This window comes from Nocardia sp. NPDC057440 (assembly GCF_042802915.1).
Taxonomy (GTDB): Bacteria; Actinomycetota; Actinomycetes; order Mycobacteriales; family Mycobacteriaceae; genus Nocardia.
Genome location: NZ_JBHVDF010000015.1, coordinates 150103 through 241749, shown reverse-complemented (window position 1 = coordinate 241749; position 91647 = coordinate 150103). Strand labels below are relative to the sequence as shown.

The window sequence follows — 91647 nt, the reverse complement described above, 5'->3', positions numbered from 1 at the left end:
TTCAACGGCGCGATGCGGTTGATCGTCTCATCCCTGTTGCCCACCATCAGGTTCCCGCCCAGCGGCGACGCGTAGGTCCTCTCGTGCGGCGGCAGCGTGATGACTTCGGCTCCGGCGCGAGGTGCCGAGGCCACCGGCGAAAGCGCAGCAAGACACGCTCCGGCGAGCACCAGAGCTACCTTCGTCATGTTCGACTGCATGACGGAGACCCTAGTAGCGCACCGCTATAACGACGGGCTAGGACACGGCTTGCGCTTCGTGCCGTTTCCCATCGGTCACCGCTTGTGCGCCAATACGCGAACATCGTCACCGACAGGTGGTAGTCGCCCGCGGCGATGCCTGCGTCCAGGTCGGCACGGAATTGATCATCTAGGCCACCGGCCTTCTTTGCTGCGGCTGTGCGAGTCAGGGTGACAAGGCGACTTCGGGGGTGGTCGTTGCGGCAGCGGACACTCTGGACCTGGCGTTCCGGTATGCGGGCAACTTCAGGGCGCAGGCGCGGCGATGGCAGCTCGTGTCCGGTTTGCCGGTTTGTTCTGAGAGATTCCGGCAGTGGTGGCGAGGGATGTCGGTCACGATGGTGCGGGTCGGCCATATGTTTTCGAGTCGGCCGGCCGGGGCTTCACTACCCCATGAATGACGTTGTTGGGACGTACTTCTCGCGACGCTAGGAGAATTCCTGTGAACGACGAAGAAAAGATCCAGTCATTCGACAGCTTCGACTCACCCGACGCCATCTCCGAGATCACCGACCGGCCAGCCGAGGCGAAAGCTCCGCGGCGAAGAAAGCTTCATCATCATCCAACTCGGGATAGTGGGCAAACGCGACCCCGCCGCGGTGGAATCGTCTGGTCCGCGCGACTTTCCGAGCCTCCATTTCGGCCCAGTACATGCGGTCTGGGGTCCACCACTCCTGGCTCGTCCATCCGCCGACAATCTCGCCCTGCTCGTTGATTGGCGGGTACTGTCGATTCTGCCGGAGCCCCGGGGACTGCCGCTCCGCGTCGGCGCGGCGAACCCTGTTCTGGCCCGCGAACACACGGCGCAGGCGCGGTTCAGCCGACCGGCTGGTGGCTGTGGACGCGCGGACCCGTGTGCGCGGGAAGGTGCTCGTAACCGTGCAGGGTGAACAGCCGCCGCCGGGTGGGCGGATCGGTCAATCGCAGGTCCGGAAACATCTCGAAGAGTGCGCGCAGGGCATGCGCCGCCTCCATACGGGCCAGACCGCCGCCCAGGCACACATGGATACCGCTGCTGAAGGACAGATGATTGTTGGCGTTGTCCCGGGTGATGTCGAAACGGGCCGGGTCGGTGAAGACGGCGGGGTCCCGGTTCGCACCGGCCAGCGACAGCACCACGGTCGACCCCTCGCGCAACCGGATACCGCCGATCTCCAGCGCTGTACGGGTGGTGCGAGCGGTCGTCTGCACCGGAGGATCGATCCGGAGGATCTCCTCCACCGCATTGGACCAGAGTTCGGGCTCGGCGCGCAAACGGTCCAGCTGATCGGGGTGGCGGAGCAGCCAGATGATGCCCTTGCCGATCAGGTTGACCGTGGTCTCGAAGCCCGCGGCCATCAGCAGGGTCGCCGACGCGCACAGTTCGTAGGTGGACAGATCGCCCGCAGTGACCAGGCTGCTGAGGATATCGTCGCCGGGTTCGGCGCGGAGGCGCTCGACGTGCTCGACGAGATACCGGTGCACCCGCTCCGAGGATTCCATCGCCCGCTGATGCGTCCGCCAGGAGATCCCGAGGTCGAGCAATGGACTGATGTCGTCGCCCCAGCGCAGGAACATCTCGCGGTCGGAGTCCGGGAAGCCGAGCATCTCGGAGATGATGGCGATGGGCACCTGCGCCGCGTACCGCGCCACCAGATCGGTAGGCCCGTCGTCGGGGAGCGCCGCGAGCAGTTCCTCGGTGACTGTCTCGATCCTGTGGCGCAGCCGGGCGACGGCACGCGGGGTGAAGGCCGCGGTGACCGGTTTGCGCATCCGGGTGTGCTCGGGCTGGTCGATCGCCAGCATCGACGGCGGATCCACCGGGTTCGGTGGGAGGGGTCGACGCTCCAGCGCGCGCAGCACAGGGCGTGGCGCGAGCACGGTCGGTACGCCGACACCGAAACGGTTGTCGCGCAGTATCTCCCGGACCATACCGTGATCGAAGGTGATCCATACCGGATGGGTCCGGTGCAACCCACCCTCCCCGCGCATCTTCTCGATCAGAGCGTACGGATTCTCGATACCGTCCGCGCTGCCGGTCAACCGCGCGAACAGATCACCACGACGGAGCAGTACCTTCTTGAACAGGAGGATCACGCCGTGGTTGTTGACCCACCGATACACGTACTGCGGTTTCATTGAGCCCTCCATCGTCGAGCCGTGACGTCCCTTTGGACGTTACGAATATCACATGTCTCGCGGAACCCGCCGGAGGTAGAGTCTTTAGACCCTACCGTGGTGAGAGACGTGGCGTTCAGGGCTCGACACCCGTTCGGCCGCCTCGCGCGGCCCGTCGGCGTACGCCCGACCCACTTAACCGCCGAGCACATCCACGAAGCCGAATCTGATTCCGGCAATCGGGCTTTCACCCGCAAGGAGCTCGTCGCGCTGTTCGACTACGCCGACGAACTGGTGGTGCGCCTCAATGCGTCCGGCTGCAGGGGCTGGCTACCGGCGGTGTTTCCGGATGCTGCGCTATTGAAGTCGGCAACGGCTTGTAGGGATCCAGCTTCTGTGGTCGCGGCGGATACTCCTTACGGGGCTCGGGCCACACCGACTCCGTCGCGCTGGCCACCGTACGCCACCCCACCTTGTGCTTGCGCTCGATGGCACGCATGGATAGGCCAGCACGAAGATCCTGGCGGATAGCCACGTACAGCTCAACTTTCGACATGTCGGACATCGGCAGACTCCCCTCCCGCAACCCGATAATTACACTATAACCGCTGGTGCCGCCTAAATCCGTGACTCCGCAACGCGCCCGTTAAGATTCGTGAGCAACCGCCGTCACGGTTGATGAACAGGGGACGGGCTCGAGGTTGGACCTCGATACCGTCCCGAGTAGTGGCAGATCGTGTTGCATCCCGCACCCGGGGTGTGACACATGAAAGCTGCCGCCGTTCGGCGAGGAGAAGGCCCGATTCGATTTGTCCGACAGGCATTTTCGCTGGTCCTTCACCATGCCCGATTCTCGGACCCGGGTTGTCGAAGATGAGCCGACATTCGGTGGTCATCTTCCGCGCCGTCGTATCGGTTGACACCGCCATCCTGGTGTCGGCGTAGTACAGGGTGGGCCGCTCGGGAATCGCCCTGGGGCTGGCAGATTCGTGCGTATCTGCCAGCCCCATGTTGTCGTCGACTCAGATCGCGCCCCTGTACGCGGCGAAACACTCATCAGGGCACCGATCTCGTGCTCGAACAATTGTCAATACCTGGATGGAGCTATTCGATTTTCAGTCGCCACTGCGTCTCTCCGTCGTGGCATTGGTCGGTGGGCTTGAGCCCGGCGGCGGTGGCAACGGCGGCCGACGTCTAGTGGGTGGGGTGGATATGGGCGATCACGGTCTGGACCGGTCGGCGTCTGAGCCAGGCGATGAGTCCACGGATGGTTTCGGTGGCGATTCCTCGGCGTTGCCAGGGGTCCCCACGCCCCAGGCGATCTCGGCGGTAGGTCCGTGGATGCTGGAGCCGACCGTTGCCTGGGAGGTTCCAACGAGGCTGCCCTCCTCGCGAAGGCTGGCGAGCCGGCGACCAGACGTTGGCGAGCCCACCGATGGGTGAGCGTCCACAAGTGGCTGTCCAGCGAGCTGAATGTCTTGCTGGACACCGCGCAGCGCATGGCAACGCGGCACCAACGAGAACGCTAACAAATTACTGCGCCAGTACCTTCCGAAGGGGCACCAACCTCGTCACCTACAGCCAGGCCGACCTCAATTCGATCGCCGAACGGCTCAACAATCGGCCACGCAAGTACCTCGGCTATCGCACGCCCGCCGAGTGTGTTGCGTTGACAGGTTGAATCTAAGCTGCATTCGTTCATGAACCTTTCGAGAATCGGGCCGATGATGGCCAGTGCATACGGGTGGGTCAACTCGAGGTGACGTGCGTCGATGACCGTGTTGTGAATGTCGCCTGTGACATATGGTCGCCACGTCTGTGCGACAGCGTCGTGGTCGACGCGGTCTTTTCCTGCGGTGAAGAAAACCAGGTCTCCGTCGAAAACTCCCGGCCGGTAAGCGTGGGCGATGCCGCTCGCGGTCTCGAAGCTCGCCATCACCCGATCGGTCTGTTCGGCGGTGAACATTCCGGTTCCGGTCAGCTGGTCACGAATGACGGTCCACGCTTGCTCGTGGGTGTCTACTTCCACCTCGTCGCCGAGGTCGAACAGCTCCCGCCAGCCGCCGAGCAGGTCGGCCATCAGTTGTCCCGGCGCAGCATCGTCCGCAGTGGTGATCGTCGAGGCGACCAGCGACTCCGATGAGCCACCGGCGCTGTCCATCATGGCCAGCATGCCGACCTGCTCACCATCGCGCTGGAGCAGTATCGCCATGGCATGCGCGATTGCACCGCCCAACGACCATCCGAGCAGGTGATACGGCCCGGTCGGCTGTACTCGGCGAACCTCGGCCACATAGCGTTCGGCCAGTTCGTCCACAGAATCCGCACGTGGTTCGCCCGCCACGACGTGGGGATCCTGCAAGCCATAGATCGGCCGATCCTTGTGCAGATATTCGACCACGCCGCCATAAAACCACGCCAACCCGCCTGCGGGGTGCACACCGAACACCGCAGGCTTGGGGCCGCTCGCACGCAACGGAAGCAACACTTGCAGCCCGGAGACGCCATCCGTGTCGTCGGCCCTACCAGCCAGCGCCTTCGGCGTCGCATCGTCGAACATCCACGGCAATGCGATGATCACACCCCGAGCACGCAGCTCGGTCACCACCATCGTGGCCAGCAGCGAATTGCCGCCCAAATCGAAGAACCCGTCTGATGCCCCGACGCGCTGGACTCCCAGGACCTGCGCGTAAACATCGCTGATCACCTTTTCCGTACGGGTCCGCGGCGCGACGAACTCGTGTGCTGATACGTCGAAATCGGGAGCAGGCAGTGCCTTTCGATCGAGCTTGCCGTTGACCGTCAACGGCAAATCGGGCAATACCATGATCGCCGACGGCACCATGTAGCTCGTCAACACCTGAGCAGCGGTCTCCCGGACCTCGCCCGGATCGATCTGCTGCCCATCGACGCCCACGACATAACCGATCAGCTGATCCACGCCACGATCGTGGCGATGCACTGCCACCGCGGCCCGTGTCACGCGCGGATGCCGGAGCAGCGCCGACTCGACTTCACCCATCTCGATCCGGAAACCGCGCAACTGCACCTGCGCGTCGGCCCGGCCGACGTACACCAACTCCAGCCCGCGCGCGGATTTCCGCCACCGGCCGACATCTCCTGACCGATACAACCGGGCGCCGGCCGGATCGAACGGGTTCGCCACGAATCGGCCCGCCGTCAACGCCGGAGCTCCCAGGTAGCCACGCGAGAGTTGCCCACCGGCCACATAGATCTCCCCGGCGACACCGATCAGCGCCGGGTGCAGCCGGTCATCGAGCACATACACCTGCAACCCCGGTAGCGGCGATCCGATCTGGGCCACGCCCGCATGATCGATCTCGGAGAACGTCACATGCACAGTCGTCTCGGTGATCCCGTACATGTTCACCAATCGCGGCGATCCCGGCTCGTGCGCGGTAAACCAGCCGGTCAACCGCGACGGATCCAATGCCTCACCACCGAAAACGACATATCGCAAGGCGAGATCACCAGCAGGACAACCAGATTCCCGATACTCGCGCTCCGCATCGACGAACCCGTAGAACGCCGACGGGGTCTGGCTCAACATCGTCACGCGCTCCCGCGCCACGACGTCCACGAACGCCTCCGGCGACCTGGAGGTGTCGTGGCCGACAACGACCAGCCTGCCACCGGACAGCAGTGCGCCCCAGATTTCCCACACCGTGAAATCGAAGGCGTACGAATGGAACATCGTCCACACGTCGTCGGGGCCGACGTCGAATCGTTCGGCCGCGTTGGTGAACAATGTGACCACTTCCCGATGGCTGACCGTCACCCCCTTGGGGCGGCCCGTCGAGCCTGAGGTGTAGATCACGTAGGCAACATTGTCCGGCCGCACCCCCGACACCACCGGGCCGGAACTGCCCGCGACAGCGTCCACGCAATCCTCGACGAGCACCACCGGCGCCGCGTACTCCGGTACCGCCGCCACCAGGTCGGGCGACGTCAACACGGCTGCCGGACCTGCGTCCTCGAGGATGAACCGCAATCGCTCCGGCGGATACGCCACATCCAGCGGCAGATACCCCGCGCCCGCTCGGATAACTCCGAGCAGACCGACGATCAGTTCGATCGACCGCGACAACGCCACTGCCACCAGCGATTCCGGTCCCACACCGTGCTCGCTCAGTCGAGCAGCCACCAAGGCGGAACGCCGATCCAGTTCCGCGTAGGTCAGCTGCGACGCACCATCGGTCACCGCAACCGCATCAGGCTGTGCGACGGCCCTGGCGGTGAACAGCTCCGCGAGCGTCACGTCCGCGACCGCGACGCCGTCGTCCCCGGCCGCGTCCAGCAATGCGCGCCGCTGCACCGGATCCACGATGTCGATATCTCCGACAACGGATTCCGGATTCGCGGTCACCTCCTCCAGAATCCGCACGTACGCTTGCGCGAACCGAGTCATCGTCTCCTCGACGAACAGGTCGGTGGCGAAGGTCAGTCGGCCCACCATGCCAGCCGGATGCCCCTGGTCACTGAACCGCTCGACAAGCTTGACGCTCAGGTCCGCCTGCGCCTGATCGAAGCCGTTCTCGAGCGGCTCGACGGTGAGCCCAGGCAACTGCAACGCGGCTTTGCTCAGATTCTGGACGTCCAGCGTCACCTGGTACACCGGAAGATGCGCGGTGGACCGGGGCGGATTCAGCGCCTCCACGATCTGTTCGAAGGGCACATCCGCATGTGCGAACGCGGCCAGGTCCGTCTCGCGCGTCGCGGCCAGCAATTCGGCGAACGGCTGATGCGACAACACCCGCGACCGCAACACGAGCGTATTGACGAACATGCCGATCAGATCGTCGAGTTCGCGCTCCCCACGGCCGGCCACCGGTGTGCCTATCGCGACGTCGTCGACGCCTGCCAGCCTTGACAGCAGGACGGTCAACGCGGCGTGGAGGACCATGAAGACCGTAGCGTTCGCCTCACGCGCAACGACCTCGATCCGCGCCCGTAACTGGGCGGAAATCTCGAAATCGACTGCGCGGCCACGCATCGACGCAACCGGCGGTCGGGGCAGGTCGGTCGGCAACTCGAGCAGCTCGGCCAGCCCGCCGAGTGTGTCCTTCCAGAATCGCAACTGTCCGGACATTACCGAGTCGGGATCGTGCTCATCGCCGAGCACCTCACGCCGCCATAACGAGTAGTCCGCGTACTGGACCGGAAGGACCGGCCACATCGGCTCTGTCCCTTGCCTACTCGCCTGGTATGCCGCTGCCACGTCCCGCGCGAGCGGCATCATCGACTGTCCGTCGGCGCAGATGTGATGCACGGTGATCACCAAAACGTGATCCTGGGCATCGAGGGCGAACAACTCGGCGCGCACCGGAGGCGCCTGTGTCACATCGAAGCTCGCCGAGACCGCGGCGGCCGCCCGCTCCATCACATGCGCTTCGTCGACCCTGACCGGAGTCAGTACGGGCGCGACCTCCTCGACGGCGACAACGACCTGATGAGGCGTTCCGTCGATCATCGGGAACTTGGTGCGAAGCGACTCGTGCCGGTCGATGACCAGTTCGCACGCGTGCCGCAGCGCGTCGATGTCGAGCTCGCCCTTCAGCCGAATCACCAGCGGGATGTTGTACGCGCCGACCGAGGTATCGAACTGATTGAGGAACCACATTCGCTGCTGCGCCGGCGAAAGCGGCACAAGAGCAGGACGAGTTCGCGGTGCCAGCCGCACCCGGATGTTCCGGTCGAAAGTAGCCAGACGCGCGGCGAGCTCGGCGACTGTCGATGCTTCGAACAGGTCCCGGACGCCGATGCGCACTCCCAGTGCCGTGCTCAGCTGGGCCGTCACCCGCGTTGCCGACAGCGAATTGCCACCGAGGTCGAAGAAGCTGTCCGTTGCCCCAATTCTTTCGATGCCCAAGACGTTCCCGAACACCTCCGCGATGTGCCGCTCGGCGTCGGTGCGCGGGGCGATCCACCGACCGTCCGAGAACTCCGGCACGGGAAGCGCCCTGCGGTCGAGTTTGCCGGTGGTGGTGAGGGGCAATTCGGCGAGCGTCATGAACACGTCGGGCACCATGTGCGCAGGCAGTCGCAACCGTGCGGCGGCCCGAACATCGTTCGGATCTACATCCTCGACGCTGACGAAGTAGCCGACGAGTCGGTCGATGCCACGTTCGTCCTTCCGCAGCTCCACAACCGCATGTTCGATCCCGGGATGCCCGGCCAGGACGGATTCGATCTCACCGAGTTCGATGCGTTGACCGCGAATCTTGACCTGGAAATCGCGGCGGCCGAGGTATTCCAGGGTGTGTTCCGGTGTCCAACGGGCCAGGTCGCCGGTGCGGTACATGCGCGAGCCTGCCGCACCGAACGGGTTCGGCACGAACGCCACCGCTGTTGTCACAGGCCGGTTCACGTATCCGCGTGCCAGTTGCACGCCCGCGAGGTACAACTCCCCCGCTACCCCGACCGGCACCGGCCGCAACCACTCATCCAGCACAACGGCCTCGACACCACGGATCGGATGGCCGATCGTCACCACGTCACCGGGGTACAACTCGCTGATGCCGGCCAGGATCGTGGTTTCGGTCGGACCGTATCCGTTCAACAGAAGCCGGCCCGGCGCCCACATCGCGACCGTTTCCGGCGACACCGCCTCACCACCGGCCGCCAGCACCCGCAATGATTCCAGTCCGGCGGGCGACATCGTCGCCAGCACGCTCGGTGTCAGGAACGCGTGCGAAACCCGCTGCGCCCGAATCAGTTCCCCCAGCGCTTCGCCCGCGAACAGATCCGGCGGCGCCACCACCAGCACACCACCGTTGGTGTGTGCCAGCAGCACCTCGAGCACTAACACGTCGAAGCCGGGAGCGGCAGCATGCAGCACTCGTGACCCACTGTCCGCACCGAAACGGTCACGCTGCACTGCTGCGAAATTCGCCAGCCCCTCGTGGGTGACCGCGACCCCCTTCGGTGTCCCCGTCGACCCCGAGGTGTAGATCACGTATGCCGCATCCCGGACGTGCGGGGTTCGCACGCATTCCGCGTCGGTCACGGCGGCTGCCGATCGCGAGGCGATCGACTCAGCGGTGTCCGGATCATCGAGAACCAGCAGGCGCACCGCACGGGGAAGCAGGTCCCGCGATGCCGAGACCGTCACCGCCACCTGCACAGTGGAGTCGGCCATCATGAGCGCGACCCGCTCGGCCGGATTCCGAGTATCGACCGGCACGAACCCCGCACCCGCTTTGGTCACCGCCCACAGCGCGACTATGAACTCCACCGACCGCGGCATGACCAGCGCGACCTGATCACCTGGGCCAACGCCCCACCCGATCAAGTATCGCGCCACCTGGCTCGACCAGGCGTCCAGCTCGCCGTACGAAACCGTGTGCTCGTCCGAAATCAATGCCGCCGCAGCGGGATTCGCGGCTGCACTGGCCGATAGCAACTCTGCCAGCAGGCGCGGCGCCTCCGCGCTGCCACCTGAAGCGGGCACCAGCTCGCGCCGCTCGCACGTGGACAGCAGATCGATTGCGCCAAGAGGCGTGCGCGGATTGCTCGTGACCGTGCGCAGCACTGTTTCGACACGGGCGGCGAGAGCGGCCGCCGTTACCTCGTCGACGCGGGCCTGCTGGTAACGGATTCTGATGTGCAACTCGTCGGTGTGGTGCGCCTGCACGGTGATCGGGTAGTGCGCGGCGTCACTTCCTTCCGCCGAGACCACCCGCATACCATCGATGTCGGCATCACCCAAGCCGCTGCTGTCGACCGGATAAGACTCGAAGACGACCAGGGTGTCGAACAGTTGGGTGCTGCCCGCGGCCGCCATGATCTGCGACAGTTCGAGGTAGTGGTGGTCGAGCATGCGAGTGTTGGCGGCCTGCAACCGATTCAGCGCGTCCTCGATGGTCATGTCCCGGCGCACGTCGGCGGCGACCGGGATCGTATTGATGAACAGACCGATCATCGACTCGACGCCCGGCAGGTCGGCGGGACGTCCGGAGACCGTGCTGCCGAAGGCCACGCGTTCGACGCCGAGCAGGTTGCCCAGCACCACCGCCCAGGCAAACTGCACGATCGTCGCCATCGTCACCGCTCGTGCTCGCGCGAACTCCGCCAACTCAGCCGTCGCGGCACGATCGAGAACGATCGCCAGATCGATCGGGATGTCCGCGGTCTCCGCCGTGTGCGGATCGGCGACCAGCGTGGGTTCGCTGATAGCGAGCAGCGCATTCCGCCACATCTCGACACTGACGGAGCGGTCGCGCCGGTCCAGCCATGCCAGGTAATCGCGGTACGACGCACCCGAAGGCAGCAACTCCGGCTGTGTGTCCACCGCGTACAAGCCGACCAGCTCACGCCACAGCAGCGGCAGCGACCAGCCGTCCAGCAGGAGGTGGTGCGCCGTCAGCACCAGCCGGAAGTCTTGCGGCGCTATGGCAACGATCAGGAACCGCAGCAGCGGTGGATCGGCGGGATCGAAGGTGACCGCCCGCTCGGCTGCGATCAGCTCATCCAGTTCGATTGTGCTGTCGGTCAGATCGATTCTGCGCCAGCACACGGCGGTGTCGGCGGGAACAACCTGTGCAGCAACGCCGTCGGCCGTTCGAGTGAAGGCGGCCCGCAGGTTGGGATACCGCTCGAGCAAGGCGTTCGCAGAACGCTCGAGCCGGTTCTCGTCGACGACGCCGGCAAGGGCGACTACCGATTGCGCTGTGTAGACGTCGAGTTCGCCCGCGGCGAGTTCGGCGTGGAACAGCAGCCCCGCCTGCAGCGGTGCCAGTGACCATACGTCGGTCAGCGGTCCGTACCGGTCGGCGAACGCGTCCAGGTCAGGCTGCGTGACGTCGACGAGGGGAACGTCTGCTCGGGAGAGTCCCCAGTCATTGTTCGCACGGGCCGCCGTGGCGATCCCGGTCACGGCGTCGATCCATTCGTCGACGAGTTCGGCCACGTCATCGTGGTCGAGCAAGCGCGAGGCGTAGCCGACGTGCGCCGACAGCTGAGGTCCGGCCTCGGCGTCCACGATATTCACATCGATCGTGACGACCGCTGCCGCAGGCATGTCCGGATCGAATGCGGCCCGTCTATCGAACTCTTCCTCGGTCGGAATCCACGCGACATCCGACAGGGTCGTGAGATCGACGCCGACGCGGCCGAGGTTATTGAAACTGATCTGCGGCTCGGGCGACGCTGCGAGCCGGTCCGCCGTGTCGGTGTTCAGATAGCGCAGCAGGCCGTAACCGATTCCCTTGTCCGGGATGTCGCGCAGCTGATCTTTCACAGACTTCACCGCCGCGCGCGGGTCCGCGTCATCGATCCCGTTCAGGTCGAGCGCAACCGGATACGCATTGGTGAACCAACCCACGGTGCGTGAGACGTCTGCTCCCTCGGCAATCTGCTCCTCACGCCCATGGCCCTCCAGCAGGACTTTCATGCCCTGGTGAGCGAGGCCGCGCCGCCTGCGCCAGCGTGTCACCGCCACGGCCAGACCGGCCAGCAGCGCATCGTCGACGCCGCCGCGAACGGCTTCGGGCACCGCGTCGAGCAACGCTGAGGTGACCTCCGTCGGGATGGACACCGCCAGATGCCGCACAGTCGACTGGATGTCGACGGCGGGATCCAATGCCGCACGGCCGAGCAGCGGATCGGCAGCCGCACTCATCCGGTGCCACAGCTCGAACTCACCAGCGCGACCCGCGGCAGCGGTGGCCAACGCGTGCGCCCACCGACGCATGGACGTGCCCTGCGCGGGCAACTCCACCGGTTGCCCCTGCGTGATCTGTTGCCAGGCAGCCACGAAGTCGGGAACCAGGATCCGCCACGACACCCCGTCGACAGCCAGGTGATGGATCACGATGAGGGCACGGGCGTCGGCATCGACGCCCGGTTCGGGAAGCAGGCACACAACCTGCAGCATCCGGCCCTCGGCCGGATCGAGACCGTCGGATGCCTCGGCCAATGCCGCTTCCACCAGGGCGGTGAAACCGTCGCTGCCCGGAGCCTCATCCGCACGGAATGTGCGGGTCAGAACCGAACCCGCGGCATCGGCGGCGCTTGTGGGCAGCACGTCCAGCCGTCGTTCGCGCAGCCTCGAGCGCAACATGTCGTGCCGCTCGAGCACCGCTTGCACGGTCGAGGTCACGTCGTCGACTCGCGCGTCACGCGGCAACCGCACCAGCATCGACTGGGCGAACCGATCAGCGACCCCGAGTCGGTCGGCGAACCAGGACACGATCGGCGTCAACGGGATTTCGCCCACACCGCCCCCGGGCAGCTCCTCGAGCGACATCCGTTCGGAATCCGCGGCCACCAGCGCCAACCCGCGAACGGTCCTGCGCTCGAATATATCCCGAGCTGTCACGACGACACCCGCGGATTTCAGTCGGGACGCCAACTGGATCGACATGATGGAATCACCGCCGAGCGCGAAGAACGAAGTCGTCGCGCCGACCGACGTTATCCCGAGTACGTCCGCGAAGACCGCGGCGATGGTGCGTTCCAGGTCGGTCGACGCCGCGACGGCATCATCTCCGGCGGTTTCGAAGACGGGTTCCGGCAGCGCTTTCCGATCCACCTTGCCGGTCGAGGCGAGCGGCATGCGGTCGAGCACCGTTAGCGTCGACGGCACCATGTGCGCGGGCAATACGGCGCCGACATGATCGAGCACGGTGCTCGGTTCGACGACCGTTCCGAGCTCCAGCACGATGTACGCGGCGAGCGTAGGTTGCCCGCCGGGTCCGCTGCGACTCACGGTCACAGCGGAGGCCACCCTGGGATGCGCGAGCAGCGCGGCGTCGATCTCGCCGAGTTCGATGCGCTGGCCACGAATCTTGACCTGGAAGTCGATGCGGCCGATGTATTCCAGCGCGCCCTGCGCGGTCCAGCGGACGATGTCACCGGTGCGATACATCCGCGAACCCGGTTCACCGTATGGATTCGCCACGAACGCGCCCGCCGTCGCAGCAGGCCGATTCAGGTACCCGCGCGACAGCTGAGCACCCGAAAGGTACAGCTCCCCCGCTACGCCGACCGGCACCGGCCGCAACCGCGCGTCCAGGACCACGGCCGACGCACCGCGGATCGGACCGCCGATCGTGATCACGTCGGTCGGCTGCACCGGGTCACTCATCGTGATCACGATCGTCGTCTCCGTCGGACCGTAGATATTGTGCAACCGCCGGCCCGGCGCCCAGGCAGCAATCACATCCGTAGCCAGCATCTCACCGCCGACCGCCAGCATCCGCACCGAATCGAGACCGGCAGGCGACATCGTCGCCAACACACTCGGTGTCAGGAACGCATGGGACACCTGATGCGCCTTGATCAACTCGGCCAGATCCGGGCCACCGAACACCTCCGGTGGCGACACGACCAACGACGCGCAGGCCGCGTGCGCCATCAATGCCTCGAGCAGGACCGCATCGAAGGCGGGCGCCGCCACTTGCAGCACTCGCGACGTGCTGTCCACCCGATAACGATCACGCTGCTCGGCCGCGAAATCCGCCAACCCCTCGTGCGTGACGACAACGCCCTTGGGCGTTCCTGTCGACCCGGACGTATAGACCACATACGCCGCATCCTGAATCCGCAATACGCGTGGGCGATCCGCGTCCGTGATCGCGCGGCCAGGTTGTGAGGCGATCTCGGCGGCCGAACGCGGGTCGTCGAGCACCAGCCATCGGACACCACCCGGCAACGACGTGCGTGCGGCCGTGAGCGTGATCCCGACTTCGACACCGGAATCGTTGACCATGTGCGCGATCCGGTCCATGGGATACCGCAAATCCACCGGCACGAATGTGGCGCCGGTCTTCGCGATCGCCCACATGGCGATGTGATAGTCGACCGACCGCGGCACGGCGAGGGCGATGAACACTCCCGGTCCGACACCCTGGACGAGCAGGTGACCGGCGAGCTGGTTGGCCCGACGGTCGAGCTCCCCGTAGGTGAGGGTCTCGCTGTCCCCGATCAGGGCAATCGCAGATGGGTCTGCTGCCACGGCCGACGCCAGCAGAACGGGAAGCAGGCACGGGGGTGTGGTGTCGCCGCCACGTGCCGGGAGCAGACGTTCTGCCTCCTCAGCACTCAGCAGCCCGATGTCGCCTACCGGCCGGGTCGGATCGAAGGTGACTGCTTCGAGGACACGAATAAACCTCTCGGCAAGCGATTCGGCAGTCGATTCGACGAACAGGTCTGTGGCGTAGATGATCTCGCCGTCGATACCGGCAGGCCGATCGCCCTCGAGGCGTTCGGTCAGCAGCACGGTGAGGTCGGTCTTGGCCTGCGCAATGCCCGGGTCGAGGAGTTCGACATCGATATCGGGCAGCTCGAATCGAGCCGCGCGCGTGTTCTGCAACCCGAACATCACCTGATACAGCGGCGAATACGCTGTCGAGCGAGGACGATCGAGGACGTCGACCAGCCGTTCATAGGGCAGATCCGCGTGTGCGAGCGCCTCCAGGTCGACGCCGCGTACCTCCGCCAACAGGTCCCGGAACGACCGGTCGTCGCGAACCCGTGTGCGCAACACCACGGTGTTGACGAACATGCCGACCAGATCGTCCAGGGCCCGCCTGCCGCGACCGCCGACGGGAGTGCCGACCGAGACGTCCCCGCTGTGCGCGGTGCGAGCCAACAGGATCGCCAACGCCGCGTGCAGCACGACGAACACGGTGACGCCCTCACGGTGTGCCAGCCGCACGATATCGTCGTGCAGCCGCGTCGACATGCCGAACCGAACGTTGCGACCGTCCATCGACATCGTGGCGGGCCGAGGCCGATCGGTCGGCAGGCCGAGCAGTTCCGGGGCATCGCCGAGGACCTCGCTCCAGTATGCGATCTGCCGCGCGATCACCGACGCCGGATCGTCCTCGGAGCCGAGCATCTCCTGCTGCCACATCGCGTAGTCGGCGTACTGGACTTCCAGCGATTCCCACTGCGGCGCTCGACCATCCACCCGTGCCTGGTAGGCGGCGAACACATCGCGCGCGAGCGGCGCCATCGACGAGCCGTCGGCCGCGATGTGATGGATCACAAGCACCATCACATGATCGTCGGCGCCGATGTGATAGAGCCGCGCCCGGACGGGCGCGGATTCCGCGATATCGAAGCCCGTCCCGACGGCCCGCTGGATCCGGTCGGCCAGCTCTGCCTCGTCGACAACCGGCTCCGGATCCAACACTATGTCTGCGGCTATCGCCGCGACATCCTGCACGACCTGACACGGTTCACCATCGAGGGCGGGATACACCGTCCGCAACGGCTCATGCCGGGTCGACACGTCGAGGAACGCCGCTCGCAACGCGTCGACATTCAATGGTCCGGTCAACCGGGCCGCGAAACAGATGTTGTATGCCGCCGAGGCCGTGTCGAACTGGTTGAGGAACCATATGCGTCGTTGAGCCGCCGCCAACGGCACGGTCGCGGGGCGTGGTCGCGGCGCGAGCGGAATCACCCTAGAACGGGTACGCATCGCGATCCGTTCGGCCAATCCGGCAATCGTCGGTTCGTCGAAAATGTCACGGATGCCGACCTCGACACCGAGAGCTGCCTCGGCCCGCGCCGCGATCTGGGCAGCCGAGAGCGAGTTGACACCGATCTCGAAGACGTTCGCCGTCACGCTCACCCGGTCGGCGCTCGTGAGTTCGGCGACAATTCTCGCAAGCGCCACCTCGCGATCGGTTCGAGGCGAGACGAATTCCTCGCCGTCGTCGAACACCGACTGCGGCAACGCGGCTCGGTCGAGCTTGCCGTTCGCGGTGAGCGGCATCGAATCGAGCACCTGGACACCGGCCGGAACCAGGTACGACGGCAGCGAGCGAGTGAGCTGATCGCGAATCGCGCGGCCATCGATCACCGCACCCGGTACAAGCGTCACATATCCGACGACTCGTTCCGCCGTCACGACTGCCACAGCCCGCGCGACTTGCGGAATCGCAAGCAGCGCCGCTTGGATGTCACCCGGTTCCACCCGCTGACCGCGCACCTTCACCTGGAAGTCACTGCGGCCCAAAAACTCCAGCTCCCCGGTTTTCGTCCACCGGACCAGGTCGCCGGTGCGATACAGTCGCTGCCCCGCCGCGCCGAACGGGTGCGCGACGAAGCCGCCGCAACTGAGGTCGGCACGCGCGTGATATCCGCGCGCCAGCTGGACGCCCGACACGTACAGTTCACCGACGACACCGATCGGCACCGGCCGCAACCGCGAGTCCAGAACGTAGACCTCCATGCCGGACACCGGCGCACCGATAGGGACCGTCGCATGGGTTGTCACGCCTGGCAGGCACAGGGCAGCCGTGACGACCTCCGCCTCCGCCGGGCCGTACCAGTTCACCAGATCCGCATTCACGAACACGCGCGCCGCAGCGTCGACAGTGCCCTGCGCCAGCGCCTCACCCGCGACGAATACCCGCCGGATCGACGGCAGCGGTGCAGCGCCCGTGGATTCGAGGAGAACATCGAGCATCGACGGGACGAAGTGGACCGTGGTGACCTGATGACTCGCGATGACGCCTGCCATGTACACCGGGTCGCGGTGCCCGTCGGGTTCAGCCACGACGATGTGCGCACCGGTCTGCAGCGGCCAGAACAACTCCCACACCGCGATGTCGAACGTGATCGGTGTCTTGTACAGCACGGTGTCGGACGCGTCGTGTGGCCACTGCTGCTGTGCCCACGCCAACTGGCTCATGGTCGCGGCATGGGTCAGGGCGACCCCCTTGGGGACGCCGGTGGAGCCGGAGGTGAACAGGACGTATGCCACGTTGTCCGGCCGGAGCGGCGCGCGCCGCTCCGTGTCCGTGATCGGGGCGTCGGACACACCGGCCAGATCCACGCGATCAATGCGCGCGGATTCGAATCCATCCGGCAGTTGGTCGCCGTCCGCGGATGTCGTGAGCACCACCAGCGGCTGCGCCGCATTCAGCACGCTGGCGATCCGCGCGCTGGGATGATCCGGATCGATCGGAAGGAACGCCGCGCCCGCCTTGGCCACCGCGTACAGCGCTGTAACAAGCTCGGCCGACCGGCGGATAGCCACCGCCACAACGGTTTCCGGCCCGGCACCGCGGGCGATCAGCCACCGGGCCAGACGATTGGCGCGGGCGTCGAAATTCCGGTAGGTCCAGACGTCACCCTCTGGAAGGCGGATCGCCGGAGCGTCCGGGGTGCGTGCGACCTGTTCGTCGAAGGCGTCGACAAGGGTCCGGCCCGTCGCGACGGCGCCGCCGGTGTCGTTCCATCGCTCCAGCAGCAGGTGCCGCTCTGTGGCGTCGAGCAGCTCGATCCTGTCGACGGTCGAGCCGGCGTCGGACGCGGCGGCGTCGAGGACGCGCATGAATTGTTCGGCGAAACGCCGTACGGAGTCCTCGTCGAACAGGTCCGTGGCATACGTCAGGCGCAGCGTCATGCCGGTCGGCTCGTTGTGTGTGCCGTGCCCCTCCGTCATCATCAGCAGCATGTCGTAGATCGCGGCACTGTCGCCCGGGTCGATGTTCTCGACGGCGAGACCCGGAAGTTCGACGCGTGCTTGCACCATGTTCTGGTAGGCGAGCATGACCTGGAACAGCGGTGTGTGCGCTGTGGACCGCGCGGGCTCGAGTGTCTCCACCAGCTGCTCGAACGGGACGGTGCTGTGGTCGAATGCCTCGAGGTCGGTGCGCCGCACCTGATCCAGCAGGCTGAAGAATGTCTGATCGGGTGTAATCCGGGTGCGCATCACCAAGGTGTTGACGAACATCCCGACGAGGTTGTCGAGTGTTCGGTGGCCGCGGCCGGCATGTGGCACGCCGATGGTGATGTCGTCGCTGCCGGACAACCTCGACAGCAATACCGCCAAGGCCGTGTGCACAACCATGAACGTCGTCGCCCCGGCCCGCCGCGCCAGCGCCTCCACGCGGCCCTGCAGCTCACCCGGGATCGTCACGTAGATGACCGCGCCGCGTTGTGTCTGCACCAGTGGCCGCGGCCGGTCGGTCGGCAGCTCGATCAGGTGGGGTATGCCCGCAAGTTGGGTTCGCCAGTAGACGATGTCGCGGGCCACGTGTGAACCCGGGTCGTCCGCCGAGCCGAGCACCTCGCGCTGCCAGAGGGCGTAATCGGCGAACTGCACTGTCAGCGGCGCCCAGTCCGGCGGGTTCGCGCTGGACCGCGCACGATAGGCCGTGACGATATCGGTGGCCAGCGGCGCCACCGAATAGCCGTCGCAACTGATGTGGTGCACGGCCAACGCCACGGTCCAGATCGTGTCCGACAGCTGGTACAGCGCTATGCGCAGCGGCACACCCTTCGACACATCGAATCCGATGCCCGAGAATTCGGCCAACTGGTGTGACAGCTCGCGCTCACCGATCGGCTGCGGCGTGAGATCGCACCTCGCGACGACATCGGCCGCGTCAAGCACGAGCTGAGTGGGCGTACCGTCGACTGCCGGATACACGGTGCGCAAGCTCTCGTGCCGCTCGATGACATCACCGACGGCCGCTGCCAGCGCATCGATATCGAGGACACCCTCAAGCCGAATCGCCAGCGGCACAACGTATCCGGCCGAATCGGTATCGAACTGGTTGAGGAACCACATCCGGGCCTGTGCCTGCGACAGCGGAAGGCGATCCGGCCGCGGCTTCCGAGTCGGCGCGGGAAGACTCGGCACTGCACGCAACTGCGAGATACGCTCGGCCAGGTCAGCAACCGTGGGCGCCTCGAATATCACTCGTACGGGTATGGACACATCGACGACGTCGCCGATGCGGCTCAGTGCTCGAGTCGCGATGAGCGAATTCCCACCCAAGTCGAAGAAGTTGTCGTCCGCGCCGATCTCGGGCAGGCCGAAGAGCTCGCCGAAAACCCCGGCGATGGTCTGCTCGACGAGCCCCCGCGGCGCCCGGTACTCGGACTCGTAGGCGCTCGGATCCGGCACGGGCAAAGCTCGGTAGTCGACCTTGCCGTTCGCCGTGAGCGGGATCGAGTCGATCCGGACCACCGGTGACGGCACCATATAGGCGGGCAGTCGTTGCAGCAGAAAGCCCCGAATCTCCTTGGCATCGAGCGCTTCTCCGGCCACCACATAGGCGATCAAGCGTTGCTCACCGCGGTCGGTGTGTACTTGCGCGACGGCCGCGCTCACCTGCTCGTTGGCGAGCAACGCGGCTTCGATGTCGCCGAGTTCGATTCGCAGGCCGCGAACCTTCACCTGGGAGTCGGCACGGCCGACATATCGGATGCCTCCGCCCTTGTCCCAGCGCACCAGGTCGCCGGTGCGATACAGGCGAGAACCGCCCGCACCATCGAAGGGGTCGGCGATGAATGTCGCCGCCGTCGGACCAGGACATTCGTGGTACCCGCGGGCCAGCTGGACACCGCCCAGGTACAACTCACCGGTCACCCCGACGGGAACGGGATGCAGCCGCGAATCCAACACGTGGACAACCACATTCGCTTCAGGGACGCCGATCTGCACCGCGACGCCGTCGACCGCGTCGATCTGGTGGGCGGTCACGCTGACCGCGGCCTCGGTCGGCCCGTACAGGTTGTCGATGCGCGCATCACTGAGATCCCGGAACCTGCGGACAGTTTCAGCCGGGAGCGCCTCTCCGATACACAGCACACGACGGAGGTCCAGGAGCTCGCGAGGGGCGGCCACCTCGATAAATACCGAAAGCAAGGACGGTACGAAATCCACGGTGGTCACCCGATGCTCTGCCATCAGCCGGGCCACGGCCTCGGGGTCACTGTGTGCGTCGGGACCCGCGACAACCAAGGATGCGCCACAGATCAACGCGGAGAACAGCTCCCAGACCGACAGGTCGAAGGTGACCGGCGTCCGCAGCAGCATGACGTCGTCGCCGCCGAGCTGGTAGTGATCCCGCATCCACCGGAGTTGATTCACCACCGCGGCGTGCGGAATCGCCACGCCCTTCGGCACGCCCGTCGAGCCGGAGGTATAGATGACATACGCCAGATCGTCCGGATTCAACGGCCGGCTCCGATCGGCATCCGTCACCGGCGACGGATCTGTGTGCCCGGCGTCGAGCTCCTCGAGCGACCACACCGGCACGCTATCGGGCAGACCCACCTTGTCGACAAGACGGGTGAGGACCGCACTCGGCCGGGCAGCAGTGAGGACGGCACGCACGCGGTCGACCGGATGATCCGGATCCAGAGGCAGGTAGGCCGCGCCTGCCGCATGGATCGCATACAGGGTCGTCAGCAGATCGACGGAGCGCCGCATCGCTACCGCCACCACGTTTTCCGGGCCGACCCCACGCCCGATCAGCACTCGGGCCAGCGAATTCACCCGCGCCGCGAACTCGCGGTAAGTGAGCCGACCGCCGTTCTGGGCGTCGAGCACCGCGGTGTTCTCGGGCGTCGCCGCTGCCTGCACCGCGAACAAGTCCGCGATCGTCGAGCTCGATGCCTGCACCGCCGGCCCCGTCGAACGCCCGGTTAGTTCGTGCGCCTCGTGCTCGGTCAACAGGTCGATGTCACCGACGGCGCAAGTGGGATCGGCAACGGCCGCGCGCAGCAGCAACAGGTAGCGGTCGAACATCGAGGTGATCGTCGCCTCATCGAAAAGGTCTGTCGCGTAACCGAATTCGACAGCCATATCGCCCGGTTCGCCGCCCGGCTCCAGAGCGTCGACGAGATTCAGATGCAGATCGTATTTGGCTACGCTGGGATCGACCAGCTGGGCCGAAACCGTCAGGCCCTCGAACTTCACCGTGGGGATCTCGATGTTCTGGAACGAGAAACCCACCTGCGTCAACGGTGCGTGTGCGGTCGTGCGCGGCGGATTCAGCACCTCGACGAGGCGCTCGAACGGAATGTCGGCGTTCTCGAAGGCTGCCAGATCGGTGGCCCGGACCTGGTCCAGAACGCGGATGAAGGAGGCGTCGGGCTCGATCTGCGACCTCAGGACCAGTGTGTTGACGAACATTCCGATCAGGCCGTCGAGCCCGGGCTCGCCGCGACCGGCGATCGGCGTGCCGACCGCGATGTCACCGGTTCCCGACAGCCGTGCGAGCAGCACCGCGAATGCCGCGTGCGTCACCATGAAGACCGTCGTATTGTGGCGGCGGGCCAGCGCGGCCACGTCACGATGGAGATCGGTAGGCAGTGTCGCCGACACTGTCGCGCCGCGGAAAGACTGCTGCACCGGCCGCGGCCGGTCGGTGGGCAGGTCGAGCACCTCGGGCAGGTCGGCGAGAGCCGCCAGCCAATACCCGGTCTGGGCGACAGTCGGGCTGTGCGGGTCGTTCTCGGTGCCGAGCAACTTTCGTTGCCACACTGCGTAATCCGCGTATTGCACCGGCAACGGCGCCCATTGCGGCGGCTGCTGCCGAGTGCGGGCCTGGTAGGCGGTCATCAGGTCTGCGGCGAACGGTGCGAGCGACGACCCGTCGATGCTGATGTGATGGACGACGAGAACCAGGGTGTGGTCCTCAGGTGCGCTGCGCAGCAAGGTGACCCGGAACGGAACCTCGGATGTGACGTCGAATCCGACCGCCGCTTCGGCGGCGATACGAGCCTCGACGTCGCTCCCCGCGACGGCGACCGGGGCCAGCCTGGGCAAGGCCGCTTCCACCGAGACGATCATTTGGTGCGGTCCGCTATCGCTGTCCGGGTATACGGTCCGGAGTGATTCATGTCGGTCGAGCACATCTGTGATCGCCGCGTGCATGGTGGCCACGTCGAGATGTCCCGACATACGTACGATCAGCGGAACGTTGTACACCGGCGAGCGTGTGTCGAACTGATTGAGGAACCACATGCGGGCTTGTGCGGGCGACAGCGGGATCCGGTCCGGGCGCTCTTGCGGCACAAGCGGTTCTCGTTCTACCGCGTTGGCGGTCCGAAGACTCTTCGCCAACGCCGCGACGGTCGGCGCCTCGAATATTGCGCGCAGCGGAACGTCGACGCCGAATGCGGCGCTCAGTCGCGCTGCCGCCCGGGTAGCCGACAGCGAATTGCCGCCGAGATCGAAGAAGCTGTCGAGGACGCCGACTCGATCGATGCCCAGAACGCCCGCGTAGACGTCTGCGACGACCTGCTCGGCCGCGTCGCGCGGCGCGACGAACTCGGTGGTGTTGATAGCGAACACCGGTTTCGGCAACGCTGCACGATCGACCTTGCCCACCGACGACAGCGGCAGCGTGTCGAGCACCATCACCGCGTCCGGGACCATGTGCGACGGCAGGCGCTCAGCGGCGTATTCCAACAGCTCCGCGTTGTCGATGGCGCCGTTCGTCGGCGTCACGTAGGCGGCCAGTCTCGATCCGCCGTCCGTCGCTACACCCACTATCACCGCGGCCGCCACATCGGGGTGTCCGGCGAGGACGGCTTCGATTTCGCCGAGTTCGACGCGTTGACCGCGGATTTTGACTTGGAAGTCGGTGCGTCCGAGGTATTCGAGTGTGCGATCGGGCGTCCAGCGGGCCAGGTCGCCGACACGGTACATGCGTGAGCCTGCCGGACCGTACGGATTTGCCACGAATGTGGTGGCTGTGGTGGCGGGTTGGTTGAGGTATCCGCGGGCCAGTTGCACACCCGCGACGTACAACTCTCCTTTCCCGCCGACCGGCAGCGGGCGCAGCCAGGCATCCAGCACGAGGGCCTCGACGCCACGGATCGGGCCACCGATTGTGACCGGGGCACCGGTCTGCAGCGGGTCGCTGATCGCGACCATGATCGTGGTCTCGGTCGGTCCGTACCCGTTGAACAACTTTCGGCCCGGCGCCCACACCGCCACGGTTTCCGGTGACACCGCTTCGCCACCGGCTATCAGCACCTGCAACGAATCCAATTCGGCAGGCGACATCGTCGCCAACACACTGGGTGTCAGGAACGCGTGCGACACCTCATGCGTCCGAATCAGTTTCGCCAACTCCACACCGGCGAACACCTCCGGTGGCGATACCACCAGTACCGCGCCATTGGCATGCGCGAGCAACAGCTCCAGCACCACCGCGTCGAAACCCGGAGCGGCTACCTGCAACACCCGTGACCGCGAATCAACCCGGTAACGTTCACACTGCTCAGCCGCGAAGTTCGCCAACCCTTCATGCGTGACCGCCACACCCTTCGGCGTCCCCGTCGACCCCGAGGTGTAGACAACATACGCCGTATCTGCGACACGACAAGTACGCACCCGATCCGCATCCGTCACAACCGCAGCCGATCGCGACATGATCGACACCTCGGTGTCCGGATCATCGAGAACCAACAAGCACACCTCACCAGGAAGCAACCCCCGCGACGCCCCGACCGTGATCGCGACCCGCACATCGGAATCCGCGACCATATGCGCGACCCGCTCGATCGGATTCCGCGGATCGACCGGCACAAACGCGGCGCCCGCCTTCGCCACCGCCCACACCCCCACCGCGAATTCAACCGACCGCGCCATCACCAACGCGACCTGATCACCCGGACCCACACCCCATCCGATCAACTCACGCGCAACACGATTCGACCACTCATCCAATTGCGCGTAGGACACCACCAACTCACCCGACACCACCGCGACCGCAGCCGGATCCCCCATCACGCCGGCAGACAACAACTCCGCCAGCACTCGCGGCACCTCGGCACTACCACCCGAAGCCGGCACCAACTCCATCAGCTCGACCCCCGACAACAACTCCACACCACCCACGCGCATCTGCGGGTCCGACACGAACGCATCGAGGATCCGATTCAATCGCGCGGCAAGCTCCTCGATCGTCCCCCGGTTGAACAGGTCAGTCGCGTAATTGATCCGCAGTGCGACATCGCCGCCCGCGGCCGAGCTTTCGGCGACGGTGACGATGATGTCCACCTTCGCCGGTTCCGGCCCCGAATCCAGGACCTCGACAGTGAGGTCGGGCAGTTCCAAACTCGCACGGTCCATGTTCTCGAAGGCGAGATAGACCTGGCACAGCGGTGCATACGCCATCGACCGTGCGGGATCGAGTTCCTCGACGACGCGTTCGTACGGCACGTCGCTGCAGGCGAAGGCATCGACATCGATGTCTTTGACTCGCGCCAGGAATGCGGTGAACGATTCGTCATCACGCACCTCGGTGCGCAGCGGCACAGTGTTGACGAACATCCCGATGAGCGGTTCGAGCGCGCGCTCACCCCGACCCGCGACCGGCGTCCCGACGGTGATGTCGGAGGAGCCCGACAGCCGGGCGAGCAGCACGGCTAGCGCGGCATGGACGACCATGAATGTCGTCACGTTCGCGGCGCGCGCCAACCGCTGGATTTCGGCGAAGGTCTCGGCCGGGATCACCGTGCTCGCGACGTCGCCGCGCATGGACTGGCGGCCAGGACGTGAACGATCGGCAGGAAGCTCCAGCACCGGCGGCATCCCCGCCAATTGCTCTGTCCAATAACGCAACTGGTGTGCGGCCAGCGAGTTCGGATCGTTCTCGTCGCCGAGCAGTCCATGATGCCAGATGCTGTAGTCGGCGTACTGCACCGTCAAAGGCTGCCAGTCCGGAGTTTTTCCTTCCGACCTCGCACCGTAGGCGGCTGCCACATCGGCCGCGAGCGGTCGGAGAGATGAGCCGTCGCAGCAGATGTGGTGCAGGACAAGGACCAGTACGTGGCATCGGCGGTCGCCGGTCTCGAGCAGCGCGCCCCGGATCGGCGGACATTCGCGCACGTCGGTCCCGATCGACGCGAGCTCACGAATCCGGTTGGCGATCTCGTCGGGGTCGGTCGGCTTCGGGGTCAGATCGAGCTCCGCGACGACCTGCTCGGCCGACAGAATGACCTGTGTCCCTGCACCGTCCACAGCAGGGTAGAAGGTACGCAGCGACTCGTGCCGATCGATCACGTCCGTCAGGGACGCACGCAGTGCCGTGGTGTTGAGACGTCCGGTCAGCTGCACCACGAGCGGAATATTGTACGCCGCGGACGCCGGGTCGGCCTGATTGACCAGCCACATCCTGTTCTGCGCGGGCGACAATGGGATCGGCTCGGTCCGCCGCGCCGTGCTCAGCGCCGGCCGATTGGCGCGGTGCCCGTCTTCAATATGCGCGGCGAGTTCAGCGATGGTCGGTTTACCGAACAGGTCGCGGACCGACACGTCGCATCGGGTTATCTCAGCGATGCGCACGGCGGCGCTGATCGCGGTGAGCGAATTGCCGCCGAGTTCGAAGAAGCTGTCCAGCACGCCTACCCGCTCCGTGTCGAGAACCTCGGCGAAGACGTCCGCGATCAACTCCTCGACAACCGTGCGGGGCGCGACGTACGCTGCGGCCGAATCGAATACCGGCTCGGGCAGCGCACGGTGGTCCACCTTGCCGTTGACCGTCAGCGGCAACGCCGCCAACACGACGATCCCCACCGGGACCATGTATTCCGGCAGCCGCGCACCAACGTGCGCGCGAAGGGAATCGGCCTCACAGATGGCGTCGCCGGCGGGCACGACGTATCCGACGAGCCGGGCCGCCTGCGTGCCAGGAAAATGCACAACGACGACGGCCGCCGAGACAGCGCTATGGCTCAACAGCGCGTTGCGGATCTCGTCCAGCTCGATCCGGAACCCGCGCAACTGCACCTGCTGGTCGGCTCGGCCGCGGTATTCCAACTCGCCCTTGTGATTCCATCGTGCGACGTCGCCGCTGCGATACAGGCGCTCGCCCGACTTCCCGAACGGATCGGCAACGAAGCGTCCCGCGGTCAACGCAGGTCGGTTCAAATAGCCGCGCGCGAGTTGGGCTCCCGCGACGTAGATCTCGCCCCACGCCCCCAGCGGAACCGGACACAACCGCTCGTCCAGGACAAACGTCCGCAAACCCGGCAACGCCGGTCCGATTGCGCTCGGCGCGCCCGGCACGGCGATGTCTGGTGTCAGGCCGAGGTAGGTGACGAAGACCGTGGTTTCGGTGATCCCGTAGCTATTGGCCAGCACTGGCAAGTTCGGGTTGTGTTCATACCAGTCCGCCAACCCCGCCGGATGCAGAGCCTCACCCGAGAGAATGACCAGTCGAAGGGAAAGCTCACCGTGCGGCGCAGCTGCGGTCGCGTATCGCTGTTGCGCGGCCGCGAACTGGAAGAATGCCGACGGCGTCTGGTTGAGAACGGTCACCTTCTCGCGTACCGCAAGTCGCACGACATCGTCCGGCGAACGCGTGGTGAGGCTGTCCACGACGACGACACGGCCGCCGGTGACCAGCGCGCCGAATATTTCCCATACCGAGTAGTCGAACGCGATCGAGTGGAAGAACGTCCAGACATCCTCGGACCGGACTCCGATCTCGGCACACGCGTTCACCAAGTAGGTGGCGACGGCGCGATGGCTTATCGACACGCCCTTCGGTCGACCGGTCGATCCGGACGTGTAGATGACATAGGCGACGTGGTCGGAACACAGCGGGCCCCTCCGATCGGCATCGGTGATCGGAGCCGAGGCATCATCGCGGGCAGCACCGGGAACGTCGTCGAACAGCACGACGCGGCCGGGATCACCCGGAACGTGCTCGCGCATACTCCGGTTCGTCACGACAACGATCGGATCGGCGTCGCTCAGTACGTATTCGAGCCGCTCGGTCGGGTGGGCCACGTCCAACGGCAGATACCCGGCGCCCGACTTCAGCACGGCCAGCAGAACGACGATCAGATCGGCATCCCGTGGCATCGCGATGGCCACCAGTGATTCCGGCCCCGCACCGAGGGCGATAAGCCTGCGAGCGAACCGGTTGGACAGCTCGTCGAGCTCGCCGTAAGTGAGGGCGGCCTCGCTCGACGTGACGGCCACCGCAGACGGCGTCGCGGCAGCCTGTCGCGCCAGCAGATCAACCAGTGTCGCGGAGGGCGATTCGCCGTCGCCGCCCGCGAGTTCACCGACGATTCGCAGCTCCTCGGCGGGGTCGACGAGCGGGATATCGACAATGGGGGTGCCGGGAGGCGAATCGATCAGCCGATCCAGGAACTCGATGAACCGGTGCGCGTGCGATTCGAGTTCATCCTGGCCATACAGGTTCGCGTTGCCGTGCAGTTCGATGAGCAACGGCGCATCGGCCCCGGAACGGTACATGTTGAGCTGCAGGTCGTCGAGCACCCCCGAGGTCAGTGCGCGGTATCGGCCGACGGCTGACCCGAGGCGAATCTCGGAGTCGAAGAACAGGATGTTGACGATCGGACCGAACGAGTTCGCGGCCGAGTCCAGCGCGTTCGAGTCGCGACGCAGATCCTCGAATCGGTAGAGCTGGTGCCGCATCGCCGAGACGAGTTCGGACACCGACGCACCGACCAACTCTTCCACGGTGGTCGTCGCGTCCACGGTGAATCGAATCGGCACCATGTTCGCCAACATCGCGGCGGCATTGCGCAGCCGCATCGTGACACGCCCGCTCACCGGCATCGACAACACCACATCGTCGGTACGTGTCATCCGGCTGAGGAACGCGCCGAATGCGGCGATCACCACCTGCGCGGGCGAGGCTTCCAGGTTATCGGCGAAGCGATCGAGCATGTCGGACAACCGCAACGGAAGCTTCAGGCCGGCTACGCGGTCGTCTGCGCTCCACCGTGCGGTGCGACCGGACAGACTCGCCGGCGTCGGAAGGTCGGCAACCTTGTCGAGCCAGTATGCCTTGTCGTTCTCGAACCGCGAGCTGGCGCGATAAGTGCGCTCCGCCTCGACGATGTCGCGCAACTTGGCCGCCACCACCCGTGTGGGCAGCCTGTTTTCGAGGATGGCGTTGTAGTGCTCGGCGATTCGGGTGACAGCATTGAACGCGCCGTAACCGTCGATCACGAGATGATGAGCGCGCCCGTACCAGAGATACCGGTCTTCGCCGAGTCGGATGAGCCGCGTCGCGGTGAGCCGGTCACGGCTCATGTCGACAGCCTTGGTGTGGTAGTCGCGGCGCATCCATTCCATCGCCGCCGCGAACGGATCGTCCTCATCACTGACATCCAGCACGGGCTCGTCGAAGGTGATGCTGCGGTCGACGAATTGATATGGGCGACCGTCGAACTCGATCACCCGTACCACCAGAGACTCGGTTTCCAGCGAGGCGCTGGTCACCGCCTGAGCGAACACATCCGCGTCTATCGGGCCTTCGATCTCGACGTACTGTGCGATGTTGACAGGCGGACCGCCGGGCATGCTGTCTGCGAACCACATACCGTATTGCGCCCTGGACAGCGGAATCAGACCCAGATCGCCGTCGGCAGTTCCTGCTGACTTCGGATTCATTCTGTAACCCCTCGCTCAGACTCGCCGGCACCGCGGCGCGACGGAACCACGCCGTGCCACCTGTCCGAAATTTCCCCTTGTATTTACTTTTTCCAATTCCGAACCGGCACTACCCCTGCTCCCGAATGCGCCGATCGCATACGGCGTGTAGCTCGACACGCCCTCGCACCCAAAACAAAAACCGAAGCAAAATGGAATTCCACTGCAGCAGCAGTACTTTTCCTGCGGATCGCGCCACCGGTACCCGAACAGCGCAACAGGTGGCGCGAGGGCGACAGGGAGCAGTTCCGCCGCACCGGAACCTCGCATTGAGGGAACTAGCGACGGGTCACGCTGGCGAGCGGACTAGCCACCAACGTGCCGACACGATTCAGCAGCATTCGATCTCCTTGCGTTGTCGATGGATTCCCCATTGTCGGTCGCTTGCCAGTCGATCAGCAGGCGGCACCAGCCCTGCCGGGAACGAGACGCACGGCCGCGAAATCGCACTCACACGGACAGTCTGCCCGTCGGTGTCACCGCCCGCGATATGGCATTACGACCTATTCGAAGCCACGGAGACCGTGGATCGGAACAATCTTTCGTAGTCTCGTTTGCCATTGCGTGCACGGTATGAGGCAAATCGGCGATTCGTCCGATTCGGGTCGAACAGGTTCCGACCCGCACACCTCGGTACTGCCGAGTAGTACTTGATGACTTCTTGTTTCACGGCGGGAGGTAGCATTTCGCTCCCATCCGCACGTCGCGCTGCCTCGAATACCGTGCAGTTCGTAACCGGCACTTGCCAGGAATGGTCGGCCCACAGCATGAAGGAGAACCCGAAAGTGTTGCAGCGTATCGGTAATCTGGTCGGAGAAATCGCCGATGTGCTCGAGACTCTGCTCACCGCGTGATCGCGAATCCCCAATCCCTCGGTTGCGTGCCACCGATACAGATACACCCGGGGATCTCCTGCTCGCTATTTCCTGCTCGTGGTGAACAAGGTCCTGTTTTTCTTCCGAGCCGAGGTAACTGCCCTTTTGTAGGGGTTCACTGCCAGGCCGATGCAACGCTCGGGGGATCCGATCCGGATGAGACGGACTACGAGCGTTGCCTGTTCGTGCACAATGCCAGTTTATCCAGTGAGGTGAAATGAGCACCAATCCCTTCGACGACGAAGACGGCCGGTTCTTGGTTCTGGTCAACGACGAGGAGCAGTATTCCGTCTGGCCAACCTTTGCCGAGATCCCGGACGGGTGGAGAGTCGTGTTCGGCGAAGACAGCCGGGCCGCCTGCATCGAGTACATCGACAAGAACTGGACAGATATGCGGCCGAAGAGTCTGCGCGATGAAATGGCCGCCGACAACGCGGCACGCAAGGCCGCCAGGCCCAGGTCCTTAACCGGCGATAGCAGATAGTGCGCAGCGACGGTTCGGCCTGAGATACGGCTGTGTGACGCCGCCGGCGTCACATGGCCGCCCGCACCCGCCCGCTCACTTCGGCGGCACGCTCTCCAATATCAGGAAGCCTGACATATACCAGCTCGCCGGGTGCAGCGCGCTCGTTTGCGAGGGGCAGTACCCGTACTCACGACGTGAATATGCTGGTCAGGTCGTTGCTTCCTGGTGGCGGGGGGAATATAGCCTAGTGCGTTGCGCCTGAACTTCGTTGAAGATATCGAGCCAGTGATTCGAGGATTTCCCCGGTGGTTTTGCGCCAGACGAACGGTTTCGGGTCGACGTTCCATTGCTCGATCCATGCCGTGATGTCTTTGTCAAGGGCCGCAACCCTTTTGCGGACTCCTCGACGCAGGAGTTGGCCGGTGAGGAACCCGACTCAGTGCTCGACCTCGTTGAGCCATGACGAGCCGGTCGGAGTGGAATGCATATGGAAGCGGGGATGTTTGGCCAGCCAGGCGTTGATTACCGGCGTCTTGTGGGTGGACAGATGGTCGCAGATCAGGTGCACATCCAGTTCCGGCGGGCACGGCCTTGTCGATCGCGACAAGGAACTTCTTGAACTCCGCGGCGCGGCGACGCTGATAGAGCTTGGGAGATCACGGCTCCGTCCGCGATGTCGAACGCCCGAACAAGCTGGTCACGCCGTGATGGACGTAGTCGTGGGAGTATCGCTCGGGCATACCGGGCATCATCGGCAACACCGGCTGGGAGCGTCCAGCGCCTGGATTCCCGACTTCTCATCCACACACAGCACAACCCGCCTTCTCGGGCGGATTGTGATACAGACCGACCACATCGACGACCTGGTCCACGAACAACGGATCGGTCGACAGCTTGAAACCGTCGGTGAGATGCGGTTTCAGCTCGAACTTGCTCCAGATCCGGTCAATCGTCAACGGCGACGCCACTTCGTTTGGCCATCGAGGCCCGCGACCAATGCGTCGCGTCCGCCGGCTTCTATTCGAGGGTCATCGTGACCACTTCTTCAACCTTGTCCAGCAGGATCGACGGCGGACGTCCCGGACGCGGCTCGTCGGGCGTCCCCTCCAAACGCTTCTCGGCAAAACGGGTCCGCCACTTACCCACCGTCTGCGTTACAGCTGAATCAACACCTCGATCGGGAGCATTGTATTGGACTTCACCATGAACGAGAGCCAGGATACTGTTGCTGAAGTTGTCGTAAGTTTGCTGGAACGTGAGAGCGCTCGCGATATCGCACTGTGGCCCATACTCATGGGCAGCGGGTTACTGTCGGCGGCCCTGCCGGAACGCTACGGCGGAGGCGGTCTGGGTTTGCTCGAGGTGTCGGCGATGCTGACCGAGTTAGCAACCGACGCCGTACAGGTGCCGGCGCTGTCGACGCTCGGCTTCGGGGTCCTGCCCCTGGTGCGAGCCGCATCGGATACCTTGGCAGAGAAGGTCTTTCCAGCTGTCGCCAAGGGTGCGGTACTCACGGCGGCGCTCAACGAACCTGGTGCGCCATTCTCCATGAAGCCGGAAACCACCGCGGTCACCGTCGGCAACACGGTGCACATAAGCGGCCATAAGGTCGGCGTGCTATTCGCGGACCTGGCAAGGTGGATTCTAGTGCCGACCGATTCCGGGCTCGCTGTCGTGGATGCGGAGGTGCCGGGTATCGGCCGCGTCGAGAGCCCATCCTCCACCAGAGTGCCGGAATTTTCGCTGTATTTGGACAATGTGTCCATCCCAGCGGAGCAGTTGCTTCCCGGCGGTGTCCCGGAACTCAATCGTTTGGCGCTGGCGGTGATCGGTTCAGTGGCAGATGGCCTGCTGAAGGGCGTGCTGACACTGACTGCCGAACAAGTGCGCACCCGATATCAGCTCGGGCTGCCCCCCGCACAGTTTCAGGCGGTGTCCCAGCAGATCGCCGATATCTACATCACCTCTCGCGTCTTGCACTCGATCACACTGTCGGCGAATTGGGCGCTGGCGCAGGAGGACGACAGCGCAGAGCATCGCGAGCGCGTCGACACCAACCTCGACGTGCTGGCCTATTGGGTCGCCTCGGCGCTGCCGGCCGCCATGCAGAAGTGCTATCGCATCAACAGCGACATCGGCACCGAGATCGCCTATCCGCTGCACCGCTATTACTCACAAGCCGAGGACATAGCCCGCATGCTCGGCGGCACGTCGTTCCGACTGGATTGTCTCGGGGCCAGATATCCTTCGGCTCAACTTCAATACCAGTGACTTAGCCACGATCCGTGGACTGACGTTGGTGGTGGTGTGGCGGCCGGATTCGGCCGTGCCGCGATGCTGGCGGGCTGGTTGAGGCAGGGAGTAGCCGCTGGTCTGCCCAGCTTTTCCACTTCGGTGTAGGTTCGCCCCCCCGGTCGGGGCCGGTTGGTCCGGTGGTTGTGTTTTCGAACGCCGCTCAAGCACCAACTTCAGCGAGGCTTGGAACCACCCCGGTCCTGGATCGTGGCGATCCTCAGATAGCGAACCTTACTGCCCGCCTTGGGAATCGCTCGCTGCCGGACCGGAAGAGGCTGGAAGCTACGGGCTTTCACATCAACCCGCAGCTGGGCCAGGAACTCTTCGACCCTGCGTTCGGCTTCGGTATAGCGGGCGGTTTCCCCGTCCACTCCGGCCGTGCGTGCGCCCGTGTTGTTCCGCACCCGATCCCACGCCACCAGAAGGAACGCGGGATCGGCGACGAGATTGAACAGATCATCGAACCTGCGATGAGGATCATCACCGGCCCAACAGTGCAGCTTGGTTTGGATCCCCAGTACCCGACGCTCGGCTCTTGCGAGCTCGAACGCCAGCTCGTCGGTATTCACCAACGGCCTCCCGGCATTCCAATCGCCTCCCCGCGACTTGCTGGCCCCCTTCGCCATGCACGCGACTCTCGCGCGCTCGGACTACTGCAGGGCGCCTCCGCCTCGCCCCACCTCTTCGACGAACGGCGCGTCTATCCTGCCCGCCCGGATGGGTCCCGGGCCGTGGGGACGGCCATGGCAGCGACTGCTGCAGCTATCGGCGGCGCGCTCTTATACCCCACCAGCCGGCGCTGTTCGAGGCTGAGTTTGTGGACCCGGCAAGAAAGCTGGATCCGGCGCCGGCGTCAGCGCCAGCGGTGAGCCGATGTCGAAGCAGTCGACGCAAACCCACGAACATCAGGAGCATCCAAAGGCAATCCCACATAATGATGTTGGCTGGGTCGCTAAGGGCGTTTCCGCTGTCTTTCCGCAGTGCGTGCTGTGCGGGAGCAGCCTCGGGCGCAGATTTGGCCGTAGCTGGTTGGGCGCCCTGGCTCTCCGGTGGAGACGCATCGCCTCGCGCCACAGCTTGATCTGGATCTATTGGCCGACTAGGAGCACTCGGTGCAGCGGAAGCCTTGGCGGCGGTGCCTGTCCGGGTGGCGAGACTGCGCGCCAGCGCCGCAAACCAGCCCGCGACGAATTGGGTAGACGTCTGGCCGGTTTCGGTGACGGATTCCCATACATAGGCGCCATGGCGTGCGACAACATCCTGATATCTCGCCCACGTTGCGGGTTCGAGGAGCGCGGCGTTATCTGCGACGGCAAAGGCGACCGCGTCGAATGCTTGTATCACCAGGTTCCCGGCGGGTTCGATCGGCACCGATGGGAATCGCGGGCCAGCAATCTTTTCCGTAAGGAGGGCAATGCCGTCCATAGGTTGATTCTCACCCACGCTGAGGATGTCGGCGACTTCGCTCGGTTCGAGTGTCACGCCTACTACGGCGAGCAAAATATTGAGCGCGACTGTAGCCACTTTGAGCAATGCCGCCTGCGCGTCGGGACCATGAACCGGCACCCGAGGGTCCGAGGCTTCCGCAAGGCGCTGACTGAGCGTCCTTTCGGACGTCAGCGTCAGTGTTCCGACCGTGTTGCCGACCACATCATTGCTTACGACGGCGGCGGCGGTCTTCACAGTTGTCGCGACAACGGCTTGAATGATAGAGGACAGTACGGTAATTGGGTCGAGCGGGGACAGCAGCGCCTGGCCGATGATGTTCGTCAACGCGTGCAGTATCGGTGCGCCGGTGGGTGCGTCACAGGCGAGGTCTTCTGCAATGCATAACGAAGCCACGCGTCCGGTGAGCGCGCCGAAGTCTGCGGCAATGTCTTGTTGCGGTCCGATGCCACCGCCCGGTGGCATCGTCTGTGCAACTGGTGGCAGCCCCGCTAATGCTGTTCGGTCGGTGCCGGGTGCGGGGGCGGGTGTGTGCTGTCCCGGCGCGCCAGGGAACACTGGTGCCCCCGGGTCACGGGTCGGGTCGGCGAAGAGTGCGGCGCCGGCTATCTTGTCCGGTGCCACCACGCCGTATCCGAGCCCTACTTCGCGCAGGAACAACGAAACAACGTGCGCCCCTTGTGAATACCCCAGCAAAGCCAGGCTGGTGTTCTCGCATTTACTTGTGATCGCGCGGGTCATGCTCCGCAGCTCGTCGAGTCCGGCGAAGACGGATTGTGCGTACGGCGGCGTGGCAGCGCCGGGCACGATCCCGCCGAACGCCGCGGGATAGGGCACGTATGCGCGATCGACCGCTCCGGGCTTCGAAACGCTGGCCAGCAATGGCGCGAAAACGCCCGACAGCATGCCGGTGTCGACGGTGGGCGATGCGCTGAGGGAGGACTGCCCTGTGCCCTGAACGCCGAGGGTGTACAAGGCCGGGCAGTCGGTCGGATCGAATTCCGGAGCGGCGGCAGAGGGTTGGGCGACGACGGCGCCTGTGGCTGCGATGACGGCACACGCGCCGGTTACGGCGACTGCTCGACCTATCTTCCTCGACACAACGATCCGACCTCTCTCCGACTCGAGCTTTACTTGGACTTGCCGCACTTCACGTTCATCCCGCTGGGGTTGTCATAACCCCCTAGAGCAGGCCGCCGGTCAGAAAATGGATTGTGTTTCCCGCGACGGCGAGAAGTCCTGTGACGAGGTCGATTACGGGCTGGAGGATCATTCGGACAGCCTTTCGGTTGATCGTCTTTGTATCGGTTCGGCGTAGTGAATTGTTTGCGGCCCGACCCCCGACGGACTGTTTTGAGATGTCGGGGGTCGGGCCGCAAACCAAGCATTCGTGTCAGAGCAGCGAGTGGACCAGAACGCTGACGACACCGGTGAGAAGGTTGCCTACGACCGGCAGCAGACCGCTGAGAAGACCGCCCATGTTTGTTTAACCTCTTCTTGTTTGGTGAGTGGTGGTGCCCCCGAGAACCGTCCTCGAGAGGACCGTCCTCGGGGGCGCTTGCTTGGTCGCCCGCCAGAAGAGGGATCGCGCACTAGTCGCGAACCGCTGCTACTTCCGTGGCGAGACTCGACCGTGACACCGCATGCCGCTGCAGCGGCCAACGTTGTTTGTCGCTGCAGCGGCAAACAACGCGCGCGAGCATGTCGCACCAGTTGTTTACTGCTGCAGCAGTAAACAACGCGCGCGAGCATGTCGCACCAGTTAGATCGGCATCGGAAGGTACTTCGTAGGCCGCGCAAACCTGGATGGGTTAATTTCTGGCTTCGGACTGTCGTTGGGCTCGAGCCGGTTTGGAGTGCGGCCAAGGGGCGTATGAAATTCGCGTCTGGATCGACCCATCCACTCCTACCGATTGGATCGAAGACGGACAGTGACATTCATACGTGTGCCGTTCAACGGAGAAGGGAAACCAGTGACATTTCCGTCCAACTCGCCCCGGCGGCGTCCGATCAAACGATTGATCGTGGCCGGGGCGACGGTTGTGACCGCCACGGTCCTGCTGATATTCAATGGGGTAGCGTCAGCGGCCCAGCCCCCGGTCGGGTTAGGGACGGCCACATCGTTCGCGGTATTGGCGGGCCAGACGGTCACCAACACGGGACCTTCGATTATCACCGGTGATCTGGGGGTCAGCCCGGGTTCCGCGGTCACCGGCTTTCCGCCGGGATCAGTGGTCGGAACCATTCACGCTGCCGACGCGGTGGCGTTGCAAGCGCAATCAGATCTGACTACGGCATATAACGATGCTGCGGGTCGCGGTCCTGCCACCGCTGCTCCCCCTGATCTCGGCGGCCTCACACTGGTCGCGGGGGTGTACAACACGGCGGGCCCCATGGGCCTGACCGGGACAGTCACCCTCGATGCGCAGGGCGATCCCAACGCGGTCTGGATCTTCCAAGCGGGATCTACGTTGATCACGGCATCGAGCAGCACGGTCAGCCTCATCAACGGGGCCTCAGCGTGCAACGTCTTCTGGCAGGTGGGTAGCTCCGCGACACTGGGCACCAACTCCACCTTCGTCGGAACCATCATGGCGTTGACCTCGATCTCGGTGCAGACCGGAACCATCGTGGAGGGACGGGTACTGGCACGCAACGGCCAGGTCAGCCTGGACAACAACAGGATCACCCGACCCAACTGCACTATTCCACCGACGTCCACGACGACAGCGCCGCCGACCACGACAACGACGACAGCGCCGCCGACAACGACAACGACGACAGGCCCGCCGACAACGACGACAGGCCCGCCGACAACGACGACAGGGCCGCCGACAACACTGCCGACCATCCCCATCCCCCCTGGCGGAGTTGTCCCCGTCATCCCCGGCGGCGGCATCCCCGGCGGTGGCATCCCCGGCGGTGGTGGCGGAGTCGGAGTTCTCCCCATCCCGATCCCCATTCCCATTCCCATTCCCATTCCGATTCCCCCTGGCGTTATTCCCGGTGGTCCCGGTGGACCGGGTGAACAAGGGCCCGGCGAGGAAGGACCCGGCGAGGAAGGACCGGGCGGTGGCGGGGACGTGCCCGAGGGGTCTCCGGAAACGGGTGGCGGTGGTACTGCCTAGCCCGGACAATTCACCGTTTTCCGGCATTGTGTACCGGTAGAGAGCGAAAGGTGCTCTAGCAGGCGGCCGGGAGGGTTCACCTCCCGGCCCTCTCAGAGCCGTGTGTGACAGTCTCCTGTCACACGGCTCCCCATCATCGAGCGTTCACGGTTGCGGGGTTCCCGATTGCCCAGTCGGAGAAGAATTTCGGGTAGGCCTCCGCGGCCTTCGGAAGCGCTTCACGTGCTCGTTTCCAACGGCCCCGGAACCGCCTACCTTTCTGCACGAGCCACCGCACCAGGTAGTCATTGATCCGTTCGACGACCAATGGGCATACCTGTCCAGCATCGCGCGACTATCCCGAAACAGGTTGCCGCACTGGTTACCTCGCTGTAGAAAGCCGAAAGCCGGGTACTGGGCATCCCATGGACCGGCGACCGGCTGATAGCCGTCCACGAAGACGGCGCACCCTCCGACCCGAGTGGTGCAGCGACGAGTTCCAGCGGCTCCGTACACGGGCCGCCCTTCGTCGGATCCCGTTGAGCATCTTCGCAATACCTCGGTGTCCCTCATGCTCGCGCGGCATTCCCCCACACGTCGTCGCCGCCTGGCACGGCCACGACCCCGCAGTCTCACTGTCCACTCCTCGAGTCGCCAGTTCACCAGGCGCAAGGATCGGTGGGCTAACCCGGTTCAGGCGAGATGTCTCGACCGCACGATTCAGGCAAGACCTTTCGCCTACGCATCGCCCGCTGGGGCAGCTGGCCATCTCGCGCACAGCGGCAGTCGACTATAGGGCTTCACCAGTGGAAACGTAAGCCCATCATGGGTGGTTTTTAGTACTTGCCGGCCTCGAGTACGCGACCGGCCCCATATTGGTATCGGGCCCTGACGAGCCGGAATCTCACATCAGTTCGTAAGAACGGCCCATTTCGACCCCGTCATACGGCACGACTACTTCCAGAGCCCGCGCCTCATCGACCGCGCCCGCGCGGAGTTGGACTGCATTGGATGTAGGACGGGCTCCTGCTCTCGGAGACCTCCGGGGTCTGCGTCAACCGTCCCCGCCGTGCCGGATTCGGCGACCCCGTTCCTGGACCCCTATGCCAGGAGGCCGACCGGTCGCGTCGCCCGACTTCCTTGCACTGAACTATCCCGCGAAAAGTGTTGCGCCACGGGCTTGATGAGCCACGTAATTGTGGGTGAAAAGTTGGGAGCCCGGAGGAAGAAAAGAAGAAGGAACCGGTAACCCAAAGAAATAGCCAACGAAAAATTGTCGGGCTTCAGGTGATGCTTGATGTTTTGACTTCACGGGATGTTTGACGTCACCAATTCTCGGTGGGCGGGATCGGCCGCACCCGACGTCACCACCAGAATCCCCGATCTCGGCCCTACTCGGCTCTCTAAAACCGACCGGTCACCTGGTCTAATGCCAGTCTGACAGAGCGGGGCCTCGCCACTTTCTCCCGATCCCCCACCCATGACTGCTACGGCAGCCTAATAGATTCATTACATTTAGTTTCGATACAACACCCAAACTCAAAGTTTAATTAGGAGACATAGCCTTGAAGCGTAATATCGCAGTAACACGTGTTGAGCTCAATAAGCACTTCGTTGGCTACCGAGGCAATAGACCGATCCGCTCGCATTCACGATTGCATGTGAGCCTTGTGGACGAATTCTATGTGTCGAGGAGTTCCTATGAGGTCGCCATTTTGTGCTATACCGGTCATTCCAGGGTTGCCCGGCGGTCCCGGCCCACCGATTCCGGAATCACCACCGCAAGACCCCGGCCGTTCAGGTGGACCCGGTGGTGGTCAGGGCGGCGCCGATACGCCCGAGACAGCACCGCCTGTGACGCCTGGCCCCGGACTTCCGCCAAAGGGTCCGCCAGGTACCGGCGAGGGCGGCACCGCCGATAGTCCGCACCCAGTTGATGACCTTGGGTGTGCTGGCGGTCGGACTCAGCCTCCCGCTCGAGCGGACCACTCGCCGACGTCAGGGACCGACCGCAGCACGGCCGGAACCGGAATGACTGAAGCACGAGCGCGCACTCCGCGCAGTACAGGACGCAGTTCACCGGTGTCGTCGAAGCACCTACGATTAGCGGCGAGCATTCTGCTATTTCTTGCGGCACTGAGTCCGATCGCTCGACTGTGCCTGGGTGGGAACCTGGTCCCGGCCACCGATGCCGCCGTGACCGCGTTCGGTAGCGTGGCTCCGGCCGCGCTTCCAGAATCGCTCCCTGTGGAACTACACATCCCAGCTATCGCGGTGGATGGACCACTCTCCGAGCTCGGCCTGAATCCTGATCGCACCGTAGAACTTCCGACGGACTTTCAGGTGGCGGGCTGGTACCGAAACGGCCCCCCACCCGGAGACATGGGCTCCGCGGTCATCCTGGGACACGTAGACTCCTACACCGGACCTGCGGTCTTCTACCGACTATCGTCACTGCGCCCCGGGGACCAGGTCGACGTGACAAGAGCGGATCGATCGGTTGCTCACTTCCTCGTTCAGGAAGTAGCCACCTATCTGAAGTCAGAGTTCCCAACTCATGAGGTCTACGACTCGCGCGGATACAGCGCGCTGCAACTGGTGACGTGTGGTGGCGAATTCGACCACACCATAAGAAGCTATCTGTCTAACGTGGTGGCCTACACCGTGCTCGTGGGCATCACCCCGCAGCCCGCTGGCACACCATGGCCCTGAAGAGACCCGGGCTCGCAGCATCAACCTCGGTCGATGAGGGCGGTTTGACCGCGAATACTGCGCGCCAGGTTGTCTCGAGAGCGTGAGACGGTGTTGATCTTGTCGTGGTGGGCCCACTTTGCGCGACGGCACGCATTACGCGGATGAAAACCGCTCACATTTACCGCCTCGACGCCGACCAGCCAGTGACATTCCAACAGCCCCTCACGTCCGTTGAGCCGCTCACCGTAGAGCCGCTCACTGCTACACCCGTGACTGCCGCCGACGAGGTGGTGTTGATGGAGTCCCAGCTGCACGAGGACGCGACATTGGCCAGATTCGATCCGATCAAAGTCCTGACCACCAAGTTGTGGACCGAACAGGTAGTGCCCGTCGACCAGCTCTACAAAGAGCTCGTCGAGGACTCCAACCGCGCCGCATCGCAGCGGGACACCTCGGATTCGGCGCTGAAGGCAACGACGGAGCTATCCGGCTCGTGCACCGCTCAGACGGTCTGCTGGTGGCGGAACTCGAGGAGACCCGCCACCGCACCGACGACTCCAGCGCTGAGCTGAAAGCGTTGTGCGCGCACGCGGATCGGTTCATTGACGGCAAGCGCACGATCACGCGCTGCACGCTGGGGCGCGAGCACGCGATCCCGTTCGAGCCGGTCGGGGTCGCATCGTGACCCGAACTGGCGATGAATGCGCTCACCCATATCGGTGTATGCCGTCGGCTGCGCAGCGCGCCGGGTCGTGGTCGTGTTGGATCGCTCGCTTGTGACCGGTACCGTCGCCGACTGCGAGGTCGAAATCCTGCTCGTCGGCGCACCGCACGGGCACGCCCCCAAATGCGCACGAAGGCCAGACACTCAGTGGAGCGGAAACCCGTTTGGATCGCGTCACAGGAATGACGCAGACTCAACCCAGCAACCACTGCGGGAGATCGGTGGATGGGCGACCTGTCGAAGCTCGGCGGCAAGGGCGCATTCGTCAAAGAGATCGACCTCGCCCTGCTCGATGGCTCGGCCGATCTCGCGGTGCACTGCCTCAAAGACATCCCCGGCGACATTCCCGTGCCCGAGGGGTTGGCGTTCGCCGGGTACCTGCCGCGCGAGGATGTCCACGACGCGGTGATCACCCGCACGGGCGCGCCCTTGACCGAGCTGCCCGAAGGCACGGTGGTCGGCACCAGCTCTGTCCGTCGGACCGCTCAACTTCGCTTGCATTACCCGCATCTGGCGGTGACGCCGTTGCGCGGCAACGTCAACACTCGATTGGCACGGCTCGAAGAGGGGCACGTCGATGTACTGATAGCGGCCGTGTCCGGCCTCCACCGGGTCGGGCATGCCCACCGGATCACCGAGACATTGAATCTGGAAACAATGTGTCCACCGATCGGCGCGGGGGTCATCGCATTGCAGTGCCGCGCCGACGATGCCGAACTGCTCGAGTTGTCCGCGCGGCTCGATCACCCCGGCACCCGCCGCGTGGCCGACGCCGAGCGCGCCATGCTGCATGCCCTGCAGGGCCACTGCAACTCACCCATAGCTGGATACGCCACCCAAGATCCGACGGGCCGATTGATGTTGCATGGCAAGGTATTCAACCTCGACGGGTCTCAGTGGCTGGACTCCCACCACTGGGGCGTCGCGGAGGACCCGCAGGCCCTCGGGTTCTTCGTCGGTGCCGACCTGCTGCGTCAGGGCGCCCGAGCCATCATCGATGCAATACCGCACTGACGCCCGGCCGCAGTCACCGCTCAATCCGATGAAGGGTCGAATGAGGCCCATTCCGGTGCCGACCACTGGGCGCTGCTCGCGCTGCGGACACCGCTGTCAGCGCTAATGCCCGGACATGGGTGCTTGCGCTGCGGGTGAACCCAGACATGACCACCCGCGATCATCTTCCTTCACCCGCCGCTCGGGCGGCGCACGCGCCACTGAGCACCCGCGGAACAGTTCGGCCTCGGTCAGAGTTGAGCAGTTTTGCTACGACAAGGAGGCAGTAATGGCAGTGACGGTAGAGCTGACCCGTTTCACGGTGGCGCCGGACAAGGTCGAGGAGATGCTGGCTGCCAGGCCGGGGATGGTCGCGGATTTCGACGCCGACCGCGAGGGGTTTCTCGGAGCCCGGCTGGTACGCCTGCCCAACGACGAGTGGCTCGACGTCGTCGAGTGGCGCTCCGAGGCGGATTTCACGGCCTCCCGCGCCAAGGGCCCGAACCTGCCCGGCATCGCCGCGTTCTTCGCGGCGATCTCCGGCCTGGTGAGCGACGAGCTCGGCACTCTGGCCTGATTACCTCGGCGGCCCGGCAATCCAGGAGCTGGATTACCGGGCCGCCGCGCAGGTCCGCTCGTGCCGACGGGCCTCAGCCCGCCCATGGCGGAGTCAGGCGGGTGCCGTCGGCGAGCTCTGCGGCGAATCCGACCGGAACGGTCACCACCAGCGCCGCAGGCTCTGACCCGGTGTTGTCGATGCTGATGGTCGAGCCTGCGGGCGCGATGGCCGCGTCGCCGGGTTCCAGCGCCGACGCCTCGCCGTCGATGTGCAGCGTCACCGCGCCCCTGATGAGGACAAAAGCCTCCTCACGCAGGATCTTGTGGCCCACTCCCACCGTGCCCGGATCGATCCCGGTCTGCCAGACGCACAGTTCGGTGCTGCCCGTCTCGGGACGGATGTAGGAGGTGAAGCGGGCGTTGTGCATCTCGTGGACCTGGGCTTCAGCGGCACGAATCACGGGCATGTCCTGCTCCTTCATATAGTCAATTCAATTGACTATATAGTCAAGCATGTTGACCACATGTGTCAAGATGGAATTCATGACGGACCTGAAGCCCGCTTCGACACTGCACCAGGGACAAGATCTGGCCCTGCTGCTGCTCGCCGCGGGCGCGGCGGCGACAGACGCGATCCACAGCGGCGTCCAGGCGGCCGGATTCGGCGATGTGCGACCCACCCACGGGTTCGCGTTCGTGCGGATGGCGCCGAACGGCGCGACCGTCGGCGAGCTCGCGGAGCACCTCGCGGTGACCAAGCAGGCGGCCAGTCAACTAGTGGACGAATTGGTGCGCAAGGGATACGCCGAACGCCATCCGCATCCCGACGACGCCCGTGCTCGGCTGATCACCTTGACCGAACGCGGGTGGGCCTGCACGCGCGCCGCCGATGCCGCTGCCGCGAATTTCGCCGCGCAATGGGCGGCCGTTCTCGGCGATTCCAAGATCACCGAATTACGTAACGCTTTGGCTCGCGTTGTGACCCCCGGAAGGGTGCGTCCGGCGTCCTGGTAGGGACAAAAAAGACAAAGTGGTTTGCGTTACCGTTATATTTACGTGACCTGCGTCACTTTGAGTTTAGGGGCAAACTCCCCGCATACGTAGGGTGTCGACCTGCATGATCTTGGTGATCCAAGATCGAAAAATCCTTTGATACATCTTCCGTTTACCCTCTGTTAACCAGCCGTGACCATCCTGAGATCAGGTCAAGAACAGACCGGCAGTTTGGTTAGACCGAGGAGTAATCCACAGTCATTCGGAAACGACCGCAACAGCAAGATGTTCGATCGCGGTCACTGGAGTACCGCGCGGCACCAAAGGTACCGCAATACTCCTTTTCGATGACAGCGGCACCCGCGTGGCAATTGCCCCGGCTCCCCGAGCTGCCCACAACGGGAACTGAATCCCCGTCTTTCACAACAAAATCCGAAAACCGCATACAGCCGAATTCGGCGAGCAATCACACCTGACGCCCGCCGTGGATCCGTGTTGCCACGCATGCCCGGATCGAAACCCAGTCCCCGAACAAGGAACCGATTTCGCTATGCTTGACAGACGCTTCTTCACCTCCCACCGCCCCTCGCTTCGTGAAGGCTTCACCTTCGCGGTGGCCGCAGCGGGCATCATCGCCGTCGCCGCTTCTTCCGCGGTGTCCGTCGCAGACGACAGTGTTCCGTCTCGCGTCGCCATGGTCGCCGAGGAGCAGGCCGCACCGGCGGCCGCCCCGATCGCCGCCCCGGTCGCTGCCCCGGTCGCCGATGCTGCGGCCCTGCCCGCGCTGCCCGAGCTGCCCCTGCCTGCGCTGCCCGCACTGCCTCCGATGCCCGAAGTGCTCCCGCCGCCGCCCGCTCCGGTGTACGAGAACAACCTCAACGGCTGGATCCTGCAGTCCCTCGACATCATGCGCGCCAGGAACATCCCCGGAAGCTACGACGGCATCCACCGCAACATCATCCGCGAGTCCGGCGGCGACCCGCATGCCATCAACCTGTGGGACTCCAACGCCGCTGCGGGCATCCCCTCCAAGGGTCTGCTGCAGGTCATCGACCCGACCTTCGCCACCTACCACGTCGACGGCACCCCCTTCGACATCTGGGACCCGGTCGCCAACATCACCGCGGCCTGCAACTACGCGGCCAACCGGTACGGCTCGATGGACAACGTGAACTCGGCCTACTGATCCGACAGCACGCAGGAACAACGCCTCCCCGGCGATCGCCGGGGAGGCGTTGTCGTCCGCTAGGGTCGACCGGAACCAACCACCACCGATGCGGAATGCGCCATGACCGATTACGCCCACTCCGACTCCGCGTCGAAGAGTCGCGCCGAGAAGGCGCGGCGGCTCGCGGGCTATATCTGGGATCGCGGAGTCACCGGAGCCGAACTGCTGGCCATGCCCGCGGCGCTGCGGCGCAAGCTCGCGCGCGCGGCGGCAACGAATCCGCCGAGCACCGACGAGACCTGGGCGGCCGTCGCCCGACTCCTCGACGACAAGGATGCCTGGGCCGAGCACCATCCGAATCATGCCGCGGCACAGCGCAACCACACCGACGAGAAGCTGATGTGGGTGAAGCCGCCGATCACACCATGGTGACGACGCTCAGAGGTTGAGGCCGGTGCTGCGCTCGGCCTCGGCCACCACCTTGTCCGCGAGCGAGCGCAACGCCCTCGCCTCCGCGGGTGTCAGCACGTCGACGAACAGGCGACGGACCAGATCGACGTGATTCGGTGCGGCGCGTTCGAGCGCCGCCCGCCCGGCCGCGGTGAGTTCCACCAGGATGCCGCGGGCATCTTCCTGGGCAGGACGGCGTTCGACGAGTCCGCGGGCGGCCATGCGGGCCAGATGCTTGGAGAGCCTGCTCTTCTCCCAGCAGATCTCCGCGCCGAGCTCCTTGGCGCGCAGACAGCCGTCCGGCGCGGCCGACAGCGGCACCAAGATCTCGTAGTCGGCGGGCGAGAGGCCGTCCTGGGCGAAGCCCGCGGCCAGCGCCGCGTCCATTCGCTGGCGCAGCCGGATGAAGGCTTGCCAGGTCGTTTGCTCGTCATCGCTCAACCATCGGACCACGGGAATTATCCTAGCCAGTCTTTGGTTGACATGGACACCAAAAACTTTCAGGAGGTGCCCGTGCCCGCCATCACCGTCCCCGACATCATGGTGCTGCCCCGCCTGCCCAGGCCGACCGAGCCGACGCGCGAGCGTCCGGTGCGCAGCATCAGCACCGCACACAAGCAGCGCGAAGGCGCGGGCTTCGAAGTCCGGCGGCCGTTCCCGAGCATGGACCTGCGCTCGGCCGACCCGTTCATCCTGCTCGACCAGATGGGTCCGGTCGCGTATGAACCGCACGAGGCCAAAGGCGCGCCCTGGCATCCGCACCGCGGCTTCGAGACCGTCACCTACATGCTCGACGGCACCATGGTGCACCACGACTCCAACGGCGGGGGCGGCGTCATCAGCGAAGGCGACACCCAGTGGATGACCGCCGGTTCCGGCATCCTGCACGACGAGGTGCCACCGGAAGAGCTGGTCGCCTCCGGCGGCTGGTTCCACGGCGTGCAACTGTGGGTGAACCTGCCGCGTGCGCTGAAGATGGCCGCACCGCGCTACCAGGATCTGCGCGGTCGCGAGCTGACATTGGTGAGCTCCCACGACGGCGGCGCGCTGGTGCGACTGATCGCCGGCGAAATCGGCGGATTCGCAGGCCCCGGCTCGACCTACACCCCGATTGCCTACGCACACGCCTCCATCAGCCCCGGGGGACGGCTGGAAACACCATGGCCACAACATTTTACGGCGATGGCATACGTCTTGTCCGGCAGCGGCACCGTCGGCGCGGAACGCAGGCCGATCGGCGAGGGCCAGCTCGCGGTGTTCGGTCGCGGCGACTCGATCACCGTGTCGGCCGACACCCGGCAGCACGATCGGACCGGCGATCTCGAGGTGTTGTTACTCGGTGGCAGGCCTATCAATGAGCCCGTCGTCCAATACGGCCCCTTCGTGATGAACAGCCGCGCCGAAATCATCCGAGCCGTCGAGGATTTCCAAGCCGGAAGAATGGGAAATATCCCGGCCGAACACGTGGCGGGAGAGCACCTCGGCGCGTAATTGCGGCGTTTCGCGCACAACCTTCGCATGCAGCCCGGTTGACAACCGGGCGGCCCGTCACAACAGTGGATGCGGCGCCTCCCCCTTTCGGCGCCAATCCACCGCAGCAAACACACAGAGGAATACATGAACGTTCGCCGGCTCACCGTCAGCGCTGCCGTCGCGGGTCTGACCTTCCTTGCGGCGCCCGCCGCCATGGCCGCCGCTCCCACCGGTTCCGCAGGAACAGGATCGTCCGCCATCGACACCGGCTCGGCCGCGACCGGCTCGGCAGGCATGTCGCAGACCGGCTCGGCGGGTGGCGCCTTCGCCAACTGCGACGCGGCCCGTGCGGCCGGCCGGGCGCCGATCTTCCGTGGCGAACCCGGTTACGGCCCGCACCTGGACCCCGACGGCGATGGATTCGCCTGCCCGACGGTCTAATAGCCCGAAAGAACGAAACACCCGGTGTGGCAGTGCCACACCGGGTGTTTCGTTTTCCGTCAGCGGAAGATCTTGAGCAGCACCAGCCCGACGACGACAGCGCCCGCACCGATCAAGCTGTACTTCACCTTCGGCTCGTTCAGCTTGGCAAGCACCATGTGCTTGGTGTCGTCGGCGATCCGCTGCGGATCCGCCCGCACGGCAAGTTCGTCGAGCGTGCTCGCGAGCTGTGTCCGCGCGGCCTCGATGTCCCGCTCGATCCGCTCGGTATCCCTAGCCACGTATCTCCTCCTGTGTCTGATTGCCACGAGTCTAGCCATCATCCACGTACTGTCGGGGCCGTCGGTTACCGTGCAAGACGTGACCGACAACCAACGACTCTCCCCCGGCGATACCGCCCCCGATTTCACGCTCCCCGATGCCGACGGCAAAGAGGTTTCGCTGTCGGAATACCGCGGCCGCAAGGTGATCGTCTACTTCTACCCCGCGGCGAGCACACCCGGCTGCACCAAGCAGGCCTGCGATTTCCGCGACAACCTCGCCGAACTGGAGGGTGCGGGCATCGAGGTCATCGGCATCTCACCGGACAAGCCCGCGAAGCTGGCCAAGTTCCGCGACGCCGAAAAGCTCACCTTCCCGTTGCTTTCGGACCCCGACCGCGCTGTGCTCACCGCTTGGGGCGCGTTCGGCGAGAAGATGATGTACGGCAAGACGGTGACCGGGGTCATCCGCTCCACCTTCCTGGTGGACGAGGCGGGCACGATCGAGGTCGCCCAGTACAACGTCCGCGCCACCGGCCATGTCGCCAAGCTGCGCCGCGACCTGTCGGTGTAGCCGGAACTATTTGCTCGAACGACCGCACGAATTGCTCGTATCCGTCGAGCATCCGATCGAGGCCGAAGCGCAGCACCGCTGCTTCCGAATCCATCTCCACATCGTCGAAGGCCTGCTCGGAGAATGCGCGAGTCAGCGCCGGATACCGCCGCGGGTCGAGTACCCGGCTCAGCATGGCCGGGTAGTCGTCGTGGTCGGCATCGATGAAGTCGCGAACGGTGTCGGCCGCGGCACGACGGATCAGGAACCGGGTGGTGGCACGGCGAGTTGATCGGACCGGCGACGGCGCCGAAAATCTCTCGGCGTTTCGCCGTATTCGGATTTGAACGCCGTCGAGAATCCGGCGCTGGTGAACCCGGAACGTGCGGCCACCTCCCCGATGGAAAGCGGGCCAGGGCCCGCCAGCAGATCGCGTGCGGTGCGCAGTGCTTCGGTCCGCCGGAGCTCCCGATAGGTGATGCCGGTCTGGTGCAACACCGACCGCAGTTGGCGGGGTGACCAGCCGAGCGCACGAGCCACCGCGGGCAGCCGCACGTCACCAGACCCGATGTTCGCACGCACGAATGCTCTGATGGCATCGACGGTTTCGGCCACATGGGCCTGCTGTGGCCCGACGTCGCCGATGAACATCAGGCACAACAGTTCGGTGACGCGGTCACAGACGGCGTCGAATTCCAGCGTCGTCAGGTTCGATCGCCCGGCAAGTGTGGCGGCGAGCATGCTCTCCACGACCCGGCCGAGACCCGATGACATATCGAGCACCGTCTGCGATGCGCCGCGGGTGGGCAGCCGTTGATCGAACTGCGCGCGGGGGAGCCGTAGCGCGTAGGCCGTCGATCCGGGTAGCAACACTCGGCAGATTCGGTCCAGCTCGAGGACGAACCCACGATGTGGCGGTACCCGGGTGAGCCGGTCCGGCTGCTGGATGACGTATTCGCCCCGTTTCGGGAACACGATCCAACAGTGATCGGTCGGACCACGCCGGATATGTGAGCGGCTGCGGTTCATCAGGTGGTCGCCGCGTTGCTGTGTGTGCAGCAACGTGTAGCCCGAGGATTCCTGAACCGCGATCCGAGCCCACCAGTTGGCCGGATCACGGTAGCGGTGCTCTGCCCTCAGGAACTGGTCGGTGACCTCGGTCCACACCGCTGCGCTCGCGACGGTCAGCTCGGAATACTGCATGACGGTTGCGCTGTCGGTCTGATGCTCATCTCCACTATTCACTCGGTGGTGTTCCGACATAAGTCTGACAGCTTCCCGCCAGAGGGCGTGCCCGATCAGCCGAGGGTTTGGAGCTGCACCGGCACACAGAGTGGGCCGTTGGTCATGAACTGCGGCGCGTACGGGATCTCGGCCGGATCACACGCGAGCCGCAACTGCGGGAACCGGCCGAACAGGGTGGCCAGCGCGATGCGAGATTCCAGCCGGGCCAGATGCGCGCCGAGACAGAAGTGCGGACCGCGACCGAATGCCAGCTGATCAGAATGATCGCGGTCGATATCGAAGACGTCGGCATCCGAATGCTTCCGCGGATCGCGTCCGACGCCCGCGTACCAGCCCACGATCGCACCCGCGGGGATATCGACACCGGCGATCTGGACATCACTCAAGGCGTACCGGTTGAACATGGCGCAGGCCGCGTTCCGGTAGCGCAAAGTCTCCTCGACGACGTCGGCCCACCGGTCCCCGTCCTTGGCCGCTGCGAGCTGGTCGGGATTGGCGGACAGAGCCACCACCGCATTGCCGAGCAGATGCATCGTGGTCTCGTGTCCGGCCACGATGATGATCCACAGCATTTCGACCAGCTCGGCGTCGGCGAGTCCGTGTTCGGTCTGGGCCCGCACCAGGTCCGAGGTCAGGTCGTCACCGGGATTGCCGTGCTTGTCGCTGACCAGCCCTGTCAGGTAGCCGGCCATTTCCTGCATGGCGGCCTGGGTCTGCTCACCGGTGCTGGTGTGCGATACCAGCGTGGCGGTCCATCCGCGGAACTTCGACTGATCATCCGCCGGTACGCCGAACAACTCGCAGATCACCCCGACGGGCAGCGGCATTGTGAAGTGCTCGACGAGATCGACCTCCGGCAAGTCGGCGAATCTGTCGATCAGATCGTCGGTGAGCCGCTGGATGCGTGGTTGGAGTTGGGCAACCCGGACGGGGGTGAACGCGCGGGCGATGGCTCGCCGCATTCGCATGTGGTCGGCGCCATCCTTGTTGAGCAGGTGATCGGCGTCGGTCAGGACACGTAACGGCCAGTCCGCCGGGACGGTCCCGTCGTGCATCACGGGGCAGTTCTTAGCGTTCTTGCTGAAAAGCGTTCCGTCACCAGCAAGGACCTCGCCGACCGCCTGATGGCTGACCGCCATCCAGGCCCGAACTCCGCCCGGCAGCTCGTAGGGAACGATCGGCCCGGTCCGGATCATCCGGTCGAAGGTGTCGATAACAGATTCTCCAGCGGTGGGCAGCTGAATGAGTGACTCGGTCATGCAGGTCTCCGATGGCGTAATCGGCCTCTGACGGCGCGTTTCGATGCGTGCTCGACGATTGTGCGACCGGACGGGTGACCGCATCGACTCGAGCGGAATTCTCTGCCTCGCAGCGAAATCCGCTGGCGCGAATCCAAAATGTCAGCGCACCCTTGGGCGCGAACCTGACTAGAACGCATCGCGCTGGCCGGGTTCATCGCGGCAGGCGTCCTGTTCCGGCCGCCGCACCGCGGACTGAACAAGCGAAAGGTCCGACGCTGGCAGCGCCGGACCTTTCGTGGTTTCCGCTTGCGGTGCAGTGCCGCCTAGGTGGACAGCAACTGCTGCGACGCCCACTGCAGCATCAGGCGGAAGTGGTTGTCCCACCAGTGATAGGACTCGGGTGTGAACGCCGCGGGCGGCGGACTCTCACCCGGGAACAACATCGTGCCGTTCGGTGCGCCGACCTTCGTGGTGGAGCCCGGAGTGCCCGTCCCGGGCAGCAGCTGCGGCGCGGACTCGGGCTCGGCGACCGAGTCCGACGGTGTGAACGACAGCAGACGATCCTGCTGGCCGCTGCCCCATCGCTGCGCCGAGTACTCCGGCAGATCCCGCACGACCGTGGTCGGCTCCAGGCCGAGTTCGCCGGTCATGGATCCCCGGCCTCTGCCCGCCGAATCACGAGAGTCGCGCACGCCGGGGTCTACCGCCGAGCCCGCATTCGATCCGATCTCGCCGCCGACCACACGCGTATCCGCGGCTACCCGCGCATCCGCGACGACAGCGCCGGTAGCCGACCGCGAGAAACCGCCCGCCGCGTAGACGCCGCCGACGACCAGACCACCCGCAAGCACACTGGCCGCCGCGAACAGCGCAACGGTGACACGGCCGTTGTGTACCCGCTCGACCGTTGCGTCGGACTCCTCCACGTCGACTATCGCGGACAGCGCCGCACCCACCGCGGACGCGGATGCCGCGATCTTGCACGGAATCACCGGCGCACCGAATCCGTCCGCCGCGGCGACGACCGCCGCAGCACGCGCAAGCGATCCGATCAGCACCACGGCATCCGGTCGTACCTCGGCCGCTTCGAATTGATCCCAGGCCGCTGTCACAGCCGCGCCCATCGACTCGGCTGTCGCCGAGCCTCCGGTTTGGCTGTTGGCCGCAAGGACCCTGCTGCGCTTGCGATCGATCAGCGTGAACGCCTGATGGCCGGGAACTACATCGCAGATCAGCAGATTGCCGAATTCGTTCAGCCACGTCATGGCGCCTGCCACGTTGAGGTGCGCGGCCTTCGCCGACACCAACGAGGCCGAGTGCCACTGCCCGGACGCCAGCCGGGTGACGATGGCCCGGCGTTCGGTGGCATCGCGGTAAGTGACAGCCGCACCGCCGATCTCCGTATCCGCGCCGAGTTCAGCGGCCAGTACATCCATTGCTGTCTCGACGGCGTCGGCCAATTCCGCTTTACTGTCGCCGTCCGTCTTTACCACCCGATAGAGCAGCACGCGCTCAGGTAGTCTCTCGCTGGAATCGGCGAGAGCTACCGCGTGAACGGCGCCGCGTTCGGTGGAAACGCCTAGGGTTACCACGGATCGAGCTACCACAGACCACGCCTTCCCATTGTTTTGCCGAGCTCACGAACGGGTCCTTCCCCGCCTGCGCGGGGGACGCACTGCGCAGTAACGCGGTGAAGATGCACGCAGGCTCGCTTATGTGTTCGCGGCCACATCCGGCTTTGGATGGGTGGTGAAATGTGACAGTCCTCAACACACAGACGCCGTGCGCGTGTCGCACGTGTGTCCCTACCGCTAGCCTGGATACGTGGATGTACGCACGGAGGCCAGCCCTAAGCGACGTCTGGACCCTGCGCTGGACCTGCAGGACGACCCACAGGAGCTCATGCCGCGGCGTCGACCGACGCAGGAACGCAGCAAACGCAAGTTCGACGCGCTGTTGCAGGCGTCTCGTGAACTGCTCGTCGAGGTCGGGTTCGAATCGTTCACCTGTGAAGAGGTGGCGGCGCGGGCCGAGGTGCCGATCGGCACGCTGTATCAGTTCTTCGCCAACAAATATGTCATCGTCTGCGAGCTGAATCGCCAAGACCTCGTTGCCGTTTCCCAGGAACTAGCCGATTTCCACGGCGAGATTCCGTCTCTGGACTGGTTGCGGCACATGAACCAGTTCGTCGACCATTTGGCCAACCTGTGGATGACCGACCCGTCGCGGCGCGAGGTCTGGCTCGCCATGCAGTCGACACCGTCGACGCGGGCCACCGGTGCGATTCACGAGAAGGAATTCGCCGAAGTCATCTCCCGGATGCTGCGGCCGCTGACCCCGCGCACCCCGCGATCGCGGCGCTCCATGATGGCCGAGGTGCTCGTGCACGTCGTCTACTCGATGCTGAACTTCTCCGTTCAGGACGAGCAAAGCCACGCCGAGGCCGTCTCCGAGCTCAAGCGACTGATGGTCGCCTACCTGCTCGTCGCCGAAAAAGAATCCCGCTCCGCCAGCGAGCGCTAGCGGAGCGGGATAACACGACTAGCCGCTCGCCTCGCGGCCATCGATGAGATCTGCCAGTTCGCCAGGGTCTTCCAGGACGACCATGGCGGCGGCGGTGTCGCCGTCGTGGGTCAGCGACAGGTGAACCCTTACGCGAGGCAGGAATTCGGCGGCGAGGCCGTGCAGCTTGATGCTCGGCCTGCCCCACGCGTCGTTGACTACTTCGATCAGGGGGTAGGGGTTGTCCCCGATCTGCGGGCGGCGGGCGAACCGAGACGATGCCCATGCCTTGAGCACCGCCTCTTTCGCCGCCCACCGTGCCGCGTAACTGCGAGCGGGGTCGGTTCCCTTGCCCTGGCAGTAGCGCCGCTCACCCGCGGTGAAACTCTCCCGGAGCATGGTGGTTCCGGACCTTTGTAGCTGTTCGGAGAACTCGGAGATGGTTACCAAGTCCAGGCCGATACCGAGGATCGTCACAGGGGCGAAGCCTACGACCCCGCGCGCCCGGCCGCGCGCGAATCATCCGCGACCTGACCGGTATTGCAGCCCCAGCCGTCGGCACGGTACGTGCCGTCGGCCGCCAGGCGCGCATCCGCGGACAACAACACATCGGCCTCCAGCTGCCGAATCTGCTTGGCGGGCGTGCCCTCTGCGCCGAGGCGCCGATCGGCGGGCCGCTCGTACAGCGCGGCGCCACCACACATGGCCTCGGTGAACCGCTGCCGTCCCGCGAGCTGCCGCTCCTGCGCCCGACGCTGGTACTCCGCACGCTGACCCGGCTCGATCGCCTGGACGAACGCCTCGGGATGCACCACCGCGAGCAGACCCGACACGTGTCCGAAGCCGAGTGAGGTGACCAGACCGGCCTTGAGCGGGAACCGGTCGCCGAAGCGCAGCGGTTCGCGCGCCCACACCAGGTGCGGGTAGGCCTGCATCTTGTCGTCGACACAATCCAGGCTGCGGTTCGGCGGAATGACGCCCTGCTCGAGCACCTGGCACAGGCCGATGAGCTGGAAGGCCGCCGCGCCGCCCTTGGCGTGCCCGGTCAGGCTCTTCTGCGAGACGACGAACAGCGGTGCGCCCGCCGAACGACCGATCGCATCGGCAAGCCGCTCGTGCAGCTCGGACTCGTTGGGATCGTTGGCCGCGGTCGAGGTGTCGTGCTTGGAGATCACCGCGATGTCGTCGGGACCGACGCCGAGCTTGCGCAGCTCGGTGGCGAACCGGGATTCCCGGCCGCCGCGGCCCGCGCCGAGCGCGCCGAGGCCCGGTGCCGGAATCGAGGTGTGCACACCGTCGCCGAAGGACTGTGCCCAGGCCACCACGCCGAGGACAGGAAGGCCCATCTCCACCGCCACGTCACCGCGGGCGAGCAGCACGGTGCCACCGCCCTGCGATTCCACGAACCCACCACGCCGACGGTCGTTGGCGCGGGAGAAGTACCTGTCGCTGATGCCCTTGGCGCTCATGGCCGCCGAATCGGCGGTCGCGGACATGTCACCGAAACCCTTGATGCCCTCGATACCGAGATCGTCGAAGCCGCCGGCCACCACCAGTTCGGCCTTGCCGAGCCGGATCTTGTCGACGCCTTCCTCGACCGACACCGCGGCGGTCGCGCAGGCCGCCACCGGGTGCACCATCGCGCCGTAGCTGCCGACGTAGGACTGAACCACGTGCGCCAGTGCCACATTCGGCAGGGCTTCCTGCAGGATGTCGTTCGGCGTCGGCTCGCCGAGCAGCGAGTCGATGTACAGCGAGCGCATCGCGGACATGCCGCCCATACCGGTGCCCTGGGTGTTGGCCACCATCGACGGGTGCACCCAGCGCATCAGTTCGACCGGGCTGAACCCCGAACTGATGAACGCATCGACGGTGGTGACGATGTTCCACAGCGCCACCCGGTCCACCGAGCTCGCCATATCGGCCGAGATGCCCCAGATGGTCGGATCCCAGCCGGTGGGGATCTGACCGCCGACGGTCCGCGAGATCTTCGCCCGGCGCGGCACCCGGATCTCGGTGCCCGCCTTGCGGGTAACGGTCCAGTCGCCGGATTCCGGCGCGGGCACGATCACCGTGTGCTCGGGGTCGGCGGCATGGAAGGAGCGGGCCTCGGCCTCGCTGCCGACGGTGAACGACAGATCCTGGTCGAGGAACACCGACGTCATCAGCGGCGCGGTGTTATCGACCATGGCGCCGTCGTCGCCGTAGCGGCGCACGCCGCAGCGGGCGACCACCGCGTCGTGGTACTTCTCGGCCAGCTCGGATTCGGGCACATAGTCACCGGATTCGGCGTCGTACCAGCCGGGCTTGGGATCGTTCTCCCAGCTGACCATGCCGGTGGTCCAGGCGAGCTCCAGCACGCCCGCGGCCGAGAGCTCGTCCTCGACTTCCATCTCGAAGCGGGTGCGCGAGGACCCGTACGGGCCGAGCTCGCCGGCGCCGACGATGACCACCATGTCGGCGAGATCGGCGGTGACAGTGCCCCATTCGGGCACCGGCAGGGCCGAGGTCATGGTCGGCGGCGAAGGCAACGCGGCGATGGTCGCGGCCGAGCCGGCCTCGTCGGTCGTCGCTTCAGCGGCCTCCTGCGCCTGCTTGGCCAGCGCGGGCAGGTCGAGCTTGGCCCGCGCGAGTCCGCCGGTCAGGTCGATCTGCTGGGGGCCGGCCACGGTCACCTGACGGGCCCGCGAGGTGCACCACTTGAGCAGCTCGTCGGCCATCTCCGCGGTGGACCAGGTTTGCACTCCGGCCTTTTCGACCGCCTCGACCATCGGATCGTTGTGGCCCATCAGCCCGGTGCCGCGCACCCAGCCGATCAGCGCGTGCACCAGGGTGACCCGCGCCGACCACGACTTCTCGGCCCGCCACTTGGCGACGACCGCGTCGAGCGCCGCCTTGGACTCGCCGTAGGCGCCGTCACCGCCGAACATGCCGCGGTTGGGCGAGCCCGGAAGCACCACATGCAGTTTCGCGTCGACGTCGTGGTCGGCGCCGAGCTTGGACAGCCCGCCGATGAGCTTCTCCACCGACCAGAGCAGGACACGCATCTCCATTTCGGCGCGGGCCCCCGCGTCGGCGAGGTCACCGGCCACCCGCGGCGCCGCGAACGGTAGCAGCAGGGTCGGCGTCATGGCGTCCTTGGTCTTGATCTTCGCGCCGCCCGCGTTGTCGACCTGCTCAGTGCCGACCCAGTCGATCAGTGCGTCGATGTCCTGGTAGGAGGCCATGTTCGCCGGGACGACCCACAGGGCCGCACCGTGCCTGGCGTTCTCACGGTGCAGCTTCCGGTAGAAGCCGAGCCGCTCGTCGTTCAGGCCGGAGGTGGTGACGACGACGGTCGCGCCGCCGCCGAGCAGCCGTCCGGCGACCGAGGCCGCGATGGATCCCTTGCTCGCACCGGTGATCACGGCGATGTCCGACGACCACAGGCCGGGCTCTTCGGTGCTCAGCGCGGCCTCGGCAATGCGCTCGTACAGCCGCGCGAGCACCGAGCGCGCCTCGTGCTTGGCCCGATCACGCCACCAGTTCGCCTGTGCGGCAACAGCTTCGCCGGCACCGAGGAATCCGACGACCGGACCCTCGCCCGAGCCTGCGTCATCGAGCAGCCACAGCTTCGCCAGGTCCTCGCGTGCGGTGGCCCAGCGGTCGTCGATCAGCACCGCCTTGCGCGCGTCGAAGGCCGGGGCGACCAGGCGTGGCCAGTCCGAACCGAGCTCCGCCGAGACCAGGTCGACCAGCGAATCGTCGCTCGCCTCCGGCGCGGAGACCTGTTCGGTCAGGCCGAGCTGCTCGAGCACCACCCGCGCGGCCGTCGCCAGCACGCCGTCGCGCCCGGTGATCTGCTCGGTGAACTCGCCGAGTGCGGCCGCGTCGACCGTGGCGCCGCCACCGCCGCCCGCGCTGGGCAGCGACACCGCGACACCGCGCCGGGCCGCGACGGCCTGGACCGCGGAGTCGATGGCCGCGTCGACCGACGCCGCGTCGCTCAGCGCACCGGACACCAGCCCGCCGAGCTCACCGCCGCGCACGCTGGCGCCCTCGCGGGTACCGAGCGATACCTCGGCGGTCACATGGTTGGCCCAGCCGTCGCCGAGCTCCCAGACCTTCTTGACGCGTTCGGCGATCGCGGCGGGCCGCTTACCGGACGGGCCGAACACCTTGCGCAGGTGGTCGCCGATGGAATCCGACAGCACCGAGCCGAACGGCTTGTAGGTGCGGGCCAGGCGCTCGACCGTCGCGGACAGCGCACCCATATCGGCGTCCGCCGCGCCGTCGATGGCGCCGAGCGACAGCTCCGAACCGAGGTCGACGAGCAGCTGGTTACGCCGGGAGGAAACACCGTCGCACAGACCCTCGATGGTGTCGACCGGGCCGATCTGGTCCAGCCGCAGCTTCGTCCACAGCGCGATGAGCACACGGGTGGCGTCGGCCGCGCTGAAGGCGATGTCGTCCGGACGCGGGCCACCCGAGCTCGGCGCGGGCACAGCGACCGGCGCGGCGACCGCGGCAGTGGCCGCAGGCGCGGATGCGGTCGGCTCGTCGGCGGGTTCGTCGGCGGGCGCGGGATCGGTGTCGGCCGAGTAGACGACCCCGGCCTCGCGCTCGATGTTGAGCACCTCCACGGTGGCGGTGGCGAAGGCAGGCAGCTTCAGTGTCTGACTGGCTAGATTCGCCACCGTCGGGGTGGCGCCGAGGCCGATCTCGACGAAGCGCTCCACACCGAGACCGCCGTGTGCGACATCGGTGAACAGCAGGTCCTGAGTTTCGATCCAGCGGACCGGGCTGGCGAACTGCCACGCGAGCAGCTCGATCAGCACCACCCGGCAGAGCTCGGTCGGCCGCGCCGCCCAGCTGTCGAAGTCGGCGAGCACCGCGGCGAGCGGCTCGGAGGGCACCAGATCCGCGATCTCCTGGACAAAAGCGCGCTCCAGCGAGAACGGCTTGGGCACCAGGTTCGGAATGTAGCGCCCGAGCAGGACTTCCGGGTGCAGGTCCTCGGGCAGCAGCTGCTCGAGCTTCTGCCGGAACTCGGGCACGCCCTCGCGCAACACGGTGGAGTGGAACGGCACGTCGATACCGGGCACCAGGATGAACGCGCGCTTGCCGCCGAATTCCGCACGGCGCCGGTCGATTTCGGTCTCGAGGGCTTCGAGACCCGCGACGGTGCCTGCGATCGCGTACTGCGAGCCGCGCAGGTTCAGGTTGACGACCTCGAGGAACTCACCGGTCTGCGCACCGATGCCGGAGACGAAGCCGACGACCTCGTCATCGGGCAGCCCGATCTGCGAGGGCCGGATGGCGGCCATCCGGTAGTCGCTGCGGCCCTGCGCATCACGCGGCACCAGCTCGTGCATGGCGGAACCGCGCTGGAAGACGACCTCGAGCACCGCCTCCAGCGGCAGCACGCCCGCGACCGCCGCGAGGGCGTTGTACTCGCCGACCGAATGTCCGGCCAGCATGGCTCCTTCGACGTAGGCCCCCGCCTCCCGCAGCTCGGCGACCTGGGCGACACCGAGCACTGCCATCGCGACCTGCGTGAACTGGGTCAGGTGCAGCACGCCGTCCGGGTGGCGGTGTTCGACACCGCGCGCCTTGAGGTAGGTCGGGTTGTCGCGCACGACCGCGAGGATCGAGAAGCCGAGCGCCGCACGGGTGTGCTTGTCAGCGCGCTCCCAGATGTCCTTGGCGGCCTTGGAGCGGGCGCGGGCGTCCAGGCCCATGCCCTTGCGCTGAATGCCCTGGCCCGGGAAGGCGTAGACGGTCTTGGGCCCCGCGGTGCGACCGGTCGCGGTCATCACCAGGTCGCCGTCGGTCCGGCAGGACACCTCGACGATCTCGCTGCCCGCGTCGACGGCGATCCGCTCGACCCGCACGTCGATCTCCGCACCGGGACGCACCATGCCGAGGAACCGGGTGGTCCACGCCGTCAGCGTCCTGGCAGGCACGGGGGCCGACGGATCGAGCGCCGACACCGCGTGCTGCGCGGCGGCCGAGAGCCACATGCCGTGCACGATCGGGCTGCCGAGGCCGGCGAGCTTGGCGGCGGCGGCGCTGGTGTGGATGGGGTTGTGGTCGCCGGAGACCGCCGCGAAGGCATGCATGGCGCGCGGCGCCACCATCGTGACGTCGCGGCGGCGCCTGCGCGGGGTGTCGGTGGCCGCGTCGGACAACGTGCCCGCGGCGCGCGGCGGGTCGGTCAGCTCGCCCGCGCCGTTGCGGCCGCGGATGGCGAAGCGTTCGGTGAGCGTCGCGAGGGTCGGCATGGACATCCCGGTTTCGGGCTTGTCGAGCATGCCGGTGATCTTCACGTGCACCTCGACCACGCGGCCGAGGTCGGTGTCGATGGTCTCGCCGGCCCGCGCGCGGACCACGAGAACGCTGGTGTCGGTGGGCAATTCACCGACCAGCGCGACCTGGTGGTCGAGATGGACCAGGTCGAGCATGCCCTCGATAACGCTGGCGCCGGACTCGCTGCGCGCCGCGCCGAGCACCGCGAACACGGCGGGCCAGCAGGCGCCGACGAGGACGTCGGGAACGGTACGGCCGAGCGTGCTCAGGGTTGCGGGCAGGCCGGAGCCGGTGACACCCGCGTGATCGGCGATGAGGTCGGGGGTCCACGCCACATTCAGGTGTGCGACCTCGCCCTTCACCTCCGGCAGCGACTGCCCCGCGGCGACCGCGAGCAATGCGGACATGGCGGCGTCGGCGTCGGCCTCGGTGACGACAGGAGCGCCACCGTTGAAGGTGGTGACCGGCACGGTGATCCGGATGCGCACAGCGTCGCGCCCCAGCAGCGGCACGCTGAGCTCGAGGTAGGAGTCCTCGACATCCGGCCCTGTCGTCTCGACGAGGGTCGCGCCGGTCGGCGGGTGCAGCGCGCCCTTGCCGTCGACGGTCCACTCGGCGAGATCGCCGAGCCGGTGCACGGGGTTGATGGTGGTGCGGCCGGACCATTCGACATCCGGAGCGGCGAGCACCGTGTCGATGGCCCCGGAGGTCACGCCCGCGGTGCGGCGGCCGTCGATCGCGACCGGCACCACACCCGCGCGGACGAGCGAGTAGGCGGTGTCCTTCTCGAATCGGTCGAGCAGCTCGCCGACCGGCTCGTCGACCCGGGTGATGCCCGCGACGGCCACCGTGCCGGGGATGACGCAGACCTGGTCGGCCGAGTAGCGCGGATCATGCGCCTGCCACAGCGAATCCGAGCGCCACCAGCGACGCACATCGCCGTCGACGACCGGGACGAAGTTGACCGGCTTGCCCGGCGTCTTGCACAGCGAGATGAAGAACGGCACATCGGCCGGGTGCAGCAGGGTCTGCTCGGCGGCGGGGTAGCGCTGCTTCAGCGTGCACAGCGCCTCGACCGGGCTCTCGAAGGCGTCGCCGGCGGCGAACAGCGTCTCGATCTCGCCGCGATCGGCCGGGTTGAGCCGAGATTCGGTGCGCCGCACCATGTCCGCGAACCGATCGCGCCAGGTGATGTCCAGCCACACCGAGCGGGTGGCCTCGAGGAAGGCGTCGCCGAGGTCGCTGCCGCAGTCGAAGTCCTTGCGCCGGTCGAGGCCGACCGCGAGCTCCACGTAGCGCTCGAGCCATTCGAGGTAGGTCATCGTGGTCAGGTCGCCGAAGTACGGCTTGGCCGCGGCGTTCAGTGCCGCGATGATCTCGTCGCGGCGCTCGGCGACCGCGTCGGCGTCGCCGGCGACCTCGTCGAGCAGGCGGCCGGTACGCGAGGCCGCGTTGTCGATCTCGTGGATGTCGGCGCCCAATTGGCTACGGCCCGAGGCCATGCCGCCGTTGGCGGTGCCCGCTCCGACCCAATCCGGGGTGCCTGGGGTGTCGACGAGCAACTGCTTCACCTCGGGCGCGGTGGTGGCCTCCAGTGTCGCCATCGCCGCGGTACCGACCAGCACGCCGTCCAGCGGCATCACCGGATAGCCGTGCGGCACCGCCCATTCGCCGGTGAGGTACTCGGTGGCGCGCTCCGGCGTGCCGATGCCGCCGCCGACGCAGATCACCACATTGTCGCGGTTGCGCAGCTCGGCGTAGGTCGCGAGCAGCAGGTCGTCCAGGTCTTCCCAGGAGTGGTGTCCGCCGGCGCGGCCGCCCTCGATGTGCATGATCACCGGGTAGTCCGGCACCTCGTCGGCGATGCGAAGGACCGCGCGGATCTGGGCCACCGTGCCGGGCTTGAAGGCCACGTGGGAGATGCCGACCTCGGTCAGCTCCTCGATGAGCGCGACGGCTTCCTCGAGCTCGGGGATGCCCGCGGTGACGATGACGCCGTCGAAGGGCGCACCCGCCGTGCGGGCCTTCTGCACCAGGCGCTTGCCGCCCAGTTGCAGCTTCCACAGGTACGGGTCGAGGAACAGCGAGTTGAACTGCACCGACCGGCCCGGGTGCAGCAGCGTCTGCAGCTCGGCCACCCGGTCGGCGAAGATCTGCTCGGTCACCTGGCCGCCACCGGCGAGCTCCGCCCAGTGGCCCGCGTTCGCGGCCGCCGCAACGATTTTCGCGTCAACCGTGGTCGGCGTCATGCCCGCGAGCAGAATCGGCGAGCGGCCGGTCAGCTTGGTGAACGCGGTCTCGACGACGATGCGCCCGTTGGGCAGTCGCACCGGCCGCGGCGCGAACGACGTCCACGGCGCGGCCACCTCGGGTGCGGCGCCGGGCGTCAGCAGTTCACGCTGACCCGCGCGCGTCGCGGCCGCGACGGTGCCGACGCCGGTGCCCTTGAGCGAGCCGCCGGTGAGCCTGCTGAGCAGATCACCGGGGCCGAGGTCCAGAATCCATTCCGCGCCCGCGGCCACCACGCCGTCCACGGTCTCGACCCAATCGATCGGGTCGACCAGGATCTCCTGCGCCAGCGCACCGGCGAGTTCCGCGTCGATGCCGCACTGGGTTGCCCAGCCTGCCACCAGATCCACCGTGTCGGCCAGCGCCGGGTGATGGAACGCGACGTCGACGGCGATGTCCTCGAAGACCGGCGCGAACACCGCGCCACCGCGTGTCTTCGCATCACGCTCGCGGGACTGTTCATCGTGGATCTGCGCGCAGCGCTGCCGCACCCGCTCCAGTTGGGTCGGGGTACCGGACAGCACCGCCCTGCGCCGCCCGTTGCGGATCGACACCACCGCTGCCGCAGCAGGCTCCACACCTTCGGACACCTCGGCGACCACTGCGCGCAGCTGCTCGGGATCCACATTCGACACCGCGACCATGGGCGAGCGCTCGCCGACCGGCATCAGCCCACGCCGCCGCGCGACCAAACCCGCTGCGGCGCCGATCAATTGCGCCATCGCCAGCAGTTCGGCGTCGCGCTGCCCGCCGGTCTCCACCGCCGTCGCGGCGAGGCGGCCCTGGGAATGGCCGATGACCGCCACCGGAGCGTTCTCGACCGGATCGAGCCCCTGGAGGCGCAGCGCCCGAAGCGCCGCGAGCTGCGTCAGCAACACGCCCGGCATGGACACCACGGCCGAGCGCAACACCTGTTCCGAGGGCGCCGCGGAGGGCTCCCCCTCGTCACCGTCGGCGAGCTCGTCCTCGAGCATCCAGCCGACCGGGTCGAAACCGACCGGCCGCACCACGAGCAGTTGTGCCGCAACGGGTTCCAGCAGCGCGGCCGCCTCGTTGACCAACGCGGTCAGCTCCGGCTCCAGCGCGCTGTCGCGGCCGATCTCCTCCAGCTCACGCAGCCACTGCGCGCCCTGGCCGCCGAAGGCCACAGCGTAGGGCGTGCCGCCGAGCAAACGATCCAGCAGCGGGGACCGCGCCCCACCCGCCTTGGCGGCAGCGGCCACCTTCGCGCTGCGTGCGGTCCCGGCTTCGGTGCTCTCGTTGATCGTCAAGGCGCTTCGACTTCCTTCTCCTGGCGACATGCCCTAGGCGGACACGCCGCTCCCTCCGGTGCGCAGGTGTTCCTCAACCAATGGGCTTGATAAGGGCGAGCTTGGCACAAAATCATGAGGAAATCCTCACGTTTGCTCGGCATGCCCTCCTCTACCACCGAGTATTTATGTACTGCCGTACCAGAATTCCCAGGAACATGACCCTCCCTCATGTTTGAACACGCTGGTCCACTCGGTTACTAACGCGTAGGAAACATGAGCGCTCCTCATGTTGTCCGTTACTTAATCGTTATAATCCCAGGTGGGGTTACCGGCGAGTACGCCACGCCCGGGCAGAGCTTCGCGATCGCGGTCAAGCCCGGTAGTCTTTGGACGGTCGTACCATCACGCGCGAGTGGCGAAATTGGCAGACGCGCCAGATTTAGGTTCTGGTGTCCACGGACGTAGGGGTTCAAGTCCCCTCTCGCGCACCACCCACCGCCCCGGTGTCCGTAACGGACACCGGGGTGCATCCTTCGGCGAGACCACTCATCTAGGCGTACGCACGCTAGAGCAATCCCGCACCCCGCACCATGCGTTCGCCGAAATGCGTTCCGACACTCCGTGCGAACCCGCCCGATCCCTTTCCCGCCGTGTTGCGCTGTCCGAGCGTCTCGCGGCCCAGCCCACACGCGCGCCACGAGGCGGACCCAGCCCGCCACGGTCAGCATGCCCGACACCAGCGGTTCAACCCTCAGACGGGGCGACGGCGGATGCCGATGTGACGACTGACACAACCGGGAAATGGAACCATGAGGAGGGCCGGCGCATCCAATCTGCTGACCGATCAATTTTGGATGAATCGGATCGAACGGGCGAATCTCAACATTCACGGGGGACAGCATGATTGGGAAAAAATGGTTTCATCGCATCGGTGTAGCAATTCTCGTGATGTCGGCAGTTGCACTGACGAAACCTCAATTGGCGCACGCTGATAGCGCGCCACCGTGCCGAAACTACGAGGTTCAGACGGAGTGGGGGAGGCTCACGGTGGACACCAGACCATCGAACGACGGCGATCCCATCGGGGTCGTCAGCTGGGCGTGGTTCATCAACAATCCTGCCGATGTGCCCGGCCGCTACGATTGGACCGTCTTCATCAACAGTCGGGCGCCGGAAGGCCCGCAATGGAACAACAAGGACGACAATCTTCACTCTGCATTTCGCAGGTATCGCGACGGAACCGATCGATACAACTCTGGAGACATTTTCCATGTCGAAGCTGCACACCAGGCCGGCAACAACCTCTACGTCACCCCGTTGAACAGCTGCCGAATCCCGTAAACCGGGGTGGCACAATGACGGTGTGACCAACTCTAATGCGGTGACGGGGGCGCGACTCCTCGCGGATGATATTGCGACAGCGTTGGGTTATGACGTCCAGACGGACCACAGCGCCCCCGCTCACCTGACGGAAAAAGCGGACCGGGCAGGGGGATGGATCAGCCTCCGCGTCCCCGCACTGGATATCGAGATGGGCTACGGACCGGACCCGGCGGTGACCCCCGATTCGGTGGCCTGCCAGCTGGCGACCCACATCCAAGACGACATCCTCTCCCGCACCAGCATGATCTGGCCCGCATATCCCGGCCACGACGACCAGCCGTTGGTCCCCGGCGACAAGGGCTGGTACAGCGAGAGCGACCCGGCGGTGCTGGTCCCCTACGGTCACGCCAGGTCGGCACACAGCCCGAACACCGATCTCGAGCGTGTGGTCCGCTGGTGGCTGGGCTACTGGTTCGTCGGATTGATCGCCGACAAGTCTGGTGACATCTGGTTCTCCGAGCACGAATTCGAGGGCGACCTGTCCACAATTCGCCCAGGCCTCCCGGTTGAATACGTTGCCGGTGACCGAACTCACGGACGCTTCCGCAAGGCCGTCAGGGTACGAGCCGCCTCTTGACTTGCCTGCCCCACCCTTCGATAGGAGATCGAGGCCGCAATCCGATCTGCCACTAGGCGTTTCCGCGAAGGTGATAGAGATGTGCCGCTCGGGCTCGAGCGGCCATTGCCACACCGCCTTGTCGAGGTGGGCGTAGGTGATCGTTGAGGACTCGGCAGAGGGTCTCCAGCCGAGGGTCTTTCGCGGCCTGGTGTCGAGGGCGTGGGTGACTACCGTGACAACCACCACTCGGTGGCTGCCCGCAGGCTAGGAATCCAGCCTGGCCCCGCCGCCGAAACCCTCATTCCCCCTAGTCATCCGCTCCGCAGGGCCCGGCGGCAGCGGACAGTGTCACCACGCCGACGCAGTCGGTCATCTCTTCGCCTTGCCCCGTTCACGCGGTTCGAATAGCGTCCGACGTTCGTGAGCGGTAGTGCGGTTGTCGAAGCGCGAAAAGACAGATACAAGTGGGGGGCGGTTACCGCAGTCGGAGTGATCGCCGGATACGTGGCGGTCCTGCTGGCGGACGCGCGGCACTACTACACCGACGACACCGAAGCCCAGTACGCCCCGATGTGGGTGATGCTCGGCACGCAGCTGCGCGAGGGGCACTTTCCCGCGCTGGTGCCGTGGGAGTGGATGGCGGGCAACTACGCCCTGGAAGAGGCGGGGCTGTACAACCCGCCCCAGTTGCTGGTCTATCTGCTCGCGCCGTCGATGGACAACCTCGCCGTGTTCGCCACGGCGGTGAAGCTGATTTTCTCGATCATCGCCGCGCTGGGGGTATTTCGGATCTGCCTGGCCTATGGCGCACGGACGCCGTGGGCGGCGGTCGCGGGTGTCGCGTTCCCGTTGAGCGGCTGGTTCCTGTTCTTCGACGAGGCCAGCTGGGTGACCTCGCACACCGCCACGGCGTGGCTGGTGCATGCCTGGGCATCCGCGGTGCGCTACACGCGCGGCGGCAGTGGGCCGATCCCGGTCTTCGTCTTCCTCTACCTGGCGCTGACGGTCCAATATGCTTTCCCCGCAGTCGAATCCGGGTTGATGATCGTCACGATCGCCGCCGGTGAGGTCGTCTATCAGCGGCGCTGGGCCCCATCGATGCGGCTGCTCGCCGCGGCAGGATGCGCCGCGCTGGCGGCAGCGGCGGCCAACCTGCCCGGGATCCTCTCCTCGCAGGTGACCTGGCGCGGCAGCGCCCAGATCAACAACGATCCATTCCTGACGGTGCCGTGGTCGGAGTCGCTGAACGCGAGCCTGCCGAGCACGGCTCCTGCGTTCACTGCCTGGTGGGGACATATCCAGCCCTTGCCGATGGTCTACATAGCGTGGTTCCTGATTCCGGCGCTGGCGTTCGTCGGCTGGCATGCGGCGCGGCAGTCGGTGCGGGAATTCAGTGGGATCGCGTTCTTCGCGACGGCGGTGCTGATGTGGACCGCGGGGCCCGGCGCGATCGGTCCGTTGCGCTGGCCGGCCCGCGTGTTACCGATGGTCGCCCTGGCATTACTCGTGCTGGTATGCGTATTGCTCAGCCGCTATGGCACTTTCGCGTCGTCGCGCAGGCGCGTGATCGCCGCCGGGGTCCTCATCGGACTGCTGCTCGTGCGTTCCTTCTCGGCCGCTCCGCAGCTCATCGTGCGGCATCTCGTCGCGGTCGCGGTGGTGGCCGCGATCGGCGCGGCGGTGGTGTGGCTCGCCCGCACCCGGGGACCGGCGCCTGCGTGTGTGCTGACCATCGTGGCCATGTTCCCGATTGCCTACGCCCAGGTGCAGGGCGCGCCGCCGACCCCGATGTCCTACAACTTCCCGGAGCGACGCTCGGCGATGGTCGCCGCCTTCCCCGATTTCGACGGTGTCACACTGCAACTCGCCGACCGCGTGCTGGTGGGACCGGAGGACAAGAACCTCGCGGGCGCCTACGGCTCACTGTCCATCGGCAGCTACGCGAAGAACCTCGGGCTCCACTATGTCAACGGCTACACCCCCATCGGCCACGCCGCGTTCAGCGACCTGGTGTGCATAGCATGGGACGGCAGCACCTGCCCTGACGCGTTCCGTCGCGCCTTCGCCACCGAACCATCCACCGGCCGAACGATTGTCGACCTGATGAAGGTCGACCGTGTGGTGCTGCAACGCGCTCAATATCCCGACGCCCGCGACCACGCCGCGCCATCGGGCTGGACGTGGGTCGACTATCCGGGCCACGAACGCTATATCTGGGTGCTGGAACGGGAAAGCGGCCGCATCTCCGCCGAGAACGGCGTGATCGCCGATACCCGCGACGTCACCGCCACCTCGATCTCGCAGGACAGTTTCCGCAGCGATGCCCGCGTCACCTCGGCTCGCGGCGGTCGTGTGGTGTTTGCGCGGCTCGCCTGGCCCGGCCACCGAATCACCTTGAACGGCAGGGAGATCCCTGTGACCACGGTGGCGCGCACCTTCCTTGCCGCCGACATTCCGGCAGGCACCGACAACGCCGAGCTGACGCTCACCTGGGCCCCGCCGGGCTGGCAGGTCGGCATCGCGACCGCGGTGGCCGGAATCGGCGGAATCGGTCTGCTGCAGTGGGCGTACCGGCGAACGCGCCGCCGCCCGCTGCTCCCGCCCGACGATTGTCCGTCGGAGGAACCGGAGCGTGAGCTGATCACCGCCGACGTGTAGCGCACGCGAATCGCGTCACCGTGCGCACCCGACGGCAGCGCCGGATGGCGCGGTGCGGGCCACTGCCGACGGATACTTCCGTGGGCAGTGGCATCCGCCGTGGTCACCGCGTCGTGGCGTCCGGTGCATCGAAGCGGTCCGGTCCGATCGTGATTCGGGTCACCGAGACAATGGCCGCGCGGATCGCGGTACGCTCGGGGGCGACCGGCTTCGGCAGGCAGTCAAGGGTTTTCGCGCTCGTTCGTGAGATCGAATGCCGTTAACCGGCCCGCATGGTCGTGTTCACATCGTGTTTACGATGACCGAATGCTTATTCACGACGCGCAGGGCCGTTCGACCTCACCTCCCGAGCGGGTGGGTCTTGCGCGGCTCCAGCAGCGTCGATCGACGGCTGTCTGGTGCGGCATAGTCGCCGCGATATCGGTGCTTGTCGCAGGCCAGATCGTGGCCGCCCATATCCACGCTCTCGGCCCACTGACCAGCCTTTTCCGCGACTATGCCGGAACACCCAAGTCCGCGACGACACCCTGGGCGGGCTTCCTGCTCGCGCTGGTCGGCGTGACCACCCGGGTCCGCGTGACCGCCCTCGCCGCCGCCGTCGCCCTCGACCTGGTCTTCGTGACCATCCGGACGCTGGAGGGCCGACCGTTCACCGTCGGCAATGGCCCGACCATCGTGCTCACGCTACTGGCGGTCATCGCCGCACTGCGGTGGACCGGCACACGGCGTCGGACGGCACTGCACACCATCGCGCTCGGCACGCTGCTCGTTCTCGCGACGAAGGTCGGCGAGATCTGGCTGGACATCACCGCATGGACGTGCCCGCAAGTCCTCGATCCCTATGTGCAACTGGCCGATCGCGCACTCGGCAGTCCGTCGTGGCTCGTCGGCCACGCCCTCGACGTGGCGGGACCGGTGCCGTTGGGCCTGGTGCGCTGGGTGTATTTCGAGCTTCCTGTCGCCGCTATCGTCGTGGCCATCTGGCAGCTGCGCGGTGTCACCACAGGTTCGTGGCCCCGGCACCATCTGGTGCGCACGTTCCTGACCCTCGGCCTCATCGGCCCGATCTTCTACGTGGTCTTCCCCGTCGTCGGGCCGATCCTCGCCTTCGGGTCGTGGGGCCACGGCATGGAACTGGCGAACGTGTGGCCCGCCACCGTTCCGCCGATACCGGCTTCGGTCGAATCCATGCCGTTCGACGGCATCACGCCGCGTAATTGCATGCCGTCACTGCACACTGCGTGGGCGCTGTCGCTGTTCATCCACTCCAGGCGCGGACCGCTGTGGCTGCGCTGGGGCGGCGCGTTCTGGCTGGTGTGCACCCTCATCGCGACGCTCGGCCTCGGCGCGCATTACGGCATCGACCTCGTCGTCGGCGCCACACTGTGCCTGACCGTCGAGTCCGCATTGCGTGACCCGGACCGGGGCTGGGACCGCGCGCGGATCCGGCTGGTGGCCTTCGGCATCGCCGTGTTCGCGGGGGTGCTCCTGTGCATCCGCTACCTTGCCCTCCCGATGGCGAACTATCCGGTCCCCTTCGGCATCGCGATCCTCGGCGCTTTCGCCGCACTGGCGATCACCTTCTACACAATCTGGTTCGCCCCAGCCCGCGACGAGGAGGTCCGCGCGCCCGCAGCCGAACACGCCGATCTCGAGCCACGCTGACAGCTCGGGCCTGCGGCCTCGCCGAGCTCGCACCGGGGATCCGCGTCGGCAGGGCCGCTCGGCCTTTCGGTCATCGAATGGTCGTGAGCTTGTCCGGGTTGGTCACCGAGTAGATGCCGCGGACGGTGTCGTCCGAAGCGACGTCGAGGACGACGACAGCGAGCGGCGCGTCGCCGTCGAAGACGACTGCGCACGGATCGCCGCTGACGGCCCGGTAGGTGATCTGGTAGTCGGCGCGCATCCCGCGAGCCACCGCGAGGAAGACCTCGATCACCTCTGCCCGTCCGTGCACCGGCCGCAGGCTCGTCGCAGGCCCCTTCGCCCCGCCGTCGGTCCACAGCGTCACATCCGGCGCGAGCACGGCGAGCAACTCCTCGGGATCACCGCCCATCGCGGCGGCGACGAAACGCTCGGTGACCACCCTGCGCACTCGTGGGTCGGCCTGCTGCCGTGGCCGCCGGGCATGCACGTGCTGGCGAGCCCGGTAGGCCAGCTGACGGACCGCGGTCGGACTGCGATCGATCATCTCCGCGATCTCGCTGTGCGAGTAGCCGAAGACCTCGTTCAGCACGAATACCGCTCGTTCGATCGGGCTCAGCGTTTCGAGAACCACCAGCAGCGCCATGGAGAACGATTCGGCGCGGATCAGCGCGTCCGCGGCGTCGTCTTCGTCCGGCGCGGTGACCACCGGTTCAGGAAGCCATTGGCCGACATAGGTTTCCCGGTGCCGGTTCATCGCCGTCCGCCTGCCGAGCGCGTGATTCACCGCGACCCGCACCAGATACGCCCGCGGATTGTCGATCTGCCCGGCGGTCGCACTGCGCCGCGGCGCCCACGACAACCAGGTCTCCTGCAGCACATCCTCGGTGTCGGCGACGCTGCCGAGGATGTTGTAGACGACCGAGACCAGCAGTTCCCGATGCCGCACGAACTCCGCTGTCGCGCTGTCGGTCTCCGCGGTGGGCAGGTGGTTTCGGTGCGGGTCGGTCATCGTCGGCTCCCTTGCTGTCGCGTATCGATCATGGGAGACGCGGACACCGGGCGCGATAACACAGTGTGATCCATCTCACCGGCGCGTTACGTTCCAGCACCGGCCCGCACTCCTGATTTTCGTACGCGGCACTTGCCGCCCGAGCACCAGGAGAGATTCCATGCGCACCGTGATTCGTGATGTCCGCCTGTTCGACGGCGCGAAGACCACACCCCGCACCACCGTGCTGATCGTCGACGACCATATCGCCGAGTTCGAGGGCGGCACCGGTGACCTCGAGATCGACGGCACCGGCCGGACCCTGCTGCCCGGCCTGATCGACGCCCACACGCACACCTTCGTCGTCGACGACTTGCGCGCGGCACTGACCAACGGCGTCACCACCGAGCTCGATATGTTCTGCCTGCCGCCCAGCCTCGCCGAGCTGCGCAAGCAGACGGCCGAGCGTGACGATATCGCCGACTTCCGTTCCGCGGGCACCCTGGCCACCGCGCCCGGCGGTCATCCGAGCCAGCTGCTGGCCGCGGCCGGCGTCGAAGCCCTTGGTGTCGAGCCGTTCGACACGATCCACAGCCCCGGCGAAGCGGCGTCGTTCGTGGAAGCTCGACTGGCCGAGGGCGCCGACTATCTGAAGATCGTCATCGATGACGGCGCGGTGCACGGGACCCACCTGCCGGTGTTGTCGGCGGATACGGCGACGGCGTTGGTCGCCGAGGCCCACGATGTGGGTCTGCGGGTCATCGCGCACGCGATCACCGCGGCGGAAGTGCGCATCGCCGTCGACGCCGGTGTAGACGGCCTCGCCCACGTCTGGACCGACACCACCGATGCCGCGCTCGACCTGGTGAATCTGATTGCGGCGCAAGACATCTTCGTAGTGAGCACGCTGGTGTACTTCGAGGCGATCACGCACAACGCCGCCGCGGCCGACTGCGCGACGCCAGCTACCGCGGCCGGGGCGTCGCAGGTCGCCCGGGCGCTGCACCGGGCAGGCGTGCCCTTGCTCGCGGGCACCGACGCCACCCCGTTCGTCCCGGCCCACGGCGTCGACCTGCATCACGAGCTCGCCCTGCTCACCGCGGCCGGACTCGACAACGAGCAGGCGCTCGCGGCGGCGACCAGCCTGCCCGCCCACTACTTCGGACTGGCCGATCGAGGCAGGATCGCGCCGGGTAAACGTGCCGACCTGCTGCTCGTCGACGGCGATCCGACCACCGACATCTCGGCGACTCGCTCGATCGCCGAAGTCTGGCGTCGTGGCGTCCGCCATATCCGTTGACCGGGCCGGATACCACGCAATCGAGGAGAGTCATGACCGAAGCCATCGGGCGCGCCCCCGCCTGGCCGCTGATGTCGTTGCGCATCGTGAGCACCGCGGTGGCGTTGCTGGTGCTCGTCCAGGCCGCCCTTGCGGGTGACTTCCTGTCCGGCAGATACGAGGCCTTGGCCATGCACAGTCGCAACGGCAGTGTTGTCGCGGTCGCCATGCTCGGACAATTTGTCGCGGCTGTTCTGCTCTGGCGCAAGGGTTTCGGCCCGTCGTGGCCGGTGCGGACCAGCCTGATTCAGCTGGCGATCGCGGGCGCGCTGATCCCGCTCGGCGAGAATCGGATACTCGCCGTGCATGTCCCGCTGGCGGTGGGACTCGCCATCGGCACCGCACTGCTGGTCGTCTGGGCATGGCGGTGGCGGCGATGACCGGGGTGAATCGGCGCGGGTTTCTGCGGGCCGGCGCGGGAGTGGGTGCGACAGCGGCAATCGCGGCGGCCGGTTGGCGGGTGAGTGCGCATCTGCTGTCCCCCGGGCAGCCGGGCCGCCTCCTGCACAGTCGGACTCCGCTGCCGCGTCCTTTCCAGGCGCTGCTACCGGTGCCTCCGGTGCTACAGCCCGTGCGCAGCGACGCGACCACCGACTACTACGAGATCCTCCAACGGACAGCGGACCTCGACATCCTGCCCGGATTGCGCACCACGGCGTGGACATATCACGGCAGCTTTCCCGGCCCAACGCTGCACGCGCGCTCGGGTCGTCGCACCGTCGTGCGGCACCGCAATGAGTTGCCCCATCCGGTGGTGGTGCACCTGCACGGCGGGCACACGCCCTCCGACAGCGACGGCTATCCGATGGACGTCATCCTCCCGCGCGGCGGCACAGCGCCCACAGCGACACCCCACGGCCACCATGCGGCGGCGGCCGTACCGGGCGTAGTCGCCGATGGCGAGCGGGACTATGTGTATCCGAATGCCCAACGCGCAGCCACACTCTGGTACCACGACCACCGGCACGGCTTCACCGCTCCCGCGGTCTGGCACGGCCTTGCCGGATTCCACCTGATCACCGACGATGAAGAGCAGGCGCTCCCGCTGCCGTCCGGCGACCGGGATATCCCGCTGCTGATCGCCGATCGTTCCTTCGACGCCGACGGCTCCTTCGCCTACCCGTTCGCGGATCCGACTCTCCGCTCACCTGGTGTCACCGACCCCTTCATGAACGGCGTACTCGGTGACGTCGTCCTGGTCAACGGAGCGCCGTGGCCGGTGTTACCCGTCGCCCCGGTGCGTTACCGGTTTCGGCTGCTCAACGGTTCCAATGCGCGCAGATACCGCCTCGCGCTCGATCCACGGCCTGCGGGCGGCGGCGGGTTCGTCCAAATCGGCAGCGACGGTGGACTATTGGCACGTCCGATTGCACACGACCTCCTCGATATCGCCCCGGCCGAGCGTTTCGACCTCGTCGTCGACTTCTCTCGATTCCGTCCGGGAACCAGTGTGCGGCTGGTGAATGCCCTCGGCGAGAACACCACCTCGGACGTCATGCGGTTCGACATCACCGAGGCGGCCTTCCCCGACGACACCGCGGTGCCCGGTCGGCTCGCGCACCTCGCCGCGCTCGACCCGAGCCGCGCCGTCACCGAACGCACCTTCCACTTCCAGCTCCGCCGACACGGCTGGACGATCAACGGCCACCCCTACGAACCTGGCCGTGCGCTCGCCCGCCCCCGCCTCGGCACCACCGAAATCTGGCGTTTCGTCACCGATCTGCACCATCCCGTGCACGTCCACCTCGACCCGTTCCAGGTGCTCAGTCGCAATAACCGCGCCCCCGGCCGTTACGACGCCGGTTGGAAGGACACCGTCGACGTCCGCCCCGCCGAAGTCGTCGAGGTGGCCGTCCGCTTCACCGACTATCCCGGCGCGTTCATGCTGCACTGCCACAACCTCGAACACGAAGATATGGCGATGATGGCCGACTTCGTCACCGAAACATGAACGGGCCATGTGATATTCGCCCCTGTTGCGGCAATCCAGCCCCAGCGAGGAACACACAGGTCAACACGATCAGAAGGCCCGTAGGCCGGTCCGACGAGGTTCACATCCTGTCGCAGCGCACCTTTGCCGAGGCGATGCCATCAGTGACCACCGCTGCGGCCGGGGTGAGGCGGATTCGCCCGCCCGGATGCCGACTGCGAAACGGTGACCACCGGGGAGCGCGGCCAGTCGCGAACGCGGCCGGTTGCGCCGTGATCGGCTTGCGGGATCACCGGACGAAGCCGATGCCGCCCACCACAATGAGGCCGCGACGACCCGCCCGACGTGCAACGATATCGACGCGAATATCGGTTCTCGCACCTTTTGGTCTTGGACAGCCGTACCAACCCTGTGATGTTGTGCCCCCATGAGACAGCTCAACAGGAGTGCACCGGTCCGCTCGCGGATCGCCGTGCTGGCGTTGGCGATGCTGCCGGTGCTCGGCGCATGCGAGTCCGCCACGGAGAGCCCGGCTCCCGCCGTCCAGCCCTCCGACAGCCGGCTGGCAGGCATCGAACAGCAGCACCAAGCCCGGCTCGGGATGTTCACGATCGACACCGGCTCGGGGAAGACCGTCGGGTACCGCCAGGACGAACGGTTTCCGATGTTGTCGACCTTCAAAACACTCGCCTGCGCCGCGCTGTTGCGCGAACATCCGCTCGGCACCGGATACTTCGACCAGATCATCCATTTCACCGAAGCAGAGGTCGCGGCCGCCGGCGGTTCGGCGGTCACCGGCCCCCGTGTCGGGAGCGGCATGTCGGTATCGGAGCTGTGCGATGCCGCAATCACCAAGAGCGACAACGCCGCAGGCAACCAGTTGCTGAAATTACTCGGCGGCCCGCAGGCCCTCACCCAGTTCCTCCGGACCCTCGGCGACCAGGTCACCCATCTCGACCGCTGGGAACCGGACCTCAACACCGCCATACCCGGCGATGAGCGGGACACCACGACCCCCGCCGCACTTGCCGCCGACTATCGGGCGCTGACGGTCGGCGATGCGCTCGCGGAGCCGGAGCGACGACAGCTGACGACCTGGCTGCTCGCTGGCGCTACCGGCGCAACCCGCATTCGCGCCGGGCTGCCCGCCGAGTGGAAGACCGGCGACAAAACCGGGACCGGCGACTACGGATCAGCCAACGACGTCGCCGTCACCTGGCCGGTCGGCAGCACTGCGCCGATCGTCATAGCGGTGCTGACAACACATTCCGACCCCACGGCGCAAGCGGACAGCGGTTTGGTCGCCGAGACCGCCCGACAGGTCGTCGACACGCTGAAGTGATCGCCGATCCCGGACGACTGCGGCCGGTCCCGCCGCAGTCGTCCAGCGGATCGCCCCGAATGTTCGGGAGCCGATTGCTGTCGGTGCCACTGCCTATCATCCGCACCATGGCACATGACTTTCAGATCACCGTCGACTGCGCCGATCCGCACACCCTCGCAGACTGGTGGGCCGAAGCCATCGGCTGGGAGGTGGAGCCCTCCGACGAGGACTTCATCCGCAGCATGATCGCCAAGGGCTACGCGAAGGACGAAGACACCACGACCCATCGCGGCGTCCTGGTCTGGAAGGAAGGCGCCGCCATCCTGCACCCCGACACTCCGGGCAACGCCCCACGCAGGCGCATCCTCTTCCAACTCGTCCCCGAGCCCAAAACCGTCAAGAACCGCATCCACCTCGACATTCGAGTAGGAGCGGACAACCTCCAATCAGAACTCCAACGCCTGACCACCCTCGGCGCAACCTTCCTCCACAACGGCGCCCAAGGCCCGCACACCTGGATCACCCTCGCCGACCCCGAAGGCAACGAATTCTGCCTCTCCTGACCCGCCCGAGGTCCTACGACTCGAACGAGACATGACAGTGGGCGATCTCGCGATTTCCGGCAGCCAGGATCCCGTTCGACTCAGCTCGGCCAGGCCGAGTGGCGCTATCGAATAGCGAAGCTGGAGTTACCGAGCGTTCCCGCGCAGAACATGCGGGAATGAGATATTTTCAAGTGCGCCTCAGGATTCTGGCAAATTTCTAGCCGCGTTCCACGTCTCGTATCTCAGTCCGCTGGATCGACCTCGGGAGTGCTATGAATCGCAAGGACAGTGCCTTCGAACACCACCGTGCGGGACAGTTCTCCCGCCGCTCCATGCTCGGCATCGGTGCGATGACGGTGGCCGGACTCGGCCTGGTCGCGTGCAGCGACGACCGTGAATCGACATCCTCGACCACGACATCCTCGACCACGACAGGCTCGGCGGCGGCGGGTGATGCGAAGGCGATCGCCGCCGACGCCTACATTTTCGGGTACCCGCTCGTGCTGATGGACGCGACCAGAGCCGTCGCCGCGCCTGTCAATTCGTTCGACCACGGCGTATTGCCCGATCCGGCCGAAAAAGGTGTGGTCCGGCTGAATCTCGACACGCTGTATTCGCAGGCCTGGCTCGACGTGCGGTCGGAGCCGATGGTGTTGCAGGTTCCCGCCATGGACGCCGGGCGCTACTGGCTGATGCAGATCCTGGACGCGTGGAGCAACACCGTCCACAATCCCAGCAGCGTCGAACCCCACACCGCCTCCGGCACAACGTCTCCGCCCTTCACCTACGTGATCACCGGTCCCGGCTGGACGGGCACGCTGCCCGCGAATACCACCCAATTGTCCGTGCCGACACCGACGGTCTGGATCATCGGCCGGATCCAGATCAACGGCGACGCGGACACCGCGGCCGTGCAAGCCCTGCAACAGCAGTTGAAGCTGGTGCCGCTGAGCGAGTGGGCGCAGGGCAACGAGGGCGGCACCGTCAGCCGCACCCACGTCACCGATCCCACGGCGATCCCGCCGGTGCAGCAGATCGCCGCCATGGATGGACGCGCGTTCTTCGATCGAATGAGCGCGCTGATGGCGACCGACCCGCCCGCCGCCGCGGACGCCGACGCGATGAAGCGTTTCGCCGGCATCGGCATCACGCCCGGCGGCAACGTCGACAAACTCGACGCCGCCGCTCTCGACGCCGCCGCTCTCGACGCCGCGGTCACCGATGCGAAGCGCCAGATCGCCGACTACGTCAACCCGCAGCTCGAAAACGAGAACGGCTGGATGTTCGCCACCAACGTCGGCACTTACGGCACCGACTACAAACAGCGCGCCTATATCGCGTTGACCGGTCTCGGCGCGAACCTGCCGCAGGACGCGATCTACCCGACAGTGTTCGGCGATGCCGACGACAACGGCGCTCCACGTCGCTTCCGAATCCGCTTCCCCGCAGGACAATTGCCGCCGGTCGAGGCGTTCTGGTCCGTCACCGCCTACGACGCCGACAGCTTCCTGATCCCGAACCCGGACAATATCTACGCGGTGGGCCACCAGGTCCCCGTCGTGCCCGGCTCCGACGGATCGGTCGAGCTCGCCGTCCAGAACGCCAACCCGGGCCCGAGTGTGCCCACCGGCAACTGGCTGCCCATACCGGCATCGGGGAAGTTCTCCCTCACACTGCGGCTCTACGCACCCAAACCCGCTGCCACCGAAGGCGATTGGCACCCACCCAGCCTCGAACCCGTGGCCTGATCGCGGCCGCCGCGTCGGCGAATCCGTCGCGCACCGATCCAGTGCGGCGGATTCGGAAAGGTCCGAGGCCGACCCACCGAGCGGCCACTACCGGATCGGCAGGGCTGCGGCGGCAACCGTACTGCCTGTGTCGGCTCCTGCGGAGCGCGTACCCCGATCTAGGCAATCGACGCCCGACCGCACCGCCGTTCAGTGCATCACCGATCGCGCAGTGCGGTGGTCGCATTCAGGTAGCAGGCCAGGATGTCCCGCGTTTCGGCGAGACAGACCATCTTGGCCTCGAGGGCGCCGAGTTCCCTCCGCAGCAATGCCAGCATGTCGGGATGCGGTTCCAGCTGCGGCGCGGACCCGTGCGCGCAGGGCAGGATGTCGCGAATCACCTCGGTCGACAGCCCGGCGGCCAACAGCGCACGAATCTGCCGCACCACCAGGGGCACTTCGGCGCCGTAGTTGCGGTATCCGTTGCCTTCTCTGTCGGCCGAAATCAGGCCCTGCTCTTCGTAATAGCGCAACAGGCGCGGGCTGGCTCCGGTTTGCGCGGACAGTTCTCCGATTCGCATGCGATCCACCTCACAGCAGGTTGACCATGACATCCGTGTGAAACTTTAGCGTGACGGTATGACACCTTCGCCCGCCGCCGAACTCACCGCTCTCGTGCACGGCAACCGACCCGGCCTCCTGTTCGCCCGTCGGCGACCGAACCCGCCGCCCGGATCAGGGCACGTCAGCCGGTTTGCTGGTTTGTCGAGGCCCGCTGCGCCCAGTCGAGGATGGTGCCCGCGACCAGAGCCGGGTCGTCGAACATCGGGAGGTGACCGACGCCGGGGAGTGTGCGCCAGCTGGCGGCGGGCACGAGTCGACGCCACGGGTCGCAGTATCGAGGCGCGGTGAGGAGCCGATCGCATTCGCCCCAAGCCATCAGAATCGGGATGCCGAGATCGCCGTAGGGTTCGGTTTGCGCGGGAACCGGGTGGACAAGCTCGTCGACGAGGGTGCAGACGAGCGCGTCGCGGGCCGCGTCCATCGCTTGCCTGGGCGAGAGCCGATCGCCGTGCTCGCAGACGATGCGCATCAGTATCCGCCGCAGCGCTGGTACGCGCATGACCAGTGGAATCGCGAAGTAACCGAACCGCAGTTGTCTGCGCATGGATACGAAGATCTTCGGAACCCGGGTTTCCGTCGGCAGCCAGCCGCCCGCAGGCGAGAGCGCGACCACGCTGCGGGCGCGCCCGCGGCGCGCAAGCTCCATGGCCACCCAACCGCCGAGCGAGTTGCCCGCGATATGCGCGGTGTCGAATCCGGCGTCGTCCATGGCGGTTTCGACCGCGTCGGCGAGACCGCCGATCGCGAGCGGGTGGCTGCTCGGCCTGCCCGCATGCCCGGGCAGGTTCGGCGCGAGCACATCGTGTCTGTCGATGAGCGTGGGCAGCAACGATTCCCAGCACCGCCACGAGCTGGTGCCGCCGTGCAGCAGCACGAGCGGTGCGCCGGAACCGCCTCGGTAGTGCGCGGCGGAGGCGGGCAGCACCTGATCAGATTTAGTCATCGTTGACAAATCCCTTCTGAGTTGGCATGCCGCCGGACCTCATTCGGTTGGCGGCGAATCGGAGGTCGTGAGCAGCGCCTGCACGAGCTGCCCGAAAGATCGCGCGATCCGCGCCGGCGGGCCCGAGGGCCGGATCATGTGGCTGAACAGCAGCCGGACCAGACTTTCCGCGACGAACGGCACGTCGGCGTCGGCGCGAATCAGCCGACTCCAATGCTGTTGGGCGAAGGCAATATTCAGTTGAGTCGCGGCCTCGATGAACGGCGCGGAACGGGTCGTCGCCAACGCGAGCAGGTCGTCGGGCGTGCCCGGCGGCGCATCGAGCACAGCGTGCGCCAAGGGATCCGCGGCGATGGTCGTGAGCACGAATTCCGTCACCGCCGTGACCGCGGCCACCGGATCGTCGCGGTGCTCGGCCAGCCGCGCTGCGACACCCTCCAGATACCGCGACGTGTTGTGCCAGGCCATCGCCTCCAGCACACCGCTCTTGGACTCGAATTCATTGAAGACAGTCCGCCTGCTCACCCCCGCTCGCTCGGCGATGTCGACCATACGGATGCTGTTCCACTCGGTGGTGCTCGCCAGCTCGATGGCGGCCGCGAGGATTCGCTCGCGCACCAGTTCGCGCGTTGCGACACGCACCGAAGACATTCGACTCCTGTTCACCGTCGACATTCTTCCCGGCTGTCATCGCCGGATTCTCGATCGCGGTCAATGCACTCTACAGTCTCAATAGTGCATTTGCTGCACTATCAAGTCAACAAAGTGCAAAACAATGCCCGGCAGGCATCCACCCCATCCCCCGCTCGACGCGCCCTTCGGGGGGCATCGAGTAAGTCCGTGACGAGATGGTGGCGGCGCCACTGGACTGACACGGAGCGGGTTATCGTTCGATTCTCAGGTCGGCGCTCTACCGGCCTGTGGCAAATCCAGATCCGGCTGATTCCGCATGTCGTGGTACCCGAGGAGACCACTATGACCAGCTACGACGATCTACGGGCACTGTTCATCAACTGCACACTGAAGCGCTCACCCGAACCGAGCAACACCCAGGGACTCATCGACGTGAGCGCCCGGATCATGGCGAAGAACGGGGTTCGGGTTTCGCATATTCGCGCCGTCGACCACGACATCGCGACCGGGGTCTGGCCGGATATGACCGAGCACGGGTGGGCCACCGACGAGTGGCCGCAAGTGCAGCGGCAGGTGATGGACGCCGACATCCTCGTGCTGGCCGGACCGATCTGGTTGGGCGACAACAGTTCCGTCACCAAGCAGGTCATCGAGCGGCTGTACGGCAATTCGTCGATACTCAATGAGCGCGGCCAGTACGCCTACTACGGCCGCGTCGGCGGATGCCTGATCACCGGCAACGAGGACGGCGTCAAGCACTGCGCGATGAATATCCTGTACAGCCTCCAGCATCTCGGCTACACCATTCCACCGCAGGCCGACGCGGGCTGGATCGGCGAAGCGGGACCGGGGCCGTCCTATCTGGACCCTGGTTCAGGCGGTCCCGACAATGACTTCACCAACCGCAATACGACCTTCATGACCTGGAATCTGCTGCACCTTGCCCGCATGCTGAAGGACAACGGCGGCATGCCCGCGCACGGTAATCAGCGCTCCGAGTGGGAGGCGGGGTGCCGGTTCGACTTCGAGAACCCCGACTACCGCTAGACCGCTTCACGCACGTCTCCCTCGCCGACACTCCGGGCGGTATGCCGCGCAGTGGCACTGACCAGTGCTTTGCTGATTGTGGCGTTACCAGCTTCGAGCTTCACTCACCGGATGCGAAGGAGCAAGTCGTGCCGCACGTCAAAACTGCCCTCGCAGCGACCGGCTGCGCGCTCGCCATCGGGATCGCTCCCGCCACTGCCGCACCTGCCCAGTTCGATGCCACCGTCCCCCATGCGGATTCCACGTTGCCATCCGGCTCCGCGGAAACGCAGGCCGGCTCCGGGCTGACGCCGGTCCGTGCGGCCACCAGACTCACGGCGATGTCGATCGTGCCGCTCTACGATTTCTGGGCGTTCGACAATGTCGTCATGCGCGAAAGCAGTTGGGACTTCTTGGCCGTCAATCCAGCCAGCGGCGCGTACGGGCTCGGCCAGGCCCTGCCGCCGCACAAGATGGCCACTCACGGCGCCGATTGGCCGTTCAATCCGGTGACCCAAATCCGCTGGACGTATGACTACATGAAGAAGGTGTACGGCAGTCCCGCGGGCGCGTGGGCATTCTGGCAGGAACATCACTGGTACTGACCGGTCTTCGTCGGCACTGTCATCGCAGCTGCGCACAGGCGAATTGCCGAGCAACCGGTCAGCACAGCCGATGGCGAACCACACCGCCACGTTTCCAGGCCACCATTTCAGTGCCCGCATCTCATCAAGAGGGCTCGGGAACCGTTCGGGTGGCGAGGATTCCGGCGAGGATGACGCGGAGGCCGTGTTCGAACTCCTTGTCGATATCGGCGGCGAAGAGGTCGGCCACCAACTGAGCGGTGCGGGGGTAGCGAACGGGGTCGACGGCGTGTTCGAGGCGGTCGGGCTCGTATGGGTTGGCGTCGGCGTATTCGATGCTGGTGCGGGACTGCTCTTCGATGACGAAGCCGACGGTGTAGTGCAGCATGATCGGGAAGACCCGGCCGCCATCGGCCTTGGAGAAGCCCGCGTCCTCGAGCATACGCAAGGTCAATTCCACTGTGCGCCACATGGCTTCGTCGCTGATGTAGGTGCCTGCCAGGACCTTGGCGCCGTCCCGATAGCGCAGCATCGCCCCGCGCAACCGCCCGGCCAGCGCGACCAGCCAGTCCTGCCAGCTCTGGCCCTGCCGCGGCGCCTCGACCCCGGTGACGGCATCGACGAAGACGGCCTGCGCCATCGCGTCCAGCAATTCCCGCTTGTTCTTGACATGCCAATACAGCGCGGGTGCTTGCACATTCAGTGCCGCGGCCACCTTGCGCATGGTCAGCCCGTCGAGGCCGACCTCATCGAGCAATCCCAGCGCGGCCTCGGCGATGGCTGTGGCGTCCAGCTTCATCGTCACCTCCTACATTCGACTGCTTGACAGCTTAACAATGTTCTGGTCTCCTTAACAACGTTCAGGAATTTAACGTTGTTAAGGAGACGGTCATGGACACGACCGATGTGGTGATTGCCGGCGCCGGACCGACCGGCCTGATGCTGGCCTACGAACTGCGACTCGCCGGAGTCGAGGTGGCGCTGCTCGACGGACTTCCGGCGCGCACCGGCGAATCCCGGGCGGGCGGCATCCACGCCCGCACCATGGAGATCCTCGACCAGCGCGGCCTGCTCGACGACCTGCTCCCGCAGGGCCGCCCCATCCAGGCCGGGCACTTCGGCGGACTCCCCCTGGACTTCAGCGACTTCAACACCCGCTACCCCTACACCCTCGCCGTGCTGCAGTCGGTGATCGAGCGCGAACTCGACCGGCGCGCAACAGAATTGGGCGCATCGGTGCAGTGGGGATCGCCGGTCACCGGATTCCGCCAGGACGCGACGGGCGTGGAGGTCGAGGTCGGCGGACCGGAGGGCTCCCGCCGGATTCGCGCCGCCTACCTCGTCGGCTGCGACGGTGGTCGCAGCACGGTCCGCAAACTCGCGGGCATCGACTTCGCAGGCACGGACGCGACCGTGACCGGCATGATCGCCGACGTCGAACTCGCCGATCCGCCCGCGCAACCCTTCTTCGGTCAGCGCGGTGATGCGGGCGACTTCTCGGCGGTGCAATTCGAGCCGGGCTGGTACCGGCTGGTCGTGCAGCGGCACGACCGCGTCCTCGAGCGCGGCGCCGAGCTGACCTTCGAGGACTTCCGCGACAACTTCATCGAGCTCGCGGGCACCGACTTCGGCATGCACAGCCCGCGCTGGGTGACGCACTACGGCGACGCCGCGCGGCAGGCCGACCGCTACCGCGTCGGCCGGGTGTTCCTGGCAGGCGACGCCGCCCATATCCACTACCCGGCCGGCGGCCAGGGCCAGAACCTGGGCGTGCAGGACGCGGTCAACCTCGGCTGGAAGCTCGCTGCGACGCTGCGCGGCAACGCATCCGACGAACTGCTCGACACCTACGAGACCGAGCGCCACCCCATCGCCGCCCGCGTCCTGCACAACACGAGAGCCCAGACGGCACTGTCACGCTCCGGTCCGCATACCGACGCGCTGCGCGACATCATGAGCGACCTGATCGACATCGACCAGGTGCGGCAGCGCCTCGGCCTCATGATCACCGCCCTCGACATCCGCTACGACACCAAAGCCGACCATCCACTGGCCGGACGCCGCGTGCCGGATGCCGACCTGACGACCGAGGGCGGCGATACCCGGGTCCACGCTCTGCTGCGCTCCGGTCGGCCGGTGCTCTTGGTGCTCGGTGGAAACGACGTTCCGGCCATACCGCAATGGCACGACCGAGTCGAGATCGTCACCGCCGAAAGCCGTACCGACCGCTGGACCATCCCCGGCGTCGGCGACATTCCGTGCCCTGGCGCGGCACTGCTGCGCCCCGACGGCTACGTCGCCTGGGCCGCCGACGACCCGACCACCGCCGGATTGGTCGAAGCCCTCACCACATGGGTCGGCGCGCCGGCCTGATGCCTCGGTTCGGCGGGAAAGGCACGGTGGGCCGGTCCGATATTTCAGCGTGGAGTAGAGCGCACCGGTCGCTCTACTTCGTCCGCTCGATCACTCCGCGAACGTAGGCGGCCTGGCCCGCGTGCTGCAGATCGTCGGAGATCACGCTGACCAGGCGCACGCTGAGGGTGACCGGCGGGTCCCATCTGGTGTCGACAATCCGGCCGAGGTCATGGGCGGTGAGACCTCGGACGAACCGCAGCGTCTGCTCGTGGACCGCGTCGTAGTAACCGAGGAGCAGGTCGGCAGTGGCCTGGATGGCGGCGATGTTCTCGGGACGGTCGCCGTATCCGGTCGCGCGCCGGTCGATCGGCAGACCGAACCGGTCGTACCAGCCCTGTGCGGTCCACACCTGCTCCACGCCCGCCACATCGGCGACGTGATCGTCCTGCACCCGGGTCAGGTGCCAGATAAGCCAGGCGATCGAGTTCGCGCCCGGTTCGATGCGATAGGCCAGGTGGTCCTCGGTCAGGCCGTCCACCGCCTCGTGCACCACCTCTTGAATGCGCCCGTAGGCGTCGGCAAGTACGTCGGCACTCGTCATCTTGTCGGCTCCGTCCGTCGATGTCGTGCATTCGACCGTACTCACACCGGGCGCGGGCCGCCGCGTTCCCGGCCACCGCCAGCGTGCTGAGAATGCCCTGACGATCCTGCCGGGAAACCGAACGGGTCGGGGCCTTCTAGGCCGCAGCGATGGCCATGCGCGAAACCGTGGTGGCCGCTGACCGGCCGGCCCCGTGAGCAGATGCGCCGTGTCACCGACCCGAGGTCGGCGACACGGCGCATCCGCGTGCTCGGCGGGAGTCAGGGACGGGTGGCGCGGGTGCTCCACACCGGCCAGGGACGCAAGGACGACCTCGGACGGCGAGCAGGCGCTCCAGGCGCTCCAGGGGCTCGAGAGGCCCGAGATCGAGCCCGTCAGCACCAGGGAAAGCGCACCGCTTCGAGGTCCGGCGCCGCCTGGAGCGCCTCGATCAGCTCGGTCGGGCCGGCCACGAAACCAGTTCCCGGTCGGCGACATTCCAGTTCACAGCAGGTGAGCTGTACCCAGCAACCCACTAGGTGCCAGAGCCTCCTGTGACAACCACGATGGAAGTCGCACCATTGCACGATCAAACCTTTCTGGTGTTCACTAAGTGAATATCAACTAGCTCGAGCTACGAGCGTGAGGGATGGCGATGAGCAGACGAGCCGTGGTTGCGGGGTCGGGATGATCCCCCACTGACCGGCGACGCTGTCGTCGCCGTCTGATCACCCGAAAGGACATGCAGCACATGGGAACTCTGGATGGCAAGGTCGCGATTGTCTCCGGCTCCGGCCGCGGCATAGGCCGTGAGATCGCGCTGAAGCTCGCCTCCGAAGGCGCACAGGTCGTGGTCAACGATCTCGATGCCGAACCGGCGAAGGAAACGGTCGCGGCGATCGAAGCCGGAGGCGGACAGGCTGTTTCGTGCATCGGCAGCGTCACCGACGCCGAGTTCGGCGAGCGCTTCGTGCAGACCGCGGTCGAGAACTACGGTGGCCTGGACATCATTATCAACAATGCGGGCTACACCTGGGATTCGGTGATCCAGAAGATGACCGACGAGCAGTGGGACGCCATCCTCGACGTGCACCTCAAGGCGCCGTTCCGGATTCTGCGCGCCGCACAGCCGGTGATCGCCGCGGCGGCCAAGAAAGCCAAGGAGGCCGGCGAGCCGGTCCCCTGCCGCAAGGTCGTCAATATCTCGTCGATCGCGGGCACGGGAGGCAATGCGGGACAGGCCAATTACTCCTCGGCCAAGGCGGGCATCACCGGCCTGACCAAGACTCTCGCCAAGGAGTGGGGTCGCTACAACGTCACCGTGAACACCGTCGCGTTCGGCTTCATCAAGACTCGGCTCACCGAAGCGTCGGCCGCCGGCGACAGCACGATCGACGTGCAGGGCAAGGAGATCAAGGTCGGCGTCAACCCCGACCTGCTCGCCGCCATGGAGCAGATGATCCCGCTGGGCCGTGCGGGCACGCCCAAGGAAGCGGCAGGCGCCGTCTACCTCTTCTGCACCCCCGAATCCGACTACGTCAGTGCCCAGACCCTGATCTGCGGCGGCGGCTTCAACATCTAGGAGCGAGGCTCAGCCGGGCGGGCGGCGAGCCTGCCTGCCCCTCGACTCTCGGCCCGCGAGCCGAAGTCGACTGATCGCCGGGGACGCGGCGGAGCTGTTCTGCCGCAATGGATATACCGGGTCGGAATGGGAGAGGCCGGAAGGCGGGCAGGCCGATAGCGCCGTAGCCGAATCGCTCGCCCGATCCTGACCCGAACAATGATCGACAAGACCTGGTGTCAGTGCCCGAAGGGTCCGCCACCAGGTCCCGCTGGTCTTGTTGGGTCGATCGCCTTGCTTCGCCTACTCGGCGGCGTCGAGCACGCGGGTGAACAGCCGGCCCGCGAGGTCTGCCCCGACGATCGCGCCGCGTTCGTCACGGGTGAAGTAGCCGCGCTGGCCCTGGAGCCCGCCGCCGGTGACGACGTACTCGTCGTCGGGCAGCAGGCCGAGACCGGCCGCGGGCAGGTCCGGGGGCAGCTCGGTGTCGGATGCCGCGCGGATCTCCGGCTTGATGCCGACCGCGATCGTCAGCCCCTCGCCATCGGTATCGATGGTGAGCCGCATGACATCGATGTCGTAGTCGCCCACTACTTCTCGCGCCCGTACCACGTCGTGGGGCAGCGGCACCGGCTGCCGATCGATCACCCCCAGGTAATGCTTCAATGCCCAGCGGACGACCGCCTGGTTGAACAGCATGCCGTCGTCCGGTCCCGAGTTGGACAGGACGGTGATGGCGAAGCGGTGTTCCGGAACCATGAGCAGCTCGGCGAACTGGCCATTGCCCGACCCGCCGTGCCCGACGGTGCGCACACCGTCCACCTCACGCAGGAACCAGCTGATGCCGAACGCGTCGCCCAGCGTGCTGCCTTTCAACGCGACCGTTGGTTCCTTCATCCGCGCCAGCTCATCGGAGGGCAGCACGTCGAAGCCGCTTTCCGCCCGGCCGTCACCGAGATGGAAACGCGCCCAACGGAGTTGGTCCGACACCGACGACGCGATGCCGCCACCGGGGTTGTTGCCGCGGGTGTCCTTCCACTGCCGCGCGACGGCCAGGGTGCAGTCCTCACCGAGGTTGTGACCGACGGCGAACCGCCGAACCATGACATCGGCAGGTGCGTAGACCGTGTTCGACAACCCAACGGGCTCGAGGATGAGCGACGCGACCGCCGCCTCGAAGGCGAGACCGGTGACCTTCTCGATAATCCGCCCGAGCAGGTTGTATCCCGCCTGGCTGTAGGAGGCCCGCGCGCCGACCGGCGCGATCTGATCCAGCTCGCGCATGCGCGCCACATACCCGGCCAGCGCGTCGTCACCGTCACCGGTGTCGACGATGAGCCGCACACCAAGTCCCGCAGTGTGATTGAGCAGATTGAACACCGTCATCTCCGCCGCGGCCTGCTCATCAGCGAGCTCAAGCTCAGGGACATAGCGCCGCACCGGCGCGTCCAGGTCGATCCGCCCCTCCGCGGCCAACCGCATGAGCGCGGTCGCGGTGAAGGTCTTCGACACCGAGCCGAGCAGAAACACGGTGTCCTTGTCGACGGGCAGCGGATTGTCGCGGCTGGTCACGCCATGAGAAGCGAACACTTCTTTACCCCCGACCCACACTCCGACCGCGACACCGGGGATGTCCAGCTCGGTCGCCGTGGCCTCGACGAATTCGGACAATGCGGTATCAGACATTTCATTCCCTTTCGATCGACTCTTCGCCACGACGCCGAGTCCCTGTACCTCGTGTGTCTGGCATGCGGGGAACGTTGCCCGCCGCCGCTGACACGGCGCTGACACGCGGCGTCAGGGCCTGCGCGGCTCGCATTTCGACAGTCGCGTCAGGTCCCGCCGACAACCAGCGCTCGGCGGCCTCGCGCACCAGACCGAGGCGGTAACATCACACGCTCGCCGTATGGCGATGATCGGAGGCAAAGGGCATGGTGCGCGGGTCGGAGGAGCGCACGCTCAGCGACCCCGTCCGCGGCACCAGGCCCGCGAATCGGCGTCAGCTGATTCTGCGTGCGGCGGCGGATCTCTTCTACGAAAAGGGCTATGCCAAGGTCGGTATGGGCGATGTGGCGGAAGCGGTGGCCATCGGCCCTTCGGCGCTGTACCGGCATTTCCGTGGCAAGCAGGATCTGCTGGCCACGGTCGTCGGCGAGGCGCTGAACACCCTGGACGGTGTGCTGGTGACGGCCACTGCCGCCAACCTCATCACGACAGTGGTGACAGCGATGCTGGAGAACAGACGGGTCGGGGTGTTGGTGCGCCGCGAATCTCGCCAGTTGTCCGTCGATGATCGCGCGGCGCTGCGCACGGTGACCAAACGCATCGGCGCGCGATTCGCCGAACTCATCGGCGAACGCAGGCCCGAGCTGAACACTTCCGAGTCCGATCTGCTGGCCTGGTGCGCCGTCGCGACCGGCAACAGCCTTTCGTTCCATAGTCTTTCGCTTCCGGAGCCCGGGTTCACCACCCTGATCGAGGAACTCGTCACGACCATCGTCGACGCGCCTATCGCCGTGCCCGATCGGTCCGCCGCGCGCACGGAGCACACAGGGTCCTTGACTCGGCAATCACGGCGCGAGGCCATCCTGGCCGAGGCAACGCGACTGTTCGCGGGCAACGGATTCGCCGGCGTGAGCATGGAGGACATCGGCGCCGGAGTCGGCATCTCCGGCCCCAGCGTCTACAACCATTTCCCGACCAAATCCGACATCCTGGTCGCCGCGATGTCCCGTGGTGACGAATGGATGCAGAGGGAGATGAACCGCACGTTCGCGCAGGCCGCGGACGCCCGCGACGGCTTACTCCGACTACTGCGCAGCTACCGCGCGTTCGCCTTCGAAGACCCCGACCTGGTCCAGTTGCTCGTCTCGGAATCCATGCACCTGCCCGACGCCGACCGGCACCGAGCCAGAGCGGCTCAGCACTCCTACATCGCGGAGTGGGTGCACCTGGCAACTCAGGTGCACCCCGACTGGGATCCGGTCAGTGCCCGAATCCGCGTGCAGGCGGTGCAGACCATGATAAACGACATCGCGCTCATGCCCCATCTGCGATCTCGTCCCGGTGTCGATGCGGCGCTGCTGGCGATCGGCGCTCGGCTGCTGGCGATCTCGGACGAACCATAGACAGGCATGCCCTGATCGAAGGGCATGCCGGGTCCGGGTCGTCGAGGCATCCACCTGCCTCAAACATCAGATGCCAATACCAGCGCATTATGTGGGATCTTGCGGGTGTCCTTGATTGCATTCAGCCTTTCGAGTGCCCCCTTAATGGCATTTTCTTCTATCCCGGCGTCTCCGAGCGCGGCGCGGAGACGAACCTGGTCGACAGCGTCGATGCTGCGGAGGATATCGTCATTCAGTATTTTTCCCTTATGGGCCGCAACGAACTCGGAACGGATGACGACATCCAGGTGATTCACTGCTCGAGGAAACGATCTGCCGTGATCGATCGCAACAGGTTCTAGATTGCCGCCTCGTGTCACCGTCCGATAATTCTCAGAATCGCGGTCGAAGTTTCCCATTATGTAATCAAGGACTGCCATCTGCTGCTGCTGCGTCTCCGGGTAGTCGTTGATATCCTTTCGACCGAATGTGGACTTCACGAATTGCTGCACCATTCCAGGACCACTCGGGCGACCGTTGATGATCCGCCCCGCCGTCCTGGCCGTCGGCGGCACTCGGCCGAACCCGAGGTGCTCATCGAGCCGAAAGGCCGCGATTTCCCTACTCGTCAGTGCACCCGGCTTCTTAGCGAACGGAAGGTTCCCTTCGTAGTTCTCAGAATGGATCGGCTTATAGATATTCAATTCGCCATCGCTGGACCGCATCAATAAGACACCGCTAGTCCGACGACTTTCTTTCATGTCGCCGGGTTGATCCGCGATAGTTTCCAAGCGGCGGGCACACATATTCTCCTCAACCGCACTCGGCCGGTACCCCCAATCTCTACCGCCGCCAGCCCGCTCCGGATGTTCTTGCCGAACTGCGCGCCCCTCACCTTCGTCGAACTCGGCCGCTATTCGCTGGTCCGCTTCCGCGCGATTGCGGAGGCCTAAATTAAGCGTGCTCGTAGACTCGGTATATGCGCCATGGATAGCCTTCGCCATACTTTCGGCCAGGTCATTGACCTGTTTCGCTACATTCTTCCCAAAGGGGCCGAGGCTGCCAGTCAACTGAGATTGATCGCCGAACTCTTGCCCACCCCTTTTTGCGAACCCCTTGTCCACGGCGATGAAGTCGCAGGAATTCCGGATTCCCCGACGCTTTCATCGACCAGGCGGTAATAGCTCATCCCGAACTGCTGCAGCAGGGCCCGCATGAACGCACCACCGTCGTCAGGCATGACAAATCGCGTTGTGCCCAAGATCTGGACGCCGTGGTCGTACCATCCCTCAGCAGGTGGACATCCCGCGGGATCGACGACGGCAAGCGCCACTCGTCCCGCCGGGGTCAGCCGGAACTCCGCGACTCGTTGCGGCTTCGACGATCCGATGTCATACAGAACTATCAGCGTCGGGCTCTCGTCGGCCATAGCCCTCACCTCTCCGCGACCGTAGCCCAGCTCGATCCGACTACACGCCTCCCCAAGGGGAACAGACAATGCAGTCTGTTTCACAATGCAGTCTGTTTCAAGGAGTACACACCGCGATAGATCATATCCAGTTATCGCTGCAGGCTGTCACCGTTGCACGGCTCATGGAACCGCGGCACACAGCCGATGCGTGGAGACTGAGGGCGTGACAAGGGACGGAATCCAGCTGATCGTGGTGGACGCTGCCAATGTCGTCGGCTCTCGGCCCGATGGCTGGTGGCGCGACCGCGCCGGCGCTGCCCGACGATTACTCACGAAGCTGACCTCGCTGCAGGAATGCCTGGAGCAACCGTCGGACGTCGTAGTCGCCCTCGAGGGGGCAGCGAAAAGCGCAGTCGCCGAGGGCACGGACCCGGACGGCCTGCGTGTGGTGCTGGCAGACGGATCAGGAGACGACGCGATCGTCGATGTGGTGGCGGCAGCCGTCGCAGCGGACAACAGCCGGTCGATCACCGTCGTGACGGCGGATCGGGGACTGCGCGATCGAGTCGAGGAGCTCGGGGCCGTAACGGTCGGTCCACGCTGGCTCCTGGATCGCATCGAGTCGTAGCCGAAGCAGCAAGAGAACACCTGTCGAGCGTGTCGATCGAGGCAGGGCGGTCTCGAGCGCGAGACTGAGCGAATGGCTGAACGACACCCTTCCGCCGCCGAGAAACTCGATCTGACCGCGCAATGGGCCGAGCCCCTATTGCCCGGCGAGCTGTCGGACCGCCATGAGCACGCCGCCGCAAAACCGGCCACGGCGCTCGGATAACGGAGGAGACCGACATGTGCCGACTTTTCGGAATGACAGCGTCCCCGCGGCGAGTCACGGCGACCTTCTGGCTCCTCGATGCCGTAGACAGCCTGGACCACCAGAGCGAGAAGAACCCCGACGGCACCGGCCTCGGCACCTTCGACACACAGGGCAGGCCGGTGGTCGAGAAGCAGCCGTTGGCCGCCTACACGGACCGCCAGTTCGCTACCGAAGCCAAACACCGCGAGTCGGCGACCTTCCTCGCCCATGTCCGCCATGCGTCGACGGGTGCCCGCACCGTGAACAACACCCATCCATTCACCCAGAACGGGCGTATCTTCGCCCACAACGGCGTCATCGAAGATCTCCCACGACTCGACGAGCAACTGGGCCCCTACCGCGCACTGGTGCAGGGCGACACCGACTCGGAACGATTCTTCGCGCTGATCACCCAACACATCGATGCGCACGGCGGTGACATCACCGCCGGGATCACCGACGCCACCCGATGGATCGCCGACCAGCTGCCGATCTTCGCGATCAATCTGATCCTGACCACCGCCACCGAGCTGTGGGCCTTGCGCTACCCCGATACCCACGAGCTCTACATGCTGAAACGCGAAGCAGGAGAACACCTCCGTCATGCGGGCAGCGCGGGAACCGTCCGCGTCCACTCCGCCGATTCGGCCGCAACCCCGACCGTGGTCATCGCCAGCGAGCCGATGGACACCGACCCCGGCTGGCGTCGCATGTCCCCCGGCGAGCTACTGCACATCCACCCCGATCTACATATGGACAGCAGCCCGATACTCGATCGCCCACCGGCCCACCCGCTGTCGCTGTCGGACCTCAGCGCCGAAGCCGCCGCATCGCAACTCACTCGCTGAGGGCACACCCCCACTCGCTGAAACGCGCGCCCAATCCCTGGCCGGACCCGAAGATCGAGCAATGGGAACTCGTGCCTACCGCCGGGACAGACCCATCTCCTTGTTGAATCTAAGGTAGATTTGATCTACGTAAGATTTCTTCTACGTAAGAATCAATCTACGTTTAACTCGAGGAGCGGGCGATGGAGTTCACCGGTAGAGCAGCCGACCTCGACCTGCTCGCTCAACAGCTGGACCTGGTGGCCGAGGGGCGCGGTGCGACACGTGGACGAGCAGTGATCGTGACCGGTCGACGGCGGGTCGGTAAATCGCGGCTCATCCAGGAGTTCTGCGATCGGTCAGGCAGGGCGTACGTCGTTTTTCAGGCCACTCGCGCACGCAACCCGGTGGCCGAGCGCGCCGATTTCATCGCCACCATCGCGCACTCCGCGTTAGGCGGGGCCGAGCTGGTTGCCGGGTTGCACGCAACCGACTGGAACCAGGCCCTGCGCGCCCTTGCCATCGCCCTCCCGGACGACGTGCCCTGTATCGCCGTTGTCGATGAGGTGCCCTGGCTCACCGAAAAGGACTCCGAGTTCGAGGGCGCGCTGCAGACTGTGTGGGATCGCCAGCTTTCCGGCAAGCCGGTGCTACTCGTGCTGGTCGGCAGCGACATCTCGGTCATGGAAGCGTTGCAGTCCCGCGACCGCCCATTCTTCGGGCGCGCAACGAAGATGGCTGTTGAGCCACTGAATCTGGCCGATGTGCAGACAATGACAGATCTCGATGCCGCCAACGCTGTCGACGCCCGGCTGATCACCGGCGGCTTCCCGGAGATCGTCCAGTCGTGGCGGCCGGGGATGAGCAGAACCGACTTCCTCCAAGCTTCGGCGACGAACCCCCTGTCACCGCTACTGGTGGCCGGCGAGCTGTCCCTGCTCGGCGAGTTTCCGGAATCATCACGCTCACGCGCTGTACTGGAGGCCATTGGCAGTGGCGAGCGCACCTTCGGCACCATCGCCGCACAGGCGGGAGGCAACGGCGCACTGCCCTCGGGAACCCTGACACCCTTACTGAACACCCTGCAAGCCAAGCGAATTGTCGCCACAGACGTACCGCTGTCCACCAAGCCCGACACCAAGAACAAGCGGTATCGCATCGCCGATTCCTATCTCCGGTTCTGGCTG

At 65.9% G+C, this 91647-nt stretch carries 55 protein-coding genes, 1 tRNA gene and 4 pseudogenes (1 of these 60 only partly in view); 36 read left to right on the top strand and 24 right to left on the bottom strand.

Going from position 1 to position 91647, the window contains the following annotated elements; genetic code table 11:
- Both ACFU4Z_RS28035 and ACFU4Z_RS28030 read right to left on the bottom strand, forming a co-directional pair.
- Positions 1-200 (bottom strand): annotated as a pseudogene (locus ACFU4Z_RS28035) (hypothetical protein); the annotation flags it as partial.
- Positions 201-1055: 855 nt separating this feature from the next.
- Positions 1056-2357 (bottom strand): cytochrome P450, encoded by a 1302-nt coding sequence (locus ACFU4Z_RS28030; RefSeq protein WP_379068429.1) that lies wholly within the window; start codon positions 2355-2357, stop codon positions 1056-1058.
- Positions 2358-3824: 1467 nt separating this feature from the next.
- Between ACFU4Z_RS28030 and ACFU4Z_RS28025 the strand changes: the two are divergent.
- Positions 3825-4017 (top strand): annotated as a pseudogene (locus ACFU4Z_RS28025) (transposase); the annotation flags it as partial.
- 78 nt (positions 4018-4095) lie between these two features.
- Here ACFU4Z_RS28025 and ACFU4Z_RS28020 read toward each other — a convergent pair.
- Positions 4096-28503 (bottom strand): annotated as a pseudogene (locus tag ACFU4Z_RS28020) (non-ribosomal peptide synthase/polyketide synthase); the annotation flags it as partial.
- Positions 28504-29264: 761 nt separating this feature from the next.
- On the opposite strand from ACFU4Z_RS28020, the gene ACFU4Z_RS28015 reads away from it, so the two are divergent.
- Complete coding sequence (locus tag ACFU4Z_RS28015) at positions 29265-29396, top strand: hypothetical protein (protein WP_379068425.1); 132 nt, start codon at positions 29265-29267, stop codon at positions 29394-29396.
- 238 nt (positions 29397-29634) lie between these two features.
- Positions 29635-29901 (top strand): MbtH family protein, encoded by a 267-nt coding sequence (locus ACFU4Z_RS28010; RefSeq protein ID WP_379068422.1) that lies wholly within the window; start codon positions 29635-29637, stop codon positions 29899-29901.
- 418 nt (positions 29902-30319) lie between these two features.
- On the opposite strand, the gene ACFU4Z_RS28005 is transcribed toward ACFU4Z_RS28010, so the two are convergent.
- The gene (locus tag ACFU4Z_RS28005; RefSeq protein ID WP_379068419.1) at positions 30320-30490 is read right to left on the bottom strand and encodes a transposase; all 171 of its coding nucleotides are present in this window, start codon (positions 30488-30490) and stop codon (positions 30320-30322) included.
- A 190-nt stretch (positions 30491-30680) separates the two neighbouring features.
- Positions 30681-30839 carry a hypothetical protein gene (locus ACFU4Z_RS28000; protein ID WP_379068416.1) on the bottom strand — a complete coding sequence of 53 codons (159 nt, stop codon included), beginning with the start codon at positions 30837-30839 and terminating at the stop codon, positions 30681-30683.
- 247 nt (positions 30840-31086) lie between these two features.
- Between ACFU4Z_RS28000 and ACFU4Z_RS27995 the strand changes: the two genes are divergently transcribed.
- On the top strand, positions 31087-32154 hold the full coding sequence (locus ACFU4Z_RS27995; RefSeq protein ID WP_379068413.1) for an acyl-CoA dehydrogenase family protein: 1068 nt from the start codon (positions 31087-31089) through the stop codon (positions 32152-32154).
- A 197-nt stretch (positions 32155-32351) separates the two neighbouring features.
- Here ACFU4Z_RS27995 and ACFU4Z_RS27990 read toward each other — a convergent pair whose 3' ends face one another.
- Both ACFU4Z_RS27990 and ACFU4Z_RS27985 read right to left on the bottom strand, forming a co-directional pair.
- A complete protein-coding gene (locus ACFU4Z_RS27990) occupies positions 32352-32747 on the bottom strand; it encodes a hypothetical protein (protein WP_379068410.1) in 396 nt (131 codons plus the stop codon).
- A gap of 193 nt (positions 32748-32940) precedes the next feature.
- Entirely contained in the window at positions 32941-34725 is a 1785-nt protein-coding gene (locus ACFU4Z_RS27985; protein WP_379068407.1) for a cutinase family protein, read from the bottom strand.
- A gap of 1031 nt (positions 34726-35756) precedes the next feature.
- Here ACFU4Z_RS27985 and ACFU4Z_RS27980 point away from each other — a divergent pair.
- The 5 genes and pseudogenes from ACFU4Z_RS27980 to ACFU4Z_RS27960 all read left to right on the top strand — a co-directional run bounded on the left by ACFU4Z_RS27980 (position 35757) and on the right by ACFU4Z_RS27960 (position 41719).
- A complete protein-coding gene (locus ACFU4Z_RS27980; RefSeq protein WP_379068404.1) occupies positions 35757-36752 on the top strand; it encodes an ice-binding family protein in 996 nt (331 codons plus the stop codon).
- Positions 36753-38414: 1662 nt separating this feature from the next.
- Positions 38415-39443, top strand: a complete 1029-nt coding sequence (locus ACFU4Z_RS27975; RefSeq protein ID WP_379068401.1) for a class F sortase — start codon at positions 38415-38417, stop codon at positions 39441-39443.
- A gap of 251 nt (positions 39444-39694) precedes the next feature.
- Positions 39695-39997, top strand: a complete 303-nt coding sequence (locus ACFU4Z_RS27970) for a hypothetical protein (protein WP_379068398.1) — start codon at positions 39695-39697, stop codon at positions 39995-39997.
- A 359-nt stretch (positions 39998-40356) separates the two neighbouring features.
- Positions 40357-41163: pseudogene (gene hemC / locus ACFU4Z_RS27965) on the top strand (hydroxymethylbilane synthase); the annotation flags it as partial.
- A 268-nt stretch (positions 41164-41431) separates the two neighbouring features.
- Positions 41432-41719: an antibiotic biosynthesis monooxygenase family protein gene (locus tag ACFU4Z_RS27960; RefSeq protein WP_379068396.1), complete on the top strand. Its 288-nt coding sequence runs from the start codon at positions 41432-41434 to the stop codon at positions 41717-41719.
- A gap of 73 nt (positions 41720-41792) precedes the next feature.
- Here ACFU4Z_RS27960 and ACFU4Z_RS27955 read toward each other — a convergent pair whose 3' ends face one another.
- A complete protein-coding gene (locus ACFU4Z_RS27955; protein WP_379068393.1) occupies positions 41793-42167 on the bottom strand; it encodes a cupin domain-containing protein in 375 nt (124 codons plus the stop codon).
- A gap of 76 nt (positions 42168-42243) precedes the next feature.
- Here ACFU4Z_RS27955 and ACFU4Z_RS27950 point away from each other — a divergent pair, with 76 nt between their 5' ends.
- The 3 genes from ACFU4Z_RS27950 (at position 42244) to ACFU4Z_RS27940 (ending at position 44293) form a co-directional block, all read left to right on the top strand.
- Entirely contained in the window at positions 42244-42714 is a 471-nt protein-coding gene (locus tag ACFU4Z_RS27950; RefSeq protein WP_379068390.1) for a MarR family winged helix-turn-helix transcriptional regulator, read from the top strand.
- 529 nt (positions 42715-43243) lie between these two features.
- A complete protein-coding gene (locus tag ACFU4Z_RS27945; RefSeq protein WP_379068388.1) occupies positions 43244-43879 on the top strand; it encodes a transglycosylase SLT domain-containing protein in 636 nt (211 codons plus the stop codon).
- A gap of 102 nt (positions 43880-43981) precedes the next feature.
- On the top strand, positions 43982-44293 hold the full coding sequence (locus ACFU4Z_RS27940) for a hypothetical protein (RefSeq protein ID WP_379068385.1): 312 nt from the start codon (positions 43982-43984) through the stop codon (positions 44291-44293).
- Between the two features lie 6 nt (positions 44294-44299).
- On the opposite strand, the gene ACFU4Z_RS27935 is transcribed toward ACFU4Z_RS27940, so the two are convergent.
- Positions 44300-44764 carry a MarR family winged helix-turn-helix transcriptional regulator gene (locus ACFU4Z_RS27935; protein ID WP_379068382.1) on the bottom strand — a complete coding sequence of 155 codons (465 nt, stop codon included), beginning with the start codon at positions 44762-44764 and terminating at the stop codon, positions 44300-44302.
- A gap of 60 nt (positions 44765-44824) precedes the next feature.
- On the opposite strand from ACFU4Z_RS27935, the gene ACFU4Z_RS27930 reads away from it, so the two are divergent.
- Both ACFU4Z_RS27930 and ACFU4Z_RS27925 read left to right on the top strand, forming a co-directional pair.
- Complete coding sequence (locus tag ACFU4Z_RS27930) at positions 44825-45802, top strand: pirin family protein (protein ID WP_379068436.1); 978 nt, start codon at positions 44825-44827, stop codon at positions 45800-45802.
- Between the two features lie 126 nt (positions 45803-45928).
- Entirely contained in the window at positions 45929-46225 is a 297-nt protein-coding gene (locus tag ACFU4Z_RS27925) for an excalibur calcium-binding domain-containing protein (RefSeq protein WP_379068379.1), read from the top strand.
- Positions 46226-46284: 59 nt separating this feature from the next.
- On the opposite strand, the gene ACFU4Z_RS27920 is transcribed toward ACFU4Z_RS27925, so the two are convergent.
- Complete coding sequence (locus tag ACFU4Z_RS27920; RefSeq protein WP_379068376.1) at positions 46285-46506, bottom strand: DUF3618 domain-containing protein; 222 nt, start codon at positions 46504-46506, stop codon at positions 46285-46287.
- Positions 46507-46585: 79 nt separating this feature from the next.
- Between ACFU4Z_RS27920 and bcp the strand changes: the two genes are divergently transcribed.
- Positions 46586-47059, top strand: coding sequence for a thioredoxin-dependent thiol peroxidase (gene bcp, locus ACFU4Z_RS27915; RefSeq protein ID WP_379068373.1), 474 nt, complete (start codon positions 46586-46588; stop codon positions 47057-47059).
- 240 nt (positions 47060-47299) lie between these two features.
- Here the strand turns inward: bcp and ACFU4Z_RS27910 are convergent, their stop codons facing one another.
- The 3 genes from ACFU4Z_RS27910 to ACFU4Z_RS27900 form a co-directional block, all read right to left on the bottom strand.
- Positions 47300-48283 carry a helix-turn-helix transcriptional regulator gene (locus tag ACFU4Z_RS27910; RefSeq protein ID WP_379068370.1) on the bottom strand — a complete coding sequence of 328 codons (984 nt, stop codon included), beginning with the start codon at positions 48281-48283 and terminating at the stop codon, positions 47300-47302.
- A 53-nt stretch (positions 48284-48336) separates the two neighbouring features.
- Positions 48337-49542, bottom strand: a complete 1206-nt coding sequence (locus ACFU4Z_RS27905) for a cytochrome P450 (protein WP_379068367.1) — start codon at positions 49540-49542, stop codon at positions 48337-48339.
- A gap of 305 nt (positions 49543-49847) precedes the next feature.
- A complete protein-coding gene (locus tag ACFU4Z_RS27900; protein WP_379068364.1) occupies positions 49848-51131 on the bottom strand; it encodes a hypothetical protein in 1284 nt (427 codons plus the stop codon).
- Between the two features lie 295 nt (positions 51132-51426).
- On the opposite strand from ACFU4Z_RS27900, the gene ACFU4Z_RS27895 reads away from it, so the two are divergent.
- A complete protein-coding gene (locus ACFU4Z_RS27895; protein WP_328412790.1) occupies positions 51427-52047 on the top strand; it encodes a TetR/AcrR family transcriptional regulator in 621 nt (206 codons plus the stop codon).
- 18 nt (positions 52048-52065) lie between these two features.
- Here the strand turns inward: ACFU4Z_RS27895 and ACFU4Z_RS27890 are convergent, their stop codons facing one another.
- Together ACFU4Z_RS27890 and ACFU4Z_RS27885 are read right to left on the bottom strand one after the other, a co-directional pair.
- The gene (locus ACFU4Z_RS27890) at positions 52066-52503 is read right to left on the bottom strand and encodes a holo-ACP synthase (protein WP_379068361.1); all 438 of its coding nucleotides are present in this window, start codon (positions 52501-52503) and stop codon (positions 52066-52068) included.
- A gap of 11 nt (positions 52504-52514) precedes the next feature.
- Positions 52515-61874 (bottom strand): fatty acid synthase subunit beta domain-containing protein, encoded by a 9360-nt coding sequence (locus ACFU4Z_RS27885; RefSeq protein WP_379068358.1) that lies wholly within the window; start codon positions 61872-61874, stop codon positions 52515-52517.
- 388 nt (positions 61875-62262) lie between these two features.
- Here ACFU4Z_RS27885 and ACFU4Z_RS27880 point away from each other — a divergent pair.
- The 5 genes from ACFU4Z_RS27880 (at position 62263) to ACFU4Z_RS27860 (ending at position 68121) form a co-directional block, all read left to right on the top strand.
- A tRNA-Leu gene (locus ACFU4Z_RS27880) sits at positions 62263-62347 on the top strand.
- A gap of 409 nt (positions 62348-62756) precedes the next feature.
- Positions 62757-63197: a hypothetical protein gene (locus tag ACFU4Z_RS27875; RefSeq protein WP_379068355.1), complete on the top strand. Its 441-nt coding sequence runs from the start codon at positions 62757-62759 to the stop codon at positions 63195-63197.
- Positions 63198-63219: 22 nt separating this feature from the next.
- Complete coding sequence (locus tag ACFU4Z_RS27870; RefSeq protein WP_379068352.1) at positions 63220-63816, top strand: hypothetical protein; 597 nt, start codon at positions 63220-63222, stop codon at positions 63814-63816.
- A gap of 402 nt (positions 63817-64218) precedes the next feature.
- Positions 64219-66456, top strand: coding sequence for a hypothetical protein (locus ACFU4Z_RS27865; RefSeq protein ID WP_379068349.1), 2238 nt, complete (start codon positions 64219-64221; stop codon positions 66454-66456).
- A gap of 306 nt (positions 66457-66762) precedes the next feature.
- Positions 66763-68121, top strand: a complete 1359-nt coding sequence (locus tag ACFU4Z_RS27860; protein WP_379068346.1) for a DUF5933 domain-containing protein — start codon at positions 66763-66765, stop codon at positions 68119-68121.
- A 70-nt stretch (positions 68122-68191) separates the two neighbouring features.
- Here the strand turns inward: ACFU4Z_RS27860 and sigJ are convergent, their stop codons facing one another.
- Complete coding sequence (sigJ, locus tag ACFU4Z_RS27855; protein ID WP_379068343.1) at positions 68192-69112, bottom strand: RNA polymerase sigma factor SigJ; 921 nt, start codon at positions 69110-69112, stop codon at positions 68192-68194.
- A gap of 160 nt (positions 69113-69272) precedes the next feature.
- Here sigJ and ACFU4Z_RS27850 point away from each other — a divergent pair, with 160 nt between their 5' ends.
- From ACFU4Z_RS27850 to ACFU4Z_RS27825, 6 genes are all read left to right on the top strand, one after another.
- Positions 69273-70391, top strand: a complete 1119-nt coding sequence (locus ACFU4Z_RS27850; RefSeq protein WP_379068340.1) for an amidohydrolase family protein — start codon at positions 69273-69275, stop codon at positions 70389-70391.
- A gap of 32 nt (positions 70392-70423) precedes the next feature.
- Positions 70424-70810 carry a hypothetical protein gene (locus tag ACFU4Z_RS27845; protein ID WP_379068338.1) on the top strand — a complete coding sequence of 129 codons (387 nt, stop codon included), beginning with the start codon at positions 70424-70426 and terminating at the stop codon, positions 70808-70810.
- Positions 70807-72381, top strand: coding sequence for a multicopper oxidase family protein (locus tag ACFU4Z_RS27840; protein ID WP_379068335.1), 1575 nt, complete (start codon positions 70807-70809; stop codon positions 72379-72381). The genes ACFU4Z_RS27845 and ACFU4Z_RS27840 overlap by 4 nt, the downstream gene beginning before the upstream one ends.
- Positions 72382-72787: 406 nt before the next feature.
- Positions 72788-73702, top strand: coding sequence for a class A beta-lactamase (gene bla, locus ACFU4Z_RS27835; RefSeq protein WP_379068332.1), 915 nt, complete (start codon positions 72788-72790; stop codon positions 73700-73702).
- A gap of 107 nt (positions 73703-73809) precedes the next feature.
- Positions 73810-74247 (top strand): VOC family protein, encoded by a 438-nt coding sequence (locus ACFU4Z_RS27830; RefSeq protein ID WP_379068329.1) that lies wholly within the window; start codon positions 73810-73812, stop codon positions 74245-74247.
- 254 nt (positions 74248-74501) lie between these two features.
- The gene (locus ACFU4Z_RS27825; protein ID WP_379068326.1) at positions 74502-75977 is read left to right on the top strand and encodes a DUF1254 domain-containing protein; all 1476 of its coding nucleotides are present in this window, start codon (positions 74502-74504) and stop codon (positions 75975-75977) included.
- A 197-nt stretch (positions 75978-76174) separates the two neighbouring features.
- Here ACFU4Z_RS27825 and ACFU4Z_RS27820 read toward each other — a convergent pair whose 3' ends face one another.
- The 3 genes from ACFU4Z_RS27820 to ACFU4Z_RS27810 all read right to left on the bottom strand — a co-directional run bounded on the left by ACFU4Z_RS27820 (position 76175) and on the right by ACFU4Z_RS27810 (position 78174).
- Entirely contained in the window at positions 76175-76537 is a 363-nt protein-coding gene (locus ACFU4Z_RS27820) for a MerR family transcriptional regulator (protein ID WP_379068323.1), read from the bottom strand.
- A 164-nt stretch (positions 76538-76701) separates the two neighbouring features.
- Positions 76702-77523 carry an alpha/beta fold hydrolase gene (locus ACFU4Z_RS27815; RefSeq protein WP_379068320.1) on the bottom strand — a complete coding sequence of 274 codons (822 nt, stop codon included), beginning with the start codon at positions 77521-77523 and terminating at the stop codon, positions 76702-76704.
- A 39-nt stretch (positions 77524-77562) separates the two neighbouring features.
- Complete coding sequence (locus ACFU4Z_RS27810; protein ID WP_379068317.1) at positions 77563-78174, bottom strand: TetR family transcriptional regulator; 612 nt, start codon at positions 78172-78174, stop codon at positions 77563-77565.
- Positions 78175-78498: 324 nt separating this feature from the next.
- On the opposite strand from ACFU4Z_RS27810, the gene ACFU4Z_RS27805 reads away from it, so the two are divergent.
- Both ACFU4Z_RS27805 and ACFU4Z_RS27800 read left to right on the top strand, forming a co-directional pair.
- Entirely contained in the window at positions 78499-79203 is a 705-nt protein-coding gene (locus ACFU4Z_RS27805) for a flavodoxin family protein (RefSeq protein WP_379068314.1), read from the top strand.
- A 128-nt stretch (positions 79204-79331) separates the two neighbouring features.
- Positions 79332-79787, top strand: a complete 456-nt coding sequence (locus ACFU4Z_RS27800) for a lytic transglycosylase domain-containing protein (RefSeq protein WP_379068311.1) — start codon at positions 79332-79334, stop codon at positions 79785-79787.
- 124 nt (positions 79788-79911) lie between these two features.
- On the opposite strand, the gene ACFU4Z_RS27795 is transcribed toward ACFU4Z_RS27800, so the two are convergent.
- Positions 79912-80565 carry a TetR/AcrR family transcriptional regulator C-terminal domain-containing protein gene (locus ACFU4Z_RS27795; RefSeq protein WP_379068308.1) on the bottom strand — a complete coding sequence of 218 codons (654 nt, stop codon included), beginning with the start codon at positions 80563-80565 and terminating at the stop codon, positions 79912-79914.
- A gap of 92 nt (positions 80566-80657) precedes the next feature.
- Between ACFU4Z_RS27795 and ACFU4Z_RS27790 the strand changes: the two genes are divergently transcribed.
- The gene (locus ACFU4Z_RS27790; RefSeq protein ID WP_379068306.1) at positions 80658-82139 is read left to right on the top strand and encodes an FAD-dependent monooxygenase; all 1482 of its coding nucleotides are present in this window, start codon (positions 80658-80660) and stop codon (positions 82137-82139) included.
- 73 nt (positions 82140-82212) lie between these two features.
- Here ACFU4Z_RS27790 and ACFU4Z_RS27785 read toward each other — a convergent pair whose 3' ends face one another.
- Positions 82213-82722: a DUF664 domain-containing protein gene (locus tag ACFU4Z_RS27785; RefSeq protein ID WP_379068303.1), complete on the bottom strand. Its 510-nt coding sequence runs from the start codon at positions 82720-82722 to the stop codon at positions 82213-82215.
- Positions 82723-83452: 730 nt separating this feature from the next.
- On the opposite strand from ACFU4Z_RS27785, the gene ACFU4Z_RS27780 reads away from it, so the two are divergent.
- Positions 83453-84283, top strand: a complete 831-nt coding sequence (locus tag ACFU4Z_RS27780; RefSeq protein ID WP_379068300.1) for an SDR family NAD(P)-dependent oxidoreductase — start codon at positions 83453-83455, stop codon at positions 84281-84283.
- A gap of 282 nt (positions 84284-84565) precedes the next feature.
- Here the strand turns inward: ACFU4Z_RS27780 and ACFU4Z_RS27775 are convergent, their stop codons facing one another.
- A complete protein-coding gene (locus tag ACFU4Z_RS27775) occupies positions 84566-85948 on the bottom strand; it encodes a serine hydrolase domain-containing protein (RefSeq protein WP_379068297.1) in 1383 nt (460 codons plus the stop codon).
- 245 nt (positions 85949-86193) lie between these two features.
- Between ACFU4Z_RS27775 and ACFU4Z_RS27770 the strand changes: the two genes are divergently transcribed.
- Positions 86194-87390: a TetR/AcrR family transcriptional regulator gene (locus tag ACFU4Z_RS27770; protein WP_379068294.1), complete on the top strand. Its 1197-nt coding sequence runs from the start codon at positions 86194-86196 to the stop codon at positions 87388-87390.
- A gap of 59 nt (positions 87391-87449) precedes the next feature.
- On the opposite strand, the gene ACFU4Z_RS27765 is transcribed toward ACFU4Z_RS27770, so the two are convergent.
- Positions 87450-88493: a hypothetical protein gene (locus tag ACFU4Z_RS27765; protein ID WP_379068291.1), complete on the bottom strand. Its 1044-nt coding sequence runs from the start codon at positions 88491-88493 to the stop codon at positions 87450-87452.
- A complete protein-coding gene (locus tag ACFU4Z_RS27760; protein ID WP_379068288.1) occupies positions 88436-88798 on the bottom strand; it encodes a hypothetical protein in 363 nt (120 codons plus the stop codon). Before ACFU4Z_RS27760 ends, ACFU4Z_RS27765 begins: the two co-directional genes overlap by 58 nt.
- A 205-nt stretch (positions 88799-89003) precedes the next feature.
- Here ACFU4Z_RS27760 and ACFU4Z_RS27755 point away from each other — a divergent pair, with 205 nt between their 5' ends.
- From ACFU4Z_RS27755 to ACFU4Z_RS27740, 4 genes are all read left to right on the top strand, one after another.
- Complete coding sequence (locus ACFU4Z_RS27755) at positions 89004-89408, top strand: hypothetical protein (protein ID WP_379068285.1); 405 nt, start codon at positions 89004-89006, stop codon at positions 89406-89408.
- 72 nt (positions 89409-89480) lie between these two features.
- Positions 89481-89612, top strand: coding sequence for a hypothetical protein (locus ACFU4Z_RS27750; RefSeq protein WP_379068282.1), 132 nt, complete (start codon positions 89481-89483; stop codon positions 89610-89612).
- 14 nt (positions 89613-89626) lie between these two features.
- The gene (locus ACFU4Z_RS27745; RefSeq protein ID WP_379068279.1) at positions 89627-90481 is read left to right on the top strand and encodes a class II glutamine amidotransferase; all 855 of its coding nucleotides are present in this window, start codon (positions 89627-89629) and stop codon (positions 90479-90481) included.
- A 182-nt stretch (positions 90482-90663) separates the two neighbouring features.
- Positions 90664-91647: the 5' portion of an ATP-binding protein gene (locus tag ACFU4Z_RS27740; protein ID WP_379068276.1), read on the top strand. Its footprint extends 450 nt past the window's final position; only the first 984 of its 1434 coding nucleotides appear in the window; its start codon is at positions 90664-90666; its stop codon lies beyond the right edge, outside the window.

What these genes read in the sequence shown, in the direction of transcription:
- ACFU4Z_RS28030 (WP_379068429.1), bottom strand. Translation starts at nt 2,357, where the DNA reads ATGAAACCGCAGTACGTGTATCGGTGGGTCAACAACCACGGCGTGATC.
- ACFU4Z_RS28010 (WP_379068422.1), top strand. Translation starts at nt 29,635, where the DNA reads ATGAGCACCAATCCCTTCGACGACGAAGACGGCCGGTTCTTGGTTCTG.
- ACFU4Z_RS27995 (WP_379068413.1), top strand. Translation starts at nt 31,087, where the DNA reads ATGAACGAGAGCCAGGATACTGTTGCTGAAGTTGTCGTAAGTTTGCTG.
- ACFU4Z_RS27975 (WP_379068401.1), top strand. Translation starts at nt 38,415, where the DNA reads ATGTGTCGAGGAGTTCCTATGAGGTCGCCATTTTGTGCTATACCGGTC.
- ACFU4Z_RS27960 (WP_379068396.1), top strand. Translation starts at nt 41,432, where the DNA reads ATGGCAGTGACGGTAGAGCTGACCCGTTTCACGGTGGCGCCGGACAAG.
- ACFU4Z_RS27955 (WP_379068393.1), bottom strand. Translation starts at nt 42,167, where the DNA reads ATGCCCGTGATTCGTGCCGCTGAAGCCCAGGTCCACGAGATGCACAAC.
- ACFU4Z_RS27950 (WP_379068390.1), top strand. Translation starts at nt 42,244, where the DNA reads ATGACGGACCTGAAGCCCGCTTCGACACTGCACCAGGGACAAGATCTG.
- ACFU4Z_RS27945 (WP_379068388.1), top strand. Translation starts at nt 43,244, where the DNA reads ATGCTTGACAGACGCTTCTTCACCTCCCACCGCCCCTCGCTTCGTGAA.
- ACFU4Z_RS27940 (WP_379068385.1), top strand. Translation starts at nt 43,982, where the DNA reads ATGACCGATTACGCCCACTCCGACTCCGCGTCGAAGAGTCGCGCCGAG.
- ACFU4Z_RS27925 (WP_379068379.1), top strand. Translation starts at nt 45,929, where the DNA reads ATGAACGTTCGCCGGCTCACCGTCAGCGCTGCCGTCGCGGGTCTGACC.
- ACFU4Z_RS27905 (WP_379068367.1), bottom strand. Translation starts at nt 49,542, where the DNA reads ATGACCGAGTCACTCATTCAGCTGCCCACCGCTGGAGAATCTGTTATC.
- ACFU4Z_RS27895 (WP_328412790.1), top strand. Translation starts at nt 51,427, where the DNA reads ATGCCGCGGCGTCGACCGACGCAGGAACGCAGCAAACGCAAGTTCGAC.
- ACFU4Z_RS27875 (WP_379068355.1), top strand. Translation starts at nt 62,757, where the DNA reads ATGATTGGGAAAAAATGGTTTCATCGCATCGGTGTAGCAATTCTCGTG.
- ACFU4Z_RS27860 (WP_379068346.1), top strand. Translation starts at nt 66,763, where the DNA reads ATGCTTATTCACGACGCGCAGGGCCGTTCGACCTCACCTCCCGAGCGG.
- sigJ (WP_379068343.1), bottom strand. Translation starts at nt 69,112, where the DNA reads ATGACCGACCCGCACCGAAACCACCTGCCCACCGCGGAGACCGACAGC.
- ACFU4Z_RS27850 (WP_379068340.1), top strand. Translation starts at nt 69,273, where the DNA reads ATGCGCACCGTGATTCGTGATGTCCGCCTGTTCGACGGCGCGAAGACC.
- ACFU4Z_RS27845 (WP_379068338.1), top strand. Translation starts at nt 70,424, where the DNA reads ATGACCGAAGCCATCGGGCGCGCCCCCGCCTGGCCGCTGATGTCGTTG.
- ACFU4Z_RS27840 (WP_379068335.1), top strand. Translation starts at nt 70,807, where the DNA reads ATGACCGGGGTGAATCGGCGCGGGTTTCTGCGGGCCGGCGCGGGAGTG.
- bla (WP_379068332.1), top strand. Translation starts at nt 72,788, where the DNA reads ATGAGACAGCTCAACAGGAGTGCACCGGTCCGCTCGCGGATCGCCGTG.
- ACFU4Z_RS27830 (WP_379068329.1), top strand. Translation starts at nt 73,810, where the DNA reads ATGGCACATGACTTTCAGATCACCGTCGACTGCGCCGATCCGCACACC.
- ACFU4Z_RS27825 (WP_379068326.1), top strand. Translation starts at nt 74,502, where the DNA reads ATGAATCGCAAGGACAGTGCCTTCGAACACCACCGTGCGGGACAGTTC.
- ACFU4Z_RS27820 (WP_379068323.1), bottom strand. Translation starts at nt 76,537, where the DNA reads ATGCGAATCGGAGAACTGTCCGCGCAAACCGGAGCCAGCCCGCGCCTG.
- ACFU4Z_RS27815 (WP_379068320.1), bottom strand. Translation starts at nt 77,523, where the DNA reads ATGACTAAATCTGATCAGGTGCTGCCCGCCTCCGCCGCGCACTACCGA.
- ACFU4Z_RS27810 (WP_379068317.1), bottom strand. Translation starts at nt 78,174, where the DNA reads ATGTCTTCGGTGCGTGTCGCAACGCGCGAACTGGTGCGCGAGCGAATC.
- ACFU4Z_RS27805 (WP_379068314.1), top strand. Translation starts at nt 78,499, where the DNA reads ATGACCAGCTACGACGATCTACGGGCACTGTTCATCAACTGCACACTG.
- ACFU4Z_RS27795 (WP_379068308.1), bottom strand. Translation starts at nt 80,565, where the DNA reads ATGAAGCTGGACGCCACAGCCATCGCCGAGGCCGCGCTGGGATTGCTC.
- ACFU4Z_RS27790 (WP_379068306.1), top strand. Translation starts at nt 80,658, where the DNA reads ATGGACACGACCGATGTGGTGATTGCCGGCGCCGGACCGACCGGCCTG.
- ACFU4Z_RS27785 (WP_379068303.1), bottom strand. Translation starts at nt 82,722, where the DNA reads ATGACGAGTGCCGACGTACTTGCCGACGCCTACGGGCGCATTCAAGAG.
- ACFU4Z_RS27780 (WP_379068300.1), top strand. Translation starts at nt 83,453, where the DNA reads ATGGGAACTCTGGATGGCAAGGTCGCGATTGTCTCCGGCTCCGGCCGC.
- ACFU4Z_RS27775 (WP_379068297.1), bottom strand. Translation starts at nt 85,948, where the DNA reads ATGTCTGATACCGCATTGTCCGAATTCGTCGAGGCCACGGCGACCGAG.
- ACFU4Z_RS27770 (WP_379068294.1), top strand. Translation starts at nt 86,194, where the DNA reads ATGGTGCGCGGGTCGGAGGAGCGCACGCTCAGCGACCCCGTCCGCGGC.
- ACFU4Z_RS27760 (WP_379068288.1), bottom strand. Translation starts at nt 88,798, where the DNA reads ATGGCCGACGAGAGCCCGACGCTGATAGTTCTGTATGACATCGGATCG.
- ACFU4Z_RS27750 (WP_379068282.1), top strand. Translation starts at nt 89,481, where the DNA reads ATGGCTGAACGACACCCTTCCGCCGCCGAGAAACTCGATCTGACCGCG.
- ACFU4Z_RS27745 (WP_379068279.1), top strand. Translation starts at nt 89,627, where the DNA reads ATGTGCCGACTTTTCGGAATGACAGCGTCCCCGCGGCGAGTCACGGCG.